Source organism: Gilvimarinus sp. 1_MG-2023, assembly GCF_030548285.1.
Map to the genome: position 1 here is coordinate 115344 of NZ_JAUOSC010000004.1, position 85538 is coordinate 200881.

At 52.0% G+C, this 85538-nt stretch carries 80 protein-coding genes, 1 tRNA gene and 1 pseudogene; 53 read left to right on the plus strand and 29 right to left on the minus strand.

Annotation, left to right across the window (positions count from 1 at the left end):
• Positions 1–69: 69 nt before the first annotated feature.
• Entirely contained in the window at positions 70–516 is a 447-nt protein-coding gene (locus Q4563_RS07325) for a DUF2147 domain-containing protein (RefSeq protein ID WP_303604103.1), read from the minus strand.
• Positions 517–664: 148 nt separating this feature from the next.
• Between Q4563_RS07325 and Q4563_RS07330 the strand changes: the two genes are divergently transcribed.
• The 3 genes from Q4563_RS07330 (at position 665) to Q4563_RS07340 (ending at position 2814) form a co-directional block, all read left to right on the plus strand.
• Entirely contained in the window at positions 665–1165 is a 501-nt protein-coding gene (locus tag Q4563_RS07330; RefSeq protein ID WP_303604104.1) for a CinA family protein, read from the plus strand.
• 148 nt (positions 1166–1313) lie between these two features.
• Positions 1314–2342, plus strand: a complete 1029-nt coding sequence (gene recA / locus Q4563_RS07335; RefSeq protein WP_215975240.1) for a recombinase RecA — start codon at positions 1314–1316, stop codon at positions 2340–2342.
• Between the two features lie 10 nt (positions 2343–2352).
• Positions 2353–2814, plus strand: coding sequence for a regulatory protein RecX (locus Q4563_RS07340; RefSeq protein ID WP_215975239.1), 462 nt, complete (start codon positions 2353–2355; stop codon positions 2812–2814).
• 33 nt (positions 2815–2847) lie between these two features.
• Here Q4563_RS07340 and rrtA read toward each other — a convergent pair whose 3' ends face one another.
• Entirely contained in the window at positions 2848–3444 is a 597-nt protein-coding gene (gene rrtA, locus Q4563_RS07345) for a rhombosortase (protein ID WP_303604105.1), read from the minus strand.
• Positions 3445–3616: 172 nt separating this feature from the next.
• Here rrtA and Q4563_RS07350 point away from each other — a divergent pair, with 172 nt between their 5' ends.
• The 6 genes from Q4563_RS07350 (at position 3617) to Q4563_RS07375 (ending at position 9888) form a co-directional block, all read left to right on the plus strand.
• Positions 3617–4732 (plus strand): phosphoserine transaminase, encoded by a 1116-nt coding sequence (locus Q4563_RS07350; protein WP_215975237.1) that lies wholly within the window; start codon positions 3617–3619, stop codon positions 4730–4732.
• Positions 4733–4814: 82 nt separating this feature from the next.
• A complete protein-coding gene (locus Q4563_RS07355; RefSeq protein WP_215975236.1) occupies positions 4815–5990 on the plus strand; it encodes a phosphoglycerate dehydrogenase in 1176 nt (391 codons plus the stop codon).
• 135 nt (positions 5991–6125) lie between these two features.
• Entirely contained in the window at positions 6126–6437 is a 312-nt protein-coding gene (locus tag Q4563_RS07360) for a Nif3-like dinuclear metal center hexameric protein (protein WP_215975235.1), read from the plus strand.
• Positions 6430–7005, plus strand: a complete 576-nt coding sequence (locus Q4563_RS07365; protein WP_303604106.1) for a CoA pyrophosphatase — start codon at positions 6430–6432, stop codon at positions 7003–7005. Before Q4563_RS07360 ends, Q4563_RS07365 begins: the two co-directional genes overlap by 8 nt.
• 88 nt (positions 7006–7093) lie before the next feature.
• The gene (locus Q4563_RS07370) at positions 7094–8701 is read left to right on the plus strand and encodes an AMP-binding protein (protein ID WP_303604107.1); all 1608 of its coding nucleotides are present in this window, start codon (positions 7094–7096) and stop codon (positions 8699–8701) included.
• Positions 8702–8721: 20 nt separating this feature from the next.
• Positions 8722–9888, plus strand: coding sequence for a patatin-like phospholipase family protein (locus tag Q4563_RS07375; RefSeq protein WP_215975232.1), 1167 nt, complete (start codon positions 8722–8724; stop codon positions 9886–9888).
• Positions 9889–9968: 80 nt separating this feature from the next.
• Here Q4563_RS07375 and Q4563_RS07380 read toward each other — a convergent pair whose 3' ends face one another.
• The 6 genes from Q4563_RS07380 to Q4563_RS07405 form a co-directional block, all read right to left on the minus strand.
• Complete coding sequence (locus Q4563_RS07380) at positions 9969–10691, minus strand: UDP-2,3-diacylglucosamine diphosphatase (RefSeq protein ID WP_303604108.1); 723 nt, start codon at positions 10689–10691, stop codon at positions 9969–9971.
• Positions 10692–10697: 6 nt separating this feature from the next.
• The gene (locus Q4563_RS07385) at positions 10698–11192 is read right to left on the minus strand and encodes a peptidylprolyl isomerase (protein WP_215974635.1); all 495 of its coding nucleotides are present in this window, start codon (positions 11190–11192) and stop codon (positions 10698–10700) included.
• A gap of 121 nt (positions 11193–11313) precedes the next feature.
• A complete protein-coding gene (locus Q4563_RS07390; protein ID WP_303604109.1) occupies positions 11314–12006 on the minus strand; it encodes a TetR/AcrR family transcriptional regulator in 693 nt (230 codons plus the stop codon).
• 68 nt (positions 12007–12074) lie between these two features.
• Positions 12075–13421, minus strand: coding sequence for a DUF1302 family protein (locus tag Q4563_RS07395; protein ID WP_303604110.1), 1347 nt, complete (start codon positions 13419–13421; stop codon positions 12075–12077).
• Positions 13418–14236: an outer membrane lipoprotein-sorting protein gene (locus tag Q4563_RS07400; RefSeq protein ID WP_303604111.1), complete on the minus strand. Its 819-nt coding sequence runs from the start codon at positions 14234–14236 to the stop codon at positions 13418–13420. Before Q4563_RS07400 ends, Q4563_RS07395 begins: the two co-directional genes overlap by 4 nt.
• Entirely contained in the window at positions 14233–16575 is a 2343-nt protein-coding gene (locus Q4563_RS07405; protein ID WP_303604112.1) for an efflux RND transporter permease subunit, read from the minus strand. The genes Q4563_RS07400 and Q4563_RS07405 overlap by 4 nt, the downstream gene beginning before the upstream one ends.
• A 349-nt stretch (positions 16576–16924) precedes the next feature.
• Between Q4563_RS07405 and Q4563_RS07410 the strand changes: the two genes are divergently transcribed.
• Positions 16925–17050, plus strand: coding sequence for a hypothetical protein (locus Q4563_RS07410; protein WP_336623030.1), 126 nt, complete (start codon positions 16925–16927; stop codon positions 17048–17050).
• 69 nt (positions 17051–17119) lie between these two features.
• On the opposite strand, the gene Q4563_RS07415 is transcribed toward Q4563_RS07410, so the two are convergent.
• On the minus strand, positions 17120–18019 hold the full coding sequence (locus tag Q4563_RS07415; protein WP_215974639.1) for a glycosyltransferase family 2 protein: 900 nt from the start codon (positions 18017–18019) through the stop codon (positions 17120–17122).
• A 517-nt stretch (positions 18020–18536) separates the two neighbouring features.
• Here Q4563_RS07415 and tmk point away from each other — a divergent pair.
• Positions 18537–19181, plus strand: a complete 645-nt coding sequence (gene tmk / locus Q4563_RS07420) for a dTMP kinase (RefSeq protein WP_303604113.1) — start codon at positions 18537–18539, stop codon at positions 19179–19181.
• On the opposite strand, the gene traF is transcribed toward tmk, so the two are convergent.
• Together traF and Q4563_RS07430 are read right to left on the minus strand one after the other, a co-directional pair.
• Entirely contained in the window at positions 19178–20332 is a 1155-nt protein-coding gene (gene traF, locus Q4563_RS07425; RefSeq protein ID WP_303604114.1) for a conjugal transfer protein TraF, read from the minus strand. The two genes, tmk and traF, sit on opposite strands and share 4 nt — an antisense overlap.
• 110 nt (positions 20333–20442) lie before the next feature.
• Positions 20443–21090, minus strand: coding sequence for an RluA family pseudouridine synthase (locus Q4563_RS07430; RefSeq protein ID WP_303604115.1), 648 nt, complete (start codon positions 21088–21090; stop codon positions 20443–20445).
• 95 nt (positions 21091–21185) lie between these two features.
• On the opposite strand from Q4563_RS07430, the gene Q4563_RS07435 reads away from it, so the two are divergent.
• The 5 genes from Q4563_RS07435 to Q4563_RS07455 all read left to right on the plus strand — a co-directional run bounded on the left by Q4563_RS07435 (position 21186) and on the right by Q4563_RS07455 (position 25238).
• A complete protein-coding gene (locus Q4563_RS07435; protein WP_215974643.1) occupies positions 21186–22196 on the plus strand; it encodes a DNA polymerase III subunit delta' in 1011 nt (336 codons plus the stop codon).
• Between the two features lie 17 nt (positions 22197–22213).
• Positions 22214–23284: a lytic murein transglycosylase gene (locus tag Q4563_RS07440; RefSeq protein ID WP_215974644.1), complete on the plus strand. Its 1071-nt coding sequence runs from the start codon at positions 22214–22216 to the stop codon at positions 23282–23284.
• A 105-nt stretch (positions 23285–23389) separates the two neighbouring features.
• On the plus strand, positions 23390–23740 hold the full coding sequence (locus Q4563_RS07445) for a PilZ domain-containing protein (protein ID WP_215974645.1): 351 nt from the start codon (positions 23390–23392) through the stop codon (positions 23738–23740).
• Positions 23741–23782: 42 nt separating this feature from the next.
• Positions 23783–24574 carry a TatD family hydrolase gene (locus Q4563_RS07450; protein ID WP_303604116.1) on the plus strand — a complete coding sequence of 264 codons (792 nt, stop codon included), beginning with the start codon at positions 23783–23785 and terminating at the stop codon, positions 24572–24574.
• Between the two features lie 49 nt (positions 24575–24623).
• Positions 24624–25238 carry a dUTP diphosphatase gene (locus Q4563_RS07455; protein ID WP_442903745.1) on the plus strand — a complete coding sequence of 205 codons (615 nt, stop codon included), beginning with the start codon at positions 24624–24626 and terminating at the stop codon, positions 25236–25238.
• A gap of 723 nt (positions 25239–25961) precedes the next feature.
• Here Q4563_RS07455 and Q4563_RS07460 read toward each other — a convergent pair.
• The 3 genes from Q4563_RS07460 to Q4563_RS07470 all read right to left on the minus strand — a co-directional run bounded on the left by Q4563_RS07460 (position 25962) and on the right by Q4563_RS07470 (position 26803).
• Positions 25962–26252 carry a type II toxin-antitoxin system RelE/ParE family toxin gene (locus Q4563_RS07460; RefSeq protein ID WP_303604117.1) on the minus strand — a complete coding sequence of 97 codons (291 nt, stop codon included), beginning with the start codon at positions 26250–26252 and terminating at the stop codon, positions 25962–25964.
• The gene (locus tag Q4563_RS07465; protein WP_303604118.1) at positions 26245–26466 is read right to left on the minus strand and encodes a TA system antitoxin ParD family protein; all 222 of its coding nucleotides are present in this window, start codon (positions 26464–26466) and stop codon (positions 26245–26247) included. The genes Q4563_RS07460 and Q4563_RS07465 overlap by 8 nt, the downstream gene beginning before the upstream one ends.
• Positions 26467–26650: 184 nt before the next feature.
• Positions 26651–26803 (minus strand): hypothetical protein, encoded by a 153-nt coding sequence (locus tag Q4563_RS07470; RefSeq protein WP_303604119.1) that lies wholly within the window; start codon positions 26801–26803, stop codon positions 26651–26653.
• 1080 nt (positions 26804–27883) lie between these two features.
• On the opposite strand from Q4563_RS07470, the gene Q4563_RS07475 reads away from it, so the two are divergent.
• The 7 genes from Q4563_RS07475 to Q4563_RS07505 all read left to right on the plus strand — a co-directional run bounded on the left by Q4563_RS07475 (position 27884) and on the right by Q4563_RS07505 (position 34071).
• The gene (locus tag Q4563_RS07475) at positions 27884–28621 is read left to right on the plus strand and encodes a hypothetical protein (RefSeq protein ID WP_303604120.1); all 738 of its coding nucleotides are present in this window, start codon (positions 27884–27886) and stop codon (positions 28619–28621) included.
• Between the two features lie 167 nt (positions 28622–28788).
• The gene (locus tag Q4563_RS07480; RefSeq protein WP_303604121.1) at positions 28789–29277 is read left to right on the plus strand and encodes a hypothetical protein; all 489 of its coding nucleotides are present in this window, start codon (positions 28789–28791) and stop codon (positions 29275–29277) included.
• 164 nt (positions 29278–29441) lie between these two features.
• Complete coding sequence (locus Q4563_RS07485; RefSeq protein WP_303604122.1) at positions 29442–29843, plus strand: GFA family protein; 402 nt, start codon at positions 29442–29444, stop codon at positions 29841–29843.
• A gap of 704 nt (positions 29844–30547) precedes the next feature.
• On the plus strand, positions 30548–30754 hold the full coding sequence (locus Q4563_RS07490) for a cold-shock protein (RefSeq protein WP_215975385.1): 207 nt from the start codon (positions 30548–30550) through the stop codon (positions 30752–30754).
• Between the two features lie 207 nt (positions 30755–30961).
• Positions 30962–32170, plus strand: coding sequence for a multidrug effflux MFS transporter (locus Q4563_RS07495; RefSeq protein WP_303604123.1), 1209 nt, complete (start codon positions 30962–30964; stop codon positions 32168–32170).
• A 230-nt stretch (positions 32171–32400) separates the two neighbouring features.
• Complete coding sequence (locus Q4563_RS07500; protein WP_215975387.1) at positions 32401–33381, plus strand: malate dehydrogenase; 981 nt, start codon at positions 32401–32403, stop codon at positions 33379–33381.
• Positions 33382–33516: 135 nt separating this feature from the next.
• Complete coding sequence (locus tag Q4563_RS07505) at positions 33517–34071, plus strand: hypothetical protein (RefSeq protein ID WP_303604124.1); 555 nt, start codon at positions 33517–33519, stop codon at positions 34069–34071.
• 81 nt (positions 34072–34152) lie between these two features.
• Here the strand turns inward: Q4563_RS07505 and Q4563_RS07510 are convergent, their stop codons facing one another.
• Complete coding sequence (locus Q4563_RS07510; RefSeq protein WP_215975389.1) at positions 34153–35253, minus strand: CvpA family protein; 1101 nt, start codon at positions 35251–35253, stop codon at positions 34153–34155.
• Positions 35254–35427: 174 nt separating this feature from the next.
• On the opposite strand from Q4563_RS07510, the pseudogene Q4563_RS23610 reads away from it, so the two are divergent.
• From Q4563_RS23610 to Q4563_RS07520, 3 genes and pseudogenes are all read left to right on the plus strand, one after another.
• Positions 35428–35520: pseudogene (locus tag Q4563_RS23610) on the plus strand (putative RNA methyltransferase); the annotation flags it as partial.
• 45 nt (positions 35521–35565) lie between these two features.
• A complete protein-coding gene (locus Q4563_RS07515; RefSeq protein ID WP_303604125.1) occupies positions 35566–36243 on the plus strand; it encodes a methyltransferase domain-containing protein in 678 nt (225 codons plus the stop codon).
• A gap of 125 nt (positions 36244–36368) precedes the next feature.
• Positions 36369–37253, plus strand: coding sequence for a chemotaxis protein (locus Q4563_RS07520; protein WP_215975391.1), 885 nt, complete (start codon positions 36369–36371; stop codon positions 37251–37253).
• A 131-nt stretch (positions 37254–37384) separates the two neighbouring features.
• Here the strand turns inward: Q4563_RS07520 and Q4563_RS07525 are convergent, their stop codons facing one another.
• The gene (locus Q4563_RS07525; RefSeq protein WP_215975392.1) at positions 37385–37882 is read right to left on the minus strand and encodes a hypothetical protein; all 498 of its coding nucleotides are present in this window, start codon (positions 37880–37882) and stop codon (positions 37385–37387) included.
• A gap of 492 nt (positions 37883–38374) precedes the next feature.
• On the opposite strand from Q4563_RS07525, the gene Q4563_RS07530 reads away from it, so the two are divergent.
• Positions 38375–39415: a glycosyl hydrolase family 18 protein gene (locus Q4563_RS07530; RefSeq protein WP_215975393.1), complete on the plus strand. Its 1041-nt coding sequence runs from the start codon at positions 38375–38377 to the stop codon at positions 39413–39415.
• Here the strand turns inward: Q4563_RS07530 and map are convergent.
• Both map and Q4563_RS07540 read right to left on the minus strand, forming a co-directional pair.
• Complete coding sequence (gene map / locus Q4563_RS07535) at positions 39412–40200, minus strand: type I methionyl aminopeptidase (RefSeq protein WP_215975394.1); 789 nt, start codon at positions 40198–40200, stop codon at positions 39412–39414. The genes Q4563_RS07530 and map overlap by 4 nt on opposite strands.
• Positions 40193–40387 carry a ParD-like family protein gene (locus tag Q4563_RS07540; protein ID WP_215975395.1) on the minus strand — a complete coding sequence of 65 codons (195 nt, stop codon included), beginning with the start codon at positions 40385–40387 and terminating at the stop codon, positions 40193–40195. The genes map and Q4563_RS07540 overlap by 8 nt, the downstream gene beginning before the upstream one ends.
• A 194-nt stretch (positions 40388–40581) precedes the next feature.
• Between Q4563_RS07540 and Q4563_RS07545 the strand changes: the two genes are divergently transcribed.
• The 9 genes from Q4563_RS07545 to azu all read left to right on the plus strand — a co-directional run bounded on the left by Q4563_RS07545 (position 40582) and on the right by azu (position 52540).
• The gene (locus tag Q4563_RS07545) at positions 40582–42033 is read left to right on the plus strand and encodes a Wadjet anti-phage system protein JetA family protein (RefSeq protein WP_303604126.1); all 1452 of its coding nucleotides are present in this window, start codon (positions 40582–40584) and stop codon (positions 42031–42033) included.
• 2 nt (positions 42034–42035) lie between these two features.
• Positions 42036–42746 carry a DUF4194 domain-containing protein gene (locus Q4563_RS07550; protein ID WP_303604127.1) on the plus strand — a complete coding sequence of 237 codons (711 nt, stop codon included), beginning with the start codon at positions 42036–42038 and terminating at the stop codon, positions 42744–42746.
• On the plus strand, positions 42746–46393 hold the full coding sequence (locus Q4563_RS07555; protein WP_303604128.1) for an ATP-binding protein: 3648 nt from the start codon (positions 42746–42748) through the stop codon (positions 46391–46393). The genes Q4563_RS07550 and Q4563_RS07555 overlap by 1 nt, the downstream gene beginning before the upstream one ends.
• Positions 46394–47524, plus strand: coding sequence for a Wadjet anti-phage system protein JetD domain-containing protein (locus tag Q4563_RS07560; protein ID WP_303604129.1), 1131 nt, complete (start codon positions 46394–46396; stop codon positions 47522–47524). It abuts the gene before it with no gap.
• Positions 47525–47645: 121 nt separating this feature from the next.
• Positions 47646–48455, plus strand: coding sequence for a hypothetical protein (locus Q4563_RS07565; RefSeq protein WP_303604130.1), 810 nt, complete (start codon positions 47646–47648; stop codon positions 48453–48455).
• The gene (locus tag Q4563_RS07570; protein ID WP_303604131.1) at positions 48456–49490 is read left to right on the plus strand and encodes a substrate-binding domain-containing protein; all 1035 of its coding nucleotides are present in this window, start codon (positions 48456–48458) and stop codon (positions 49488–49490) included.
• Entirely contained in the window at positions 49487–51013 is a 1527-nt protein-coding gene (locus tag Q4563_RS07575) for an ABC transporter permease (protein WP_303604132.1), read from the plus strand. The genes Q4563_RS07570 and Q4563_RS07575 overlap by 4 nt, the downstream gene beginning before the upstream one ends.
• The gene (locus tag Q4563_RS07580; RefSeq protein WP_303604133.1) at positions 51007–52026 is read left to right on the plus strand and encodes an ABC transporter ATP-binding protein; all 1020 of its coding nucleotides are present in this window, start codon (positions 51007–51009) and stop codon (positions 52024–52026) included. Before Q4563_RS07575 ends, Q4563_RS07580 begins: the two co-directional genes overlap by 7 nt.
• A gap of 46 nt (positions 52027–52072) precedes the next feature.
• Positions 52073–52540, plus strand: coding sequence for an azurin (gene azu / locus Q4563_RS07585; RefSeq protein WP_336623031.1), 468 nt, complete (start codon positions 52073–52075; stop codon positions 52538–52540).
• Positions 52541–52611: 71 nt separating this feature from the next.
• Here the strand turns inward: azu and Q4563_RS07590 are convergent, their stop codons facing one another.
• Positions 52612–53868 carry a DUF2254 domain-containing protein gene (locus Q4563_RS07590; RefSeq protein WP_303604134.1) on the minus strand — a complete coding sequence of 419 codons (1257 nt, stop codon included), beginning with the start codon at positions 53866–53868 and terminating at the stop codon, positions 52612–52614.
• 450 nt (positions 53869–54318) lie between these two features.
• Here Q4563_RS07590 and Q4563_RS07595 point away from each other — a divergent pair, with 450 nt between their 5' ends.
• Both Q4563_RS07595 and Q4563_RS23615 read left to right on the plus strand, forming a co-directional pair.
• Positions 54319–56577 (plus strand): fibronectin type III domain-containing protein, encoded by a 2259-nt coding sequence (locus Q4563_RS07595; RefSeq protein WP_303604135.1) that lies wholly within the window; start codon positions 54319–54321, stop codon positions 56575–56577.
• Positions 56578–57078: 501 nt separating this feature from the next.
• Positions 57079–57246 (plus strand): 3-coathanger stack domain-containing protein, encoded by a 168-nt coding sequence (locus Q4563_RS23615; RefSeq protein ID WP_442903741.1) that lies wholly within the window; start codon positions 57079–57081, stop codon positions 57244–57246.
• A 311-nt stretch (positions 57247–57557) separates the two neighbouring features.
• On the opposite strand, the gene gcvP is transcribed toward Q4563_RS23615, so the two are convergent.
• A complete protein-coding gene (gcvP, locus tag Q4563_RS07600; protein ID WP_303604136.1) occupies positions 57558–60464 on the minus strand; it encodes an aminomethyl-transferring glycine dehydrogenase in 2907 nt (968 codons plus the stop codon).
• Between the two features lie 415 nt (positions 60465–60879).
• Here gcvP and Q4563_RS07605 point away from each other — a divergent pair, with 415 nt between their 5' ends.
• Both Q4563_RS07605 and Q4563_RS07610 read left to right on the plus strand, forming a co-directional pair.
• Complete coding sequence (locus Q4563_RS07605) at positions 60880–63468, plus strand: protein kinase domain-containing protein (RefSeq protein ID WP_303604137.1); 2589 nt, start codon at positions 60880–60882, stop codon at positions 63466–63468.
• A gap of 97 nt (positions 63469–63565) precedes the next feature.
• Positions 63566–64333 carry a hypothetical protein gene (locus tag Q4563_RS07610; protein WP_215975412.1) on the plus strand — a complete coding sequence of 256 codons (768 nt, stop codon included), beginning with the start codon at positions 63566–63568 and terminating at the stop codon, positions 64331–64333.
• Between the two features lie 57 nt (positions 64334–64390).
• On the opposite strand, the gene Q4563_RS07615 is transcribed toward Q4563_RS07610, so the two are convergent.
• Entirely contained in the window at positions 64391–64999 is a 609-nt protein-coding gene (locus tag Q4563_RS07615; RefSeq protein ID WP_215975413.1) for a TetR/AcrR family transcriptional regulator, read from the minus strand.
• Between the two features lie 109 nt (positions 65000–65108).
• Between Q4563_RS07615 and Q4563_RS07620 the strand changes: the two genes are divergently transcribed.
• The gene (locus Q4563_RS07620; RefSeq protein WP_215975414.1) at positions 65109–65657 is read left to right on the plus strand and encodes a carboxymuconolactone decarboxylase family protein; all 549 of its coding nucleotides are present in this window, start codon (positions 65109–65111) and stop codon (positions 65655–65657) included.
• Positions 65658–65715: 58 nt separating this feature from the next.
• On the opposite strand, the gene bfr is transcribed toward Q4563_RS07620, so the two are convergent.
• Together bfr and Q4563_RS07630 are read right to left on the minus strand one after the other, a co-directional pair.
• Positions 65716–66195: a bacterioferritin gene (gene bfr, locus Q4563_RS07625; protein ID WP_215975415.1), complete on the minus strand. Its 480-nt coding sequence runs from the start codon at positions 66193–66195 to the stop codon at positions 65716–65718.
• A 155-nt stretch (positions 66196–66350) separates the two neighbouring features.
• Positions 66351–66560 carry a bacterioferritin-associated ferredoxin gene (locus Q4563_RS07630; protein WP_215975416.1) on the minus strand — a complete coding sequence of 70 codons (210 nt, stop codon included), beginning with the start codon at positions 66558–66560 and terminating at the stop codon, positions 66351–66353.
• A gap of 342 nt (positions 66561–66902) precedes the next feature.
• Here Q4563_RS07630 and Q4563_RS07635 point away from each other — a divergent pair, with 342 nt between their 5' ends.
• Both Q4563_RS07635 and ung read left to right on the plus strand, forming a co-directional pair.
• Positions 66903–67505 (plus strand): peroxiredoxin, encoded by a 603-nt coding sequence (locus Q4563_RS07635; protein ID WP_215975417.1) that lies wholly within the window; start codon positions 66903–66905, stop codon positions 67503–67505.
• Between the two features lie 126 nt (positions 67506–67631).
• On the plus strand, positions 67632–68309 hold the full coding sequence (gene ung, locus Q4563_RS07640) for a uracil-DNA glycosylase (protein WP_215975418.1): 678 nt from the start codon (positions 67632–67634) through the stop codon (positions 68307–68309).
• Between the two features lie 165 nt (positions 68310–68474).
• Here the strand turns inward: ung and Q4563_RS07645 are convergent, their stop codons facing one another.
• From Q4563_RS07645 to Q4563_RS07660, 4 genes are all read right to left on the minus strand, one after another.
• Positions 68475–69311: an HDOD domain-containing protein gene (locus Q4563_RS07645; RefSeq protein ID WP_215975419.1), complete on the minus strand. Its 837-nt coding sequence runs from the start codon at positions 69309–69311 to the stop codon at positions 68475–68477.
• Between the two features lie 33 nt (positions 69312–69344).
• Entirely contained in the window at positions 69345–70352 is a 1008-nt protein-coding gene (gene ygfZ, locus Q4563_RS07650; RefSeq protein ID WP_303604138.1) for a CAF17-like 4Fe-4S cluster assembly/insertion protein YgfZ, read from the minus strand.
• A gap of 75 nt (positions 70353–70427) precedes the next feature.
• Complete coding sequence (argF, locus tag Q4563_RS07655; RefSeq protein WP_303604139.1) at positions 70428–71363, minus strand: ornithine carbamoyltransferase; 936 nt, start codon at positions 71361–71363, stop codon at positions 70428–70430.
• A 9-nt stretch (positions 71364–71372) separates the two neighbouring features.
• The gene (locus Q4563_RS07660) at positions 71373–72548 is read right to left on the minus strand and encodes an aspartate aminotransferase family protein (protein WP_303604140.1); all 1176 of its coding nucleotides are present in this window, start codon (positions 72546–72548) and stop codon (positions 71373–71375) included.
• Positions 72549–72810: 262 nt separating this feature from the next.
• Here Q4563_RS07660 and Q4563_RS07665 point away from each other — a divergent pair, with 262 nt between their 5' ends.
• From Q4563_RS07665 to grxD, 4 genes are all read left to right on the plus strand, one after another.
• Positions 72811–74364, plus strand: coding sequence for a hydantoinase B/oxoprolinase family protein (locus tag Q4563_RS07665; protein WP_303604141.1), 1554 nt, complete (start codon positions 72811–72813; stop codon positions 74362–74364).
• An 8-nt stretch (positions 74365–74372) separates the two neighbouring features.
• Positions 74373–76823, plus strand: coding sequence for an ATP-dependent helicase HrpB (gene hrpB, locus Q4563_RS07670; protein WP_303604142.1), 2451 nt, complete (start codon positions 74373–74375; stop codon positions 76821–76823).
• Between the two features lie 28 nt (positions 76824–76851).
• The gene (locus Q4563_RS07675) at positions 76852–78930 is read left to right on the plus strand and encodes a TonB-dependent receptor family protein (protein ID WP_303604143.1); all 2079 of its coding nucleotides are present in this window, start codon (positions 76852–76854) and stop codon (positions 78928–78930) included.
• 371 nt (positions 78931–79301) lie between these two features.
• Positions 79302–79631: a Grx4 family monothiol glutaredoxin gene (gene grxD / locus Q4563_RS07680; protein ID WP_215975426.1), complete on the plus strand. Its 330-nt coding sequence runs from the start codon at positions 79302–79304 to the stop codon at positions 79629–79631.
• Between the two features lie 83 nt (positions 79632–79714).
• Here grxD and Q4563_RS07685 read toward each other — a convergent pair whose 3' ends face one another.
• Positions 79715–80053 carry a hypothetical protein gene (locus tag Q4563_RS07685; protein ID WP_303604144.1) on the minus strand — a complete coding sequence of 113 codons (339 nt, stop codon included), beginning with the start codon at positions 80051–80053 and terminating at the stop codon, positions 79715–79717.
• Between the two features lie 180 nt (positions 80054–80233).
• Between Q4563_RS07685 and lpxL the strand changes: the two genes are divergently transcribed.
• The 3 genes from lpxL to Q4563_RS07700 all read left to right on the plus strand — a co-directional run bounded on the left by lpxL (position 80234) and on the right by Q4563_RS07700 (position 83502).
• Positions 80234–81187, plus strand: a complete 954-nt coding sequence (gene lpxL, locus Q4563_RS07690; protein ID WP_303604145.1) for an LpxL/LpxP family Kdo(2)-lipid IV(A) lauroyl/palmitoleoyl acyltransferase — start codon at positions 80234–80236, stop codon at positions 81185–81187.
• Between the two features lie 111 nt (positions 81188–81298).
• A complete protein-coding gene (gene corA, locus Q4563_RS07695) occupies positions 81299–82252 on the plus strand; it encodes a magnesium/cobalt transporter CorA (protein ID WP_215975429.1) in 954 nt (317 codons plus the stop codon).
• A 146-nt stretch (positions 82253–82398) separates the two neighbouring features.
• Positions 82399–83502, plus strand: coding sequence for a phosphoribosylaminoimidazolesuccinocarboxamide synthase (locus tag Q4563_RS07700; RefSeq protein WP_215975430.1), 1104 nt, complete (start codon positions 82399–82401; stop codon positions 83500–83502).
• 16 nt (positions 83503–83518) lie between these two features.
• On the opposite strand, the gene Q4563_RS07705 is transcribed toward Q4563_RS07700, so the two are convergent.
• Entirely contained in the window at positions 83519–83842 is a 324-nt protein-coding gene (locus Q4563_RS07705) for a hypothetical protein (RefSeq protein WP_215975431.1), read from the minus strand.
• A gap of 89 nt (positions 83843–83931) precedes the next feature.
• Between Q4563_RS07705 and queE the strand changes: the two genes are divergently transcribed.
• The 3 genes from queE (at position 83932) to Q4563_RS07720 (ending at position 85538) form a co-directional block, all read left to right on the plus strand.
• Positions 83932–84582: a 7-carboxy-7-deazaguanine synthase QueE gene (gene queE, locus Q4563_RS07710; protein ID WP_215975432.1), complete on the plus strand. Its 651-nt coding sequence runs from the start codon at positions 83932–83934 to the stop codon at positions 84580–84582.
• A gap of 20 nt (positions 84583–84602) precedes the next feature.
• Complete coding sequence (gene queC, locus Q4563_RS07715) at positions 84603–85277, plus strand: 7-cyano-7-deazaguanine synthase QueC (protein WP_303604146.1); 675 nt, start codon at positions 84603–84605, stop codon at positions 85275–85277.
• A gap of 185 nt (positions 85278–85462) precedes the next feature.
• Positions 85463–85538 (plus strand) — tRNA-Lys (locus Q4563_RS07720).

Genomic DNA, 85538 nt, shown 5'->3' on the forward strand with positions numbered 1-85538 from the left:
CGCTGCCTAAGTATTGTTGGCGCCAGCCCGTACGCTGTAGCATGGTGTTCTTTTTTACTCTCGGCGACGTTACTCCGGCTGCCGTATCCACGTCTGACTTCTGCCAAACAAAGAAAAACCAATATAACCGCGCACGGTTAACTCGGTGCCGTTTTCACTCAATTCCGCGCGGGCTTTATAGACCTTACCGGTTTTTGGGTCGAGTATTTTGCCGTTGCGCCATTCGCCTTTGTCCGTTTGTTTCAGTCCCCACATAATAGTGAGTCCCTCGACGGGTTGGTCTTTAAACTTGTCTGGGCATTTCTCGCAGACTAGTCCCTGATTTTTTTCTTGTAACAACTGAGTGATAGTACCCGTCAGCTCGTTTTGCGGGGTAATGGATAACTCGATTAGACTTTTTTGGCTGCCATCGGTGTCATCGATAGTGATCCATGAGCCCTCAATCGGGGCTGCCCAAAGGGGCATGGCGACGCAAAAGGCAATAAGTGCGAAAAAAGGGCGGCATAGGTATTTCACGGTGATTCTCCTCAAACAGTGATGTCGCAGACCTAATGTAACCACTATAGTCAACACCCAAAGGTGCGGCCACTTTTGCAGGGGACAGATTAGGCTGGTATTGGTCGGGCTAATTTCAGTATATTGAGGGCAACGACAGGAGGTGACTATGCCGGCGTCCACATACCATTCAACTTTATTACATTTATCGGCCGAGCTTGGCAGTGTGCTGCGCGATAGGAGCTGGACTGTGGCGACTGCGGAGTCTTGCACCGGGGGCGGTGTGGCCGCGGCCATTACTGAGGTGGCCGGCAGCTCTGCCTGGTTTGGCACTGGCATTGTCAGTTACGCCAATTCGGCTAAAGTAGAGTTGTTAGGGGTATCGCCCGAGCTGCTAGAGACGGCTGGCGCAGTCAGTTGCGAGGTAGTCGAACAGATGGCACTCGGCGCTCTGCGTGTGAGTGGGGCGGAAATAGCCGTTGCGGTCAGTGGCATTGCCGGGCCCGACGGTGGCAGTAAAGATAAGCCGGTGGGCACTGTATGGCTGGCCTGGGCAGGCCCCAATAACACCCTGTTGAGTGAGTGTTATGTCTATGAAGGCGACCGCACTCAAGTGCGGGAGCAGGCGTGCGTGACCGCCCTGCGCGGATTGCTGGCCATCATTCGGTAATAATCCTACAAAAAGTACTGTATAAATGCCTAGTACTGTTTGCTTGTACAGGTTTTTACTGTATGCTTACTCAAAAGCTGGCCCAATTCAGAGTGCCGGTACAAAAAATGGTCGAATTTAAGAATTTATTATTGAGTTGAGGTGACATATGGACGCGAATAAAGAAAAGGCTTTGCAGGCGGCACTAGGCCAAATTGAGCGCCAGTTTGGTAAAGGCACCGTTATGCGCATGGGTGACCGGGAGCGGGTTGCCGTACCCTCTATTTCCACCGGCTCTTTGGGGCTGGATGTAGCCCTGGGTATTGGCGGTTTACCCAAAGGTCGTATTGTTGAAATTTATGGTCCCGAGTCCTCCGGTAAAACAACACTGACCTTACAAGTTATTGCCGAAGCTCAGCGCACCGGCGGTACATGTGCCTTTATTGATGCCGAACACGCCCTTGACCCCATTTACGCCGAAAAACTGGGCGTTAATGTCGATGATTTGATTATTTCCCAGCCCGATACCGGCGAGCAAGCGCTTGAGGTGTCCGATATGCTGGTGCGCTCGGGCGCGGTGGATGTGCTGGTTGTCGATTCGGTAGCAGCGCTAACGCCCAAAGCGGAAATTGAAGGTGAAATGGGTGACCACCACGTGGGTCTGCAGGCGCGTTTAATGTCGCAGGCGCTGCGCAAAATTACCGGTAATATTAAAAACGCCAATTGCCTAGTGATTTTTATTAACCAAATTCGTATGAAAATCGGTGTGATGTTTGGCAACCCCGAAACCACCACCGGTGGTAATGCACTTAAGTTTTACTCGTCGGTCCGTTTGGATATCCGCCGCATTGGTGCGGTGAAAGATGGGGACGAAGTGACAGGCTCCGAAACCCGCGTTAAAGTCGTGAAAAACAAGGTGGCGCCACCGTTTAAGCAAACCGAATTTCAGATTATGTACGGTCAGGGCATCAACCGCCTGGGCGAGGTGATCGACTTTGGTGTGAAGCTGGGCATGGTGGATAAAGCCGGTGCTTGGTACAGCTACAACGGCGATAAAATCGGCCAGGGCAAAAACAATGTTGTGAAGTTTTTGCAGGAAAACCCCGCCGTGGCAGAAGAGCTAGAAGCGCGCGTACGCGGCGAGCTACTGGGCACTGCTCCTAAAGCCGAAGAGCCACAGGCCGAAGAAGAGGCCTAAGCTTTTTGCTATGTCTTCCCCCGGTTCGTCAGCAAGCCGCGAGCAAGTGCGCAACAGCGCACTTGCGTCATTGACCCGGCGCGAGCACGGTACGGCTGAATTGCAGAGCAAGTTAACCGCCAAGTTTGGCGACGCTGACTTGGCGGCAGATGCCATTGAGTGGTTGTTGGAGCTGGGGTATCTGGACGACATACGCTTTACCGAAATGTTTGTTCGCTCCAGCATTGCCAAGGGCCGCGGGCCGCTGCGTATAAGCCAAGAGTTGCGGCAAAAAGGTGTGGACTCGTCGCTTATTGAGCAAGCCCTGGCCGAGGCGGATGCCGATTGGCGCGAGCTGGCGCGCGAACGGCTAGAGCGAAAATTCCCACGGCCAGCCACCGATTTGAAAGAAAAAGCCAAGCGCATGCGCTACCTGCAGTACCGAGGCTTTTTCCCCGATGATATTTTTGCTCTTGTTAACGCTGAACGCTGAACGCTGAACGTTGAAGGGGGAATGGCTCCTTCTCTATGCTTTACTTCTAGTGTTTGTCAGTGTGATCAACCCCGTACGAGCGGCATAGAACAGCGCCCCAATCATTGCGCCTAATAGATGGGCATCGGTAATCACATTGCCACCGATTAATTCCTGCGTGCTTATGTTGGTGTTAGGGGCGAGCTGCTCAAGAGCGAGTTTGCCGCCGACTGCTGCCAAAGCAAGCCAGGCTAATTTCGATTTTGCCTGGCATAATGGCGCCAAACCGTACAACAGTAGCCCGTGTAAAGTGCCAGACAACCCCACGTAGTCGCTGAGGTCGGGCCGCCATAGCCACAGCCCTAGGCTGATGCCGACCGATATAACCAAGCCCGCAAACAGCCATTCACGGGTGCGATACTGCTCCCCCAGGTTAAATACAATAAGCCATAGCGCCGCCATATTGAGCGCTGCGTGAGTGAGGTTTAGGTGGGCGATATGACCACTGATCAGTCGCCAGTATTCTCCGCTCACCGCCCAGTCGGGCTGATATTGCCAGTCGGCATTTACCCGGTCGCTGGCATAGCCTAGGCCGAGCACGGCGACAGTCGCAATAAAAGCGGCAAGGTAAAAGTAAAGGCGAGAGTTCATGGCGGTACTATACCTGAATAAACCCCGCAAACCGTAGACCAGCCGCCGCTCAGCTGGCATAATCAGCGCCCAATTTTCATACACCTACTAGGCGCAGGTCTAGGTCGGCTCAAGAGTTTGAGTCAGTCTGAGGTGTTGGCTCCGTCATTCTGGACCAATTCAGAGGAACGTCATGCAACCATCGGTGAAACCACAAAACCCTAATTTTTCGTCTGGCCCCTGTAGCAAACGCCCAGGTTATGACGTCAACAAACTGGATACTTCAACGCTGGGCCGCTCGCACCGTTCGTCCATCGGTAAAGCTGCCCTGGGCCGTGCCTGTGAGCAAACCAAGCAAATGTTGGGTTTGCCCGAGGGTTATCGCGTGGGTATTGTGGCCGGTTCCGATACCGGCGCGGTGGAGATGGCCATGTGGTCGCTACTGGGTGAGCGCCCGGTGGACGTGATGCAGTGGGAGTCGTTCGGCAAAGGTTGGCTGACCGATGTCACCAAGCAGCTTAAACTGGATAATGTACGTGCGCTGGAAGCGGATTACGGAGAGTTGCCTGATCTGGCCGAAGCTAATTTTGATCATGATGTGATTTTTACCTGGAATGGCACCACCTCCGGGGTAAAAGTGCCCAATGGTGATTGGATTGCTGACGACCGCCAAGGTTTAACCATTTGCGATGCCACCTCAGCGGTTTTTGCCATGCAAATGCCCTGGGAAAAACTCGATGTTATTACCTTCAGCTGGCAAAAAGTGCTGGGCGGTGAAGGCGCTCATGGCGTGCTGATTTTAAGCCCGCGCGCGGTAGAACGTTTAGAAACTTACACACCCCCTTGGCCCATGCCCAAATTGTTCCGTATGACTAAAGGCGGCAAATTGATTGAGGGTATCTTTCAGGGCGCTACCATTAACACCCCATCAATGTTGTGCGTAGCCGACTACTTGGATGCACTGGATTGGGTTGAGTCAATTGGCGGCGTGTCGGCTGCGATTCAACGCAGTGAAGATAATTTATCGGTACTGGAAGAGTTTGTTGCCGAGAACGACTGGATTGAATTTCTGGCCGCCGATAAAGCGACTCGCTCCAACACCAGCGTCTGCTTTAAGCTGGACGCCACGCCTGAGCAGGTTAAAGCTCTGGTTAAATTGCTTGATAGCGAAGGGGTTGCCTACGATATAGGCGCTTACCGCGACGCGCCTCCGGGCTTGCGTATTTGGTGCGGTGCCACGGTTGAAGCGGCCGACTTAAAGGCCCTGATGCCTTGGTTGAGCTGGGCCTACGAGCAAGTCACGGCATAAGAACAATAAGCGCCTTACGCAGAGCGCCTTTATAAAGGCGCCGTAAAGGCATTCGCTTACGTCTAATTTGACTGGGAAGACCATGTACAAGATTAAAACCTACAACAAAATTTCGGTAAAAGGCCTCAATCGTTTTGACCGCGCGAAATACGAAGTGGCGAGCGATATTAATAATCCCGACGGTTACATTCTGCGCAGTCACAAGCTGCACGACGAGACTCTGCCCGAGTCGGTAAAGGCCGTTGCCCGTGCCGGTGCCGGTACCAATAATGTGCCCGTGTCCGATTACAGCAAAAAAGGTGTGGTGGTATTTAATGCTCCCGGCGCTAATGCCAATGCGGTAAAAGAGCTGGTGTTGACCGGTATGTTGCTGTCATCGCGCGGGATTATTCGCGGCATGAATTGGTCGAACTCACTCACCGATATGACCGATGCCGGCGAGATGAGCAAGTTGATGGAAAAGCAAAAATCGCAGTTTGCCGGCAGTGAGTTGATGGGCAAAACTCTGGGTGTTGTCGGTTTGGGTGCCATTGGCTCTATGGTGGCCGAAACTGCTCTGGCTTTAGGCATGAATGTGATTGGTTACGACCCTGCGCTTTCGGTTGAAGCGGCCTGGCGTTTGCCCAGCCAAGTGGCGCGTGCCGAGAACTTGCAAGCGCTCCTGTCGCGTTCCGACTTTATGACCCTGCACGTACCCGCTATCGAAGCCACGCACCACCTGATTAACGAAGAAACTTTAAAATCCGTTAAGCCCGGTGCGGTACTGCTGAACTTCGCCCGCGAGGCGATAGTCGATGCAGAGGCTGTGGTGAAAAGCTTAGATGCTAAGCACCTAGGGATGTACATTTGCGACTTCCCAGAGCCGGTATTGCTTAATCGTGATGACGTCTACGCCACCCCACACATCGGTGCCAGCACCGCAGAGGCGGAAGAAAACTGCGCCATTATGGTGGCCGATCAGCTGATGGACTATCTGGAAAACGGCAACATTAAAAACTCGGTTAATTTCCCCGCAGTGCATATGGAGCGCGCGGCGAACGGCAATGCTCGTATCACCTTCTGCAACGATAACGTGTCAGGAGTATTGGGCAACGTACTGTCGGTACTGGCCGATAAAAGCGTCAACGTAATCGACATGGTCAACAAAAGCCGCGGCGATATGGCGTACAACATAATCGACCTAGAGCAAGCGCCAGCGGCAGATGTGGTGGACGCGATTTGTGCCGTAGAGCATGTTATTGCTGTTAGAGTGATCTAGCCGGTGGACGGATTGCGGGGAACGGGGGAAGTAGTGTTAGACTTTACCGTAACCCGTAACCCGTAACCCGTAACCCGTAACCCGTAACCCGTAACCCGTAACCCGTAACCCGTAACCCGTAACCCGTAAATACTTATGTATAAACTGGTTTTCTTTGTCCCGGGCAGTCATCTCGAATCGGTTAAAACGGCGGTATTTACCGCCGGTGCCGGATGTATTGGCGATTACGACCAATGCTGTTGGCAAGTCGAAGGCGTGGGGCAGTTCCGCCCATTGGCCGGTGCCCAGCCTTTTATCGGCGCGCAAGACGAACTGAGTCGTGAGCCCGAATGGCGCGTCGAAACCGTCTGCCTCGATGAACACATACGGGCTGCACGAGATGCTTTGGTAAAAGCGCACCCGTTCGAAGAACCCGCCTACGATATCTGGCGCCTGGCCGATGTCTGAGTCGGCTTGGCTTGGTTTATCCAGCCAGTTACTGCCGGCTGATAACCAGCTAAGTGCTGAGCGCTACAAGGGGCAGGCTGCCGTATTGTTAGCCCTTAGCGGCCCTCCTGACAATCCGCACATTATTCTCACCCGCCGCGCCGCTCATTTGGCACAACACCCCTCTGAAATTGCGTTCCCAGGTGGCAAGTGGGAGCGACAAGATGCTAACTTAGTGCAAACCGCGCTGCGCGAGAGTTTCGAAGAGGTGGGGCTGGCGCCCGATCAGGTGGATGTACTGGGTTGCTACCCACAATTTCAAACCTTAAAAGGTGTGGTGGTGACGCCGGTGATTGGGGTTATTCCCTGTGATGTACACCTCGTGCCAGACCCGGCCGAGCTGGATCTTATTTTCACTATGCCCTTGCGTCTGTTAGAGTCCAATCAAGCGGCGGCGTGGCGCAGCGTCCAGCAGCGCGGTAAGAATTATCGTATCCCCGTGTTTGAATATCAACAACATACCATTTGGGGGCTGACGGCGGCGATTGGTAATAGACTGGCGATGGAGGTTTTCTCTCTGTCAGAGTGATCTCTCTGGGCTATACTGCCAGTACAGCCTCGATGGGCAGTTTACATAAAACGTCAATAACAAAACTATAGGCGAAGGAGGTCGGTATATGAGCTTGGATTGCAACCGAATGATCGGTGAGGTATTTGCCGAAGCGTGCCGCAATTACGCGGATAGCCCAGCATTTTCCTGCTTAAATCACACCATTACTTACCGAGAGTTAGATGAGTTATCCGCGCGTTTTGCGGCTTATCTCCAGCACCATACCACCCTTAAACCGGGTGACCGCATCGCCATTCAGCTGCCCAATGTCTTGCAATACCCTGTTGCTGTATTTGGTGCTTTGCGGGCGGGCCTTATTGTGGTCAACACCAATCCGCTGTACACCGCCACCGAATTGAAGCACCAATTAACCGATTCTGGCGCTAAGGCGTTAGTGGTATTGGCCAATGTGGCCGCTCATGCAGCCGATGTGGTGGGCCAGACAGATGTAGAGCATGTGATTCTGACCGAGCTTGCCGACTTACATCCGCCCATAAAGCGCACTCTGATTAACTTTGTTGTTAAGCACATTAAAAAAATGGTGCCGGCGTTTTCCTTTGATACCAGCGTTCGTTTTAATCAGGCATTGAACTCAGTGAGCGCAGATGACTGGCAGCCCGTTTCGGGCACAGCGGATGATGTCGCGGTTTTACAATACACCGGCGGCACCACCGGGGTGGCAAAAGGCGCCATGCTCACCCACCGCAACCTTGTGGCGAATATGCTGCAAGTGAATCTACATATGAGTGATGTGTTTAAAACCAACCAAGATTTATTTATTGCCCCACTGCCGCTGTATCATATTTATGCCTATACCATTCACTGTATGTGTGCTTTAACCTTGGGTAATCATAGCGTGCTGATTCCTAACCCACGGGATATTCCAGGTTTTGTTAAAGCCTTGAAAGGCGTGCCGTTTACGTGTTTTGTGGGACTTAATACTCTATTCAATGCCCTTGTTCGCAACAGTGATTTTCGCGCTTTGGATTTTTCTAAATTGCGCTGCACCGCCTCTGGCGGTATGGCCCTTACTCACGATGCTGCCAAGCACTGGGAGGAGGTGACCGGTGTGCCGGTCAGTGAAGGCTACGGCTTAACCGAAACCTCTCCGGTGGTATGTGTTAATCCGCGCTACAGCATTAAACTGGGCACTGTCGGCTTGCCTATCCCGGAAACCGAGGTGAAGGTGATTGACGAAGATGGCGAGGCGCCTGCCGACGGCGAGCCCGGTGAACTATGCGTGCGCGGCCCCCAGGTAATGAAGGGCTACTGGCAGCGACCCGAGGCAACCGCCGAGATTTTGGATGAAGACGGTTGGTTAAAAACCGGTGATATTGCCACCATTGATGCTGAAGGATATGTCAAAATTGTGGATCGCAAAAAAGACATGATCAATGTCTCCGGTTTTAAAGTTTTTCCCAACGAGGTTGAGGATGTTCTATGCGAACACCCCGATATCTTAGAGGCGGCCGTAGTCGGCATGGAAGACGAGGAAAGCGGTGAAGTTGTGAAAGCCTTTGTTGTGGTGAGTAATACCGCCTTAACCGAGCAAGACATCCGTACTTTTGCCCGCAAATCTCTGACGGGTTACAAAGTGCCTCACAGCGTTGAGTTTCGCGATGAGCTACCCAAAACTAATGTCGGCAAAGTTCTGCGTCGTGAATTAAAAGAATAATGTATCTAGGAAAATAACGTTTGAGCAGTAAAACAGCACTTATACTCTCGGGAGGGGGCGCCCGGGCAGCCTACCAAGTGGGAGTTTTACAAGCCTTGGCCGATATTCTGCCGGAGGGTGTCGACAACCCGTTTCCTGTGATTTGTGGCACCTCGGCCGGGGCTATTAACGCGGTGGCGCTCGCCTCGCACCCAGGCAACTTTCGCGAAGCCATTGCCGATCTGGCAGCCATTTGGCACGAGCTGAGCATCAATCAGGTCTACCGCCACGGCTGGGCCGATATGTTAAAAGGGCTCAGCCGTATTGGTTTTTCGCTGTTCAACGAAGGGGTGGGGCGTCATCGACCTCTGTCTTTGTTGGACAACACGCCTTTGTGGGAGTTGTTGGGCAGCAAAATTCACTTTGCCAACATCGGCCACAATATAGCCGCCAATAAACTGCACGCGGTGAGTATAACGGCTATGGGTTACACCTCGGGGCAATCGGTAAGCTTTTTTCAGGGGCGTCCCGAACTTGAGGCTTGGCAGCGCTTTCGCCGGGCGGGTGTGCCTACCGATTTGCGCTTAGAGCACTTACTGGCTTCGTCGGCTATTCCTACGATTTTCCCTACCGTGCGCATTAACCGTGAGTATTTTGGTGATGGTGCCCTGCGGCAATTAGCCCCCATGAGCCCCGCTTTGCACCTAGGGGCCGACGCATTGTTTGTGATTGGTGTCAGTGGTAACCGCAACCCTAAGCACTGGGGCAAGCGTGTACCGGTTCGCCACTCGCCTTCTATGGCACAAATTGTTGGGCACCTATTAAACAGCGCCTTTATTGACGCGCTGGAAAATGACATAGAACATATGGAGCGGTTAAACACCTTACTGGAAGTTATCCCCCCTGAGGTGCGTCAAGCGCAGGGGATTGAGTTGCGTCCAGTGCGCAATTTGGTGGTTTCACCCAGTAAAGCGGTGGATGTCATCGCTGGGCGAAAAATCCGTTACTTGCCTCGCAGCGTGCGTTTTTTCTTGCGTGCCATTGGTGCCACCGCCAAAGGTGGCGGGGCGACGGCTGCCAGCTATTTGTCTTTTTCTGGACCCTTTATTTCAGAGTTAATTGAGCTGGGTTATCAAGATACCATGTGGGAGTCGGCCCGCATGCGCGAGTTTTTTACGCCCACGGTGACATCTTCAACGACGGATTAATGAACGTTAAGAATAGATGTCCCATAAAAAAAGAGAGCTCATAGCTCTCTTTTTTATGGGCCGTTAGCGCACCGCAGGAGTTAAATTTCCCACTTCTCAAGCAAAAGCTCATCGGCGTTGGCGCGCACACACCAAGCGTAATCGTGCCAGTCACCCAGCACTACCCGCTCGACAGTTTCACCATTAACGCTAAGCGAATGACGATTGGGGCGGTGGGTGTGGCCGTGTATTAAGCGCGCAACCTTGTGATCGCGCATACACTCTTCGACCGCCTCGGGGGTAACATCCATAATGTCTTCGGGCTTGGAGCTGTTCATCATTTTGCTTTTGGCTCGCAACTCTGCGGCGAGGGCGCGGCGTGTGGTGATTGGCTGGGCCAACACTTGTGCCTGCCAAGCCTCTGAGCGCAATTGTTGGCGCATAGCCATGTACTCGGTGTCTTGGGTACATAAGCTATCGCCGTGCATCAGTAGAGTGCGAGTGCCGTACAAATCGATAACGGTCGGGTCTTCAAGCAAGGCGGCACCGGCACTGCGGACAAATTTTTGCCCCAGCAAAAAATCGCGGTTGCCGTGCATTAGGAAAACCTTCGTACCGCTCTCACTCAAAGCTTTGAGTTTGGCGGCGACTTCGGCGGCCAGAGGGGCGTCATCGTCGTCACCAATCCAGGCATCGAAAAAATCACCCAAAATATAAAGGGCTTCAGCGCTGGCAGCTTGCTCGGTCAAAAACTTATAGAAAGCCTGTGTCGCCTCGGGGCGCGAGGCGTGCAGGTGTAGGTCGGAAATAAAGAAAATGGTCATAGTGGTTTAGTCGGCAACAGTGACTTTTTCAATCACAATGGCTTCAACCGGAACGTCTTGGTGGAAACCTTTAGAGCCGGTGGCTACGCCTTTAAGTTTATCAACAACTTCAGTGCCTTCGGTGACTTTGCCGAAGACACAGTAACCCCAGCCCTGAGCATTTTTGCCTGTGTGGTTTAAAAAGCCGTTGTCTTTAACATTGATAAAAAACTGAGCGGTGGCGCTGTGGGGGTCGCCAGTGCGGGCCATAGCTACGGTGTATTGATCGTTTTTTAAGCCGTTGTCGGCTTCGTTTTCAATCGGGTCGCGGGTGGGCTTTTGTTGCATGTCTTCGGTCATGCCGCCGCCTTGAACCATAAAGCCGTCAATGACGCGGTGAAAGATGGTACCGCTGAAAAATCCGTCCTCGGCGTATTGCTTGAAATTAGCCGCTGTTTTAGGAGCTTTTTCAAAGTCCAGTTCTAGGGTGATGTCGCCTTGGTTCGTGTGCAGCGTGATCATGCGCTTGGCCTCATTGTACGGTGGATGCAAAAGGCGTAATGATACGGTTAGCGGGCCTGTGAGTAAATCTTCACGGTGCACAAAACCGAGGATTGGGCGAATTAGTCACGCGCGGTGGGGTTTAAGGCGTGAGTTTGTGGGCTGCGGCTTTAATTCCTTCGATTTCAATGGTTAATAAATGATCGAATACACGTTGTTGAGTTTTGGGGGACTGCTCCGAAAAGTCAGAGGACCAATGGCCGCAAAAGACCGCACCTTCGATACTGCCGGTTTTTACCAGCATGGTAAGGCCGTGGATCAGCGACCAGGAGCTCAAAGAGCTTACCGATGCTGGGTAGTCCGTCGCCGGTAGCCCATTTTCATGCAGCATATCGATGATGGCTTCGCGCAGGATCTCCACACTATCAACCCCGGCTTCAATACATTCTGGCTTAATCCGCTCAAAGTCGGGCGTCCAGGAAAAGAGGGTGTCAAACAGATTGGATTTTTCTTGAGCAAAGTGCATGTAGGCAATGCCCAGCAGGTAGACCCGGCGTTCACCGCTGGCATCTGGCTCACGCGCGAGCGCGGCGCTCAGGTACTCGGATAGCATGGTAAAGCCGCGTGTTCGCACATCAATGATAAGCTCTACCTTATCGGCAAAATGGCTGTAAACGGCAGTGGGGCTGACGCCCACCCGTTTTGCCAAGGTGCGCAGGCTGAGGCCTTCCAGGCTTTCTGATTCAAGAAAGGCCAGAGCCTCAGCCAGAAGTGACTCGCGCAAATTGCCGTGGTGATACGTGCTTTTGCGTTCTGTTGGGGTGTTAGAGCTCATAAGATATGCTTGTTGTTGCAATACCCTATGATAACAGATGCGCTTACCGTAAACGAAATTCAACCCAGTTAAAGCCCCCAGCGCATACTCAACAGCAGACTGTCGTTGTGGCGATAGGGGTGGAGCAGGTCTGCCTGTTGGGCATCGTACTCAATCGCGCTAAGCGACACACTAAAGTTATCGGACACGGTCCAGTCTGCCTGTAAACGAATCAGGCTGCCCTCGTCACCGGTAATCGACTGTGCGTAAGCCTCCAGGGTCAATCGGTCATTATAGAGTGTGTATTGGATACGCCCTGACGCTGCGGGTTGATAGCGTTGTTCGCCCAGAGTTGGGATGCGGTTTTTAATATACAGCCAGCTATACTCGGCGGATATGAGTAGATCGCTAATACCGTTAAAATCAGCCCCGAGCATGCCACGCCACTGGCGGGTTTTCTGCCAGGGAGCTTGTGGGTTTTGCTGAGTGACCCGAACGTTATTGTGTAGTGCCTGTTCGGTTCTTAGCAGCCAGCTGCCCTTTACCCATTGAGCACTGCCCCCCAGAACTTGTTGGCGCCAGGGGGACAGGTGCACGTTGGCGCCGTGGGGGCCGGAATTAAAAACGGTGAGTTCGCTTTCGTAGCTGGCGACATCGGCCAGCATCCACTGTGCATCCAACCCTTGCCACTGCTGACGCCAACGGATAGCGAAGCCCGGGCGGGTTTCGTGCTCTTGAATAAGGCTTAACTCCGATTGCTGCTGACGCAGCTCAACGTAAGGGTCGAACTCATCGCCCGCTGCGGGCATACGGTCGGGTAGGGGATGAATCAGTGTGACCCAGTCAAGTTGGTTGTTCCAGGTCACTTGTACCGCGGGCACGGGTAGACGCAGTTTTTCCAGATCCGCCTGTCCCGGCCAGCGCTGATCCCGGCGCGCTAGTACGTCGGTAATCTTCAGTGACTCAGACTCTCCCCACGCGAGCGTTTGGTAGCCGGCCTTTACCCACCAATCGTTATCCTGCCATTCGACAAAGGTGTCGGCCAACTGCATACGCCAGCGCCGCTGTTGGTTCTGCTGTTCGGTGAAGTCATAACCGGAGAAGGCACCCCAGTTTTCTAAATCGGGCAACCAGTCATGGAGTAATGAGCCCGACGCCTGTAAGCGCCAGGCGTTTTGCCGCCAACCGACTTCCCCAAACAATTGAGATTCGGTGCGAGTAAGGGCGGCTTGATCGCGGCTGGCGGCTACGCTGGGTGTGTGCCAGCCGTAGCCGGTTTTTTGCTGCAGCCAGATGCGGTGTGTCCAGGGGCTATCCAGGTCGAGTTCATCGGTTGAGGTCTGTGTGGCCACAGAATCAAAAAAGTCCTGTGGCCAAGCCAGGCTGCTCAATAAACTCAGTGTGGCGACGGTTAATGAGGCTGGTGCTTTGTTCATTGGATACCGCGCTGCATGCTTTGAGTGGTGAACAGTTCCTCATCGGTGTGTTGGTTATACACATAATTGCTGAACTGAAAAACACTGGCGTGCTCTTTTTCGTTATTGCGCACGCTGATCATCTGCAGTCGCAAGGGCGTCCAGATACCGTCAATTTCTTCCAGCTGTTGTGCGCTGAAGAATTTGACCCGGCCCTTGCGCTCGGTCCAAATTTGGCCCTGCACCTGAACAAAATTATCTTTGCGAATCCACAGGTGAGATTTGATATAGCCGGTTTCACCCTCGACTTTATCGGCAAACTCCGGCTTAGGGGTGGACTCTATTTTCCAGACCGGCACGCCATCCACCTCCGCGTCGGCGTCCAGCATGGAGTAGTTATACCAGTCGGTATTAACACCGTTAATGTCAGAGTAGGTAAAGTCACTGCCCATAAACGAGCCGGACTTATCGCCCGCGGCAACGCGACGCACTTGTTTCAGTGCAGGTAAGTACAGCCAAGAGTCATCGTCGCGACCGTCTTCGTAGTCGTAATTCATATACGTCGTTCCGGCCACATCGGTCGGCGACACAAAAAACGAAATGGATTTTTCCATCTCAGCATTGTCCAGAGTGTAAGTGCGAATATCGCGTACCCGTTCGCGTCCTTTGCGATCAATTAAAATCAGCTGCGCGTCGGCGCGCGAAGAGTCGCCGGTATAGCGGGTGTCGGATTTAACCGCTATTTCCCGGGCCGTCAGGGTTGCGGCTGATGCCGTCGCCATGGCGCCGGTTGACAGTGTGAGCATTAATAAGCAGGCGGTATATCGAGACATCATTGGGCGTGTTCCTCTCGCAGTTGGGTGGTCGCCGAAGCGTGGGTTCTGGTTGGACGGTCAATAACAAATAAAAGGGCGGGTAAAAACAATAAATCCCCCAGCAGTGCTAACGCCATAATTGTGGCTGCAAAAAGTCCGGTGTAGATGTAGGGAATAAATGAGCCCAGCAACATAACGCTAAACCCACACACCAAAACAATAGAGGTGAAAATAACCGCACGTCCGGCTTGATTCATCGCCTGAGCGATGGCATCACGAGTGTTGTAGCCCTCTTGTTTGGCTCTCAGGTACCGGTTCATTACGTGAATGGCATCGTCCACCGCAATGCCCATGGTCATCGCGCCGACAATCATGGTGCCCAGGTTGAGTGGAATGCCCAGGGTTACCAATAGCGCGCCGGTGATTAAAATAGGCACCACGCTTGGAATCAAAGCAATCAAACCGTATTTGACAGAGCGAAACAGCACAATAAAACTCAAGCCGATGATTGCCAGGGCCACCGCAAAGGACTTTGTCATACCCTCATTAATATAAATGTCCTGGGCGTTGTACATCACCAGCGAGCCGGTGAGTTGGGCCTTTAGGGTCGGGTGGTGTTCGGCTAAGCGCTGCTCGATGTTATTAAGCAGCGTGCGGGTGGTGCTGGCATCCAGATTTTTAATCGGAACGGCTAAACGTAGATAGCGCTCGTAAAAATCTTTGGCGTCGGTCAGGTCTTCCTCTGCGCCGGTGTTGTCGTATAGCAACAAAAATTGCGCCGCCATTTGCCGGTCCGTTGGCAGTTGATACCAATTGGGGTCATCAAAGTGCAAGGCTTGGTTAATTTCCCGGTGAAAGTCTACCAGTGAGTTGACCGCTCCTGTTTCCGGCAAAGCTTCCAGCCACTGCTGTAAAGCATCCACCTTTTGTAAAAAGTCGGGTTCGTGAATACCGCCCTCTGCACCACTGTCGATAATTACATCAATGTTTTGAATGCCGGTATAGGTATTGTCAAAGTATTCCAAATCCAACCGGGTTTGATTGCCCTCTTTAAAGTATGTAATAAAGTTGGAGTCGACTTTTAGTTGTGGCACCAAAACAAGACTGCCGATTAATAAACCTACCCCCAGAAATAGCAGCGGTTTACGATAACGCAGGGTAAAGTCCGGAAGTCGGTGGGTAAGCGCGGCCATAAGCCCACTGTTGACTGCTCTGTCCGTTTTGGTGGAGAAACCTTTGACAAAGCTCAGCAGTGCGGGCAGCAGGGTAAAGGCGACAAAAAATAGCATCATCGCGCCAATGGCACCGAGCCAGGCAAATTGTTTAACGGGCAATAATTCGGTAACGCTTAGCGCCAGAAATCCAGCCGCCGTGGTCAGTGCAGTGTAAAAGGCGGGGGTCCATAAGCGCTGTATGGTTTTTTCCGCCGCCTCTTGTGGCGATAAGTTTTCACTGCGTGCGTGGTAAAACTCTACCAGCACATGCACGGAAATACCGATGCCGATAATAATAAGGGCCGGAACCATAGCCGATTCCACCACCGAGTGGGGCCAAACCATGACTCCTTGAATACCTGTTACATAAACGATGCTGGTGCCAATCACCACCCAGGGCAGCAGCATGGCAAGCCAGGAGCGAAAACTAAAAAACAGAATAATAATCATCACCACGGCCATGGTGGGATTAATCCAACTCTGGTCGCGTTTGCTCAATACCTCAAACTGCTCGGTAAAAACTGGCTGACCACTTAAGTGCAAATTGACCCCTTGTTCGGCGTAGCCTTGCGCCGCAATAAATTCGCGAAAGTTTGCCATTAGGGTCATTTTGTTATCGTTGCGACCGACTTGATAGCGTACCCGCGCGACCACCCGTGTGTGGGCTAAATCCTCGGTAACAAGGCTACCCAAAGCCATGGGTTGGTGGGCGATCAACTCGCGTGCGCGCTCGCGGTCGTAGGGTGCGTTAATATCCTCGATCAGCTCGTCGGTCGCCATCATGGCACCGTCCGAGTGGGTGTATTCATATTGACTGAGAGAGCGAACTTGAGTGATCTCGGGCTGATCTTCTAAAAACTCTGTGATGTCATTGATGATGCGCAGATTGGTTTGACTAAACACATCCTCATCACTGTGTGCGGTTAATCCCACCGACAGGTATTCAATATCCCCAAACAGTTCGAGCAATTGATTAAAGGCCGCTAAATTGGGGTCGCCTTCCACAAAAAAGCGCTCGTTAGCATTGTCGTAGTAAAGATTATTCATGGGAATAAACGCCAGGCCAAAGGCGATAACGGCGAGTGTAATGACCCAACCTCTACCGCGTACGACCGCCGAGGCCCACATTGCAATAAACCTGTTCACTTTACATCCTCCTGATTGAAGTGCACTGCCGTCGCGGCAAGATGTCACGTTATTGAGTTAACGCTGTAAAGTTTACTGTGTAAAGTTATCGGTGTAAAGATTTGATTTGAAAATCGCAATACGACCTTTTTACGGGGGGTGCCGGCTCGCGTTTGTCGTCGGCAGTGTGTAAAACTCAGTGCTGTGAAGGTTCAGGACAGGCAAACGAGACCAACACATACGCAGGTGCGCGAGAAACGTTAACCGTTGGAGGGGATATGCCTTTGCGGGAGCGCGGTTACATAGGGTCTGCTAGCGACCTTTAATTGTCGGTTTATGGCTGAAAGGCACCGAAGGGGTCAGCAAAAGTATGAGCGTGGGGCTGGTAAAGCAATGGGTTGAAACCGAAGGCCTTAGCGTGTTGGTTCGTCGCGAGTCCGGTGGCACGCCTCTGGCTGAGCATGTTCGGGAGTTTACCGCAAGCGCTGCGCAGTGAGCTGGTTGATAAACTGCTTCTTTTCATTAAATACTTGGCACTGAAATTTTACAGTGCCAAGTCAGTGGGTCATTTAAAAAGCCCCCGCAGCTTGCGCTCCAGGCGGTCTAGTGATTTTAGCCAGCCTGCGCCCTGCATGGGGTCATAGGCCCAAGGTAATTTGATGCGACCGTGTGTGGTTTTCAGAAAATCTTCAGCGACCGGCAGACGCGCGGGCTCCGCAGTCTTTAATGTCTGCACCTCTTTGTCGCTCATGACTTCCAGAGGATACAGGCCGCAGCGGCGCGACCACTCGCCAAACCTCAGCGCCAACGATTTTTGTTTGCCGCGATAGGCGCGCCCATTAGGTAACCACATAGAGAACGGTGCGCGCATACGTGCCATACGGCAGAATATTTTCGCCGCTTTGTGATTGTTGACTGACTCGCCCACCTCAAAATGCCAATCCACTTTGCGCAAGCGGGCGGGGTCGGCAATCAACAATGCTGAAAACCAAGTCCCGGTGGAGCGTTTGCGTGGGTACCAAAACCAAAAATTACGTTCTAAATCAAAACGAAAATCCCGGTTTGCCGGTTTTTTGATGGAGATACCCCGGACAAACGCTGGAGAGATAAATCCGAGATCTGGCTGTTGGTCAAAACTGTTGCGCAGATCAATCAGATCCGTATCGGTTAACGGACGCACCATCTGGGTGTCGTCCTGCAAGAAGCAGATTAGCTCGTCACCGGTGGCCATCTCATAGGCTGCCTGCATATTGGCATAGAGCCCGCCGAGTTTGTGGCCCGAATCCGCGGTGTTCTCCACCACCTGGTGGCGCTCACGAATGCTTGCCAGCACTTGACGTGTATTCGGGTCGTCACTGCCATCGTCAATAATCGTCAACTTACATTGTGGTGCGCAGGCCTCAATGGAACGAATACAGTTCTCAAGAAATGGGCCACGATTATAGGAGAAAACAAAAATCTGCATTTACCAATATCCGTAAAAATTTTGTGCAGCATACCAGAAGTCGAAAATTGATATCCCCCGGCATGGCTAACAACTAAGAAAATCTAACAAGATTTGGGCCTTTAATAAAAAGGCACTCGTTGACGTTGTTGTAATAAGGCTGATTTTGGGGAGGAGGTCCCAAGCCAAAGATAATAACGAAAGTTCAATGATCTAACCACTACAGCTGAGCCCCGCATTGCGCTAGGCCTGCTCACTTTAACTTATTCTGAATGAAGTGCACTACTATAATGGTAATTTGCATCATACTGAATTTACAGTGTAAAGATTGGGCGAAAGGTTCTGGGCGTAAAGGCAGTGGTCAATCTTTTTTAAGGGTGTACAGAGTATCTAGCTCGTGATTGTTGAAGACAGTGTGTAAAATTCGGAATTGGCATATACATCATTAATGACACAGCAGCGCGAAAAGTGGCAATGAACCTTAACCGCAGGGGAGGGCAAGCCTTTCTTTGCGCGCGCTGTCATATAGGGGCTACCAGTGACGCATAAAGGTCGGTTTATTACCGTTGAAGGCACTGAAGGAGTGGGTAAAAGTACGAACCTGGCGTTTGTAAAGCAATGGATTGAAGCCGAAGGGCATGGCGTGCTGGTCAGTCGCGAGCCCGGTGGCACGCCGCTGGCCGAAGAGGTGCGGGAGTTGCTGCTGGCTCAGCGCAGTGAGCCGGTTGACCCTGCCGCCGAGTTACTATTGGTGTTTGCCGCGCGCGCCCAGCATTTAAATCAGGTAATTGTACCGGCTTTGAATCGGGGCGAGTGGGTATTGTGCGATCGCTTTACCGATGCCACTTTTGCTTATCAGGGCGGCGGCAGAGGGCTTGATACACAATTGATCAGTGCCCTTGAGCAACAGGTACAGGGCGATTTGCGCCCCGACTTGACTATTGTGTTGGATATTGAGCCCGAGGTCGGTCTGGCCCGGGCAGCGGCCCGGGCTGAGCTGGACCGATTCGAGCGCGAAGATATTGCCTTTTTCAACCGGGTGCGGCATGCCTACCAGCAGCGTATACAGCAGGCCCCTGGGCGCTACGCGCAAATAGATGCCGGGCAGACCCTGGAAGCTGTGCAGCGCGATATTCACCAAGCCTTGGCGCGATTGGCGCAGGGCTTGAAGGGGCCGGTTTAGAAGCGAATGCCCACCTGCATGGAGGCGCCGTAAGTATTGTTGCTGCCGCTGGTTACTGATAGGTCGAGGTTAACTGTATCGAAGGGCGCAAGGCCCAGACCCAGGCTGTAGGTATCGTCCAAAGTGTCTTGCAAATCTGTTTTGTAGCCAAGACGCAAGCGCGCCCAATTGTGGGGGCCAAACACTGCACCTAGGCGGGCAATTTGCGTGTCGTCCGCCAGTGCGAACTGTTTGGTTCCGGACAGCTCAACGGCCCCGTCCAGATCGACCCAGGGTAAACGGTAACCAGCTGCCACCACGACCTGTCGCTCGATCGACAATTGTTCGCCGGGGGAGAGACTGTCGATATCTTGCTCGATTAGGTTGTTGATGGTCATGGCGTAGCGCGCATTGCCTTTAATGTAGGTAACGCCGGTATCCACGCTAAAAAAAGTTTTGCTGACTGTCTGCTCATCTTCTTCAATATTATCTTCGTCGAAAGTACCCAGTTTATCGACATAGAAAAAGGTTTCGGCTTCCACTTGTTTCGGGGTTACACCTATCAGCCACTCGCCGGTCTCAGTGAAATTGTAAGTTTGCGCCAGAGCAATACCGACTTCGGTGACCATTGAGCCGCGCACCGCGACTTCAGAGTCGAGCTCGGATGAGTGAAAGGTTTGGCCGGTCTGAGCCGAGAGCGTGTTGTAGTCATTCGCGTCCACCGTAGGCAATACGCTGGCTTTAACGTCTGAGCGCATAAAAATAGTAGCCGCCAGCGTTGGGTTGGGAAAAGCCAGTGCCAAACTGCCGCCGCCGCTTAGATAGGCTTGCGTACCTTCGATTTGGTCTAGGTATTCACGGATGTCGTTGGCATCTGTGCTGTTGAGCTCGCTGGGGTAGTCGTATTGGTCGAGCAGGTCGTTTAAGTCACTGCCGTTGTCGATCAGCTCACTCGGGTCGGCTGCCAGCGCGCCTAGATTGATGTTTAGGGCAAAATTGTCCCCCTCCAGAAAATTGGCTGCCAGGCTAGGGTTTAGCAATGCACCATCGATAAAGTCTCCGGTGCTGTATGCACTGCCTGCTCTACCGCTGGTGCGGCCATTGTGCTCGCCTGCTGCGTAAGCACCTACGGATAAGCTGGTCATTAATAAGGCAACTAGTGTGTTTTTCATTCCATTGCTCCGAATTTTTGTGAACTACCGCAAAAAAAGGGCGTAATAATACGTGAATCATCTGAGCTTGTGAATACAAAAAGAGCCGTGAAAAAACGATAAAAGGTGAGTTAAAACGACGGTTCGCAGGTCACAAAAATCTTTTCGTCGCTTACCGGGTGGGTAAACTCAATGTGCCGAGCGTGTAATTGCAAGCGCGAGGCGCGAGCGATTACCGGCTCGGGGGCGTAGAGCGTATCGCCTAAAATAGGGTGGCCGAGTGCCAGCATATGCACCCGCAATTGATGTGAACGCCCGGTAACTGGTGTTAGGGCTAGCCTTGTGTTGCCCTTGGCCTCGCAGCGTTCCAACACCTGGTAGCGGGTTAGGGCATTTTTACCATTTTCATGGTCGACCATTTGACGCGGGCGATTGGGCCAGTCACAAATCAGTGGCAAGTCAATCTCGCCGCTGTCTAGTTTTAGGCAACCGTCCACCACGGCGATATACTGTTTACTGATAGTGCGTGTTTCGAATTGCCGACCGAGGGTTTTATGGGCATGATGGTTTTGCGGAATGAGCACCAGCCCAGAGGTTGGCTGATCCAGTCTGTGCACAATGCGGCTATTGGGGAAGTCCACTAACAGTCGGTTAATGAGGCAGTCTTGTTTTTCTGGTCCACGCCCCGGTACAGTAAGCAAGCCCGAGGGTTTGTTAACCACTAATAGGTCGTTGTCTTGCCAAACAATGGGTATAGAGTGAGCGGTACAGGGCGTCATTAGTAAACTCTTACAAAAATATAGGTCGGCTATTATCGCAAATCGTGCAGTGGCTTGATAAGCTCCCCCTTCAAGAAGTTGGTAATTAAATACGAATGAGTGATTTCCCAGCCTTACCTTACCCGTGGCAACAAAGCCTTTGGCAGAGCTTTTACCAGCAGTTGCTGGATAACCGCCTGCCCCATGCGGTGATGCTGGCCGGCCCCAGAGGCTTAGGCAAGCGGCATTTTGCCCGGGTGATGGCCCAGTACTTATTGTGTCAGTCGCCGCGCTCCGAGTCGGCCTGTGGCCACTGCAAATCCTGCGAGTTGAATAAAGCCGGCACACACCCAGATTTTGCCCTAGTAACCCCAGAGGAGCCGGGTAAAGCCATTCGAGTGGACGATATTCGCGCCCTAGCTGAGACTCAGGGGAAAACCGCTCAGCAGTCCGGTTACAAAGTGGTGGTGCTAGAGCCTGCCGAGGCCATGAACAATAATGCGGCCAACGCGCTGTTAAAAACCTTGGAAGAGCCCGCACAAAAAACCCTGCTGGTGCTGGTGACAGATGCCCCTAGCGCAGTATTACCCACCATACGCAGCCGCTGCCAAATTAGGTCGCTTGCCATACCATCGGCAGAGCAAAGTCTGCACTGGCTCACACCGCTGGTGTCGGGCACTGATTACAATGCTAAAGATCTATTGGTCTTGGCACGGGGCGCGCCGCTTCGGGCGCGGGATTTAGTACACAGCGATGCCCTCGAGCAACAACAATCGTGGTTGAATGATATTGGCCGCTTAACCTTGGGCCAAGCCGATGCTATTAATGTGGCGGCTCAGTGGCAAAAAGGTGATGTGACCGAACAGGTGAATTGGCTGATTAGCTGGTTACACGATTTAACCTGTTGGCAGGTTGGCGCCGAAGTGCCTCATATCGAACAGCTCGATACCGCTATCAAGCAAACCCTGCACACTATGCAGCCGGCTCTGTTGCACCGTTTTCAGGAAAAACTGCTCAGCTGCAAAAAGCGGTTGGCTAGTGGGGCCAACCCCAATAAACAACTATTATTAGAAGAACTCTTGATGGACTGGGGGGTATTGCTTAAAAACCGCCAGTTGCGATCGTAACAATGTGGATGATGTGTATGAAGTCTTATTTGTCGGCCGGTAATGCCGAGCGCAAAAACATTTTGGGCGCATTGGCGCTGATAGCCAGCTGTTTGCTCAGCGGCTGGGTGAAAGCCGAGACCGCGAGCGAGCACGATGCCGAGTTTTACCAATGGCTAGAGCAGCTGCGCAATGATGCGGCCGGGCAGGGCATCAGTGAAAAGACACTTGATCAAGCATTCACCGGCATCACCCCACCGGTTAAGCGCATCATTAAAAATGACCGCTCTCAGGCCGAGGTGGTAGAAACCTATGATCATTATCTCAGTCGTCGTTTGAGTGACTGGAAAAAATCGAAAGGTCGCAAACTAGCTAAAAAACATCGTGATGTACTGCAGCAGGTGGCGGATAAATACGGCGTACAACCGCGCTTTTTATTGGCCATTTGGGGAATGGAGACCAACTACGGCAGCTTCCCTCTAAAAGAGTCGGCCTTTAATGTATTGGCCACGCTCGCCTACGACAAGCGCCGCGGTGCCTACTTTCGCAAAGAGTTTTTAGCCGCACTTAAAATGCTCGATAGCGGCTTTCCCACCATGGCCGAATTAAAAAGCTCTTGGGCCGGCGCTTTGGGACAACCCCAGTTTATGCCCACCAGCTACCTAGAGTATGCCCAAGATTTTAATGGCGATGGCAAAAAAGATATTTGGAATACCGAAGCCGATGTGTTTGCTTCAATAGCTCATTATTTTAAGGTACGCGGCTGGCGCAATGATCAAACCTGGGGGCGGCCCGTCAGCTTGCCGCCCGGAGGTGAGGCGGCCTTGATGAAGCCTCAGGGTGACGGCCTTACGCCGGATGCCGACTGTAAGCGCTTTAAGACTATGGGCGCTTGGCGTGATCTAAAAAGGTGGCAAGAGTTGGGGGTGCGCCGCGCCGATGGCTCCGACTTACCCGATGTATCCATTCCCGCGGCTTTAATTGTCGCCGATAAGGGTGATAAACGCGGTTATATTGTGTATCGCAACTTTTGCACTCTAATGAGTTTTAACCCGGCGTTTAAGTACGCGCTATCCATTGGCTTACTGTCTGATGCTTTAAAAGACTGAGCGCTAGTCGGGGCCGATTAGTGCCCCGCAACCCTCAAATAGGCTGGACAGTCAATGACTTATGGATTAGTGTTAAGCAATCGAATGAACTTGGAATCCTGACCCATGCAAGCACTAGGCGGCGCCCGTAACGGCATTCTTTCGCTGACCATCAAGGACAAGGCGGTACTCTACGCCGCCTATATGCCCTTTGTGCAAAATGGCGGCCTGTTTATTCCCACAGGTAAGGCCTATAAGTTGGGCGATGAAGTCTTTATGCTGCTCAACCTTATGGATGAGCCAGAGAAAATCCCAGTGGCCGGTAAGGTCGTTTGGGTGACGCCAAAAGGCGCGCAGGGTAACCGCGCGGCGGGTATTGGCGTTCAGTTTACCGACGAAGACAACACCGCGGTGACCAAAATCGAAAACTATCTCGCGGGCTCGCTGGAGTCGGAACGCCCGACTCACACCATGTAGTCCCGCTACTTTCTTGTCACCAACCTGACGATTAGCAAGCCTATGCTAGTGGATTCCCATTGCCATTTAGACCGTCTTAAACTCGAACCCTACGATGGCCAACTACAGGGCGCCATCGATGCCGCCCACGAGCGCGGCATCGGCCAAATGCTGTGCATAAGTATCAGCCTGGATAACGTCGAAACCGTTATTGATATCGCCCACCAGTACCCAACGGTGCTCGCCTCGGCCGGGGTTCACCCCTGCGATGTCAGTGCCGGCACCGCCACGCGCGAACAGCTCACCGAATGGGCAGGGCGCGACAAAGTGGTCGCCATCGGCGAAACAGGCCTGGATTACTATCACGAAACCGACTCGATGCAGGCACAAAAAGAGAGCTTTGCCCTGCATTTAGAAGTGGCCGGTGCCGTGGGTTTACCCGTGGTCGTGCACACCCGTGATGCTCGCCAAGATACGCTTGACCTAATCAAGGCGCACGGCAATCCCGAGCACGCCGGTGTTCTGCACTGCTTTACCGAAAGCTGGGAAATGGCCAAAGCGGCCATGGACCTGAACTACTATATTTCCCTGTCGGGCATTGTTACCTTCAAAAACGCCAAAGAGCTGCAAGAGGTCGCACGTCAAATGCCACTGGATCGCCTGCTGGTGGAAACCGATTCGCCCTATTTGGCGCCCGTGCCTTACCGCGGCAAGCCCAATGAGCCGAAAAATGTGCGCGAAGTGGCGGAGTTTGTCGCCGATATTAAAGGCATCTCTTATCAAGAGTTGGCCGACATCACCACCGAAAACTTTTATCGCCTGTTTAACCGGGCGCAAGCTTACCGACCCCAATAAAAACCGCTGAGGACGCCCCGTGTCGCAGGAAACCATCGAACAGCAAACCATCAAGCAGCAAACCCTCGCCATGCTGCAATTGCAAGATGACATGAACAGCAAGGTTCACCCCGACTGGCGCGCGCAGGGCAATGCCTGGTACCGGGCCATTTGGATTGAATGCGGTGAATTAATGGACCACTACGGCTGGAAGTGGTGGAAACACCAAACCCCAGACACCGAACAAGTGGCCCTGGAGCTAGTGGATATTTGGCATTTTGGCCTCAGTATTTTACTGCAGAGCGGGGCGAGCCCGGATGCCATCGCCGAGCAAGTGGCCCGCGAGTTGATTATCGAAACCGATCAGCCCGACCTTCTGCTGGATGTCGAAACCTTTACCGCCGCCACACTGGCCGATCAACAATTTCACCTCGCCTTATTTGGCCGCTTACTGGCCGGTATCGGTATGGACTACGCCGAACTCTACCGCCGCTATGTGGGCAAAAATGTTCTCAACTTTTTCCGCCAGGACAACGGCTACAAAAACGGTACCTACCGCAAGCTGTGGGCTGACGGGCGCGAAGACAACGAACACCTGGTAGAGGTTGTTGCCGAGCTGGACGCCGCGGCAGAGGGGTTTTCCAAAGCGGTTTATCAGGCGTTGGAGCAGCGGTATTTAAAGTAGAGGGATTGGTCTCGGTTTTTGTTTTTGCGTCAAGCGTCAGGCGTCAGACATTTAGATGCCCTCTTTCGCCAGGCGGGCGATTCATTCCTTCCCCTTATGATTGTGCTGAGTGTAGGCCAATGGTAGTGGTTGAGCGCACAGGACGTGTGCGAAAGGCATAAGCGCGCATGGAAGCGCGATTTAGGCCGACCGCTAGCATTGGCTGTAGCGAAGGTAGCCCGCAGGGCCCAATCATCGGGGCGCGTTTCTTGATTCCTTCTTGTCGCGTCACAAGAAGGAATTCGCCTGCCCGGCGACAGAGGGCATCTAAGTTAAATGTTTCGACCTGTTAATTGTTTTAATTTTGCTGAAAAAACAGTCGCTCTTGAGTATGTGCCGGATTTCGCCCGGCGGGCGAGGTACTTCTTTGGTGAGCAAAGAAGTACCCAAGAAACTCACCCCGCACATCACAGCCCTTCGGGTTCCCGAATTCAAGCTAATTTTGAGGGTCGGAAAAGATCGCTTCCCAGCGCTTTTCCTTAATTGCACGTCCATGTGCAATTAACCCACAAAATTAGCTCGAATTCGGCTGGATGAGATGGGGGAGGGGACTTCGTAGCAGGCTATGTTTTTGCGTCAGGCGTCAGACTTTCATTTTCCGTCAGGAGTTCGGCGTCGAGCATCAGACGTCAGTTATCTAGCTTAATGACTTTTACCTCTACCATAGAGCCGGGTGTTACAAATTTATTTCTTCCGTTTGATATCGCGATAAAAATTTTCGTGTGATCCTAGGGCCATCAGTTCAAGGATAAGCGTGCCATTATCAAAACTGTAACCCAGCAGTGTCAGTTGCTTGTTCATTTTAAACTTATGGACTTGTAGAAAGGCTAAGTCCCCCTTTTTTTGTTCGCCAATGTCGGGGTTGGCCATAAGGTGCTTTACGGCCAAATCAAGGTCCTTTTTTTGGTTAGCCTGTAGTTTCTTCACCGCCTTCTTGAAAGTAGGGGTTTGCAATACACGGGTAGCTTTAACCAAAATCGTAGGTCTCTAACTTTCCGGCGTCTCGCTCTGCTTGCGCGATGATGGCTTGCCTTACAAACTCGTAGGGTAAATCAGGGTTGTCTTCCATCATTTCACCTATTTTTGCCCAATGCTCAATTTGCTTGGGAGGAGTTCGATTAAGGGCTTTAGCTATAATAGTAGCCTTTTCAACAAGGCCCTGGTCTAAACGAATACTGCTGGTAGCCATGTGTACCTCCTGCGTTAATGTATATTTATAGTAGCAAGTAGCTACAATTGATGCAATATGCCACAGTGTTTGATGGTCGAAATGCGCTTCTTGCGAGGCTTCCTGTTAGGTTGTCCCTCAGAGTCGGCGGTTACTCGACTTAGTGGGATAGGAGAGTGGTTTCATAGTAGGTTTTGTCTCTGCGTCAGTCTTCAGGCGTCAGGCTTTCTTTCACACTTTTGCCCTCTTTCGCCGGGCGGGCGAGGTACTTTTTACTCCAAAAAGTACCCAAAAAGCCGCCCCCGGCAACTGGCCCCTGCGGGGTGCCCTCATTCCGGTTGATTTTAGCGGGCCGCATCTACTCGCCGTCCCTGGCGAGAAGATGCTTGCGCAAACGTCCTGTTTGCTTACCCACTAAAATCAACCTCTATTCGGCTCAGTGGCATGGGGGGAAGGGGACTTCGTAGCGAGCTTTTGTTGTTGCGTCCGACCTCTGACGTCCGACCTCAGACACTCACATCAATTAACCTACAAAATTAACTCGAATCCGCCTGGATGAGATGGGGGAGGAGACTTCGTAGCTGGTTTTGTTTTTGCGTCAGACATCAGACGTCAGACTTTCACTTCCCGTCAGGCATCTAAGTTAAATGTTTCGACCTGTTAATTGTTTTAATTTTGCTGAAAAAACAGTCGCTCTTGAGTATGTGCCGGATTTCGCCCGGCGGGCGAGGTACTTCTTTGGTGAGCAAAGAAGTACCCAAGAAACTCACCCCGCACATCTCAGCCCTTCGGCTGGATGAGATGGGGGAGGGGGCTTCGTAGCAGGTTTTGTCTTTGCGTCAGACATCAGACATAAGACGTCAGACGTCCGACCTCCGTCCTCAGCCATGCCTGTTGCCAAACTGGCCATTCCATGGCACTATTTCCCTCAAGTGTTTTACGGGTTTTGTGGGGTTATGACTGATCTCCACAAGTCAGTAGGCTAGCCAGTTGGAAGGTGAAGTAAATAAGTACATCGGGAGTGGTGTGCGGGCACTTATCCCTTCTGTTTTTCTGCGTTTATCTGGCAACAATTAAAGAACCGCCAAGCCTGGATCTCAATTCAATTATAGAACGATTTAAAGTGACAGTGAGAACTGTAATGAAAGCCGGCTCACTTTGTTTTTATTATTGAGGCAGAATATTTGGGATAAAACAACTGAAACTCAACGGCTTGGCGCGCTGAATTTATATATAACTTTAAGAGTGATAGGTTGCCAAGTGTAAAGTGAGACGGCTCACTTTTAAAATCAAAATAATGCGCCAACTTGATAAAAATTATAATGTGAATAGAGAGTTGTAAATGATTTCTAAAATTATTCTAAAAAAGATTGCCCGGCGCATTTTTCTACTCGCACAATAATAAGCTGTTAGGCTTCAAATTGACAACGGAGTATGGGTGCAGATAAAACTTTCAGACATTCTAAGAGTAATTAAGTTTATAAGACCAAAATTCTACAACAAGCTTACTTGGCTGATGGTTGTTTCTGGCTTATCTTTAATGAGTGCACCTTTATGGATTTCATTAGTAAATCAATTTCTAGATAAAAAATTTAGTTTCTCATTTAGCAATGGTAGTGATATAGCTTGGGGGTTTTCTCTTTGTGTCGTAGCTCTTTTGTATAACCTAATCAATACTGGGATACATGAGCTGCTAATAAAAAAACTTACAAAAGAAGATGGTGTGAAAGTTATTGAGCATGATCTTAATGTTTATTCTAAGCTTGATGAATTCATGTCTGAAGAGTTATTAGAGCGCACAATCGCTCACCTAGAAACGAGTGATGCTATTTACTGGGATGATTTTTCAGCTATTGAGGTGTTCGTACGTACGGCGGATAGCGCAAGCAATGCATTCTATACAGAAAAGTTAAAAGAAAAAACTATGTCACTCGTCGAGTCACTAAATGAACTAAAGGGGATCGTTAATAATGACTTTGATGAGTATCCGTATACACAAACAGTCACTAATTTCAGGATGTGTCTCGCTCCTCAGCTAAATTGTGATCGAGCTGGAAATTGGGAAGATAGACAGGCATACACTGCTTTAACTGACAGAATGATGGTTGTTACTGGGCGTATGAATAGTGACTATGAACAATGGCGGCTTGCCATAAAGAGTGTGCTTTACGTTTAAAATTCGACCCAAAGCCTAACAAAAAGCTGCACCTGACAAATATTGCTACGCTCGTTTTTGTGTATGTCGCGTAGTTCCATTTTGCACAAAAACGCTCTTCGCAATATTTGCAGGTAAGCTTGGCTTTATGTGGCCAAGGCTAATTTCAAACTAATGGAGAGTGCTAGATGTTCCGAGGTTTATTATTTTTAATATTTATTGTCGTTTTATCTGGCTGCTTCGAAAAAAAGCGTGAATTTTCTGAAAATGAATTTATAGGCGCCACAAAGTTTCTGTGCCAAAAAAAGCGCTTCAGTGGAAGCCCTCTTATGGCAAACACCTTTGTTCTGTATTACAACAAAGAAAAAGGAATCGGAAACGTAGGTTCATACGTCTATATGGGTGAGTACACAGAAAATGAAATTGGTGAGGCGCACCCGTACGAAACAGACAATGCTTTGGTAATGGATGATTCCATTATTTTTGTCTTGGAAGCGCTGGAGTCAGAGCGTAATTTATATGTCTCAATTAATAGAGAAACATTAGAAATTTCAATGGGCCACAAATCAATGAATTGTGAAATGGTCTCGGATGACGTGCTGGAAGAAAGAAAGGTGCAATTAATAAGTGATCACAAGGCTTATAAAGTAGAGAAAGAAAAAGCAAATATAATATAATATGTAACTCTTAAGAGCACATAACAAAGCAATCAAGCTGATGGTTATTAAGTTGCACATTTGCCATTTCGCTTCGCTCCATTTTATGGAAAAAGTACAATTTAAAAACTACAGCTTATCGCGGTGTTTGCGTACTTCATTCGCTGGCCATGGAATAGATTCTGATGTCTGATTATTTCGGTTCTTGTTTGTGCGGCACTGTGAGCTTTGAGCTAAAAGGTGACTTTGATAGCTTTTACCTGTGTCATTGTCAGCATTGCCAAAAAGATACGGGTTCGGCTTATGCGGCAAACCTATTCTCGCAGTCAGCTAAATTGGTCTGGCGGTCGGGGGCGGATGCTGTGACTTCTTTTACGCTTCCAGGTACTCGTCATAGCAAAAGCTTTTGTAAGCTCTGTGGTTCAGCGCTGCCGAATACTCAGAGCGCAGGGTTGCTCGTTGTACCAGCAGGGTGCCTGGATACTAAACTTTCTATGGCGCCAACAGCGCACATTTTTTCATCAAGCAAAGCTGGTTGGTATGGGGAGTTAGGGGAAGTGCCAGAGTTCGAGGGGCTGCCAGGTTGAGCTGTCATCACATAACCCGCGGTTGTTGGCAGGCGCTGTAATTCCCGCCGCCTTAATGGACCCGTTAGATTCGGCATTGGGATACCCTCGACGGATACAGTGGAGTGTCCGGTACAGAGTGACTGGCTTGTTCCGAAAAGCACAGGCAACAGTTGCTGAAGAGGTTGGTTAGGTTTGGCGCTCTGGGTGAGGAGCGACTTATCTCCGGTGCTGGCTTATGAAGAAGGTTATATAACAGACTCTGTATATGCTTTTAAGCTCGCTGCGCTTTGCAGTTTGTAGGGGGTAAGTCGTTGATAGCGCTTGGCTCCGGACGGTTCCGGGTTGCTTTTTTGGCGCAATTATCGACAAGGTTTGTGATTTGGGCGGCATTTTTATCGGAGGTGCTATTTTTTGTCTATTTTTTTCCGGTAGTGGATAGCAAGCTCAATGGATTCTATGGTAGAAATAGGTTGTGAAGGGTTATTGGTAAAGGTTAATAACATCAGGGAAAGGGTCTTTGGGGTGTTTTACTAAATAAAGCTTGACTTGGGTGTGGATTCTCTATAACTTGGTCGTAGCTAGAAAGTAAGCCTCTTTGTACAGTCTTCATTACGTTGCATTCTTGTAGTACATCGTCCTGTTGGTATTAAAGTTCCGCCTGTTTTCACGCTACACATGCCCTGACAAGGCATCTTTAATATATTTTTTACAGGATATCTATTATGTCTACTACTACTGGTACCGTTAAGTGGTTCAACGAATCTAAAGGCTTTGGTTTCATCGAGCAAGAGTCTGGTCCAGACGTTTTCGCACACTTTAGTGCAATTTCTGGTTCTGGCTTTAAAACTTTGGCCGAAGGCCAAAAAGTTGAGTTCACCGTAACTCAAGGCCAAAAAGGCCCACAGGCTGAGAACATCGTTGCTATCTAAATAGCACTTTGTTTCACCTTAAAAAGGCAAGCCAATGGCTTGCCTTTTTTGTATCTGGTCGTTAATTTTCTCCGTTCTCCGTTCTCCGTTCTCCGTTCTCCGTTCCAACTGGCAAAATTGCAAGGTAGTGCAAAGACCTGCGGCACCCGTTATTTCGGAGGTTATAATAGCCGCTGAGTTACTTCTTCCATTCTTGCTTGGCCCGTTATGCCCTATCGCAGTTCCTCTATCCCACTGACGCTCGTGGTCGCCTTGGCTGCAGCGATGATGCTGGGTCCGTTCTCGCTGGACACTTACTTACCCGCTTTCCCTGCGATTGCGCAGGATTTGGGCGTGTCGTCCCAGGCGGTGGCGGTCAGTGTGTCGGTGTATATTTTTTTTCTGGCTATAGGGCAGCTGATCGGTGGCCCGCTATCGGACCAATTGGGCCGCAAACCGGTACTGTTCGCCGGTTTGGGCTTGTTTGCTCTGGCCAGTGCGCTATTGGTGTACTTGCACACGCTGCCGCATTTTTTGGCGGGGCGCGCTTTACAGGCGCTGGGTGCAGGTTGGGTGCTGGTGTCTGTGCCCGCTATGGTGCGCGACCGGGTTAGTGGCCAGGAAGCCGCCAAGCTGTTTTCACTGCTAGGGCTGATTCTGGTGGCGGCACCTGCCATTGCACCGAGCGTGGGCAGTTTGCTGCTTAAAGTAGGTCCCTGGATGGGTATCTTTGTTTTTATGGCGGCTTATGCGCTTTTGTTGATACCGGTTTTGCTGATGGTGCTGGCGGGTGATGCGGTTGGTGTGCCGGCTGCTAAAGCTGCCACTACACAGCCTCGTCCGGGGTTGCTTCGTGCATATGGGGCGGTGTTCGCTACCCGGCCTGCATTGGTGTACTTGCTTTGGCAGGTGGGAGCTTTTTCGGTAATGATGGTGTTTATTACCCACAGTTCTTTTATTTATCAAAACCACTTTGGCCGCTCGGCCGATACTTTTGCCCTGATGTTTGGCGCCAATATTGTGGCTATGTTCAGCTGTAATTTGTTTAATCGTTTTTTGCTGACTCGCGGCTTTAGTTCAATTGCGATTTTGCGCGGTGCAACGGCGCTACAGGGGGTAGGGCTGTTGTGCTTGGTGATTTGCGCGCTTATGCATGGGTCGATTTGGGTGTTTTTGCCTGCCATGATGCTGACCATTGGTGCTCACGGGGCGCTGTCGCCCAATCTACAGGCTTGTTATATGGAGCATTTCCCTCATAACGGCGGGGCGGCAGCGGCTTTGCTGGGGGCTTTTCAGTTCGGTGGGGCAGGCGTGATGAGCGCTCTGTCCGGGTTGTTGCCCCATACCTTGCCTGTGGTAATGCTGGCTATGTTGGCTTGCGGTGCAATGGCTCAAGGGTGTTTGTGGTTTTCTCTGCATCGCCGCCGGGGTGCTTAATAGGGGGAGTTTTACGGCAATGGATGAAATTTTCTCTCAATAGCCTATAATACCCGCCCGTCACCGTGCTGTGGATTTATCCCACAAGCTCAGCCGATGCCGATACCCGCGCCGACCGTGTGTGGGAAAGTGGGGCAAAGGCGGGTTTGTCAGTTCGCATAACGGTTCTACTTAATTGACAGGCGGATAGCGGCCATCCCGCGGCCACCTGCAAACTACGGAGATCTATCGTGAAAGCACCTGTACGTGTTGCCGTTACCGGCGCAGCTGGTCAAATCAGCTATTCCCTGTTGTTCCGCATCGCCGCTGGCGAAATGCTGGGCAAAGATCAGCCAGTGATTCTGCAAATGCTGGAAATCACCCCGGCTCTGGAAGCCCTCAAGGGTGTTGCCATGGAGCTGGACGATTGTGCCTTCCCTCTGTTGGCCGGCATGGTTTGCAGCGACGATCCAAACGTAGCCTTTAAAGACGCTGACTACGCCCTGTTAGTGGGTGCTCGCCCACGCGGCCCGGGCATGGAGCGCAAAGATTTGCTCGAAGCCAACGCTGCTATTTTCTCTGTTCAGGGTAAGGCCTTGAACGATCACGCCTCGCGCGATGTTAAAGTGCTGGTTGTCGGCAACCCCGCCAATACCAACGCCCTGATTGCCCAGCGCAATGCGCCGGATCTGGACCCACGTAACTTCACCGCCATGATGCGTCTGGATCACAACCGCGCCATCAGCCAGCTGGCTGAAAAAACCGGTAAGAGCCTCAACGACGTGAAGAACGTGATCATTTGGGGTAACCACTCAGCGACTCAGTACCCAGACGTTCACAGCACATCTGTGGCTGGCACCAATGCTATGGAGCTGATTGAGCAAAGCTGGTACGAAAACGACTTTATCCCCACCGTACAACAACGTGGCGCGGCCATCATCAAGGCTCGCGGTGCTTCTTCGGCAGCATCGGCAGCTAACGCTGCGATCTTCCACATGCGCGATTGGGCGCTGGGCTCACCAGAAGGTGACTATGTCACTATGGGTGTTTACTCAGATGGCTCTTACGGCATTGATGAGGGGCTGATCTACGGCTTCCCGTGCGTGTGTAAAGATGGCGACTGGTCAATCGTTCAAGGCATTGAGCTGAATGATTTCTCGAAAGAGAAAATGTCAGCCACCGAGAACGAACTGAAAGAAGAGCGCGACGGAGTTAAGCACTTGCTGCCCTAATCGGTTGCGACTTGCTTGCTAAAAAAAGCCCTCTCTAACCGGAGGGCTTTTTTGCTTTTAGCGTTTGAGTCGCTACAATATATTTTCCGGAAGGTTAAGCATTTTTTAGGTTCCTACATAGCAAAGGAGATGAATATGAAGCGGTTTATTAAGCTTACGATCCTTGCCAGCCTAGCGGCATTACTGGCGGGTTGTTTTTCCAGTGTGCCAAGTGAGTTGAAGTCTAGTGTGGGTGAGACTTATTACACTCAGCGCAATTTATGGATTTATCGGAGTGAACACGAAACTGTAAATTACGCAGTGGAGCGGTTGTTACCCATTAACTCCGAAATTAAGGTGCGGGACATAGGAGGCAAGGTCGTTGAATTTACGCTGCTGGATGATGGTGCCGATCTTGTTCTAATCAACATCGAGAAATACACACAAGCTGGTATGTCGGAGATATTTGATCGCTACTTTGCTAAAAGCAAAGTGAGCTTGTCTAGCTTTAGTGCTGCTGAGCGCGAGGCCATTGAGGCCGGAGATGTGCGAGAGGGGATGAGCAAGGCGGCGGTTTTATTAGCTCGTGGTTATCCGCCAGCTCACGAAACCCATTCGGTCGAAAATGATGAGTGGAAGTACTGGAGAAATCGCTTTAATACCCGTGTGGTACATTTTGATAATGGCCGAGTCGATCGTATTGTCGATTAAACTTGGTTGGGCAGCCCACGTTGGGCTGCCTTGTTTATTGCTTGTCTATTTACACTCCTGAAGTAGCGTGTCACTAGGCCATTAATCGACAGGTTTGTCGGTATATTGCACTTTGCCGTTTTCATCCACATGGCGGTAGATGGTGCCTTCAGAGTCCGAGTTGTAGTCAGCACTTTCACCCGCTTTAACGTCTTGAATCTTGTAATTATCCGACCCCGCCAACACCCCGGCAGAGCCTGCTGTCTCTACGAAAATAATTTCTGCTAGCTGGTTTAATTGGGGGCTGGTCAGCAAGCCCAGTTTATTATCCGCTTGTAGCTTGCGCTGAAATTCTGGATCGTTAATGATTTTTTGTACACGTGTATCGTTTTTCACAGCGTCAATACGCTGCCAGCCTTGGGCAATTTTCTGTGCCGTTTGGCGGGCCGAGTCTTCATCGTTAACATCCAGTCCTGAAGCTGCCATAAGTTCGCGCATATCTTGATCATTCATCAATCGGCGAAATTCAGGTACTTTCATCAGCTCATCAATATCACCCTGTTTAAGTAAGCGTTGAGAGCGGCGATCTTTTAACAGTGATTGTAAATCCGGACTTTGGGTGACTCGGGTAACACGGTCGACGCTGTCGACGGGGTTGGCAACAAAGCTTTCGGTCAGCTTTATGTTTCTTTCATTGGCGCCGCTGGCGGACATAATGGCCCCGACAGACTTACTAACAGCACTTTTGGCAATTCGGTCCACAGGGTCAGCTTGCTTGGCGGTGGTGGCATAATCTGGTGCGTTAGCTTCTTTGGCGGAGGTGTAAATGCCCAGCAAATACACAAGCAATAATCCGATAAAACCACCGATAATCCCGCCAATGACCAGTCCGCCCATGCGCGATACTTGGCTGGGTTTGCGATCACCGCCCGGTGTCATTTTGGCCAGCACCCAAAATACAATTCGAATGGCGACCATGGCCACAATGAAAACCGCCATGCCGCCGACAATGTAGGCTAATATGCCATCCAGGGGTGTGTTTTGCTTGACTTGGTGGGCGGCCTGCTTGGAAAAGTAAAAGGCCGCGCCATAAGCGCCTAGAAAAGAAATCGTCCGCACAAGGGAGCCATAAGTTCCGGTAAAATAGCCTCGGATGGCGAAAAATGCGGTCATGGCTAGCAGAATGATTGCGGAAGTGCCCATATTGTCGTCCTGTAACGTTATTGTTGGTGCCTTTTTTGTGCCAACCCCTTAGAGTTAGATGTCAATCATATAACAGGCGATTCAGGGGTGCCATGCCCGGTTTGAATCGATATTTTTTAAATAAGAGCTATTGAGGTCTGAGTGACAGAATTTTGGTTTCAGTATCGATGTCCCGTGTGCCACTTTCCTTTGCAATTAGAGGGAAATAGTTACGTGTGCGCGGAGGGCCATAATTTTGATCGGGCGCGTAAAGGGTATGTGCATTTATTGCTTTCGCACCGCATGGCTTCAAAACAGCCCGGCGATAATAAAATGATGATCGAAGCTCGCCAGCAATTTTTGAATGCGGGTTTTTACGCTCCATTAGTTGACGCTTTAGCAGAGGTCTGTGGTCAGTACGGTATTAGTAGCTTGCTCGATGCCGGTTGTGGTGAAGGCTATTACAGCACTGCATTGTCAGAGCGCGGCTTACAGGTGGCCGGTTTGGATATTTCTAAAGAGGGTATTATGGCGTGTAGTCGGCGCCGCAAATCCATGCCCTGGTGCATTGCCAGTGTCGCTGATATGCCGTATATGAACGCCAGTTTTGATGCTGTACTCTCGATTTTTTGCCGAGTAGAACCCACAGAGTTTGCCCGGGTCACTAAGCCCGGAGGCTATATGATCTATGTGGGCCCTACCGAGTCGCACCTAAGTGAATTGCGCAACCGTTTATACGATGAGGTGCGAAGCTATGAGAGCGATAAGCCTGAACAGTATTTTTCCGGTTTTGAGCAGCTGCAACAGCGAACGGTCACTATTCCCTTGCAGCTGGAGTCGGCCGAGCAAATAGAAAATCTACTGAAAATGACACCGCACTACTGGAGTACTAATCGACAACAGCAAGAGCGGCTGTTCAGTGCCGGGCCATTAATAGACCAGGCTGATATTCAAATAAGGGTGTACCAAGTGCCATCCGATAAAACTGAGTCGGCCGGTGCCGTGGGCTAAAGACAATGCTATATTGACCGATAGATACTATTTGCCGGTAGATAGTATTTACCAATAGCGGCTATTAATCGATAGTGACAGCTGTCATCGAATGTAATAGGTAATCCTCTCTAATGGAGAATTCCATGAAAGCCAAAACGATTTCTCAAGGTATATTGCTGTTTTGGCTGACTCCCAAGCAGCGTTTTGCTCTGGGCACTCTGAAAATTAAAGAAATCGTACCTTTCGTTGAGCTCACGCAACTGCCCGAGCAGCACCCAGCGGTTTTGGGGACAGCCCATATACGCGGGGTCACCATGCCCGTTGTCGACATGGCCCTGGCCATAGGCAGTAGACCTCTAGCGGCAGACGAATATCGCGATAGCTACATCATTATTACCGATTGTCAGCGCAAAACCATTGGTTTTTTAGTGCGCTCGCTGGATCGTATTGTCGATTGCAACTGGAGTGACATTGAGCCACCTCCTAAAAGCTTAGGGCGCAGTGCTTGCGTCACCGGTGTTACCAAGGTGGATGATCAACTGGTGCAACTGGTGGATGTTGAGCATATCTTCGCCAAGTTGTTTGGGTTAGAAACCAGCGAGTCGACGCAAGTACTGCCCCAAGAGCAAGCAGACGTGCTACAAGCGTTAAATATATTGGTAGTGGATGACTCCTCCGTTGCCCGCAAACAGCTATCGGACGCACTTAAGAGTATCGGCGTCAGCTTCCAAATTACCGCTAATGGTCAAGAGGCCTTGGATATCATGCGGACCGAGGCGCAAGCTGGGCACCCGATTGATCTATTGGTGAGTGATATTGAAATGCCGGGTCTGGATGGTTATGAGTTGGCTTTTGCGATTCGGGATGACGCTGCACTGGCCCAAGCCTACATTATTTTGCATACCTCAATTTCTAGCGAAATCAGTGTCAGCCAAGCGCATCAGGTTGGCGCCAATGAAGCCCTAACAAAATTTGATGTGGATGAATTAATTCAGGCGATGTTACGCGGTGCGGGTAGGGCGGTGTGACAATCCACTGACAGCTTACGGTTAATAACTTGCAATAAAAAATGCCCGGCTCACAGAGCCGGGCATTTTTATGAGGGCATTTTTTTGGCTGTTCTTACTTATATCTAATTTATTGCTTTGCGATCGAATACTTATAGGCTTGTGTACTTCAGGGTCACCAGGTGACCTTCTTTCAAATCTTCAACGCCGGCGCCAGAGTGCAGACCTGAGATGGCTACATCGCTCGGTAATTCAACCACACGTGGTGCGGTACCGTTAAGTGGGCGAATAAGAGCCAAGCCTTGACTGCGATTAATTTCTAAAATTTCACCTTTCACGAGGTGGTGAGCGCTTTTCTCTTCGGCTTTCTCTTCGGTGCGAAGGCGCAATACAACATTTTGGCCTGCCTCAAGTGCTGACATAGAGCGCTGCTTGCGACCGTCAATGTCGATCTTAGGGCGGCCAGGAAAGTTATAGGTGTTGATTTCACCTGTTTGAGCTTCAATGATCGTGAAGCTCTTGGTCTCGTAATCGACAGACTCTACCGTGCCGTCTACGTAGCGTACGGCGGCTGACGCAGATACCGATGCGGCGAGTGAAATGCCCGCTATAAGAGTTGTAAGTGTGTTGCGTTTAGAAAAAGTAAACATGAACAAGTCCTCATAAATGCCAATAAAGTAAAACGTATTCGAAAAGTACCCCGTCTCTTGAGTACGAGAGCTATTCTACGGAATTATGTTACTCCTGTGTTACTTGAGCGCTACTTTAAGTTACGGTTTTTATATTAATTTATTATGAAATGCGCCGTATATTTATTTATATTCTATAAGGGAATTAGAAGGTGATAATCTGGTGCTTTAAGGAAATATAAAACCTTTTTTGGTGCGGCCGGGTGTAACCATGAGTAACGTTTGTGGTGCGGAATAATTAAGGCTGCCCACAGATGGGGCGCCCGCAGGGCAGCTGCTGGTTGGCTCCTGCAGGGGCATGGGTGAAAAAGAATGGTAATATCTACCCGTTAATAATATTAATTGTGATATAAAGTATCTAAATGAGTTGGAAGCTTCTGGTCCGGTAATTAACATTGTTGGCGAGGGTGTGTCGAGGGTTGCCTTGCGGCATACCCGGTGAGGAAATAATAAATGTACAAAAATCATGTGGCACTATGGTTCTTGAGTTTACTTTTTGTATCCGGGTGCGGAAGTCCGGGTGAAAACACCGCAGGCCAGAGCACCGTCAGTGTTAACCACCTGAGTTCGTCATCGCTGCACACAGATGTTACAGCCTGTCCCGCCGGAAAATATAGAGTGGGCTATGTTCCCTCTTGGCAGGGTGAGTTAACCCGAATTCAATTGCAGTATTTAACCCACATCAATTACTCGTTTGCTCAGCCCGAGGCCGATGGCCGATTAAAGCCCATGGGGGAGGCAAGTGAAAACCGCTTAAGTGCTTTAGTCACCATGGCCCACGGGGTGGGTGTAAAGGTTGGTATTGCTCTGGGCGGTTGGAATGGAGGGGATGACAGCGCCTTTGCGGCTTTGGCGGCCAAGCCGGAAACCCGCACACGTTTTGTCGAAGCCGTGGTGGCGATGGTTCAGGAGTTTCAGCTTGACGGTGTCGATATGGATTGGGAGCACCCGGACAACCCTGCCGAAAAAATCGGCTATCTTGCGCTTATGCAAGAGCTGCGGGTCGCTCTGGATGCGCTGCCGGACACGCACTACTTAACGGCTGCGGTGGTCGGTTCCGGTGATTGGGCGGGGCAGTATATTGACCCAGAGGTTTTTGAATGGGTGGATTTTCTCAATATCATGGCTTACGACAATTACGATCAGGAGCACCACTCCAGTTTGGCGTATGCCCATGAGGCGGTGGAATATTGGCAGGCTCGTGGGCTAAGCCGCGAAAAGACGGTGCTTGGTGTGCCTTTTTACGCGCGCCCCTCTTATGCACAATACAAAGACTTGGTGGCGGCTGACCCTAATAATGCTTGCCGCAGTCGGGTGGGTAATGATTACTACAACGGTTTGCCCACTATTCGCGCCAAAGCCGCATTAACCGAAACCCACACCTGTGGGATTATGGTGTGGGAGTTAACTCAAGATACGGACGACGAAACCTCGCTGCTTAAGGCTCTGTGGGAAACCGTGACCGGGCAGGCGGCGAGTTACCCCTGCCCCTAACCGAGTGCGCTATTTCTTTGTGCCTCTTCCGGGCGCAGTGTTAACACCTCTACGCCGGTGGGCGTCACCAGTACGGTGTGCTCCCACTGAGCCGATAACTGTTTATCTTGAGTGATCACTGTCCACTGATCTCTCAGCGTGCGGGTGGCGCTGCGGCCCTGGTTGATCATCGGCTCAATGGTAAAAGTCATTCCTGGCTTTAAGGTTAGGCCCGTGCCGGCACGGCCGCTGTGTAATACCTGGGGCGCTTCGTGCATTTGTTGGCCAATGCCGTGGCCGCAATAATCCAACACCACACTGTAGCCCTGTTGGCGAGCGTAGGTGTCGATGGCGTGGCCGATGTCGCCTAATGTGTTGCCGGGTTTAACCGCCTTAATGCCTTGCCACATGGCGGTATAGGTCGCATCGACCAACTTTTGCGCGCCAGATGAAACCTGACCTATACAGTAGGTTTTACTGGAATCGGCAATATAGCCATCTTTTTCGAGGGTAATATCGATATTGACGATATCGCCTTCCTGCATGGGTGTCTCTGTGGGAAAGCCGTGGCATACCACATGGTTCGGAGAGGCGTTTAAGCTATAGGGGTAGTCGTACTGCCCGAGGCTTGCCGGTCTAGCGGCCAGCTCGTGACGAATATAGTGCTCCACCCACTGATTAATAGCCATGGTGGTAACGCCAGGCAACATTCGGTGGTCAAGTTCGGTGAACACTTGCGCCAGTAATTGACCGGCACGGCGCATTTTGGCGATGGCATCGGGCCCCTTTAAAATAACTCTATTCATGATTTTGTTGTTCCTGCGCTTGCAGTGCTCGCTGTATGATTTCGCTAAAGGTTTGCGTGGGGTTTCTTTCTGCCTGGCGACCAATTTTCATCCAAAACTCGGCCTGAGCATTGATAGAGCGCTCCATCACCTGACTGGCGGAGCGAAGATGGTCGTGCATTTGGTCGGAAATTTTAACAATACCCATAAAGATGATCGGCCCTAAATTTCAATATATGATCTGTATATGTTTCGTATATTAAGCGCTCGCAACTTATAAAGCAATAATTTGATTGCAACAGGGCAAGTGCGCCGTCACAATAGCCCAAAGCCTGCCGCACCCAAATATCGAGCGGTTGATAAAGATCTACTGCCGATCAATAAATAAGCAAATATTCGCACATGTTTTTTACCCCCGAACGCCAGGACTTTTTTAAGCCTTTAACCGGTAAATACCGCGAGTCTATCGCCCAGTGTTTGTGCTTACTGTACGAGCGCCTGTACAGTTCCAACGCCGATTACGGCCACGCATTATCGCGTGATCAGCTGTTGGAAATTTTGACCGAAGCACTGGCGCGTGCCCCCCAAGAAGTAGCTCACGAGTCGGACGACATTGGCGACAGTCCGCAGCGTTTTAAATCCTTGCGGGAAAAAGCTCAGTGGGTGATGAAGCAACTGCTCGACAGTGGCTGGCTGGAAAAACAAGTCGATACCGCCACCTTGCAGTCAACCTACCCTTTTAGCCGGTTGGGGCGTTTATTCACTCAGCCATTAGTGGAGTCGGACACCACCCGTATTCGTACCCGCCACCGCAACACCCGCAATACTCTCAATGCGCTGGATGCTTTTCATAACCGCGGTGAAGTACACGATTTACTCGATGCTTTTGAATATTCCGAGCGCATTGTTACCGACTTTACCGATGTCATCTCCGAGCTAGAAGAACGCAAGCGCGAGCTGGTGCGCGAGGTGGAGTCGCAACAATTGGTGCAGCAGGCCACCGATCAGTTTTTTGAGTTTATGGAAAAACGCTTTCAGCCCGATGTGGCGGTGCGCTTGTCGGCTGACAGCGTCGAAAAACACCGCGATCAAATCGGCAAAGCGATTGCTAAAATTCGCCGCAAACCTAAAGAGTACAAAGCGGAAGTGGAGCGTCAATTACGTCGCCAAATTCCCGAGTTGGCGCTGCCGGGGCAATCGGTATTGTGGACCATTCTCGATACTATTGAAAAACGTATGGGCAATGCGGCAGAAATTATGCTGCCCGCTCTGCGCCGGGCGCTGCACAGCTTTACCAAGCGGGCGGATATAATTATTCGCCAGTTGAGCTACCTAAACAGTCAAAACAATAATGACTTAGTTGATATCTGTCAGCAGTTGGCCGAGTTAAGTGAGTCGGCTATGAATGAGCGGTTAGGGCGAGCGGCCAATGCCATGGCCGGTATGCGCGTGCAATTAATCGATCCGGCGGCTATGCGCTTACAAGAGCGCCGCAAAGCAGCTCTGGTTAACACCCAGGTCGCCGAACAACCACCGCTCGACAGCGAAGCCGAGCGCGAACTGTTAATTCAACAAATGCTGGATCAAGCCTTTGCTATGGACAATTCGGGACTGCGCCATTATGTGGAAAAGTCCCTGCGCGATGGCCGGCAAATATCCACCCGGCACCTGCCCATTGACAGTGCTCGCGACCTGTTAGCCATGGCGCACATTATCGAGGTGGCATCGCACAATAATCTATCCAGTGAACAAGCATTCCATGTGGAGCCAACCGGTAAAACGTTACATACAGATTTTTTTACCGAAGCCGACGAATTTTTAATTTCGCTTAGTGAACAAAGCGCACACGAGTAACTATGTTAGACGACTACTTAAACGAAGTACTGGCCCCTTTACAATTATCGCGGCAGGAATTTTCCGAGTTAATGATACGCTTACTCGATTACGGCGTGTTGTGCCGGGATGAAAGCCAAACCGAGGCCAGCCTCTACGACCGCTATCTACAGTGTTCGGCTCTGGTCGAAGAGTACCTCGCCGTTATTGGGGTCAGGCTACAGCACGATCGACAATTCGCTTTTGTGCGAGTATTCCCACCCGGCGCCGAGGTGCCCGGTGTGGCCGATGACGATAACAGCCCATTTAATAATGGCTTTCGGATGCGCCCCAGCCAGCAAGAGGTCGCTGTTATTTTGGTGCTGCGCGCTGAGTATCAGAAAAATCTGCGCGAAGGGCAGGTGGATGAAAAAGGCCGGGCCATGTTGTCGCTGGAGGGGTTGGCTATTGCGATGAATAACTTACTCAAGCGCTCCCTGCCCGAGGGATTGGTCGAGCGCAAACAATTGTTTCGCCGCTTAAAGCAACTGCGTTTAATCCAATACCAACTGGAAGATGACCTCGATAGCGACGAGAGTTGGATTTCTATTCAGCCGGGCATCACCAGTTTTGTCAGTGATGAGGTATTGCAGACCCTGGCCGATAGCGCCCCGGCCACTGATGACACCGTTGCGGTGGAGTCTGACAACGCTGAGACGTTGATAACCCCAACCACTGACGAGGCAACCGACTGATGTTTTTAAAGCGCGGTATTTTCGTCAATTGGGGCAATATTCCACAATTAGAGTTTGAGTTTGGCCCGATTAATTTATTCTCCGGTGGCAACGGCTCGGGTAAAACCACCGCCGCCGATGCCATTCAAACCTTGATGACGGCCGCCCACGAAAATTTGTTTAATTACAACCCAGGGCAAGATGAAACCACCCAGCGCGGGCGCGGTGGCAAACAAGTGCGCACCCTGGCCTCTTATGTGTTGGGCTGCGACGATGGCAGCTACGCCAGACCCTGGACGGTAGACGGTTACGTGGCCGGTATTTTTCACCCCACCCAGGGCGAGAGCGGGGAGCCTTTCACCGCGGTAATGTGTGTGCGGGCACATCTGGACAGTGCTGGCAGTCAAAAACAAGCGCGACTGGATGAGTTGTTGTTTTTAGTCGTGCCTGGCGAGCAGCTCAGCTTATCGCATTTTGTGAAAAGCTATAAAGACGGTAAACATGTCGTACCACTGACCGATGTAGTCACGCTACTGAAAAAAGAGTACGGAGCCGGCGCCGTTGAGCAGTACGATAAAAAAGGCGCCTATCTGCGGCGCCTGTACGGGGCATTGCGCGGCCGTAAAGACGCGGTATCCGATCGCGAAGCCAAGCACGCCGCGCGTACTTTTGCCAACTTTATGGCTTACAAGCCGGTAAAGAGTATTACCGATTTTGTTGCCCGGGAGATTTTGGAACCGCGCGATTTGGGCGATGCCATTCGCAATGTGTCGGATTTGATGAAAACCATTCATCAAATGGAATCAGACACCCGCGCCATTCGCGACTCCATTACCACCTTAGAAGGTGCACGCGATTGCTCCAGGCACTATGTGGATACATGGATCGAGCGGCAATTGGCCGAATACAGTGAGGCGACTCGCCAGGTAAAAGCTACGCAGCGCGGTTACCTCAGCGCCAAAGCCGAACAAAAAAATATTCACGAGCAGATAGCCGCCAATGAATTGGCCGAGCGCGACAGTGACAATCGCCGCCGCCAGTTTCACGACGCGCAAGTGGCACTAGAGGCCAAGCGCCAGGGTATTGATGTCTTAAAAACCAAAGATGAGCTGGAACAGGCCATTGCTAATAGCACACGTGATTTGGCTGGCAAAGCGCGTCCTGTGCACGAGCAAAGCCAGCAATTACAACGCAATGTGCAGGCCAGCGAGCAATTGTTACAGCAGCTTAGCCAATGCTCGCTGGGGGTGGATATTCCTGCACTCGACAGTAAAGCCTTGCGTCAACTTGGGCAAAAAGTGGTGGCAACCGCATCTCAGGTGGATGTGGATTTAGGCCAGCTGGTCAACAAAGATTGGGTTGGCATTGAACAACTAGAGAGTGATGTCACCCAGATTAAAGCCGCCGAAACCGAACATTTACAGTGGGCCGAGGCGCTGCACAGCGATGCGCTCAGCACCACGGGGCAGAGCCTGCGCGAACAAATCGCGCAGCTGCTAGGGCAGGCCGAACGCAAACGTCAGGACACCAATAGCAAACTGAAACAAAAACAAAAAGACGTGGCTTTACTGCAAAGCCAAAAAGTGAACTACCCGCCCTATGTGGAAGCGGCTCTGCAGGCGATTGAACAAGCGCTGCCGGGTGCCCAGCCCTGTGTGTTATGTGACTATGTTGATGTGCTCGATGCCCACTGGCAAATGGCCATTGAGGGTTACTTAGGCGGCGCGCGCTTTTCGATTGTGGTGGAGCCGGAGTACGAGGCGGAAGCTATGCGCTTGGTGCGCGCTATGCCAGGGGGGCGGCGCAACAAAGCGCGGGTTATTCAGGGCGAAAAAGCGCGCCGCGATGCCGAGCGCTGGCAGTCACCGGCCGGCTCCATTCTCGACGTTATGGCTTTTAGCCATAAAACCGCCGAGTATTATCTGCGCGCCTCCTACGGCAACGTATTGCGCGTAGACGATGCCGAAGCACTGCGCCAAACCGCCCGTGGTATTACTCCCGAAGGTTTGGGCAGCGGTAACTACAGCATGTGGCGCTGCGACTTGGATGACAGTGAACTGGTGTTTGGGCAACACGCTCGCGAGCGCGCGCTCAAAGCCAAAATGCGCGAGTGCGAACAACTGCTGGAAGACGCCCAGCAGTGCGAGCAAAACTATCAACAGTTGGCCCGTATTGTAGAACTGGTGGATAAAATTCAGCCGGTGCATTGCGGTGAAGCCATTGCCGCCATGATGGAGTGCCACCGCAGTATTCAAAGCGCCGAACGCGCACTGGCGCAGCTGGATTTAACCGACTTTAATGATTTAGAGCAAGAGCTGGCCGACCTAAAACAGAACTACCGGGCCGAAGAAGAAAACCATCGCAACATATTGGAAGAGGCGGGCAAGCTAAAAGAGCGCGAGCGCACCATCGCCCGCCAGGTAAATCAGCTGGCCGATGCGCAAGATGCTCTGGCCGAAACTCAAGACGATGCCGAGCAGGCCTTCTACTTAATGGCCGATCACTACCCAGAGCTGGATGTTGAAAACGCCATTGGCAACGCCTCTCAAGCTGCGGAACAGGCGGCCGATAATTTTACCTTCATCGATAATATCGAAACCTTAAAACAGCAATTAGTGGCTCACGAGCGCGCTCTGCACAGCGCTATTTTGCAGCACAACCAACATTGTCATAAACACGATGCGGTTGTATACGATACCGGCCTGGGTGAAGCGCACGGCATTGAATGTTTCCGCCGGGTATTGGCGATGGGCAATGAAGTTGAGTCACTGTTTAACCGCCTTAAAAATAATGTATTGGTGGATAAACACGAACAGTTGGCCGAATTGCGCGACAGTTTTAATACCGCTTTTGTCACTAACTTATGCCACTCGATTTATCAGGCGGTAAAAGACGGTGAGCGCACGCTTAAAGATCTCAACAAAGAGCTGGAGCACCACCGCTTTGGCGCCGACCGAGAGCGTTTTTATTTCGGCTACTCGTGGGTGCCCGAATTTAAAGATTACTGGCGCTTTTTTACCGAGGTCATCGCCGTGCCCAACCTGGGCGATGGCACCAGCTTGTTTGAGGCCGAGCTGTCGGATAAAGCCTGCCAGGTGCGCGATCGTATGCTCGATATGCTGCTCGATAAAGACGAGCAAGTGGCACTGCGCGAATTGTCGCGCATTAGCGATTACCGCAATTACCGCTACTACGAAATTTACAAAGAGCCCGAGGGTAAAGCGGCCATCGCCCTGAGTCAATACGGCACGGGCTCCGGCGGCCAGCTGGAAACTCCGGCCTATATTATTCGCTCTGCGGCTGTTACCAGCGCTTTTCGTTTTAACGAAGGCGATAACCATCTGCGTATGGTTTTGGTGGATGAAGCCTTCTCTAAAATGGATGAAAACCGCTCGCGCGAGGTTATTCATTACTTAACCGAAACATTAGGCCTGCAACTACTGTTTATTATGCCCAGCAGTAAGTCCGGCCCGTTTATGGATTTAATCAGCAATCAATTTGTATTTAGCAAATGCCCCACGGCGCAACCCATTGGCGAGTTAAACACCCGCGTGCTGGTGGACCGCAAAGCCTGTAACCAAGACAAAATTCGCACGCTGTGGCAAAACCATCGCAAGACGGTGCGCCATCAAGCCATGTTGGATTTTATGGAAGAGTTTGAAAGCTAAATGAAAAGCGCGGCGCAAAAACCGGTGTGGCTGGATGAGCCATTAATTCAAAGACTGCTGCACAGTCTGCTGGATAAACTCGAACGCGGAGTGAAACCCAGCCTGAAAGTCAGCGCTAAAACCGCTGCCGAGCTTTTTGATTTTAATGAAGACACAAACTTTTTATGGGCGCTGGTGGAGAGTCTGGATAAAGACTGCCAGCTGCTAACTATTAAAAAAGCCAAGGTCAAACCCTTTCAGGAAGCCTACGAGGGCGCCCAGCTGTGGCTGGTGCCCGATTGCGAAGAGCGCTTGCGCCAGTGGTTAAACCGCCCGGCGCTCGACCCCTATGCCCTGGTGTGGCACAAAGAGTTGGAGCGCCTGGCCGACGGCGCATTGAAAAACCATTTAACCGATCATTTAATTCGCATTCCCGAATTGGGCGCCGAACAAACCCTGCGCGGCCTGCTCGCGATCGGCCGAGAGTTATGCGCGCCTATGACACTGCGCCAGCTCTCAGCGCGCTGCTTTCGCGGCAACTCCAAGGTGTTGGATCGCCACGGCGCGTGGGTGGAACAGCTTTACCCTGAATTGGCGCACTGGGTTTTACCGCGCCCGCTGTTGGTCAGCGCGCATTTGCCCGAGCGCTTTGCTCAAGTGTTGTTTATTGAAAACCAAGACACCTTCTTGAGTTTGGCCGGGCAACCACAAACCCGCTACGCACTGGTGTATAGCTCGGGTTTTGCCCTCAGTGCCGAGCGCATTCGCACACAAGGCCAAGCGGTGTTTGCCTACACTCAGGCCAGCGAGGCCAGTCGGGTGTTGTTTGAAACCTTCTGGTTTAGCCAAAACACACAATACCCCGTGTACTTCTGGGGCGATTTAGATTTTGCCGGCATGGGCATTTTGCGGGCGCTGCGCACCAGCTTTAATGACGTTCAAGCCTGGCCGCCAGGTTATCAGCCCATGCTGGCACGATTGCAGCAGGGTGAAGGTCATAGCGCTGCAATGGCCGCCAAAGCAGCGCAACTTGATCCGGGTACCACCGGTTGCGCCTACGCCGATGACGAGTTGCTGGTGGCTATTCGACGCCAGCAGGGCTTTGTCGATCAAGAGGCCGTTCAAGTGAACTTGGCTAAAGGTGAACGTTGATGACAATCTGGCCGTAAGCTTGGGTAAAGAATGGGCTGGTAGCTTTACCTTATAGCTGATAATCGTTATCATTTGCTTGTTTGAGGCTCGGCCTCGTGTCATTTGCTAACGGAAGAATGTTATGACCTCAGTAATTCGCACATCGATTCAATATTTAGCAACCTTTACCCTGGTCACTGTGTTTGGCGCGAGCCAGGCGTTGGCCAATGGCCCTATTGGCGAGCACGTTAACCACCTGCAAGACAATCTGGGTGAATACTCCGAAGAGGTGAGCTGGATTATCGGTAAAGTCGACGCCATGATTGCCACCTACGAGGACAAGGGCACTAAGGCGGCTAAATCGGAGCGGTTAATCGACTTCTGGGAAGAGGTAGACTTCCACTCTGCCATTGAGACCAATTACGTGCCCGTTTACGCCTCTATTTGGCAGGGTTTGTACGGCATTAAAGGCGCTATCGATGCCGGCAAGCCAATCGCCGAAGTGCGCGCTGAGCAAGAGAAGCTGGAGCAGGCATTGTGGCAGGCCTTGGGTGCCGTTAAACTAGCGGCCAAGTACCAGCAAAATGGTTTGCTGGATAAAATCAAAACCACAGCTGGCCCTTCTACCCCGCAAGCGGCGCTGAGCGAAGTCAACCAACGTCTGGATCGTGTGGTTGCCAAGTACGCTGAAAAGCTGCCGCAAGAAGCGACCGATATTGTGCACGACACCTACCTGAATTTATTCGAAGGTGTTGAAGGCGCATTGATCGAGCAAGATGCCAGTCTGGTGGAAGATCTCGAAAAAGATTTCAACGTCACTTTGCCTAAAGCTATATCCGCTAAAGGCACTGTGGATCAAGTGCGCGCCGTCGTCACCGCCATGCAAGGCAAAATCGACCAAGCCAAATCACTGTTGGAGCAAGCCGAGAAAGAGCGTAAGGACGTTTTCTAAGTGCAACGCAGATTATTCTTGCAGGCCCTGGCCGGGGCCGGTTTACTGGGCAGCTTGCCTTTGTCTTTTAGCGCCTTTGCCCGCGAGGGTGGGGCGCTATCGGTTGAGCAGTTGCCGGCTCTGGAAGGCGAACTCACGCTCTATTTAGGGCGCGGTGAGGGCGGCCTGTACGAAAATGTCCTGCAGGCCATTGAAAAGCGCAACCCCAAATTTAAGCTCAATATACGCCGCGGTGTGACGGCGGCTCTGGCTAACACAATAGTGGCCGAGGCCAAAGCCGGTGTGCGCCGGGCCGATGTGTTTTGGGCGGTGGATTCCGGCGCTATCGGCTTAGTCGATGGTGCAGGCTTGGCCAAACCGCTGCCGGCGGATTTAACCGGTCAGCTTAATGAAGGCTTTCGCTACGCCAACTGGGCACCAGTCACTGGCCGTATTCGCACCTTGCCTTACAACCTCGATAGTATTGCACCCGAGCAAATTCCCGACGATGTCATGGCGTTGCCTGACAGTGACCTAAAAATTGGTTGGGCACCGGCTTATGCCTCGTTCCAGTCGTTTATTACTGCCATGCGTTTGCTGGAAGGTGAAAAGGCGACAGCGGCGTGGCTCAAGGCCATGAAAAAACGTGGCAAAGCCTACGCCGGTGAGCTGGGTGTGGTTATGGCCGTTGAGCGCGGCGAGGTGGACTTGGGGTTTGCCAATCACTATTACACCCTGCGCCTGAAAGCCGGCAAGCCCGATGCTCGGGTGGGCTTGGCCTTCTCGCGCAACGATGCGGGCTGCTTAGTCAATGCCTCAGGTATTTTGGCGCTCAACGACAGTGAGCTGGCCATTAACTTTATTCGCTACCTGCTCACCCGCGAAGTGCAGTCGTACCTGGCTAGTGAAGCTTACGAAATTCCACTGGTCGCCGGTCTGGCACCGCCGCAGGGCTTGCCCGCACTGGACACTATATCGCCCCCTAAAATGGACTTAACCCGTCTGGCGGACTTGCGCCCGACACTGGATTTGATGCGCAGCGTCGGCGTGCTATGACCCGCTGGCCAGCTTCTTACCCACTGGCGCTATTGATAGCGCTGTTTGCGCTTGTGCCTGTGGGGGTACTGGTGGCGCTCGCCAGTGATACGGCCTCGCTGTTTGATGCCCATAACCTGAAAGTGTTGGGCAACACGCTGGCCCTGATGGCGCTAACCGTGGTCGGCTCGGTTTTAATCGGTGTACCACTGGCCCTGCTCACCGCCTATGTGCACTTGCCCTGGCGCAAGTTTTGGTTGATTCTGCTGGCTGCGCCCCTGGCCATGCCCAGTTATATCGGCGCTTTTACCCTCTACGCGGCCTTTGGCCCAGGCGGCGAAATCAATGCCTTAACGGGCCTGCCCACACCCGCCATGTACGGTTTGCCCGGCGCCGCTTTGGTTATGACCCTCTACACCTATCCGTTTGTCCTGCTTACCACGCGTGCCTCGTTATTAAGTTTGGATGCCAGCTTGGTGAACGCTGCGCGCACGCTGGGCATGTCGCTGCCGGCCAGCCTCTGGACGGTGGTCTTGCCCCGTGTGGTTAACGGCGTCGCCGCCGGCGCTCTGTTGGCTGCGCTTTACACTCTGTCGGATTTTGGTACTCCCGCCATTATGCGTTTGGATACCTTCACTCGCGTTATTTATGTGGAGTACAACGCTTTTGGTTTAAGCCAGGCGGCCATGTTGTCGCTGCAGCTGTTGGTGATTGTGGCTTTGGTGCTGATTCTGGAGTCGCGGGTTAAGGTGACGCCCGAACGTCCGGGGCGCAAACTGACCCTTTGGCCCTCGCGCTGGCAAAGCGCTGTTATGTTACTGGCCTCGGCGCCGGTTGTACTGCTCTCCATTGTGTTGCCGCTGGCGATTTTTACCCTGTGGCTGGTGCGCGAAGGCAGTGCCGGTTTTGAGTTTAGTTACGCCTGGAACTCCACCTACGCATCGCTGCTGGCCGCGCTGGTGGCGGTTATCGTCGCCATTCCCGTTGCCCACGCCGCTCAAGCAGGGCGAGCGGGTCGCTTAATGGAGCGGGTAACCTACTTAGGTTTTGGCGTGCCCGGCATTGTGATGGGCACCGCGCTGGTCTATGTCGGTTTGCAGCTACCGTTTTTGTATCAAACCTTGGGGCTTTTGATTATCGCCTATGTGCTGCGGTTTTTATCGCTGGCGGTGGGTTCCATTCGTTCCAGCGCCGAAAGTCTGGACCCGAGCTTAGTCAAAGCGGCGCGTTTGCTTGGTGCTAGTCCCAAAGAGGCGTTTACTCGTATTACCTTACCGCTGACTATGCGCGGTATGATTGCCGGCGCGGCGCTGGTATTTTTAGAAGCCATGCGCGAGCTGCCGGCCACACTTTTGCTGGGGCCTACCGGCTTTGAAACACTGGCCACCTACCTGTGGCGTGTGTATGAGGCGGGTTACTTTGGCCGCGCCGCCATCCCCGGCTTGTTGCTGGTGTTAATGTCTGGCCTGGGGCTGGCACTAATGTTCAGCGGCGAGCGCCGCGGGGATATTGACGTAATTGATAAGCGGGACTCCGAATGCTGAGCGTACAAAACCTATCTGTAGACTATGGCACCACCCGGGTGGTGGACGATTTGAGTCTGGCGCTGGGGGCGGATGAAATTCTGATGCTGGTAGGGCCTACCGGCTGTGGTAAAACCACCATTTTGCAGGCGCTGGCCGGGCTGATTCCTATCAGCGGTGGCAGCATTGAGCTGGGCGCCTGGCGCGCCAGTGCCACAGCAACGGTCGCGCCGGAAAAGCGCAACGTGGGCATGGTGTTTCAAGATTTCGCTCTGTTTCCGCATTTGACCGTGCAGCAAAATGTGAACTTTCGGTTAAAAGATTCACACTTGGCCGACCACTGGCTGGAGCTGCTCGGCCTGAATGCTTTGCGCAACGCCAAGCCCGCCAATTTATCCGGCGGCCAGAAACAGCGTGTGGCCTTGGCGCGCACCCTCGCTCATGAACCTGTGTTCGTCCTGCTGGATGAGCCCTTATCCAATTTGGATGCCGCATTAAAAGACAGTTTGCGTTGGGAAATTCGCAACGCGCTAAAAGAGGCTGGTGTGCCCGCTATTTGGGTAACCCACGATCAGGAAGAAGCGCTGTCGGTAGGCGATCGGGTCGGCATTTTAAACCGCGGCAAGTTGGAGCAAATAGCGCCACCAGAAACCTGTTTTTGCGAGCCTGCCAGCCGCTTTGTGGCGCGCTTTTTGGGCGAGGCAAGCTTTATTCCCGGGCGACTTGAGCAGGGTTATGTGACCACCGATTTAGGCTCCGCACCGGGCACCCCGGTCGATGGCGCCACGGGGGAGGTCGACTTGTTACTGCGTCCCGACGATGTTTCAATGCACTCTAGTGGCAGCGACAGCAATGGCACCGTGCGCTGGTCGCGCTACGAGGGCGGCACCTGTTTATACTCGGTGGATACTGACGCCGGTTGCGATATTAAAGTGCGGGTCAGTCACGAAAACCGTGCCGCTGCGGGCGAGCGGGTGAAATTGGCGATTACAACCACCCACCCATTGGCTGTGTTTAATCGAGTTCCGACATAAACCATTCACGAGACCCACTCGATTTATCGAGAAGGAGACGTTATAGATGTGCAAAAATCAAGTTATGAAAATCACCGCCCTAGTCGGCAGCTTGGTGTTTGCGTTTAGCGCGGCCACCGCTGGTGCAGCTGAGTGTGAAGTGACGGTAGACAGTACCGATCAAATGCGCTTTGACACTGAAGCCATCAGCATCCCTTCCAGTTGCGAAAGCTTCACCGTCAACTTAACCCACTCGGGTAATTTGCCTAAAAACGCCATGGGCCATAACTGGGTACTGACTGAAAAGGATAATATTCAGGGCGTTGTGCAAGATGGCATGAGCGCCGGGCTTGAGAATCAGTACGTTAAGCCAGGTGACGAGCGTGTGTTGGCGCACACCGATGTTATTGGCGGCGGCGAAAGCACATCGGTGAGCTTTAAAGTGGACGAGTTAGATGCGGCAAAAGAGTACAGCTTTATTTGCTCATTCCCCGGCCACTACGCATTGATGCAAGGCTCGGTAGCGGTTGAGTAATAAACGTGTGTTGTTGCGGACAAAGCCCAGCTCTTGAGCCGGGATTTGTCGTTATAGGGCTCGTTTTTTGTTTAAGAAAATAGCCGTTGGTGCACTTCTTTAAGACTGGCAAGCTCGGGGGCAAAGGTGAGAGATTGCTCGGCCCGAGCCAGTGCGGTCTGCGCCATTTGCAACGCCGGTGCGTGAAAGTTTCCGTCCACGGCACTGAGTGCTGCCAAAGATTTTTGCAGGCGTATTTGTACCTCAATAAAAGCCGCTCCGTCCCGTGTAATGGGCGAGAAAAAATCGACAAACAATTCTTCAATCTCAATTCGTGACACCCATACATTGGGGTAGGGGATATCGAAATCGCTGATATCGTCCGGTGTGACTTGCCACTGACTTATCAGACGTACCCCGCGCCCTAAGATCTCAATTGCAGTGCCTGGGTCGTTAATGCCGGGGCTCAGTGCGCGCGAAGCAATCTCGGCCATTACCAGCAATCCAAAGCGTGGGTCTTGATCAAACGAGCGGGTATCACCCAAAGTGATGGCATTTTGCAGTGTCTGACATGCCTGCTCGTCGCACTTTTGGCTGCAGTACAAAATGGCGCGGCTGGGGTGAACAAAGCTGCCAGGAAGGCAGGTGACATATAACTTGGCGTCGTTCTCTGTGGCCCAATGGTTTAATGCCTGAATATCAATATGCTGAATATAACCAATGCCACTGGCCGTAATGGAGTAGCTGCCAGAGGGGATATCATCCAAGGTATCTAGGCGATTGGCATCCAGCCAGGGGTGCTTGCCGCGCCGTACAATGGCAGCACTGGCGGCATCTTCTACGCGCTCGGCAATCTCACTTACCCGGCTTAGGCGGGCCAAATGATTAATCCAAAGTAAAATGGTGCCGACAATCAGCACCACTACCGCGATGGTGACAATAAACAACACCACGCGCCCCTGCTCGCCATACAAGCCTGTACTCAGTGCAATGATCCCAACCAGAGAAAACACAAACGAGCCCACAAAAGTCGCCAGCGCGTTGAGGGTGGTGGCGTCCTCCATCATCAGGCGGGTGGCGCGGGGTGTTAAATTATTCGCCGCCGCCCCGTGGGCAGATACCATCACACTAAGGGAAAAGGTCGTCACCGCCAGCATACTGGATGCAAGAATCGACAGAATTTTATCCACCGCCTCCGCGCCAATAAACCCTGCTATCGAGGCGGGAATAACGCCTTTTAACGCAATCGCCATCAGCGCCGTCACCACCGCCAAAATCGCAAACGCCAAGGTGCGCATCCACAGCGCCCGGCTCAACAAAAGCAGCTTCCAGCCCAGTTTGGTTAGCATGTGTGTCCTTTGGGGTTATTGGTATGTTTTACCAGTATAGGGAAATAGAGACGGTGATGGTTAAATTATCGTTTAGTTGTTGTATGTCCCCAAATAGTGCTGCGATGAACCGCCCTTTGCCGATTTTGAACTTAACGGCGGTACCCACTGTATAGATCCTACTGCCTCATATTAAGTGATATGACTGACTCTGCCGCTACACATCGTGCGGCGCTATTCTCATCAGTGATGCCCTGTAATTTATACCGTTTATGGTTGAACCAATAAAACTGGTTAAAATATAACCAGTTTTGCCGTAAGGGAGCCTGTCATCTTTGACAGTTACCATTGGCGTTAAAATTATCTAAATTACCGTGAACTGGTTCAAGCTTGGTTGGTCATTTGCTATGCTTTTATTGGTGTTAAATTGGAGTATTTATAAACTAAGCTTCTGCCTGATAAGGGATTTCTATGAATTTAAAACTGAATACGTTTGTTCTAATGATGCTCATGTTGTTGGGGGTATGCTCTTGTGGAGGCGGGAGTTCTTCTTCAAGTGGAGGCCAGTCGGGCTCTTCAGTTGCTCTAGCTCCAGAGAAACCTCAAAATGTAAGTGTTACTACAAATTCAGGACAAGCCTTCTTAAAATGGCAAAAGGCTCAGAGGGCAGATTCGTACGCCATTTACAAGCTTGATTCGAAGATTGAAAATCTGTCTGATGCGATCCTTGTAAATGATTCGGTAACTGGCAATAGTTATACGGTGAATAACCTTGAAGACGGTGTTGTTTACTTTTTTGTAGTTGTTGCAAGTAATGACACTGGAAGTAGTCAGGCTTCGGATAATGCCGCAGCACTAGTGGCGAGTATTAATCAAGAGAATAAATTCTCTGCTTCCATTAATCCAAATGTGTTTGTTGTCACTCGAAATAGTGTCGAAGAATTCTATGAGAGTATTCTAGTTTCTACACCTAGTAAAATTAAGTTCGACGGGTTGGTGGCAGATTTTACGGTGGATGACATATTACTAGTGCCGTCAGATGATCCAGAGTTTCCCTCGATTTTTTCAAAGGTGATACACGTTGACGAGGTTAATGGTAATACCGAGCTACAGGTGGAAGCTGCGGGCTTGTCGGAGGTGTTTTCTTCATTGGAGGCGGAAGGGGCGTTTCCATTGGATTTGGGGGGAATATCAGCAACAAGTATGGGAAAGGGTGCTGGCATTTACAAAGCTTCGAATGCTCCTGAAAAACTAATCAATCAGTGCGGTACTCAGCGCTCTTATATCGTGGCGCTACGATTGGGAAATAAACTCTCCGGATGCTTGTCAATGGATGCAAAGCTTGAGTTTGATGTGTCTGTTGACCAAGTAGGAAACGTTGAATGGCGTAGCCTTGTAACTTTTGACACTGATACAAATATTGAAGTGACTACCGAAGGAGGTTCAGATTTTTCGTTATCGCAGGACTTGTTTCCAGAATTTGTAAGTTTACCTCCTGTTGTTGTCGGCTTGTTGGCATTTGAAAATCAGATTAATTTTAGATTGGGTGGGGACTTTTCGGGTGATTCGAATATAGAGCTAGGATTTGATTCTGCCGGTAGAGCATCTGCTGGCTTGGTTTTTGACAATGGTCAGTGGTCACCGATTTCCGATGCATCCCCGAGTTATCAATTCCATCCGCCTGAGTTTTATGAAAATTATACTGGAGGATTGTTTGCGGGCCCCCGTTTTCAAAATTTTCTGTTTGGGTTGGCAGGCCCCGACGTCAGCGTGTTTAGCGGGGTAAATTATAGTGGTGGGGCTCATCCATGGGGAAGTCAATTTGATTCAAATTATTTTATGGATGCTAATATCGACTTGGCATTTAATTCTGAAATCATAGATGTAATTAAATTTTTATCAAACCTGTTACAGTTGCCTGAGGGTCAGGTTCGCGATTACTTTTATTATGGTGTTGAATTGGTGGATGCAGAAATTTTTAGCGACATCAATTACTCCTCTGGCGGCGGCAGCTCGAGCTCCGTCGGCTCAGGTAACGGTGGTTCTGGTAATAATAGTAGCGCGGGTAGTGACTCAAATGGCGAAATGTCTTCGGTTTCGTCTAGTTCCAGTAGTTCAGTCTCCTCATCATCGAGTATAAGTTCCAGCAGTTCGTCTACCAGCTCCTCTGGCAGTGTGAGCAGTGGAGGAGAAAGTAGCTCATCTGAAGCATCGAGTGATTCGAGCGTGCCAATGAGTACCAGCTCCAGTAGCTCTTCCGTGGCCAGTGTGGGAGGGGGCGCAGTCCCGCCAGCTCCAGAGACCTGTAGTTCAAATGCAATTACCTCTGGATTGCCTTCGGTGTTAGCTGATTTTGGTGAAAACACGAATTTTGTTGGGATCGATGTGCCTAACGATCAATCTATTCTGTCGCAGCAATTTATTGCACCCGTTGAGTCTGGCAGGGCTGGTTTGGTTCTGTTTCACCCCAGACGAACTTCATTTGGTGCCTATATTAGAGTTTGGGTTTCAGAGTGTGCAGGAGGGCCAAGCTTGCCATCAAGTAGCTCCTTAGAATGTTTGCAGGGTGGAAATTCTGCCCAATTGCGGTGGGTGACGGGTGCGTCCAGATTCACCTGTGGATTTAATCCAGGTGAGAGTTATTATTTGAATGTTCAAATATACTCCAATGGGGATAGTTGCCCACCGGGAGGTAGCTGTCAGTTTGAAGTCCAGCACATATCAAACTAATACACTTAGGTGAAATCATTGGAGTAGTACATGTAGTAACTTTGGCTGAGTGGTGATAAAAATATTTACCTATGCATTGGTTCAATGCTGGCATCACTTGCCGTAGCCTCAATGTATTTATATAAAAAGGATTGACTTTAACTATTAATATTGTGACAAATTAACTCTGCCCCATGAGCTGGATCACAGCAAGGGCAGTACCCCTGATCGTGCTAACGCAGGCAGTTCAGGGGTGTTTCCCTATTCCTACGGGCACGGAGATTCAGGTCAATTCGGCACAGTAATGAGCTATGTCAGCCCTGTGGTGGGGTTGTTTTCCAATCCCGATATTGATTGTTCCGGGGTGCCCTGTGGGATCGCGCACCCCGATGACAATTCGGCTGATAATGCGCTCTCAATTAACAATACGCGCTTTGATATAGCAGCTTTTAGGGAAACTGTGGTGCCTGATCCTGCGCCCCTGAAGACATTCTCACTCTGGAAAATGATTCAGTTTTCGGAGTGGTTACTGAGGCCTCCTGCGCGATAGAAGCAGGCCCGAGCTACGTCGTAACGTCGACCGCAGATGTAACATTTAGCGCCAACGAGTCTATTACTCTCAACCCCGGATTCCGGGTGGAGACTGGTGGGCAATTCGCAGCGACAGCGGAGCCGGGATTGGTACCCTAGACGACAGAGTATGGCAGGCGGTTTTAGGCGTAAACTGAAACAGATCTCGCGCACTCGCTTCTAGAGTGAATTTAAAATTTAAAGTGTAGAACCCGAGTAGTCCCTCCCAGTACCGAAACTTAGTCTCGGTACTCCTCAACAGTCGGACAAGAACAAACCAGATTCCAATCCCCGTACGCATTATCAATCCGGTTTTGGTTTAATGCCGCCGAAGCGCAGCTTATACCCAGGGCAAACAGATTAAAGGGTAAGCCGTAGTACGTCGAATGGCACCCAAGAAACGAATGCCACTAATCAAAAAAGACCGAAACTTAGTCTCGGTACTCCTCAACAGTCGGACAAGAACAAACCAAATTCCGATCCCCGTACACATTATCAATCCGGTTAACCGCTGGCCACACTTTGTGAGCTTTTAGCCAGGGCGCGGGGCGCGCTGCTTGCTCGCGGGTGTAGGGGCGATCCCAGTTTGCTTGCATGACATCGTCTTGGGTGTGGGGCGCGTTGTGTAGGGCGCTGGTGTTGTAGTCGACTTCGCCACTTTCAATTTGGGCGATTTCTTTGCGGATGATGATCATGGCCTCACAAAAACGGTCGAGCTCTTCCTGGCTTTCCGATTCGGTGGGTTCAATCATCAGTGTGCCCGGCACCGGGAATGACATGGTGGGGGCGTGAAAGCCGAAGTCCATTAAGCGTTTGGCGATGTCTTCTTCGGTAACGCCGCTGGCTTCTTTTAAGGGGCGCAAATCGAGCAGGCACTCGTGGGCAACGAAGCCTTCGTTGCCTTTGTACAAAATGGGGTAGTGATCGCCGAGTTTTTTAGCGACATAGTTGGCGTTAAGTATGGCGATTTTGGTGGCGTGGGCCATGCCTTCGCGGCCCATCATTTTAATGTACATCCAGCTAATAGGGAGGATGCTGGCTGAACCCCAGGGCGCGGCGGAAATGGTGCCGTTGGCAAGGTCGGTGCCGGTCACCGGCTGCACAGGGTGCGCGGGTAAAAACGGTTTTAAGTGTTCTGCCACGCCGATGGGGCCCATGCCGGGGCCGCCGCCACCGTGGGGAATACAAAAAGTTTTGTGCAGGTTTAAGTGCGACACGTCGCCGCCAAATTTACCCGGCGCAGCTACGCCTACTAGCGCGTTCATATTGGCGCCATCGATATAGACTTGACCGCCGACGTTGTGCACGGCGGCGCATACCTCGGTAATGCCTTCTTCAAAGACGCCGTGAGTGGAGGGGTAGGTCACCATAATGCACGCGATGCGGCTGGTGTACTCGGTGATTTTGGCGTTGAGGTCGTCGAGGTCGACGTTACCTTTACTGTCACAATTGACCACCACTACTTTCATGCCGACCATCTGCGCCGAGGCGGGGTTGGTGCCGTGAGCCGAGGCGGGAATTAAACAAATATCGCGTTCAAATTCGCCTTTGTTTGCAAAGTATTTTTTTATCGCGACCAAGCCTGCGTATTCACCTTGGCTGCCAGCATTGGGCTGCAAACTGACGGCGTCGTAGCCGGTGCAGGCTTCCAGCATTTGTTGCAGTTGAGCAAACATTTGCGCGTAACCTTGCGCTTGCTCCATCGGGGTAAATGGGTGCAGTTTGCCAAACTCGGGCCAGGTGACGGGAATCATCTCGGCGGTGGCGTTGAGTTTCATGGTGCAAGAGCCGAGCGGAATCATTGAGTGATTCAGGGCGATGTCTTTGCTCTCTAGCTGTTTTAAGTAGCGCAGCATTTCGGTTTCGCTGTGGTAGCGATTAAACACCGGGTGGGTGAGTATGGCATCGCTACGGCGCAGGGCTTCGGGCAGGCCGGTGGCCGCATCGCCTGCACACAATTGCTCATCAATGGCATTGAGGCTCAGGCCGTGATCACCGGCGCTAAACACGTTCAGTAGTTGGCTAATTTGAGGGAGTGTGGTGGTTTCGTCCACACTGATGCCGATGCAGTCTTCCCCGACTAGGCGCAGGTTAATTTGGTTGGCTAGGGCCGTTTGATAGAGCGCTTGTTGTGACTCGCCTACTTTAATGCAAAGGGTGTCGAAGTAGTCGCTGTGAACACTGTCAAAACCGCGCTGGCGTAAGCCTTCCGCCAAAATATCTGTCAGCCGCGCCACTCGCTCGGCAATGCGCTTTAAGCCTTCGGGGCCGTGGTAAATGGCGTAGAACACGCTCATTACTGCCAAGAGTACCTGAGAGGTACAAATATTAGAGTTGGCCTTCTCGCGGCGAATATGTTGTTCTCGGGTCTGCATGGCCATGCGCAGAGCGGTTTTGCCGCGCGAGTCTATCGACACCCCAATAATCCGGCCCGGTGCGCTGCGTTTAAAGGCATCGCGAAAAGCAAAGAAAGCGGCGTGTGGGCCACCAAAACCCATGGGCACACCAAAGCGCTGATTGGTGCCGATAGCGACATCGGCTCCCATTGCGCCGGGCGACTTTAAGAGTGTTAGGGCTAACAGATCCGAGGCGACGGTCACCAGAGTTTTCTGCTCGTGGGCGGTGCTGATAAGGTCGGTTAAATCGCGCACTTCGCCGGTGGTGCCTGGGTATTGCAGTAGGGCGCCAAAACATTCGGTGTTTGCCAGTTGTTCCGCTGCCGCGACCACGACCTCAAAACCAAAGTGTTCAGCGCGGGTTTTAATGACGGCGATGGTTTGCGGGTGAGTATCTTCGGCGACAAAAAACACATCGGAGCGATTCTTTTTGTTTTGTCGTTTGCACATGGCCATGGCTTCAGCCGCGGCTGTGCCTTCATCCAGCATGGAGGCGTTGGCTAAATCCATACCGGTGAGGTCAATAATCATCTGTTGGAAGTTGAGCAAGCCTTCTAGCCGCCCCTGGGCAATCTCTGGCTGATAGGGCGTGTAGGCGGTGTACCAGCCGGGGTTTTCCAGCACATTGCGCAAAATAACGTTGGGCACATGAGTATCGTAATAACCCATGCCGATAAAGCTTTTGAACAGTTTGTTTTTACTGGCGATGGTTTTTAATTCCTCCAGCGCCTCTACCTCTGATTTGGCCGACTCCAGTGCTAAGGGATCGGTATTGAGGATTTTGGCCGGTACGGTTTTCTCAATCAGGGTGGCGGTGCTGTCGAGTCCCAAGCTGTTTAGCATGGTGGTGGCTTGGCTGTTATCCGGGCCAATATGGCGCTGAATAAATGCATCGTGTTGAGCCAGCTCAGTCAAAGGTGCACGGCGAAGGTCCTGAGTCATAGAGAATCTCTTGTGTTGGGGCCAAATCTAATGGATTAAACGGTTGAGCCCCCTCCAATAAAGCATAGGCTTGGCGGGTTTACTCACTCAGCGGACTAACCTTGAGGGATCGTTTAATTCGGGCGGTCAGAAAGGGCGCAATAGTAGCAATTGGCGGCCTTTTGAGCAATTGAGAAAACGCTATTACCGGCGCCATTAGGGCAGAAGAATCAACCGAACCGGCTCTTAGAGGGGGCAAGCGGTTGCTATTACTGGCCACCAGCTATATTGTTCAGGGATAATATGCAAAGTGGCTATAAGTGCCTGACCACTGAGATGGCCGCAACGCCGGCACCCTGAAGCCCTAGTCCGCAGTGGGTCATGCTTTGGGTGCCGACAAACAATTGTATTGAGTCCTTTTTTATTGGCGCAGTGAATGGAAATACCCGGTTATAAAATAGTGGACACTCTTGGTGAGGGCGGCATGGCGACCGTTTACCTTGCCATTCAGGAAAGCTTTGAGCGCGAAGTCGCGTTAAAGGTGATGTCGCCACAACTATCCAAAGACCCCAGTTTTGGAGAGCGCTTTATTCGCGAGGCTCGTATTGTGTCGCGACTGATGCATCCCAATATTGTTACGGTTTACGATGTGGGCGTGCACAATGGCAACCATTATTTGTCTATGGAGTACGTGCCGGGCGAAGACCTTAAAGCGAGCCGTTACCATCTTGAACTAGAGCGCTCCTTGGCCATTATTAAAGATGTGGCCAAAGCGCTGGATTACGCTGGTCGCAAAGGCTACATACACCGCGATGTAAAGCCAGAGAACATCATGATTCACGCCGAGGATGGGCGGGCGGTGCTGATGGATTTTGGCATTGCCCGCGCCTCGGATGTGGCCTCGGGGATGACCCAAACCGGCACGACCATGGGCACCCCGCATTACATGAGTCCCGAGCAGGCCAAAGGCGCCCAAGTGGATCCGCGCAGCGACCTATACGCGCTTGGCGTGGTTCTGTTTCAGTTGGTGTGCGGTTTTGTTCCTTTCGATGCCGACTCGGCTGTGGCTGTCGGCATAATGCATGTGTCGGACCCGGTTCCCACTCTGCCCGAACATTTGGCGGTTTTTCAGCCCATTATCAGTAAGTGCCTGGCGAAAAAGCCCGATCAACGCTATCAAAATGGCGCGGAGTTGATTGCCGATTTAAACGCGATTGCGCCCGAAGACATCGAACATATAAAAGCGCAAATGGCACTGACTCCCAAGGTGGATGACTCCGACGAGTCGGCCGCCACGGTTGTGTCTGCTGCTATTGCTAATACCCAGGTGAATACCGAAGAGGTGGCCAGTGCTACCCGTGACGACGAAGAGCTGCCTACCGGAGAGCTGTTTAGTGTGGGCAGCGATGATGGTATCGGCTATCGCGCGCACGAAGACAATCGTGAAAGCCCTGCCACAGGCAAATTTTGGCTCGGGGGCGCTGTACTGGCTGCCGTGCTGGGTGGCGGCTGGTTCGCGTGGCAGAGTGTCGGTGGCCCGTCTGGTTCGCCGAGTGATACCTCATTAGCTCAATCTTCGGTCGCGGCTATCTCCACCTCGGGTGAGAAGGTTGAGGCGCCGGCTGATGTCGAGGCCATGATCAGTGATGGACTTGAATCGACCCTTTACGAGCAATCTGCACAAGTTGCCAGTGCGCAGGCGGTGCATATCGATCAAGCCCCTGTTCAGAGTGAAGACGATGGCGATGTCCAACCATTGGCAACTGATGATGCCTTGCAAACAGCAGCCCAGCTGCGTGAGACGCTGGAGGCTAACCCCAAGGCTGCGATTGAATTGGCAGCACTTTACCGGCAGTTGAGCCTCAGTGATGACACCGCTCAAGCCGAGGCGGGTAAGCAGGGGTTGGCAGAGTTATCCCAAACTCTGCAGCAGCGGTTTGAGCAGGCTGTTGAGAGTCAAGATATCGCCGCCGCAGAATCGCTGGCGGCTATCAGTGCCGAGGCTTTCGAGCAAGCCGAACAGGACGGTCGCAACCGTGAAGCCATTAGCCAGCTACGTCAAACGACACGAGTATCAAGCCTTTTGGCCCAGGCTGAAAAGTATCTACTCGCCGATGCCTTAAGCTCGCCGGCCGGCGCCAATGCGCTGGAGACTTACCAGACAGTGCTATCGCAAGAGCCCGGCAACATGCAGGCTCAGCAAGGACTGCAGCAAGTCGCTGAGCGCTACCATGTGTTAGCTGAGGCCAAACAACGCGAGGGTGATTTAGATGGAGCGGCTCGCCTGATTGCCCGGGGTCTAAAAATTAACCCTAAGCACGATAACCTCTTGGCGCTACAAGCGGCTGTGGCCGAGCAACAAACGGCGCTGGATAATCGACAAGAAAGTATTGCCGCCTTAAATGCTGAGGCCCAACAGCTGTTAGCGCGCAATCAATTGATTACACCGCGCGGCAATAACGCTTATGAAACGTATCAGCGTTTGTTGCAGCAAGCTCCAGAGGCGGTCGATACCGTCAACGAAGGTATGCTGCGAGTGGAGCAAGCGCTGATTAGTCGTATTGATCGCTTATTGGCAAATGAGTCACTCGATGAAGCATTGCTACAGCTCGACATTGCGCGCGACCGCTTCCCTCAAAGTGAGGGCTTGCTAACTCAGCGTTTACAGTTGGATCAGTTAGTTGAAGCCCAACTGCCCAGTATTTCTAATGTGTTAGTGGCGGCACAGCCAATGGCTGATTTAAGTCAGCCCCAGGGGGACCCTCTGGCGTTGGACCGAATTATTCATATCGGCTTTGAGTTTGCTAATTTCAATGGTGAGGCCAATGTAGTGCAGGTCGTATTGACCGATGGTTCGCGCAGTGTGCAAATAGCGCAAAAACCGGTTATCGTTAGCGGCACGCAAGGGGTTCAGTTTTTTGCCATAGAGCGCCCGGTGACAGGCTTTGGCAAAGGGGCCTATCATGTTGACCTTAAATTAGGGGATGCTCCGCTTGCCAGTGTTTCCTTCAAGGTGGCGGAATAGCGGTATACTTACATAAGTGTAGGCACACTGACATCAACTTCAAAACGACAGAGGGTGAGCTGCTGGTTGGGCTCGAATACAACTAAAGAGGCTTGAGATGACAAAGAAAATGATCGCGGGCATGCTTGTTGCGACTGCACTTGTGACAGGTTGCCAGACCCAACCGAACGTACAAAAAATGCAAGATGAGAATGAACAGCTGCAGTCCGAGTTGGATCAGGCGCGTTCTAAAATCGTCTCGCTGCAAAACCAAGAGTTAACCCTGCAGACCCAAATCAATGACCTTAAGCGAGTGATGTCGGTGCTCGATACCGAGAAAACCGTGCGGGTGCAGGAGTCCTCTGAGCTGCGCGGGCAGGTGCGCCGCTTTGTACAAAAAGAGATCGACGAGCTAAAAGACTTTATGGTGCAGAGCGATTTACTCGACTATATTGGCGGTGAATTAGTTCAGCGCAGTCAGGTAGATTCGCAGTCCTTGTTATTGGTGGATATAGAAAACCCCATGCCAGCCAATGGCACTATCACCGGGGTCAGTGCGCATTTTGTTAAGCCTGGCACTTTCACCGTGCAGGTAATGCGTCCGGTGCAAGATCAAATGCTAGTAATTTGGCAAAGTGAAGTCTTACGGGCCACCGATGCCGGGGTTGCCCGGGTTAACTTCCCCGTAAGCGTTGGTGTAGAGCAGGGTGATTATATTGGCTACTATTTTCAAGAAGCGGGTATCGTCAGCTTTGATGAAGGCACAGGTAATACCCGTTATATCGATGACACGGTATCCTTGGGGGAGTCTTTGAAAATGCGTGCGTTAAAAGGTGAGCGCGACAAGCGGGCCTATTCTGTCGGTGTCTACGGGCTGATGAATTAATGATTTACTCGATAAGTTAAGCAATCTTAAAAAGGCTGGGGTTTTTCCCGGCCTTTTTTAATGGGGCGAATGATTTGCCGTTTGATAGGGGGCAAAAATCATTTCAATATCATCAAGCAGCGAGCCAATTTGTTGCGGATCTTGATTGCTATGGGCAAAGGCTCGTGCCCCCATTATTTGCGTTTGCAGCAGGCGCGCTAAACGTTCGCAGTCCACAGTTTCTACCAGCTCCCCTTGTGCTTTTGCCAAGTGTAAAACCTCGGCAAAATACGCCTCAAGTTGCTGCAGAATCAGTACCGCTTTTTGATGTAAAACATCGCTATTGTCTGTGGACTCAAGCAGGGTTTTTACCACCATGCAGGCGGCAGGCCCCTCATGAGGCGTGTCGATGAGCAGCCAGCGTAAATACGCCATCAACCCCACAATTACCTGACCTTCGCGTTCGATAAAGTCTTTTATCTCGGTCTGGGTGGCGCCGGCGTAAGTGTCGATGGCTGCATTAAATAAACCTTGTTTGTTGCCAAAAGCCGCATAGAGGCTACCGGGGCGCATATCCAGGGCCCTTTCAATGTCTTTTAGGCTGGTGGCGTAAAAGCCGCGCTGCCAAAACAAATTGACCGCTTTTTGCAGGGCGTCTTCACGATTATATAGGGCTGATCTAGGCATAGTGGATTCACATTGCTTGAATAACCATTCAATTATAAGTTGAATGATTGCTCAAGTATAGGTATGCTGACCCTTAACTTGAATGATCACTCAAAATTAAGGAGACACCATGAGTCAATTTACCTTGCATACTCAAGAGTCAGCCCCAGAGGCATCAAAGTCATTACTGGAGGCATCGCAACAAAGTTTTGGCATGATTCCCAATTTGCACGCCGTTATGGCCGAGGCGCCGGGGCTTCTGGAGGGGTATCAAACCTTGCACCGGTTAGTGTTGGAGTCCAGCTTCAACAATGATGAAAAAACAGTGGTTTGGCAGACGGTCAATGTGGAGCACAAGTGCCACTATTGTGTGCCGGCGCACAGTGGTATTGCCCGCTCCATGAAAGTCGATGAGTCGATCGATACCGCACTGCGCAATCAGCAAGCCCTGCCCGAGAAGCTCGAGGCTCTGCGTAGCTTTACCCTTGAGGTGGTGCGTTCGCGTGGGAATGTTAGCGACGAGCAAGTGGCGGAGTTTCTTAAGGCCGGATTTACCCAGCGTAACGTGTTGGAAGTGGTGCTAGTGGTATCGCAGAAGGTGATGAGTAACTACGTCAATCATTTAGCGAATACGCCCATTGATGAGCCGTTTAAGCAGTTTGAATGGTCTGATCAGTAAGGCTAAATGAGTCACTCACGGTGCCGTAAGCTTGGCACCGTGGTGAAGGCGAGGGGGTTTACTCTTCGCCGGAACTCATTTGCGATTGTAGGTAATTTTGCAAGCCCACATTCTCGATCAGGCTGAGCTGGGTTTCCAGCCAGTCGACGTGCTCTTCTTCGGATTCGAGAATATGATTTAACAGGTCGCGGCTAACGTAGTCGCGCACTTGTTCGCAGTAGGCGATACCATCGCGTAAATCGGGAATGGCTTTGAGCTCAACTTTAAGGTCAGACTCCAGCATTTCTTTGGTGTTTTCACCAATTAAAAGCTTGCCCAAGTCTTGTAGGTTAGGCAGGCCTTCCAAAAATAAAATACGCTCCACCAGCATATCGGCGTGTTTCATTTCATCAATGGACTCGTGGTACTCGTGATCGGCGAGCTCTTTCAGTCCCCAATCTTTATACATACGAGCGTGGAGAAAATATTGGTTAATGGCAACCAGCTCATTGCCCAGTACTTTATTTAAAAATTCAATAACTTTAGGATCGCCCTTCATGAGGAACTCCTTACCGCAGACGGCGTAGGGGGATTGTCAACGGCGTAAGTGTGGGCCGTAATTACCCGGCTGTCAAGCGTAAGTGTTTGATGTAAAAGGGCTTTTAAATGATTATGAGATTGGCTTGCATTGCTTTTCGCAGCTGACTTGTTTTATCAAGCAACGGCGTAGAATTGCGGCATACCGCCAATTTCGGGGATTTCTTGCAGGGTTTCATCGAGTATTTCGCGGGTAAGGCTGGCGCACTTGCCACATTGGCTGGCAACACCCAACGATTTGCGCAGTTTTCCTAGGCTGTGAGCACCATCGTGCACGGCCGATTGAATTTGGCGGTCGGTAATACCTTTGCAGAGACAAACGTACATGAAGCCTGAAACCCTAGAAAGTAGACGTTAAAGAGATAATATTGTTAATGAGAATCTGTGTCAATAGTCTCTGAGAATAATTGCTGTTCGCGCGACTTGTCGTTAGGTGAGTGGCGCGCTTTGCCCCATAGGCTTAGCATCGCTAAAAGCAATGGCCTCCATATAAAAAATTAATAGGACAGGTTTTCTTGAGGGTGTAAGATAGTGTGCATCTATCAAGGGCTAAGTGCCTGATTGTAAAAGCTTTGTCACACTTTCTGGGGGATTGCCTTGCAATTTACACTGCCGGCCCCACATCCCTTAGAAGATTCTTAGTCAGTCCGTCAATTTAGGAGATTAAACATGGGCGTATTAGTAGGAAAGCAAGTACCAGATTTTACCGCCGCTGCGGTATTGGGCAGCGGCGAAATCGTCGACGAATTCAAGCTGTCAGAAGTGATTAAAGGTAAAAAAGCGGTTATTTTCTTTTACCCGCTGGATTTCACCTTTGTGTGCCCATCGGAGCTGATTGCTTTTGACAACCGTTTTGAAGCTTTCCAAAAGCGCGGTGTTGAAGTGATTGCCGTTTCTATCGATTCTCAGTTCACTCACAGTGCATGGCGTAACACTGCCGTCAATGACGGTGGTATCGGCCAGGTTAAATACGCCATGGTTGCCGACGTTAAGCACGAAATCTGTCAGGCGTTTGATGTAGAAGCCGATGCCGGTGTCGCTTTCCGTGGCTCTTTCTTGATCGACGAAGAAGGTGTTGTTCGCCACCAAGTGGTTAACGACCTGCCTCTGGGCCGCAACGTTGACGAAATGCTGCGCATGGTTGACGCACTGGCGTTCCACCAGGAGCACGGTGAAGTTTGTCCTGCCGGTTGGCAGGAAGGTGATAAGGGTATGGATGCTTCTGCCGACGGCGTTGCCTCTTACCTGTCTGAGAACTCTGGCAAGCTATAAGCCATAGTTATTGCGGTATTACCGAAAAAGCCCGGCTTGCGCCGGGCTTTTTTTTGCACTCGTTTTCGGCCGTTGAGTGGCTGTGATAAATTGTTAATCCCATGACAGGAAAGGAAGATAAACTCTTTGGTGAACACAATTAATCTTGAAACAGGCTGGTTGAATGAGTTGCAAGGGGAGTTTGAACAACCCTATATGCAGGCATTAAAAGCTTTTTTACAGGCACAAAAGCAGGCGAACAAGGTGGTTTTTCCACCCTCGGAACTGATGTTTAATGCATTTAATAGCACCCCTTTTAACAAAGTGAAGGTTGTGATTTTGGGGCAAGACCCTTACCACGGACCGGATCAAGCACACGGCTTGGCTTTTTCGGTACCAGTAGGTATTAAGCCGCCGCCGTCTTTGGTCAATATATTTAAAGAGATTGAGCGCGATCTCGACATACCAAGGCCTTCTCACGGCTGCTTGCAGCAGTGGGCCGAGCAGGGGGTGCTGCTGTTAAATGCAACGCTCAGTGTCGAGCAGGCCAAGGCGGGTTCTCATCAAAACCGGGGCTGGGAGGCGTTTACCGACGCCGCCATTGAAGCGTTGAATCGCGACCGTGAAGGGGTGGTGTTTTTACTGTGGGGCAGCTATGCGCAAAAGAAGGGCCGGCTGATCGACACACAAAAGCACTTGGTGCTTAAATCCCCGCACCCTTCACCACTGTCTGCTCACCGAGGCTTTATCGGCAATGGGCATTTTAGTCAGGTGAATAGCTATCTACAGCAAAGAGGTTTAGAACCGATAGAGTGGGGGTTGTGAAAGTACGGGGCGCAGTATGCAGAATGCGATACGCCGTACGAAGATACGGCGCGTTATGTATAAAGCAGGGTGAAGTGCTTGACTGATGTTGGTCCACACACAATCTTGTTCAGCATTCAGCATTCAGCATTCAGCATTCAGCATTCAGCATTCAGCATTCAGCATCTACTGCAACAACGTCATCGCCGCTTCCATCTCATCGGACAAATCTTCGCCTTCGGCCATTTGCATGTCCGGATCCATGCCCAGTCGGTTAAACGCGCTGACCTGATGGTAGTCCACTTTGCCCAGCGGTGAGTCTGACCCCAGGTAACTTTGCAGCATGGCAACGGTGACAATATCGGCGTAGTCGGCTTGCTCGGTTTGGCGGTCAAATTTCATGTGTTGAGACGGAACATGGGACAGTTCATCAGGGAAGTCCCAAGCTTTGAGAATCAAGTCGCCAATGGGCCCTTGCAGCTGATTAATGACAGTGTCGAGCGTCAGGCTGTCTTTCAGTAGTGAGGGGTGATCTTCGGCGTAGGTCAAAATAGGCAGTACGCCAATTTTGTGAATTAGGCCGGCCAAGGTCGCTTGGTCGGGGCGCAGCTTGGTGTAGTGTCGGCACAGTACATGACTGATGCCGGCTATTTCACTGGCGCGGGTCCAGGTGTCGCGCATGCGCTTGTCCACCAAATCGGAGGTGGCCTGAAACATCTGCTGCATGGCAAGGCCGGTGGCGATGTTGCAGGTATAGGCAATGCCCAGGCGCATGACCGCTGTTTTTAAATCTTCAATGGCTTTGTTGGCCCGCAGTAGGGGGCTGTTGGCCACGCGGACGATGCGGGCAGACAGGGCGGCGTCGTTACCGATCACGTTGGTCAGCTGGTCCATGTCGGCATCGGGGTCTTCGGCGACCTCCCGAACTTTAAGAGCGGCTTCCGGCAGGGTGGGCAGTACCAGTTTGTCAGATTTGATCGCTGCGATAATGTCCTGGCGGACGGTATTTACTACTTGACTCATTCGCAGTCCTGTCTCAGTTTTAAGGGGTTAATCTCAATTGTGGCTGTTTTTTATAGCATAGGGCAAGTCTAAACGTTTTGCTTGCTCTGGAGGGTCACCAATATACAGCTCGTCACCGTCTTCATCGGGTAAAACTGCCAGCCCACGGTAGAGTCTATCTTGCCTCGCTGCCCATTGCACCAGCTGGCCGCGCTTTTTGCCGTCGCTGTCGGTTAAGTCAGAGCCCGCCTCTGGTAGAGCCGCGGCACAAAACTCAATTGGGTAGAGGTGTTTTTTTAATTTGCCTTTATAGTGCAGGCGCGCAACCACCTCTTGGCCGGTGTAGCAGCCTTTTTTAAAGCTAACGGCGCCTATTTCCGGGTAGTTTAAGTCTTGCGGGGTAAAGAGCTCGCTGGTGGCGGTTGTTACATCCGCTCGTCCGGCGTTGATCAGGCCCAGTTGCCACTGTCCTGTTGCCGCGGGGGTGAAGGTTTCACGCAATGTTAACCACTGCGCTTGGCTGGCCTCTTGTTTAAGCCAGAGTTCGATTTGATCGGTGTCGTGTTTTAACGCGATCAGCTCCTGCGTGACAACCAGCCGCTCGGATTCGGCAAATGCCAGCCCCAGAGTATCGGCCAGTGCCTGTTCGGCGCCCGCGCCGCAGACTCCAAGCGCCTGCCAGTCCTCGGCGGGGCTGAGGGTGACCTTGGAAAAAACAGCGTATTTGGTCAGTCCCGTTATAAACGTGTCGGCCAAATCGTGTGAGGTGCGCAGCAGTAAAGCTTCGGGTTCGGTTTGTGCCACGGCAAAACTGGCTATCACGCGGCCTTTTAAATTGCACTGCGCCCCTGGTAGCCATTGAGTCGGGCTTAATTCGCGCAGATCACAGGTCACTTGACCCTGTAAAAATTTGGCTGCCTCGGCCCCTTGGATGTGCACCAGGGCTGTGTTGCCTAGATCGCATAGGTAGGGCGCCTGGGCGTCAATGGCGGGAAAGCTGGCGCCGCCGTCGGCTGCAAAGCGGGCGCCTTGTTGTTGCAGAAAATCTTGCCAGTGGCTCATAGTGCGTTTAGTTCACCTGTTCGAAAGTGTACGCCATCAAAACATACCGCCAAGCATTTTGGGAAGGCGGCGGCCTTACTGAGTGAGCAAAAACTCAACCAGTGCTTTTTGGGCGTGTAATCGGTTTTCCGCTTCTTGCCATACGACCGAGTCGGGCGCATCGAGCAAATCAGCGCTCACTTCTTTGCCGCGATAAGCCGGTAAGCAGTGCATAAATAAAGCGTCGGCGGCGGCGTGGCTCATAAGCTCGGCATTGACTTGATAGTCCGCAAAAGCGCGTTCGCGCGCGCCTTTTTCTTCCTCTTGCCCCATGGAGGCCCAGGTGTCAGTCACTACCAGGTCGGCGCCGGTGACCGCTTCGGTCGGGGTATCGCACAGCTTAATGCGGTTTTGTTGCGAGGCCACTAAGTCGGCATCGGGGGCGAACCCGTTCGGCGCGGCAATGCGCAATTCAAAGTCGCACAGACCGGCGGCATTAATGTATGAGTTACACATATTGTTGCCGTCGCCGATCCAGGCCACGCTTTTGCCCTGCATAGAGCCGCGTTGTTCGACAAAAGTCTGAATGTCGGCCAGTAGCTGGCAGGGGTGAAATTGGTCGGTTAGGGCGTTGATGACGGGCACTCTGGAATAGGCGGCAAAGCGCTCGATGATGTCGTGGCCAAAGGTGCGAATCATCACGATATCAACCATGCGCGAGAGTACGCGGGCCGAATCTTCGATCGGTTCGCCGCGGCCGAGTTGAGTGTCGCGCGGGGATAAAAACATGGCGTGCCCGCCCAGTTGGGCCATGCCCGTTTCAAATGAAACGCGCGTGCGGGTTGAGGATTTTTCAAAAATCATCCCCATCACTTTGCGCTCCAGCAAGGGCTTGTCGCGACCTTCGTAAACCTCGGATTTCAGTTCAATGGCGCGGGCAATAATATCCTGCAGCTCGGTTTTACTGACATCGTTCAAGGTCAGAAAGTGACGAACGTTTTGGTTGGCTTGCGGGGCGTTAGTAGTCACCATGATGACGCCTTATTCTGTCGGTTGAAAGTTTGCAATGAGCTCCACCACACCGTTGACTAAGGTGTCGGTTTCTTCATCGGTCATAATAAACGTCGGCAGTAAACGAACGGTGTTGCCGGCGGTCACGTTAATCAGTAAGCCCAGCTCGCGCGCTTTAGCGACCAGTTCGGAGCAGGGGTGTTCCAGCTCGATGCCGATCATCAGGCCCTGGCCGCGAATATCCACGACCATGTCGTTGTGCGCCAGTTTTTGTTCAAACGCCTGCAGCATTTGACGGCCGCGTTCGGCCACGGTAGCCATTAGGTTGCTCTCGGTTAGGGTGTCTACAACGGCACTGGCCGCGTGACAGGCGAGCGGATTGCCGCCAAAGGTCGAGCCGTGGTTGCCGGGCCCAAAAATATCCGCCGCCGGGCCGTGAGCGAGGCAGGCGCCGATAGGCACACCGTTGCCGAGGCCTTTGGCCGTAGTGACCACGTCCGGTAAAAAGTCATAGTGCTGATAGGCAAAGTAGGCGCCGGTGCGGCCATTGCCGGTTTGTATTTCATCCAGCATTAACAGCCATTCGTGACGGTCACACAGGGCGCGCAATTGCGGCAAGTACTGCTCGTCGGGTACGCGCACACCGCCTTCGCCCTGCACCGGCTCTACCAACACCGCCACAATGTTTTTGTGTTCGGCGGCCAAGACTTCAATAGCGGCAATATCGTTAAACGGCGCACGGACAAAACCCGGCAGTAAAGGCTCAAAACCTTTTTGCGCATTGGCGTTGCCGGTGGCGGTCAGTGTTGCCATGGTGCGGCCGTGAAACGCGCTGTTCATGACTACGATGGTAGGGGTGTCTATGCCTTTGTCGTTGCCGTACTTGCGCGCCATTTTAATGGCCGCTTCATTGGCCTCGGCGCCGGAGTTGGAAAAGAACACCTTGTCCATTTTTGACACGGCACAAAGCTTATCGGCCAGCGCTTTTTGCGGCGGGATATTGTATAAGTTTGATACGTGCAAGAGCGTGTCGGCCTGCTCGGTGAGCGCGCGGGTAACCGCCGTGTGAGAGTGGCCCAACCCACAGACAGCGATACCACTGATGGCGTCGATGTAGCTGTTGCCGGCATCGTCCCATACGCGACTGCCAGCACCCTTGGTTAGGGTTAGGGTCCTTTCGCCATAGGTGTTCATCAATGTCGACATTTAACGTTGCTCCACGGTCAAAATTCAAAATAAAAAACGCTTCGCCGGAACCAAGGTGAGTTGGTTCAGATCGAGGACGTATTCAAGGAAATACTTTCGACAATGCAGTGGTTAACACTGCGGCCACATACAGCTCTTAGAGCTGGTGTTTAACCATTGGCGAGGGCGAGCTGGCGCCGCACAATCGCCGCGAAACAGTCGATACTATAGGGATTGGGCGCGCTTGGCAAATACCGTAGAATGCCCCTCCCGAGGAGGAGTTATGAACGCCATTGAATTGAGTGTATTTGCCAGCCGCTTATCGGCCATCTGTGAGGAAATGGGGGCCTTATTAAAATGCGCCGCCTTTTCCCCCAATATTAAAGATCGGCTGGACTTCTCCTGCGCCCTGTTTGACCCCGATGGGCAGCTGGCGGCGCAGGCGGCGCATATTCCTGTGCACCTAGGCAGCATGGCCTACGCCATGGCCGATATCGTGGAAAGCCACCCCTGGCAGCCGGGCGATATGCTGGTGGTGAACGACCCCTATCTGGGGGGCACCCACCTGCCCGATGTCACGGTTATTGCACCGGTTTATGGTTTTGAGCAGCTGGTGGGGTTTGCCGCCAATCGGGCGCACCATGCCAACATCGGCGCCAGTGAGCCGGGCTCAATGCCGGTATCGACCTGCCTGCAAGAAGAGGGCGAGATTATTCCCCCCACTTTATTGGTTAGGCGGGACGAGGTGGTCAGTGACGTGATGAATCGTCTGTGCGGTACCGACAGCCAAGCCACTCACAGTATTCAGGCGCGCGGTGATTTTGCCGCTCAGATCAGTGCCTGTCGTCTCGGTGCTGACCGCTTAACGGAACAAGTTGAAGCCTTAGGGGTGGCCTCGTATATGACCTCTTTGCGAGCCTTAAATGACTACGCCGAGCGTTTGGCTCGCCACGCTTTGAGTGTTATCCCCCAAGGCAGTTATCGGTTTCGGGATTATATGGATGACGACGGCCTGGGGCAGAGCGATATTGAAATTGCCGTTACGATTGATGTCTCTGAGCACGGGGTGGCGGTGGATTTTACCGGTACCTCGGGGCAAGTGAGCGGCAATATTAACTGTCCACTGTCTGTGGCTGCGGCCGCGGCGTTTTATGCGTTGCGTTGTTTAATGCCGCCGCAAACACCGGCCTGCGCGGGGACTTTTCGGCCCATCCAAATTACGGCACCTATAGGTTGCCTGGTCAATGCGCAAAGGCCCGCTGCCGTGGCGGCGGGCAACGTAGAAACCTCTACCCGGATGGTGGACGTTGTGCTTGGGGCTCTGGCGCAAACCCTGCCCGAACTTATTCCGGCGGCCAGCACCGGCTCGATGAATAATGTCGCCATGGGCGCGCATGCCACAGCGCAGCAGCCGCGCTGGGACTACTACGAAACCAATGGCGGCGGGATGGGCGCGGGTAAAAACGGCGGCGGGCTCAGCGGTGTGCAAACTCATATGACCAACACCCTAAATACACCCATTGAAAGCCTCGAGCAGCACTATCCGCTGCGGGTGACGCGTTACCAATTGCGCCGAGGTTCCGGGGGCAAAGGTAAAGTGTGCGGCGGAGACGGCCTGATTCGCGAGTACCAATTTTTGGCACCGACGCGGTTAACCTTGCTGACTGAGCGCCGCTCTTACACTCCCTGGGGGCTCATGGGCGGCGAGCCCGGCGCAGCCGGAGAAAATTTACTCAATGGCGAACTATTACCGGCCAAAATTGCGATCGATGTGGCAACCGGTGATGTACTGACTCTTGCCACCGCAGGCGGTGGTGGTTGGGGCAAGGCCAGCTAGGGGCAATCGTGGATTCTGTTATTGATTTACCGCTCGCGAGTTTGCGCGACGAGTTTGTCCGGGCATTGGGGCAGGGCAGCTTATTGTTGGAGGCCGAACCCGGAGCGGGTAAGTCTACCCTGGCGCCTTTGTGGGTGCTGGAAGCGTTGGGTAGCCGTGGCCAAATTTGGCTGATCCAGCCGCGCATTTTGGCAGCGCGCGCGCTGGCCAACCGGCTGGCGGCCATACTGAAAGTAGAGCTCGGCACGCGTGTGGGTTATCAAGTGCCTTTTGAGTCGCGTTTTAATCAAGATACCCAGCTTCTGGTAATGACGCCGGGTGTTCTGCTGCAGCGATTACTGGCCGACCCAGAACTCACGGCCGTGGCCGCGGTAATGCTCGATGAAATTCACGAGCGCTCGGTGCAGCAGGATACCGCTTGGGCATTTCTGCAGGAGACGGAAATCCTGCGTGATGATTTGCAGTTAGTGTTGATGTCGGCCACGCCCGATCAACTGCTGCGTGATCAAGTGGCCCAATCGTTGTACAGTCCTGGCCGCTGTTTTCCGGTGGCGCTAGAATACTGTCCGGCAAAAACTCAGACGAAATTCCCCGAGCGCCTGGAAGAACACCTGCTGCGAACGCTTAAAGCCTCGGCCGGTTGGCAGCAAGAGACTTTATTGGTGTTTCTGCCTGGCTGGCGTGATATTGAGCGCTGTCAGCAGACACTGAAAACCAACTACCCGACCCAGTCTGTGTTTACCTTGCACAGTCGGGTCAGCAGTGCCGAGCAGATGGCGGCGCTCGACCCCGCATCCGGCCCGCGCATTATCTTAGCGACCAATATTGCCGAAACCTCGTTAACCATAGCGGATGTCACCTTGGTGATTGACAGTGGCTTAGTGCGCGAGCCGGATTATCAACAGCGCACCGGTGTCAGCCGATTGCACACCCGGCGAATATCGCAGGCCAGTGCCGAGCAACGCAGCGGTCGGGCAGGCAGGGTGCAGGCCGGTCACTGTATTCGCCTGTGGCCAGAGTCAGAGCCCCTGGCGCCCCAAACGCTGCCAGAAATACGCCGCTGCGACTACCTACCTCTGGCGCTGCAATTAGCCCATTGGGGGACGCCCGCCCGAGAGCTACCATGGCTGGAACCACCCGGCGCCATGGCTTTGCAGCAGTCGTTGCAAACCTTGCAACAGTGGCAACTGATCGATAGCGCTGGCGCCATTACCGGGCTGGGTAGCCAGGTTTCGGCGCTGGGTACGCACCCACGTATCGCGGCACTGTTGCTGCACGCCAGTCCCTATTTACCGTCATTTTCCTGGCTGATGCTGTTGGCTTTGGCTATGCATTTTGACCTGTCAGGTGAGGGGAGTGTGCAAGAGTGGCTGGCCCAAGCGGACCGCGAGTTTGGTCGCGACCGGCGCTGGCAGACATTGGCGCGCCGTTGGTGCCGGGTATTGTCTATTACTGTTAAACCCTCGGCCGAGTGGTTCATGTTATCGCCCGAAGCTAGCCAGTGTGTGGCTGGTGTACTGGCCGAGCGCATAGGCCACAGTGATGGCGATGGTCGCTACCGGCTCAACAGTGGCGCAACCGTCGCGCTGCGCTCTACCGCCGAGTGGGGGCTGCTGCTGCAAATTTCGGCTCGGGGCCGCGCTTTGACCGGAGTCGCTGTTGACCTGTCTCTCGAGCGCGAGCAAATTCGGCATTTGGCGCAGGCCAGGGTGTCGCTCGAACAGCAGGGCACAGGGGCCAAAAAGCGCTGGTTTCGCGTTTGCCGTTATTACCTCGGCGGTAAAGAGATCGACAGCCAGCGCCAGCCTTTGTCCGCAGACGACATACCCGATGCCATTATAAAAAGCGTCAAGGATAGAGGCCTGCCGAATCTGCCTTGGGCTCAAGGGGCGTTGACGTTATTGCTGCGTGCTCGACTGGCCGAGCGCTACCAACTGTTGGCCTTGCCGCCACTGGATGCCGAATGCTTACAAGCCAGCCTACACGATTGGCTGAGTGGGTTTCTCAATTCGCAGTCGGACATCGCACACTTACCACTGGAGCAAGGGTTGGCTTTCTACTTAGGCTTTGAAACTGTTCAGGCCTTGGATAAGGCATTGCCGTTACGATTGTCATTGCCTAGCGGTCGCAAGGTTGAGGTGAATTATTGGGGCGGCGGGGATTGTGAGGCGCAGGTGCGTGACGGCCCATTGGGAGAACCAAGTATTGCCGCTAAACTGCAAGAATTTTTTGGCGCCAAGCAGTGTTCTCTGCCAGCAAGCCAGGTGCCACTGGCGATTGAATTGTTATCCCCCGCCGGGCGGCCACTGGCTATTACCCGAGATTTAGCCTTCTTTTGGCGAGAAGTGTATCCTGAGGTCCGCCGCGAAGTGCGTGGTCGCTACGCCAAGCATCCCTGGCCTGAAGACCCTCTGAATCATAGTGCGACTCACCTAACCAAGCGGCGGCTCGAATCTTAAATATATTATTTATGGAGTCAGTAGTTTAATGAGATGCTCCCCGATTCACTCACCGTGTTTATTCCTTCTCTCGGTGGTCTGCCTGCCCAGCTTGGCGCAGGCGGCACTATCGGGCTCTGATGTGACTGCGTCTGAGCAACAAGTATCCGAGCTGACAGAGCCCGCCATCGAGACGGTGGTGGTGACCTCGGGATATAGCGAAGGCCTCTGGCAGCAGGCGGTGGGGGCTGTGGCTGTGCTTGACACTCGGCGTCAAACACCAGGCATGGGGCAAGACAGCGCTGAACTTTTGGCAGGCTTTGCCGGTGTGCAAGCCGATAGCCGTTCTAATTTTGCTCAGGATACGCGACTGTCAATTCGAGGTTTTGGTGCGCGCTCGGCTTTTGGGGTGCGAGGTATTAGTCTTCGAGTCGATGGTGTGCCGCTAACGATGCCCGATGGTCAGAGCCAAACGTCCAGCTTATTACTTGATAGCATTGACAGAGTGGAGGTTCAGCGAGGGCCTTTGGCGTCTTTGTATGGCAATGGGGCCGGGGGCAGCATCGCGTTCTACTCCGCATCACCTGAGGTGAGCGAAACCAGCCTCTCGGCGGCTGCGGGTTCGGCTCGCGAGCGCCGCTATCAGTTGCAAACCTCTTGGGTGGGCGAGCAGCACGCCGCGCGTGTGATCGCCCGGACCTTTTCCGCTGACGGTTCTCGTCAGCATTCCAGTGCCGAGCGTGAGCAACTCGCTGCGCAGTGGTATTACCAAGGGGAGGAAGGGCTCATTGTGGTGGCAAGGTTAGACTTAAGTCGCGACCCGTTGAGCCAGGACCCACAAGGTATTACCTATGAGCAGTGGCAGGAAGACCCCAGCCAAGTCCACCTTGTGGCAACCTTGTTCGACCCGCGTAAATCCAGTCGCCACCGTCAAGTTTCGGTCAGTGCTAATAAACCCCACTCATGGGGGCGCTGGCAAAGCTCGGTTTGGTTTGGTGACCGCCAGGTCGAGCAATTTTTAAGTTTTGCTGGCGATGCAGTAGACAGCGGCGGTGCCGTTATTGATTTGCAGCGTCAGTTCGCCGGTGGCAATGCCATCGCCGAGCGAGATTTTGGTGCATGGCAAGGGTTGCTGGGGGCTGAGTTGGGGGTGATGAGTGATGCCCGACGCGGTTTTATCAACGATTATGGCTTGCGCGGCGAGCTTCAACGCGATGAAGACAATACTGTTAGCAATTCGGATTTGTTTGCCGGAGTTACTTGGTCGGCTACCGAGCGCTTACGCTTGCGCGGTGGCGGGCGTGTGAGTCGAGTGAGTTTCGACGTTAAAGATTATTATTTCACCGAGGGTAACCCGGATGACTCGGGTGAGCTGACCTTTACCGAGCCCTCGTATTTTGCCGGCGTCAGTTACGGCGAAAAGCACTGGCGCTTGTTTGGCAATCTGGGGGCCGGTTTTGGCGCGCCGACGCTTACCGAGCTGGCCTATCGTCCCGAGGGCAGTGGCTTTAATCAAGATTTGGTGCCCGCGCGCAACCGCCAGGCCGAGCTGGGGTGGCGAGTGCAAAAGCCGCGCTGGCAGAGCAGCTTGGTGGCATTTATGGTGCGAACCCGCAACGAATTAGTGGTGGATCAGTCAACCGGTGGTCGCACGACCTACCGTAACGGCGCCGATACTGAGCGCCAGGGGCTGGAGTGGATGCTAGATACTGAACTCAGTAGCTCGGTAGATTGGCGCTTGGGGGCGACTTGGTTGAATGCTGAATACACCGCAGGCCCCTACGCTAATCACGCTATTCCCGGGGTGGCTCGCACCAATATCTACTCGCAGTGGGAATGGCAACCTCTTGGGGATCGCTTAAAGATAGCAGTGGTTGGGCGGTTTCGATCGGGGGTGATGACCTCGGATGACAACGATGAACGCGTGCCCAGCGCAATGACTTGGGATCTGGCCTTAACCTCGCCGTGGGAGGCGCCCCGTTGGCGGGGGGAGTGGTGGGTTAAATGCAGCAATTTGTTGGATGACGATATCGTTGGCTCTGTTATTGTCAATCAGAGTCGCGGTCGAACCATTGAGCCGGCCCCAGGGCGACAATTTAGTGTGGGTTTGACTCTGACCCGAAGATGATAGCGCTGTCATTGCGAGTGACTAAAATTTGCGTTCTGTTTTAAGGTAAAAAAGCGCAAATATCGACCAAAATTGGTAATTTATTCACCTTTTGCAGTCCCATTTGAGCTTCAGTTGGGGTATGATGTTCTGACTGTAATGATGAGTTGGTTAGGCTTTGGCCTGAATCAGCTGTCCATACAGACCGTTCTTCGCAACGGTCGCAGGGAATGCTAGCGACGTAAATTTGGATCAGGTGCTGCAGTGCGGTAGAATAGAATACCTGAGTAAGCCGCTGGGTTATTCTGGATTCTTTTTGACCCACCCGTGTTAGGCTCAAATGCAGGCTCATTTTAGCCCTCCGATCCGAAGTATAGAGGTAGATTTTGTCTATGGACGTCGTAGATACCATCAAGCAACAGATTTCTGAAAATCCGGTGATTTTGTACATGAAAGGATCACCTAACGCACCTCAGTGTGGATTTTCACAGCGTACTTCACAGGCAGTGATGGCGTGCGGTCAGCGGTTTGCGTACGTGGATGTACTTTCAAACCCTGAACTCCGCGAAGGTTTAAAGCAGTACGCCAATTGGCCGACTTATCCGCAATTGTGGGTGAACGGTGAACTGGTAGGCGGTTGCGATATTGTGACCGAGATGTTTGACAGTGGTGAACTAAAGACGCTTGTTGAGTCTGTCGTTCCCGCCGATTCTTCTGATTGATTCATGCTCCTGTTGGGGCAGCTCCCGTTCCGGGCGCTGCCCATTTCTTTTCTGCTTATTCTCTAATCTCACCCATACTGTCGTTAACTGTTAATTTTCCAAGCGTATACTCCCAGAGCCGCTAGTGCGATAGCACAGAGAATCATTAAGGTCGCTCCCAGTTTGCGATAAGGGTGCTCGACGATTTCAACTTCCCCATCTGTTCGTAACCAGTGCGCCATCCAGGCTGCTTTTTTGGATTTTAGCAGTCGAATTTCTTGGTTGCGCAGAGCTCTTATTTGTTCTTCGATTTCTTCGCGCTGTGGGCCACTGCATTTCTCGCGTTCTTGATAAAGCGCGTCTAATTTTTTTTGCAGCTCGCCATGGTTGTCGTCAATGCGCTGGCTGAGTGCCTGCAGTTTTTTGTCGTTAGTCTGTTGCACTGTTTATCTCCACGCCAATTATGTGCCAACAGTAACAGAGTTGAGGGTAACAACTCCAATAAGACAGGCCTGATAGGGGACACAATGCCATGTCGCCCTGCTATAATCTCTGCCGATTTACCCTTGGTGCAACGACGTTTGCGCGATTAAGCCCCGATAGCAGTAGGAAGGCAAATCTCTATGGCTGATTCATCATCCCGTCGATCGTTAAGCGGTTTCACACACCCTAAATACTGGGGGACGTGGCTTGGGCTAGGTGTTCTGGTGCTTATCGCGTATTTGCCGTTGCCGATTACCCGCGCGCTAGGGGTGTTGATGGGTAAGCTGTTTTACCGTTTTGCTACCGAGCGCTGTGAAATTACCCGAATTAATGTGGCGTTGTGCTTTCCCGAGCTGAGTGCTCAAGAAAAAGAGCAGCGAGTACGTGAGATTTTACGCAACGTGGGGTTGAGCTTTATTGAGTCTGCGGTTGCACTTTGGGCGCCGGATCGCAAGTTTCGCAATCTATACACCTTTGAGGGCCTGGATATTCTTCGCCGACTTGAGGCGCAAGGTAAAGGTGTGATGCTGCTTGGCGGTCACTACACCAGTCTGGATATGGCCGGTCGCGTGATGGGGTTGAATATTGAGTGTGACATGGTGTACCGGGTGGATCGCAATCCGCTGTTGGCTGATGCGGTAGCGCGTGCGCGAGAGAGGTTGTCGGGAGCCGCCATTGAGCGTGACGATGTTCGGCAAATGGTCAGGCGATTGCGCCAAGGGCGCCGCCTTTGGTATGCCCCCGATCAAGATTACGGGAGGAGTAATACTGTATTTGCTCCCTTCTTTGGAGTGCCAGCGGCGACGGTAACGGCAACTGCTCGTTTGGCGCGTATGGGGCGCGCCGTAGTGTGTCCTTTTGAGCACTGGCGTGATGAGCAAGGAATTTACCACGTGCGTGTTAAAGAGCCACTGGCAGACTTTCCTAGTGGTGACGATGTGCTCGATGCTACGCGGGCGAACGAAGTGGTCGAGTCGGTGGTGCGCCGCTATCCGAGTCAATACTTGTGGGTGCACAGGCGGTTTAAAACCCGGCCAGAGGGGGAGGTTACGCCCTATCCACCTAGGGAAAGAAAGCGCAAAAGAAATCACTGATGGGTAGGCAGAGCTGGAAAAAGCTGCGTAGACTTAATCACATAAAAGGCTAGGCCCGCTTAGAAAATCTGAGCGGGGTGGGCAATATTGCTAGGGCCGGGAGAGCTAAACATGCTGAGAATGTTTGATATTCAAAATGCCAAACTGCGCGACCAAAATGTTGACCCGAATAATGTGCATTCGGCGATGCAAGAGGCTGTCTGGATTGATGCGCACGAGCCCACTGATGAAGAGCGAGAGCAGCTCAATACATTTTTGCGTGCTGAGCTGCCCGAGTCGGACGATGTAGAAGAGATTGAGTTTTCGGCGCGTTATTTTTTGGACTCCGCCGGTATTCATGTTCACTCCCTATTTTTGACCCCCACTGAAGGGCGCCACAGCACGACTACGGTTGCTTTTATTTTGCAGGAAAAGCGCCTGCTGACGCTGCGTGATGGCGAGCTGGCAGACTTTCGTTTGCTTAGGATGCGCGCTCGCAGAGGGCAGGTGCAGGCCCATTCGCCGCAAGATCTCTTGATTACCATGTTTGAACAAAAGGTCGAAAACCTTGCCGACGTGCTGGAGGATATTCATCGTAAATTGGAGGATGTTAGTCATACCGTGCTGGAAGATGACGATGCCGATTTAGAAGATGCGATCGACAGGCTCGCTAAGCTGGAAGACAGTAATGGTAAAATCCGCTTGTGCTTGATGGATACGCAGCGCTCCATCTCATTTTTGCAGCGCCATTTGCGCGAGCATTTTGAATTGCAAGAAACCGCCCGCGAAATCAAGCGCGATGTGGATACCTTGATGTCCCACACAGCTTTTTTGTTCGATAAAATCAACTTCTTGATGGATTCTACTCAAGGTTTTATCAATATTGAACAGAACCAAATTATTAAAACCTTCTCCATTGCCGCGGTGATCTTCCTGCCTCCCACGGTGGTGGCCAGCTTTTATGGGATGAATTTTGAATTTATTCCGGGTTTGCACTGGGAGTGGGGCTACGTTACCGGCACCTTAGTGATGCTTGCCTCAGCCATTGCTCCGCTTTGGTACTTTAAGCGTAAAGACTGGTTGTAGCGCGGCCGTCGCAGCGTTTTACTTGCGCTGAGTTGGGCACTTATTAATTATTTTCACGGATATCCAAGAGGCGATGGGCACGTTTCAACGCGGTTGAAATATGCTATTATCGCCCGTTTTTCGATCTGCATCGACAGGAATTTCTTATGAATCTTGCTGACAGGGTTCTGGCGGTTAACAACGATCTTCCCATTCGCACCCAGCTTCCGGTTCATAGCGGTAAGGTGCGTTCGGTTTATTGGTTGACCGAAGCGGATAGCCGCCGCTTGATTGCCGATAAAGGCTATGACGTTGCCGCTGATGCGCCCTTGGCGATTATGGTAATCAGTGACCGAATCTCAGCTTTCGATTGTATTTGGCATGGTGAGGGCGGTATGAACGGTGTGCCGGGTAAAGGTGCGGCGCTCAATGCCATCTCCAACCACTGGTTTCGGTTGTTTCGCGAGCAGGGTTTGGCCGATAGCCATATTTTGGATATTCCTCACCCACTGGTTTGGATTGTGCAAAAAGCGCGTCCGGTAAAAATCGAGGCGATCTGCAGGCAGTATATTACCGGCTCTATGTGGCGCGCCTACTCTAAAGGTGAGCGCGAGTTTTGCGGTATCCAATTGCCGGACGGTTTAAGCAAAGATCAAAAGCTACCTGAGCTGCTCATTACCCCCTCGACTAAAGGTATTCTGCAAGGAATTCCGGGAGTGCCAGAGGTGGATGATGTCAATATTACCCGCCGAGATATCGCTGCTAATTTTGCGGCTTTCAACTTTAAGTCAGAAGGCGATATTGAGCAGTATGAGACATTGCTGAAAGACGGTTTTGCCGTGATCAGTCAGGCGTTAAACGACCTGGATCAAATATTTGTCGATACCAAATTTGAGTTTGGCTATGTCACAGACGCCGCTGGTAACGACAAGCTAATTTATACCGATGAGGTAGGTACGCCCGACTCCTCACGCATATGGGACGGCCCCAGTTATCGCGCCGGTGAGGTTGTGGAGCAATCGAAAGAGGCGTTTCGCCAATTGTTATTGAACCACTTCCCCGACCCCGACATTCTGCTTAACAAAGATCGTATGGATGAAAGGCAGGCTCTGGCAGAAAACAATGCCTTGCCTGAGGCTGTATTGATGCAGGTGTCGCAAACGTATCTGGGCATTGCGGAAAAAGTGATCGGCCAGACCATAGAGGTATCGGCAAATCCTAAGCAAGAGATTATCGACACGCTGCGTGAGCAATACGACCTAATAAGCTAACCAGTCAGTCATGGGGTTATTCTACCCACTCCCAACGCAAGGGTTCGCCAAACTCATCGTAGATGAGTTTTTTGCGAGGCCTGGATTGTTTTGGGCGGGACTGCTTGGTTGAGGTTTGCGGTTTTTTGCGCTCCTCTATGGCGGCAATCTCGTCGCTGACCGGGGTGCGTGTCTCTGGCTCGGCTTTCTTGTCAAACACATGGGGTAGCGGACTGTTGACGGTATCGCGGCCCGATTGGCCGCGTGGCACTTCAGACACGGTACCACCGCGAGCCTGAAAGGCACGAATTTGCGCCTCAAGTTCCCGACGCTGTTCCTTTTTGGATTTGACCAGTTTCATGCAGTAGACGCGAGTTATGACGAAGCCGATTAGAATAGCATTTGCAACGACAGCCTGAAAGCAGACAGCCGGATTTGAGTGAAGAATTGATGAGTGAAACGAGCGTTAAAATTACCGAGATTTTTTACTCGCTGCAAGGTGAGTCAAACACAGTCGGTTTACCGACCGTGTTTGTACGCCTGACGGGTTGCCCGCTGCGCTGCGGTTATTGCGACAGCGAGTACGCCTTTTACGGCGGCGAGCGTATGATGCTTGCACAGGTGCTGGAAAAGGTGGCGTCATACAAGGCGCGCTATGTGTGCGTTACCGGGGGCGAGCCAATGGCTCAGCCGGGTACGCCCGAGTTGCTGACCAAACTCTGCGATCAGGGCTATCAGGTGTCGCTGGAAACCAGTGGCGCCATGTCCCTGGCTAATGTGGATGAGCGTGTGGTCAAAGTGATGGATTTGAAAACTCCGGGCTCGGGTGAAAGCAGTCGTAATCTGTGGGAAAATCTAGAGTATCTGGGGCGGCGAGATCAAATAAAATTTGTGCTTTGCTCGCGGGAAGACTATCAGTGGGCAAGCCTTAAATTGGATGAGTATAAGCTTGCTGAGCGGGTCGATGATATTTTGATGTCGCCCAGTTTTGGTGAGATCAATCCACGCGATTTGGCCGATTGGATTGTGACTGACAATCTTCCGGTGCGCTTTCAGTTGCAGTTACATAAAATTTTGTGGGATGACACGCCGGGTCATTAACGTTAGTTGTTGGAGACGCTATGAGCGAGAAAAAAGCCGTTGTTTTGGTATCGGGTGGTTTGGATTCCACCACCGCTTTGGCCATTGCCCGCAGCGAGGGGTTTACCTGTTACACCATCAGCTTTGATTATGGTCAGCGTATGCGAGCTGAACTTGTGGCCGCAGAACGAGCCGCTATAGCGCTGGGCAGCATTGAGCACAAAGTTATCGACCTGGATTTACGCAAAATTGGCGGTTCGGCACTGACCGACGATAAAATTGCAGTGCCAGAGCATGAAACACAAGGCGTGCCTGTGACCTATGTGCCTGCGCGCAATACGGTATTTTTGTCCATTGCTCTGGGTTGGGCGGAGGTATTGGGAGCGGATGATATCTTTATTGGTGTCAATGCGGTTGATTACTCCGGTTACCCAGATTGCCGGCCAGATTATATTGCCGCCTATGAAAAAATGGCTAATTTGGCTACCCGGGCAGGCACAGAAGGGCACAGCTTAAAGATACGAACCCCGTTAATCGACTTAACCAAGGCTCAAATTGTACAAAAAGGGCTGTCATTAGGAGTCGATTACGGGCTGACGGTATCCTGTTACCAGGCTGATGATGACGGTCGTGCCTGCGGCCTCTGCGATAGCTGTCGGTTGCGTAAGGTGGGTTTCCAACAGGCGGGCGTGAGCGACCCTACCCGTTATCGTTAGTCGGTGTTGAATGCTGGTTGTGGCAGAGCTTGAGGAAAATCGCTGAAAAACTGCCCGCATCGGTAAGTTATTGATCAGTTGTGGTTTATTCTCTAGAAAAGCAAAAAATTGCTTGTTTTTTCTGCTTAAATCATTATTATGTGCGCCTCTGATTTGGACGCTGAACAGCGCGTTTAATGTCAGTTGGGTCGTTAGCTCAGTTGGTAGAGCAGTTGGCTTTTAACCAATTGGTCGCGCGTTCGAGTCGCGCACGACCCACCA

What these genes read in the sequence shown, in the direction of transcription:
- Q4563_RS07635 (WP_215975417.1), top strand. Translation starts at nt 66,903, where the DNA reads ATGGGCGTATTAGTAGGAAAGCAAGTACCAGATTTTACCGCCGCTGCG.
- Q4563_RS07660 (WP_303604140.1), bottom strand. Translation starts at nt 72,548, where the DNA reads ATGTCGACATTGATGAACACCTATGGCGAAAGGACCCTAACCCTAACC.
- Q4563_RS07445 (WP_215974645.1), top strand. Translation starts at nt 23,390, where the DNA reads ATGCAAGCACTAGGCGGCGCCCGTAACGGCATTCTTTCGCTGACCATC.
- Q4563_RS07630 (WP_215975416.1), bottom strand. Translation starts at nt 66,560, where the DNA reads ATGTACGTTTGTCTCTGCAAAGGTATTACCGACCGCCAAATTCAATCG.
- Q4563_RS07430 (WP_303604115.1), bottom strand. Translation starts at nt 21,090, where the DNA reads ATGACGCCCTGTACCGCTCACTCTATACCCATTGTTTGGCAAGACAAC.
- lpxL (WP_303604145.1), top strand. Translation starts at nt 80,234, where the DNA reads ATGGCTGATTCATCATCCCGTCGATCGTTAAGCGGTTTCACACACCCT.
- Q4563_RS07450 (WP_303604116.1), top strand. Translation starts at nt 23,783, where the DNA reads ATGCTAGTGGATTCCCATTGCCATTTAGACCGTCTTAAACTCGAACCC.
- Q4563_RS07510 (WP_215975389.1), bottom strand. Translation starts at nt 35,253, where the DNA reads ATGGGCACTTCCGCAATCATTCTGCTAGCCATGACCGCATTTTTCGCC.
- Q4563_RS07705 (WP_215975431.1), bottom strand. Translation starts at nt 83,842, where the DNA reads ATGAAACTGGTCAAATCCAAAAAGGAACAGCGTCGGGAACTTGAGGCG.
- Q4563_RS07370 (WP_303604107.1), top strand. Translation starts at nt 7,094, where the DNA reads ATGAGCTTGGATTGCAACCGAATGATCGGTGAGGTATTTGCCGAAGCG.
- rrtA (WP_303604105.1), bottom strand. Translation starts at nt 3,444, where the DNA reads ATGAACTCTCGCCTTTACTTTTACCTTGCCGCTTTTATTGCGACTGTC.
- Q4563_RS07330 (WP_303604104.1), top strand. Translation starts at nt 665, where the DNA reads ATGCCGGCGTCCACATACCATTCAACTTTATTACATTTATCGGCCGAG.
- Q4563_RS07495 (WP_303604123.1), top strand. Translation starts at nt 30,962, where the DNA reads ATGCCCTATCGCAGTTCCTCTATCCCACTGACGCTCGTGGTCGCCTTG.
- Q4563_RS07385 (WP_215974635.1), bottom strand. Translation starts at nt 11,192, where the DNA reads ATGATCACGCTGCACACGAACCAAGGCGACATCACCCTAGAACTGGAC.
- Q4563_RS07470 (WP_303604119.1), bottom strand. Translation starts at nt 26,803, where the DNA reads ATGCGGCCCGCTAAAATCAACCGGAATGAGGGCACCCCGCAGGGGCCA.
- Q4563_RS07480 (WP_303604121.1), top strand. Translation starts at nt 28,789, where the DNA reads ATGTTCCGAGGTTTATTATTTTTAATATTTATTGTCGTTTTATCTGGC.
- Q4563_RS07675 (WP_303604143.1), top strand. Translation starts at nt 76,852, where the DNA reads ATGAGATGCTCCCCGATTCACTCACCGTGTTTATTCCTTCTCTCGGTG.
- Q4563_RS07410 (WP_336623030.1), top strand. Translation starts at nt 16,925, where the DNA reads ATGAGCGTGGGGCTGGTAAAGCAATGGGTTGAAACCGAAGGCCTTAGC.
- bfr (WP_215975415.1), bottom strand. Translation starts at nt 66,195, where the DNA reads ATGAAGGGCGATCCTAAAGTTATTGAATTTTTAAATAAAGTACTGGGC.
- grxD (WP_215975426.1), top strand. Translation starts at nt 79,302, where the DNA reads ATGGACGTCGTAGATACCATCAAGCAACAGATTTCTGAAAATCCGGTG.
- azu (WP_336623031.1), top strand. Translation starts at nt 52,073, where the DNA reads ATGTGCAAAAATCAAGTTATGAAAATCACCGCCCTAGTCGGCAGCTTG.
- Q4563_RS07560 (WP_303604129.1), top strand. Translation starts at nt 46,394, where the DNA reads ATGAAAAGCGCGGCGCAAAAACCGGTGTGGCTGGATGAGCCATTAATT.
- Q4563_RS07400 (WP_303604111.1), bottom strand. Translation starts at nt 14,236, where the DNA reads ATGATGTCTCGATATACCGCCTGCTTATTAATGCTCACACTGTCAACC.
- Q4563_RS07435 (WP_215974643.1), top strand. Translation starts at nt 21,186, where the DNA reads ATGAGTGATTTCCCAGCCTTACCTTACCCGTGGCAACAAAGCCTTTGG.
- Q4563_RS07440 (WP_215974644.1), top strand. Translation starts at nt 22,214, where the DNA reads ATGAAGTCTTATTTGTCGGCCGGTAATGCCGAGCGCAAAAACATTTTG.
- recA (WP_215975240.1), top strand. Translation starts at nt 1,314, where the DNA reads ATGGACGCGAATAAAGAAAAGGCTTTGCAGGCGGCACTAGGCCAAATT.
- Q4563_RS07515 (WP_303604125.1), top strand. Translation starts at nt 35,566, where the DNA reads ATGATGATCGAAGCTCGCCAGCAATTTTTGAATGCGGGTTTTTACGCT.
- Q4563_RS07520 (WP_215975391.1), top strand. Translation starts at nt 36,369, where the DNA reads ATGAAAGCCAAAACGATTTCTCAAGGTATATTGCTGTTTTGGCTGACT.
- Q4563_RS07530 (WP_215975393.1), top strand. Translation starts at nt 38,375, where the DNA reads ATGTACAAAAATCATGTGGCACTATGGTTCTTGAGTTTACTTTTTGTA.
- Q4563_RS07360 (WP_215975235.1), top strand. Translation starts at nt 6,126, where the DNA reads ATGTATAAACTGGTTTTCTTTGTCCCGGGCAGTCATCTCGAATCGGTT.
- gcvP (WP_303604136.1), bottom strand. Translation starts at nt 60,464, where the DNA reads ATGACTCAGGACCTTCGCCGTGCACCTTTGACTGAGCTGGCTCAACAC.
- Q4563_RS07580 (WP_303604133.1), top strand. Translation starts at nt 51,007, where the DNA reads ATGCTGAGCGTACAAAACCTATCTGTAGACTATGGCACCACCCGGGTG.
- Q4563_RS07340 (WP_215975239.1), top strand. Translation starts at nt 2,353, where the DNA reads ATGTCTTCCCCCGGTTCGTCAGCAAGCCGCGAGCAAGTGCGCAACAGC.
- Q4563_RS07465 (WP_303604118.1), bottom strand. Translation starts at nt 26,466, where the DNA reads ATGGCTACCAGCAGTATTCGTTTAGACCAGGGCCTTGTTGAAAAGGCT.
- Q4563_RS07590 (WP_303604134.1), bottom strand. Translation starts at nt 53,868, where the DNA reads ATGCTAACCAAACTGGGCTGGAAGCTGCTTTTGTTGAGCCGGGCGCTG.
- Q4563_RS07390 (WP_303604109.1), bottom strand. Translation starts at nt 12,006, where the DNA reads ATGAGCTCTAACACCCCAACAGAACGCAAAAGCACGTATCACCACGGC.
- Q4563_RS07620 (WP_215975414.1), top strand. Translation starts at nt 65,109, where the DNA reads ATGAGTCAATTTACCTTGCATACTCAAGAGTCAGCCCCAGAGGCATCA.
- Q4563_RS07505 (WP_303604124.1), top strand. Translation starts at nt 33,517, where the DNA reads ATGAAGCGGTTTATTAAGCTTACGATCCTTGCCAGCCTAGCGGCATTA.
- Q4563_RS07615 (WP_215975413.1), bottom strand. Translation starts at nt 64,999, where the DNA reads ATGCCTAGATCAGCCCTATATAATCGTGAAGACGCCCTGCAAAAAGCG.
- Q4563_RS07355 (WP_215975236.1), top strand. Translation starts at nt 4,815, where the DNA reads ATGTACAAGATTAAAACCTACAACAAAATTTCGGTAAAAGGCCTCAAT.
- Q4563_RS07555 (WP_303604128.1), top strand. Translation starts at nt 42,746, where the DNA reads ATGTTTTTAAAGCGCGGTATTTTCGTCAATTGGGGCAATATTCCACAA.
- Q4563_RS07415 (WP_215974639.1), bottom strand. Translation starts at nt 18,019, where the DNA reads ATGCAGATTTTTGTTTTCTCCTATAATCGTGGCCCATTTCTTGAGAAC.
- Q4563_RS07545 (WP_303604126.1), top strand. Translation starts at nt 40,582, where the DNA reads ATGTTTTTTACCCCCGAACGCCAGGACTTTTTTAAGCCTTTAACCGGT.
- Q4563_RS07540 (WP_215975395.1), bottom strand. Translation starts at nt 40,387, where the DNA reads ATGGGTATTGTTAAAATTTCCGACCAAATGCACGACCATCTTCGCTCC.
- Q4563_RS07565 (WP_303604130.1), top strand. Translation starts at nt 47,646, where the DNA reads ATGACCTCAGTAATTCGCACATCGATTCAATATTTAGCAACCTTTACC.
- queE (WP_215975432.1), top strand. Translation starts at nt 83,932, where the DNA reads ATGAGTGAAACGAGCGTTAAAATTACCGAGATTTTTTACTCGCTGCAA.
- argF (WP_303604139.1), bottom strand. Translation starts at nt 71,363, where the DNA reads ATGGTGACTACTAACGCCCCGCAAGCCAACCAAAACGTTCGTCACTTT.
- Q4563_RS07610 (WP_215975412.1), top strand. Translation starts at nt 63,566, where the DNA reads ATGACAAAGAAAATGATCGCGGGCATGCTTGTTGCGACTGCACTTGTG.
- Q4563_RS07575 (WP_303604132.1), top strand. Translation starts at nt 49,487, where the DNA reads ATGACCCGCTGGCCAGCTTCTTACCCACTGGCGCTATTGATAGCGCTG.
- Q4563_RS07605 (WP_303604137.1), top strand. Translation starts at nt 60,880, where the DNA reads ATGGAAATACCCGGTTATAAAATAGTGGACACTCTTGGTGAGGGCGGC.
- Q4563_RS07550 (WP_303604127.1), top strand. Translation starts at nt 42,036, where the DNA reads ATGTTAGACGACTACTTAAACGAAGTACTGGCCCCTTTACAATTATCG.
- ygfZ (WP_303604138.1), bottom strand. Translation starts at nt 70,352, where the DNA reads ATGAGCCACTGGCAAGATTTTCTGCAACAACAAGGCGCCCGCTTTGCA.
- Q4563_RS07525 (WP_215975392.1), bottom strand. Translation starts at nt 37,882, where the DNA reads ATGTTTACTTTTTCTAAACGCAACACACTTACAACTCTTATAGCGGGC.
- queC (WP_303604146.1), top strand. Translation starts at nt 84,603, where the DNA reads ATGAGCGAGAAAAAAGCCGTTGTTTTGGTATCGGGTGGTTTGGATTCC.
- Q4563_RS07350 (WP_215975237.1), top strand. Translation starts at nt 3,617, where the DNA reads ATGCAACCATCGGTGAAACCACAAAACCCTAATTTTTCGTCTGGCCCC.
- Q4563_RS07700 (WP_215975430.1), top strand. Translation starts at nt 82,399, where the DNA reads ATGAATCTTGCTGACAGGGTTCTGGCGGTTAACAACGATCTTCCCATT.
- Q4563_RS07485 (WP_303604122.1), top strand. Translation starts at nt 29,442, where the DNA reads ATGTCTGATTATTTCGGTTCTTGTTTGTGCGGCACTGTGAGCTTTGAG.
- Q4563_RS07645 (WP_215975419.1), bottom strand. Translation starts at nt 69,311, where the DNA reads ATGAGTCAAGTAGTAAATACCGTCCGCCAGGACATTATCGCAGCGATC.
- corA (WP_215975429.1), top strand. Translation starts at nt 81,299, where the DNA reads ATGCTGAGAATGTTTGATATTCAAAATGCCAAACTGCGCGACCAAAAT.
- Q4563_RS07665 (WP_303604141.1), top strand. Translation starts at nt 72,811, where the DNA reads ATGAACGCCATTGAATTGAGTGTATTTGCCAGCCGCTTATCGGCCATC.
- Q4563_RS07380 (WP_303604108.1), bottom strand. Translation starts at nt 10,691, where the DNA reads ATGACCATTTTCTTTATTTCCGACCTACACCTGCACGCCTCGCGCCCC.
- Q4563_RS07490 (WP_215975385.1), top strand. Translation starts at nt 30,548, where the DNA reads ATGTCTACTACTACTGGTACCGTTAAGTGGTTCAACGAATCTAAAGGC.
- Q4563_RS07395 (WP_303604110.1), bottom strand. Translation starts at nt 13,421, where the DNA reads ATGAACAAAGCACCAGCCTCATTAACCGTCGCCACACTGAGTTTATTG.
- traF (WP_303604114.1), bottom strand. Translation starts at nt 20,332, where the DNA reads ATGAAAAACACACTAGTTGCCTTATTAATGACCAGCTTATCCGTAGGT.
- Q4563_RS07595 (WP_303604135.1), top strand. Translation starts at nt 54,319, where the DNA reads ATGAATTTAAAACTGAATACGTTTGTTCTAATGATGCTCATGTTGTTG.
- Q4563_RS07365 (WP_303604106.1), top strand. Translation starts at nt 6,430, where the DNA reads ATGTCTGAGTCGGCTTGGCTTGGTTTATCCAGCCAGTTACTGCCGGCT.
- map (WP_215975394.1), bottom strand. Translation starts at nt 40,200, where the DNA reads ATGAATAGAGTTATTTTAAAGGGGCCCGATGCCATCGCCAAAATGCGC.